We start from the raw sequence: 115,343 nt of genomic DNA, 5'->3' as shown, positions 1-115,343 counted from the left end.
GTCATTGGCATGGGCAAGCTGTGATTGGCTGTTGTATTGAACTTCTTCTGCGATGGTTATCAGACCACCTTGTGTTAGACCACGGCTTAGTTGTTGATGAGCATGGAGTGGCTGGTCAGCATTGCCATGATTGCCAGCCGTTGCTTGAGTGGTGCTTGTCATGGCGGATAACTGGCTGGTTGGTCTGTCAGCAAATAACACATTACCACTGGCGGTGGCATGTTGACTTTGCACATCGACCAGCACTTTATCGGCTTGTATCACTTGGTTGTTCTGTTGTACAAGCACGTTGCCTGTCAGTGTGGCATGGCGAACGTTGTCATAATAGCCATGGTCCGCTTGTGCTTTTAAGGTGTTGGTTGGTGATGATGGGGTGGCAACATGATTTGTTTGCTGGTTTAAGCCATTGTCATTGTTGGTGATGCTGCTGGGATAAACCCATCGTCCAGCACACAAAGGGGCATCAGCCTCAATCCAATCATGAATGCGATTGCTTAGCTGGTTGGCGGTGTTGTCTATCTTGCTGTCTGTTTGTTTGCTGTCTGTCTGTTTATCCGTGATATTGGTTTGATTTGGTGAAGAATAGAATGACGTAACGGCATCATTGGGGTTGTTGGGATTGTTGCTTAGGTCATTGGGGTCATTGTTAAGGTCATTGGCAGGTGTTGGATAAGAAGGCACATCATGATAAGGCACATAATATTGTGATAAGCGTTCCAAAGCATGTTGAGCCAAATCAATGCTTTGATTTTGTTGCATTTGTTGTGATTGTCTGTGTGAGTGTGCGTGCGATTGTTCAACCGTGGGCATTGACTTTATGTTAGGCGTTTTAGGCTCACTGGGTTGTTCATGGGCAGACATATGAACAGCCGCTTCATGAACAGCCGCATGGGTAAACATTGGCATCATCGCACAACCAATGAATGACATGGCACAGACCAAAGGCTTTTTTTTAATGATGTTGCTTGTTACCAGCCGTGGTGTTTTATCTTGGGTGGTGTTTTGATAACCTTGGTCATTTTGACGACAAAGATGATGACAAAGGCACAACCATGGGGGTGAGTGATAACATGGGGGCGAGTGATAAAAAGCATGATTCATAACAGTCATAGCAAGGTGGTCATCACAAAACAGAAATAAAAACAAAAATGCAAAAATCGACCACACTCACCACCGCAGTACAGACAAAGGCAGGTAAGGGTAGTGATTTCATGTGGTGATAAAAGTACTGACATGTTACCATAGCCAATTTGATTAGCCTAGATATTACTGACCTAACGCCCATTGATTGGTTGTTATTTTTTGGAAACTCCCATGTCGCATGCCACCCCCACCCACGCCCATCGTTTTGTGCATTTAGATGCTGATGCTCATCTGACTGACCGACAGCAAGCCTTGCAAGCTTGGCTTAATCAGCACATCGATGGCGATTATGCCATTCACAGTTTGCTTGGTGATGCCAGTTTTCGGCAATATCATCGCATTATTTTGGCAGATGATGCCCCTCAGATGATGCCCAAAAGCATGTTGGTGATGGACGCCCCACCAGATAAAGAATTGGTCAGTCAGTTTGTGCAGGTGGCAAATTTACTTGCTTCTGTGGTGAATGTTCCTGATATTTTGGCAAAAGATGTCCCCCAAGGATTTTTATTGTTGCAGGATTTTGGTAAGACCGAATTTGCTCACTTATTAACAGCCAGTACCGATGAAAAAATTAACTCGCTTTATCATCAAGCGATGCAAAGCATCATTGCCATTCAAAGCTTAGATGTCAATAAGGTTGCATTGCCTTTGTATGATGCCCACTTGCTCAAGCAAGAAATGGCGTTATTTAGTGAGTGGTTTTTGCCTTATGTGGGGGTTGATTTATCAACTGATGATAAAGGGCAGTACTGCTGGCAGCAGCTGGTTAGCCAAATCGTCACAGAAGTGAGTGAACACCCAAGCGTTGTGGTGCATCGAGATTATCACAGTCGCAACCTGATGCAAGATGATGTTGATGGCAAAAATTTAGGCATTATTGATTTTCAAGATGCGGTGATTGGCTCGTACGTTTATGATTTGGTGTCTTTATTGCGAGATGCTTATGTGAACTGGCCACAGTCAAGCATTGAAGCTTGGACAGCTGAATTTTGGCACATGTTGCAGACAGTAGGGTACTCCTTGGTTTCAGATAAACGCAACAGTACCGATCTTAAGCAATACCATAAGGACATGATGGTCATGGGAGTGCAACGTCATCTTAAGGTGTTGGGTATTTTTGTGCGACTGGCACAACGAGATGGTAAAACTCGCTATTTGGCAGACATTCCCAAAGTCATGGACGATTTGTTGTTTGAGCTGAATTGGCTGGCGAACATGACCATCAACCCGGACGATAAGCAAAGTAAGCACACTTGGCAGGTGGCACAAGCGTTTTTATCTTGGTTACAAGATGACGTGTTGCCAGTGTATCGTCAACAGTTTTTGTCATAACCGTTTTTATCATAACCATTTTTGTCATATTGCTAAAAAGACTTAACCACATCATGCAAACCCATATCGATAAACATTGGCAACACCAACCCATTCGCCAAGCCATGATATTGGCAGCGGGCAAAGGCACACGAATGCGTCCATTGACTTTAACCACACCCAAACCACTCATCAAGGTGGGCGGTCGAGCATTGATAGAGTGGCACATCTTGGCATTACGGCAGGCAGGCATCACTGACATTGTTATTAACGCTGCTTGGTTGGTGGATAAATTACAAGCAGGCATCGGTGATGGCAGTCGTTATGGGGTCAATATTCGTTGGTCGGTGGAAGAAAAGCCGTTAGAAACCGCTGGTGGCATCGCCAAAGCCTTATATGAAAATCAGCTAAAACCAGAGCCTTTTTTACTCATCAATGGTGATGTCTGGACACGCCATCCATTAGATGGTCTTGGTAAAAATGCGGGTCTTAATCACTCACAAGACGTCGATGATGTGGCTGCTTTGGCTCATTTATTGTTGGTTGACAACCCTAAACACAATAGGGCAGGGGATTTTATTTATCATGATGGTAAAGTGCTGATGAAACCTGATCCTCAAAAACCTGAGCATCAAGAAGCAGACCACAACTCAAGTGAGCAAGCACGTGAGCAAAAGACATGGACATTTGCAGGCATCAGCCTATTGCACCCTGCCTTGTTTGTTGATGTGCCTTATGACAGACCTTATCCGTTGGCAAAAGTGCTTAAGCAAGCGATGATGACAAGTCAAGTGTCAGCTGAAATTTATGATGGCGTTTGGGTGGATGTGGGAACGCCTGAACGACTGGCTTGGGTTAATAACCATCTTAAACAAATCAATCCGACCACTTAACGGTCAATTTTTATTCAGCCAATGCCAGTGGGGCAGTCGACCCATTATTTAGCTTGAGAGTAGTTTTAAACTAAATGATGAAATCGACCATATCATGATCTGTTATACGAAGATACTAATCCTTAATATTTATAGTTTTTCGCTTTAAACGGCCCATCTATCGGCACACCGATGTAGTCCGCTTGGGTTTGGGTGAGCTTGGTGATGACCCCATTAAATCCTGCCACCATGGCGGCAGCGACTTCTTCATCAAGCTTTTTAGGCAGGACTTTGACATACAGGCTGTCTGCTTTTTTGTCCGCTGGCAAATTGGCAAATTTTTGTTGATACAGATACATCTGTGCCAGCACTTGATTGGCAAAAGAGCCGTCCATCACCCTAGAGGGATGCCCTGTGGCATTGCCCAAATTCACCAAGCGACCTTCGGATAATACCAGCAAATAATCACGCTCATCATCAGAGCGGTAGACTTGATGAACTTGTGGCTTGACTTCAACCCATTGCCAGTTATCACGCATAAAATTGGTGTCAATCTCGGTATCAAAGTGTCCGATATTACAGACCACCGCCCCAGATTTCAGGGCGGTTAACATGTCGCTGTTGCAGACATGGTAATTGCCTGTGGTGGTCACGATAAGGTCGGTGTCTTGTAGCAACGCTGTGTTCACGCCTTGACTTGGCTCACCATTGATAAAAGGCGAAACCAACTCATAACCGTCCATACACGCTTGCATGGCACAGATGGGGTCAATTTCGCTGACTCGTACAATCATGCCTTCTTGACGCAGGCTTTGGGCTGAGCCTTTGCCCACATCGCCATAACCGATGACCAAGGCACGGCGGCCAGCCAGCAGCATGTCGGTGGCACGCTTGATGGCATCGTTAAGACTGTGGCGACAGCCATATTTGTTGTCGTTTTTGGATTTGGTGATGGCATCATTGACATTGATGGCAGGGACTTTGAGTGTGCCTTTATTCAGCATGTCCAGCAGACGATGCACGCCTGTGGTGGTCTCTTCACTGATGCCATGAATGCCCTTGAGTATCTGTGGATAGTCATTGTGGATAAGGGCAGTCAAATCGCCACCGTCATCTAAGATGAGGTTGGCATCCCAAAGTTTGCTCTGATTTTGAGAGTCACTGCCATCATGAATTTGTTGGCGTAAACACCACTCGTATTCTTCTTCGGTTTCCCCTTTCCATGCAAACACAGGGATACCAGCGGCCGCCATGGCAGCAGCGGCGTGGTCTTGGGTGCTAAAAATATTGCATGATGTCCAGCGGACTTGGGCACCCAAGGCAACCAAGGTCTCAATCAGTACCGCCGTTTGAATGGTCATGTGGATACAGCCTAGGATTTTAGCCCCTTTAAGGGGTTGCTGGTCTTGATAGCGTTTTCTTAACCCCATCAGGGCTGGCATCTCAGCTTCTGCCAAGGCAATCTCACGGCGACCATAATCGGCTAAGCGGATATCAGCGACTTTATAATCGGTGAAGTTTTGGGTGATGGGGGTTTGGTTAGTGGTTTGGTTGGGGGACATTGCGGATTCTCCTAATGATGACACTGACAATAACGGTAAGCATTTTAAGGGATTTTGCCAACATTGTCGATGTTACTAACATTGTTAGAAAAACATCATCAGAAAGATATTGTCATAAAAACATCGTTATACAAAACATTTGCCAACATCAATCACAACACAAATGACCACATAAACAACTTGGCAACCATTGGACAGTTCGTTTATCATGATGAATGCCATTGAGTGAATGCCACTGACGCATTTACGCATTAAGGTACATTTTTTTAAGGCAATTTTTGTCATGTGAGGAATTTATGAACACCCCCATCAAGCATACCCACAAGCATATCCATTTTATCAGCCATCTTATCAATCATACCATGAGCCATACCATGAACCATGTTACTAAAAATCATGCGGCTAAGGGCAGTATTGCCCTTATCAGCGTGTTGTTGTCCGCTTGTGGGCAAATGAGCAACGCTCACGGCAATGCTTTGGCGAATGGTGATGCGGTTACTCACAGTGGCATGGCAGGTAAAACAGACAGCAAAGACATGTTGCCATCTAAAACGCTCAAAAGCTTGTCTGCCTTGCCACAAATTACCCATCATTTGGGTGAAACAGGCAAGCAAGTCATTGATGCCGATAAACCCACCTTGGTGAAGTTTTGGGCGAGTTGGTGCCCACTGTGCTTGGGGACTTTGGCAGAAACTCAAGACTGGCGACAAGACCCCACCTTTGCAGGGCTGAACATCATCACTGTGGCAAGCCCTGGTCATTTAAATGAAAAACCTGCTGATGAGTTTCGCCAGTGGTATGCTGGCGTGCAGGGTGATTATCCTAAATTACCAGTGCTGCTTGATGCTTCAGGGGAGCTGATTGCTCGTCTTGGCGTACAGGTGTATCCAAGTTGGGCAATATTGGATAAAAAAGGCAATTTGGTGCGTCTGATAAAAGGCAACTTGACCACTGAGCAAGCCCAAGCGTTGGCACAAAATGCAGATAACGATTTTGCCGATTTAAAGGGCAAAAATACCCCCAGCGTGGTTGCCAATGCCAAACCAGCCTCATCAACCAAAGCGTTTTATAAAGCCGATGGTTCGCCCATACGCACTAAGACCATTTATTTGGCAGGCGGGTGTTTTTGGGGTGTGGAAGCTTATATGGAGCGGATAGATGGTGTGGTTGATGCCGTGTCAGGCTATGCCAATGGCAATACCGACAACCCAAGTTATGAGCAAGTCATCGCAGGTTCAGGTCATGCAGAGACAGTTAAGGTAACTTATGACAGTGATAAAATTGACTTAGCAACTTTACTGGCGTACTATTTTCGAGTGATTGACCCCACCAGTGTCAACAAGCAAGGCAACGACCGTGGTGTGCAGTACCGCACAGGCATCTATTATCCTAAAGACAGCACAGCAGAAGATAAAGCCGTCATTACCAACGCTCTGGTACAATTACAGAACAAGCACAAATCCCCCATCGTGGTAGAAAATTTGCCCCTACAAAATTTTACTCAAGCAGAGGATTATCATCAAGATTATCTGAGCAAAAACCCCAATGGCTATTGCCATATCGATATCAGCTTGGCAGATGATGCCCCACCGACCGAACCATCGCAAAGTTTGGCACCTGCCAGCAGCATTGAACAAGCCCTTGACCCCAAGCGGTATCAGGCATATAAAGACAAAAATCTTAAAAACACACTCAGCCACGCCCAATACAACATCACCCAAAACGGGGGTACAGAACGGGCATTTAGCCATGAATATGACCACCTATTTGCCCCTGGTATTTATGTCGATGTGGTCAGTGGTGAGCCATTATTTTTGTCCACAGACAAATACAATTCAGGGTGTGGCTGGCCAAGTTTCACCAAACCGATTGCCCCACAGGTCATCACCCAGCACAATGACACCAGCTATAACATGATACGTACAGAAGTTCGCTCACGAGTGGCAGACTCCCATTTAGGGCATGTGTTCCCTGATGGTCCTAAAGATAAGGGAGGCTTACGCTATTGTATCAATGGCGGTGCGTTGCAGTTTATTCCTGTGGATAAAATGCAGCAATCAGGCTATGGTGTGTTTGTGCCAAAAATTAAGATGAAAAATTGATGAAAAATTAAACATCGGTCCATAAACAGCCCACTCAAGGAAGAGACAACATGGCAAAAACGTCAATCCACATGCCCACTCAAACGCCCACAGCTCCTCACATACCCACTTGCCACATGCCCACTTGGTTGGCGTTGCTATTGACGTTAGCCATGGTGGTGCTGGTGCGTGAGGGGTGTTTATGGGTCTGTGTGCAGTTGGGTATGGCACAGGCAGCCAATATTGTTGGCTTGGTGGTGCTGTTTTTGCTGTTGATGGGTTGGCGAGTGTGGCGTGGTTTTGCAGGTGGTTTGCCAACGTGGCTCACCACCGCCAGTAGTTTGTTGTTGATGGAAAGTGGGTTTGCTTTTTTACCCGTGTCAGCAGGGGCAGGGTTGTTGATGTTTGGCTTGGGTGATGAGTTGGTGGGGTTTGTACTGGTGATTGTTCTGAGTACTTTATTGCCATTGTGGGGGCTGGGTAAGTTGTCGCAAGTGTGGCTGGCAGACAGTTTGCCAAATAATCAAAACCCAAACAATCAAAACCCAAACAATCAAAACCCAGACAATCAAAATGGACTTAACTGATGATGGCCGTCATTCATCATGATGTTACGCATGGCAGTGGTATGGTGCTGGTGATGTTGGCATGTGCGTTGACTTTGCTGGCACATGTGTTCGCTAGGATATTTGCCAAATATCTGCCCAATGTGCCGATGGTGGTGACAGCAATGATGGCGGTGTTGCTGATGTTGTTTGTGCTGTCTTGGGATTATCACCATTACTATCAAGTTGCCAAGCCTGTCTTTGACCATTTGTTGGGTTATGTGACGGTACTGCTTGCCATTCCGCTTGCGTCTATGAATTTTAAAGGGTTACCCATCAAACGTCTGTTAATGCTTGCAATGCTTGCCACTTTGGTTGGGGCATTGCTTCCCATGGGGCTGGCATGGGCATGGGCGTTGAGTCATGATACCGTGCTGTCGTTTGCCACTCGTGCGGTAACCACACCCGTGGGGTTGAGTGTGGCAAGCATCATTGGCGCTCCTTTAACGATGGCAAATCTCATCATCATTGTGTCAGGGGTGGTTGGGGCAGTGTTTGGGCGGATATTGTTAAAAAATGTGCAGGATGACCGAGCCAAAGGCTTGGCAATGGGCATGATGGCACATGCGTTTGGTACGGTAGAGGCATGGCAAATCAGCCCTGTGGCAGGTCGTTATGCGGCATTTGGGCTGGCGGTAAATGGGTTGCTGACAGCGGTTTGGTTGCCTTTTTTTATGATGTTATGGTGAATGTGAATTTTTTGCTTATTTTGTAATTTATCCGTTTATCGTTTTATCCGTTTATTGTGGTCATTAATCTTGCGAATACGGCGATTAAGGTTATTTTATGTTATAGTTAGTTGTTGCCATGTCCTTTTTAATCAACCAATGAGTGGATTTATGAGCGCCATACCTTCTGTCTTAATAACGGTACTAACGGTCATCTTTGCCATGATGACAACATCAGCAACTGCTGGCAATATGTACGTTTATAAAAACAGCAGTGGACAAGTGCTGTTAACCAATACCACCCCATCAGGTAATTTTCAAGCATTTAACAAAAAAGTCAAAGAAACTTACTACCCAGACTCACAAGTTCGCAACCTAACCAACAACACATCAGCCAGCCATTATGGTCAAAGTGTTGCCAGTCGTTCTGCCAATCGCAATGCCTATGATGCACTGATTCGATCGTCTGCCGCTCGTCATGGTGTTGACCCTGCATTGATGAAAGCGATGATGCACACTGAATCGGCGTTCAATCCCAATGCCCGTTCACCCGTTGGCGCTCAAGGGTTGATGCAGCTGATGCCAGCGACTGCTCGGCGTTTTTCGGTGAATAACACATGGAGTCCTGCTGAAAATATTGAAGGGGCTGCCAAATACATCGCATGGCTGATGCGTCGATTTAATAACAACGTTGAGTTTGCCATCGCAGGATATAACGCAGGTGAGGGGAATGTTGATAAATACGGTGGCATTCCCCCATTTAGGGAAACACGCAACTATGTCAAAAGCGTGCTAAGCCGTTATCATGGCTTGTATAAGCATGACAGCAGTTTGTTTGTCTCTGGCTCTCAAAGTATCGGTGCAAGCTCAGATTTAGGCCATGGTTATATCAGTGATGGCACAAGTAGTTATGGTGTGGGCAACCATGGCACAAGTAACCATGGCACAAGTAACTATGGCGCAAACAGTCATACGGTCAATGCCACTGGCAGTGCTTATGTTAACTCGGCGTATGCCGCTTTGCGTTAATGATTGATACTGGCGGTTTATTTTTTAGTTTTTATTGATTTTGAATATTGGTAACTCGTTTAAACGTTTGACGTTTGGACGAGTTTTTTTATCGATAAAAAACTCGTCCATTGAAAAATCAATGTCTTATGCCCATTATTTGCTGTTATTAGCAATTTGCTGTTATTAGCAAGGAAGTCAAATCATTGTGATTAATTAGATATTGTTAATTAGGAGAGGTTCATTATGATGCGAATTGGCTTATTTTTACTGACGAACATTGCGGTCATGGTGGTGCTTGGTATCGTCATGTCGATATTTAATCTTGGTGGTGCGTTTGGTCAAGGTGGTCTGAATTACACAAGTTTGATGGTCATGTGTTTTGCCTATGGCATGATGGGTTCAATGATTTCGCTGTTTTTATCTAAAGGGCTTGCCAAAAAGAGCATGGGCGTGCAACTGATTGATAATCCAAGCTCTGCTCTTGATAAGTGGCTTGTGGACACGGTGGCTAAGCAAGCCAAAAGCGTCAACATTGACATGCCTGAAGTGGGCATATTTGATAGCCCACAGCCCAATGCCTTTGCCACTGGCTGGAATAAAAATGCCGCTTTGGTGGCGGTGTCCACAGGGTTGCTACAAACCATGACACCAGAAGAAGTCGAAGCGGTCCTGGCACATGAGATTGGTCACGTTGCCAATGGCGATATGGTAACTTTGGCATTGATACAAGGTGTGGTCAATGCGTTTGTGATATTCTTTGCCCGAGTGATTGGTTATTTTGTGGATCTGCTGGTGTTTAAAAATGAAAGCGACTCTCCTAAAAATGAAAGCGACTCTCCTGGTATGGGGTATTTCATCACCAGCATGGTGATGGACATTATGTTGGGATTTTTAGCAACCGCCATTGTCATGTGGTTCTCTCGTGTGCGTGAGTTCCGTGCTGATGAGATGGGAGCAAAACTGGCGGGCAAACAAAACATGATTGCGGCGTTAAATGCCTTACGTCCAGCCAGTCAACAACCTGACCCAATGCCAGAATCCATGAAAGCCTTTGCCATTGCCAGTGGCCAACAACAAGGCTTTAGCATTGCCCAACTTTTTCGCTCACACCCAACATTAGACGACAGAATCACCGCACTAACTAAGCTTAAATAGGCAACTTTAGATAAGCGGTTTTAGATAAGCAGTTAAGCCATCATAAAAAAGCATCTTTTAGATGCTTTTTTTATTGGATTTTGCTAAAGATGGATTTTGCTAAAGGGTTGATAAGGTTGATGGTTTTTGATAGCGTGTTGGGTCTGTGATTTTGGCTTGTTTAAATCCCTGTCTGCGTAATACACAACTGTCACAGTGTCCACATGCCAAGCCATTGGCATCTGCTTGATAACAAGAAACTGTGTCTGCATAGTCCACGCCTAAGCTTACCCCCAAGGCGATGGTGTCTGCTTTACTGAGCGTTTGTAGTGGTGTATCGACATGCAATCGGTTTCCCATAACGCCTGCTTTGGTTGCCAAATTTGCCATGGTTTCAAATGCTTGGATATATTCTGGACGACAGTCTGGATAGCCAGAATAATCCACCGAACTTACCCCAATCACAATATGAGTGGCATCAGTCACTTCCGCCACTGCCAAGGCATAAGATAAAAAAATGGTGTTGCGGGCAGGCACATAAGTGTTGGGAATGGCATCGTTGTTGATTTGTTGATGGTCAAATTTATTCACATCACCCATTGGCACGGTTAAGGCATGATCTGTCAATGATGACCCCCCTAACTGAGCGATGTCTATGTCGATGATTCGATGAGCCACCCCTGCTTTTTTGGCGTTTTTGATGGCAAATTGCAACTCACTGTCATGGCGTTGCCCATAATGAAAGCTAACGGCGGTTACCCTTTGAAAATTGGCTTTTGCCCAATACAAACAAGTAACCGAGTCCAAACCACCTGATAATAAAACAACGGCATTGCCATGTTGAGGGAAGCCAGAAGCTGGGTTTTTAAAAACAGTCACAGAATTCATATGAAGTTGCCATCAGTAAAAAGTATTGATAAAAATGTTGATAAACGCAGTGATAAAAGTCATGGACTTTAAGCAGGTAGTCTAACAAAATTTGCTATAATACAACAAACAACATTGCTCCTGCCATTTTTGTGCCAACAATTAATGACTATTTATGACGGCTATGACTACTATGAATCCCAATAACCCCAATTCTGCTGATACTGCCATGGTTTTTAATCCCAACGTTTTTAATCCTGCCAATGCTGACCCAGCGAACATGTTTGAACAAGCCAAACATTCCCATGATAATCATCGGAATGACCATTGGTCTGATGGGGCTGATGAAATTGGCAGTACTGGCAATGGTGATGATGGTGATGATACCAACAATGCCCATGACACCATCAATTCACTACGCTTTCGTAAATTACAAAAGAAAATCCGTAAGCAAGTATCTTGGGCTATCCGTGATTTTAATATGATTAGTGAAGGTGATGTGGTGATGGTTTGTGTTTCTGGTGGTAAGGACAGCCATACCCTGTTGGATATTTTACTGTTTTTAAAACGCATTGCCCCAGTTAATTTTGATGTGGTGGCGGTCAATCTTGACCAAAAACAACCCAATTATCCAGAGCATATTTTACCAGAGTATCTTAACCGTCAAGGCATTGCCCATTATATTCTAGAAAAAGACACCTATAGCATTGTTAAATCCGTTGTGCCAGAAGGCAAAACTTATTGTTCTGCCTGCTCACGCCTGCGACGTGGGTCGCTATATGGGTTTGCCAAGCAGATTGGGGCAACCAAAATTGCCTTAGGGCATCACCGTGATGACATCTTGGCGACTTTTTTCTTAAATTTATTTCACGGTGGCACACTAAAAGCCATGCCACCCAAATTGCTGAGCGATGATGAGCAAAATGTGCTTATCCGCCCCTTGGCATATGTTGAAGAAAAAGATATCATCAAATACGCTCGTTATAAGCAGTTTCCCATTGTGCCTTGTGGTCTGTGTGGTAGCCAAGAAAATCTACAACGTGCCATGATTAATGACATGCTCAGACAGTGGGATAATGCTCACCCGCAACGTTTGGCTTCTATTTTTCGTGCCTTACAAAACGTTGCTCCATCACAACTGGCAGACCGCAACTTATTTGATTTTGAACGTCTACAACTTAACCGTGATGACAATCAACGTCATTTTGAAGGTGATAACATTCAAGTTGGGCAAAATGCACAGTTGATTGAGATGGGTTTGCCGACTGAGCCTAAGCTTGGCAGTTATGCTGATGATGGCAACGCCAAAACCAATCATAAGCCCAATCATAAAATTCCCACCATCAATCCCTTACTATAGCATCAGTTGCCATTGCCTTTATTATCGCCATTGCTAATGACTGATGGCAGTGGCTCAAATTGAATATTGGTGGTTGTGCCAGCAGGCAGTTTGGCAATTTGTCGCATACGCCAATTAGGGGGTTGGTCATGGCTGACCTGTATGTAATATTTGGCAGATAAAGCATGCAAATCCACTTTTGCCGTGTAATGGTTATCGGATTGATGTGCCAAGGTGGTGTTGCGGTCTTTGGTAACATCGGTAGCGTGAGAAAAGTCAATCTGTAGTGTGCTTGGATAATCTAACGATGTGCCATCAGGCAGTTTGCCAGTGGTGAAACTTTCTTTAGGGTAGTGTAAATAATAATCAATCTGGCCATCTGTATCGATGGTCATGTCAGCAGTAATGCTAAGCTCATACAGCAATGTGTCCCGAGACACATCTTGATACAAGGTTTTACCGTCCATATACCAATCATCTCTGACCACACTGTCTTGTATTTTTACCGAATACACCACCAGATAAATACAAGCCACCACCACCAATAAAGGCAGACCAATGACAAAGATAATAACCATGTGGTTTTTATACCAGACATGATTTGCCTTGGGTGTGGATTGAGTTGGGCGAGAAGTGGACGTGTGCCGTGTCATGATATCAATGCCCTGCAGTGGTGAAGACGTTTTGTTTACTGGCGGTGTATTTGCCATCTTCACTGGTAACAGTCAGTGTGATGGGGGTTGATGCTTGTGTGATTACGTTTGGGTCACCGATGATGGTGATGGGCATGTCAAAGCTCTCACTGGGTTGTAATGGAATACGGTCAAATCGACTGTCTAATGATAAGCCATCTGTTTCTTGTAATGTAACAGTATAATATTGCTTTTCTTGGGTTTTGTTGGTCAGCTTAATGACATAGCTGTTTTGTATCATGCCTTGAGCATTTTTGGTTGATAACTGCCCACGGTCTCGGCGAATGTCAATCTCTAATGGCACACGTCCCATTAACGAATAAATCGACCCACCTATTAATACCGCAAGTAAAATGACATAAGCAAAGATACGTGGGCTAAGAATTTTGGTTTTTTCACCATCAACCAGTTGTCGTTCTGTGGTGTAACGTATTAACCCACGGGGATAACCCACTTTATCCATGATGTCATTACAAGCATCAATACACGCCGCACACTGGATACACTCCACTTGTAAACCATCACGAATATCAATGCCTGTCGGACACACTTGCACACACATGGTGCAATCTACGCACTCACCCAAATGTGTTGGTTGTGTGCCTTTTTTACGTGCACCCCTTGGCTCACCACGGTGATAATCATAAGAAACAATTAAGGTATCTTTATCAAACATCACACTTTGAAAACGGCCATAAGGACAAATATGAATGCACATATGTTCTCGCATATAGCCTGCATTGATGTGGGTTGAGAACACAAAGATGCCCATGCCCACCCAAGTCAAGGTTGACCAGTTGGGAAAGGGGATACCAGCGATGCTTTGCCAGTTAAAGTATAAGGCATCTGTTCCCACTGCATAACTGACAAAGGTTAAAGCGGTTATGATTGAGATGATGAGCCAGATGACGTTAATCAAGACTTTTTTGAAGAGTTTTTTTGGGCTGTTTGGCTGTTTGTCAAATTTGATGCGTTGATTACGCTCACCGATGACCCATTTTTCAACATGTTGAAATAAATGCGTCCAAATGGTTTGTGGGCAGGCATAGCCACACCACACACGCCCTGCATACACCGTTATTGCAAATAAAGCAAACGCCGCCACAATAAAAAAGAAGGCAAAATAATAAAAATCTTGTGGCAAAAAGGTCATTCCAAACAGATAAATCTGTGACTCAGGAAAATTAAACCAAATTGCCTGTCTGCCATCATAGCGTATCCAAGGCAATAGCAAAAATAACACCAATAAAAAATACATACTCACCAAGCGAATATTTTGGTATTTGCCAGAGGTAAACCTAGGATGCACCGCTTTTTTGGTTGCATCAATTTGATGCACGGGTAATTTAAAAGGTTCTGCTGGCTGGCTGATGTCAGTGGCTTGGATTTTATTTGGCTGTTTGTTATTCTTTTTGGCTTTTTGATTGGTATTATGACCATCAGTATTAGGGTTATTAGGGTTGGCAGAGTTATCAGAATTTTGCTTTGGAGTGGGCGTTGTCATGGTTGACCTCGATAGCGATTAGGTCATCGCAAGTGCATCTACCATACCTGTTCTAAGCGTGGGGTAGAGAATGGGGGATAACAAAAAAGCCTGTTAATGCGTGGTTGAGCGTCTTTGGCTTTTTAAAAATGGCTTTTTAAAAATTTTAGCTCTATAAAACTGCATGTATTATACCATAAAATACGGTTTGAATGCTGGGTAAGCCCCAAGTAAGTGGTATAAAAAAGAGCAGTATGAAAAAGACAAGCCATGGCTTGTCTTTTGGATTGTTGGTCAATGATGCAATGGCAGGTTATTGGGCAGTGGGGCGTTCTGAAATGGCGTACACATAAGCGGCAAGCAGCATCACACGTTCATCGCCAAGCTTGGTTTGCCACTCTGGCATCACCCCAGCACGACCGTGGCGTATGGTCTCACGGATATCATCACGGCTGTTGCCATACAACCAAATGTTGTCGGTTAGGTTAGGAGCACCAGTGGCGTATGTGCCTTTGGCATCTTGACCATGACAGACCACACAGTTTTTATCAAAAATCGCCTTACCTTGAGCAACCATGGTGTTATCAAGCTCAACATTATTTTGATTGCCAGAGATGGATAAGACATATTCGGCGGTGGCACGCACACCATCTTCACCAATGGTATCACGCCATGCTGCCATGCCACCCACACGCCCAAAGTGTAGGGTTGTTAAGATATTTTCAGCTTCTCCACCATATAGCCAATCAGCGTCAGTTAGGTTGGGATACCCCAGACCTGTATCTAAAGAACCTTGAGCGTTAGAGCCGTGGCAAACCGCACAGTTTTGTAAAAACAGACGACTGCCAATTTTTTGTGCTTCAGGATTTTCAGACAGACTCACCACATAAGGGGCAAGCTCAGTCAGTTTGGCTTTGATTTCTTGTTCGTTAGCAGACGCATCACCAGCACGACGCAATTGACGTAAATCCGCTAAAATGGGCATGGCGGCGGTCGCACCAGCATCGGCCAAAACTGAGTTTTCAAAGTTATTAACGAACACTTGGTTGTTAGACTGCAAATCACTGACAAGCTCGTTATGTGAAGACCAAGGCACTTCTTGACCGTCTACTTGCACTGTGGTGATACCCTCCCATGCGTGTGGTATGATGGCAGGGAATAACAGCCAGTAAGCCAAGCCCCATATCATCGTACCCCAAAAGATTGCCAGCCACCATTTTGGTAATGGCTTGTCATATTCTCGGATACCGTCGTATTCATGGCCCGTTGTGCCATCGTCTTGTGTCTTGGGTTTAAATTTTAGGTTAAATACCAAAACTCCCAAGATAAATAGCCAACAGGCAATGGACAGTATGCTGATCCAAGAACTCCAAAATAAGCTCATTGTTAATCCTTAGTGCTTTTGTTGCTTAGATGATTTTTTGATGTCGTCATCTAAGGCAAGCTTTGCATCATCTTCAAAACGTTGTTTGTTTTTAGGTGAGTATGCCCACCAAGCCACCCCAATAAATGCCACAAAAGCAGCAACGGTAGCGATACTTTGTAATAACCCTAAGTCCATTAGCGTTGACCTTGCATGGCAGTGCCAAGTTGCTGTAGATAAGCAACGATGGCGTCCATCTCAGTCGCTCCCAACACGTCATCAGGTGCTGATTCAATCTGTTCTTCACTATAAGGCACGCCAAAACGGTCACGGAACAGACGCATTTTTTCTTGTACTTTCACGCCGTTAACTTCATTATCCGCAAGCCAAGGGAATGCAGGCATGACAGACTCAGGCACAAGTGATTGTGGACGCATCAAGTGTTGACGTTGCCATTCATCAGAATAACGCTGACCCACACGAGCAAGGTCTGGACCTGTGCGTTTAGAACCCCATAAAAAGGGGTGATCCCAAGTGGATTCTGCTGCACGGCTATAAGGACCATAACGTTCAACTTCAGCACGCAGGGGACGAATCATTTGTGTGTGGCAGACATGACAGCCTTCACGGATATAAATATCACGACCTTCAAGCTCAAGGGCGGTCCAAGGTTTCATGGTGGGTAATGGCTGATTGACACCGCCTTCTTCAGGGGCAGTACCATCATAAATAAGTGGCACAATCTCAACTAAGGTTGCAAAACTGATGGCAATGACAATACCAATGACCAACAGACCAGTGTTTTTCTCAATTAGTTCATGGGGAGTTCCAGCCATGATGACATCTCCTTATACGTTTGCCGTTGGGGTTTCTTCGATGACAGGTCTGTGGTCAGTTGGGTCAGCTGCATCGACAGGTTTGGCATCTGGCATTAAAATGGTTTTATAAACATTATATGCCATCACAAACATGCCACTGACATAAAGTAAACCACCAAATGCACGACCAATATAAGGATAATGAGAAAATTCTACCGTATCCACAAAGCTATAAATCAACGTCCCATCAGGGTTGGTCTGACGCCACATCATGCCTTGACCAATCCCTGAAATCCACATGGACACGATATAAAATACCGTACCTGCTGTGGCAAGCCAAAAGTGGGTAGTGATTAAACTGATGGAATACATTTTTGGCTTATTAAAGATGCGTGGCAGTAATACATAAATAGAGCCGATGGTAATCATACCTACCCAGCCTAATGCACCTGAATGCACATGACCTACTGTCCAGTCAGTGTTGTGTGATAGTGCATTGACGGTCTTAATCGACATCATCGGACCTTCAAAAGTTGACATGGCATAAAAAGACAATGCCACAATCAAAAAGCGAATGATGGGGTCGGTGCGTAATTTGTCCCATGCACCAGACAAGGTTAATACCCCATTAATCATACCGCCCCAAGAAGGTGCAAACAAAATAACCGAAAACACCATGCCTAAAGACTGAGCCCAGTCAGGCAATGCTGAATAATGCAAATGGTGTCCACCTGCCCACATATAAGAGGCAATCAATGCCCAAAAGTGAATGATGGACAAGCGATAAGAATACACAGGACGACCAATCTGCACAGGCACGAAATAATACATCATGCCCAAAAATGCAGCAGTCAAATAAAAGCCCACCGCATTATGACCGTACCACCATTGCACCATGGCATCAGTTGCACCACCAAACAATGAATAAGACTTCCACATGCTCAGTGGTATCGCCATGCTATTAACAATGTGTAGCAGAGCAATGGCAATAATAAAGGCAGCAAAAAACCAGTTCGCCACATAAATATGAGAGGTTTTTCGTTTGATAAGCGTGCCAAAGAACACCACCGCATACGCCACCCAAACCAACGCAATGGCAATGTCAATTGGCCATTCTAGTTCGGCATACTCTTTAGATGAAGTCAGACCCAAAGGCAGAGTAATGGCAGCTGCCACGATGATGGCTTGCCAACCCCAAAAGGTAAACCACGCCAAATAAGGTGCGAACAGTCTGGTTTTACACGTGCGTTGCACAATGTAATAAGATGTGGCAAACAAACCACAACCACCAAAGGCAAAAATCACCGCATTGGTATGTAAGGGTCTTAAACGACTAAAGGTCAGCCACGGGATATCAAAATTGAGTGCCGGCCAAGCCAACTGAGAGGCAATAAAAACACCGACCGTCATACCGACGATGCCCCACACAACCGTCATGATGGTAAAAAATCGAATGAGCGTAATCTCATATTCTTTATCGATGGGGGCTACTGCTGTGTCATGTAAACTCATTGGAAAATTCCTTTACAGCCCGAATTGTCAACAGCTATTATCAAACGTAAAAAAAGTAGTTAAACAAAGGTTGCGTTTGCTAATATAGACAACATTAAGATATTAGGGGGTATACAGAATATACAAACGCAAATTGACTTACAAATTTAAACCACACTCACAATTTGATAGAATAGAATGATGGAATGTCATTATTGTAACGCAATTTAACCCAAATATCACCCATTCTACCGCCAAATTTTCAAATTCCTTAAAAAAAATGTGTATAAATATGGGGTATTTGATGTTTTTGGTGGGGTTGTTTTAGTGATGGCTGTCATGCCTTATGCTTAAAATCTTGTGCTAAAAAAATCTTATGCTAAAAAGAGTCATATTATGGAAAAATTCTTAACCCCTGCTTGGTTTATGATGGTTAAAGACAAACTTCATTCGCTAGGGGATTTGCATCTGTCGCCTGCCATGCAACAGTTGCACCTGAATGTGCAGGTTCACAATACCCCAAAAGAGGCAGGTAATTTTTATATCAAAGATGCCATGGTGGTCGAGGGCATGGACAGTACGGCAAAAAGCACCGTGTTGGTCAGTAAAGAGACATTGACTGAGCTGTTCACTCAGCCATCAAGTCATTTGCTGATACAGTATTTTTTGCAAGGCGATATCCAAATCATAGGAGATTTGTCGCAATTAATGAATTTACAAACCAGTCAACCCAGCGATGAATTACAAGCATTGTTAACAGATATTTTAAGCAATACCAAATACTAAGGCGTGTTAAGCCGCATTGTTTCAGCCCCATTGTTTTTCAGTCCCATTGTGTCTTAGTTACATTGTCTTTGGGTACTTGATTGGGGTTGTTAATTTGTGTTGTTAATTTGTGTCGTTAATCAATGCCAACAGTTTGGCAACCTTATCCGCTTTGGTTGCCCATGAAGTGACAAAACGGGCAACTTTTTGCCCATTGTCTAATTCGTTCCACACATAAAAATGAACATGCTGGCTAAGTTTGTTAATCATCGCATCGTTTAAGATGACAAATACCTGATTACTTTGTACAGGGGCTTGTAACTCAAATCCATTAGTAACAAAGGCATTACCGATTTGAGTTGCCATTTGGTTGGCATGACGGCACAAATCAAGATATAAGTCATCTTTGAGCAGTACCATGAATTGCTGAGCCAAAATGCGACTTTTGGCGAGCAATGCTCCGTGTTGTTTTTGATATAGCGTGAAGTTTTGGGCAAATTCATGGTTGGGAATGATGATGACTTCGCCAAATAACGCCCCCATCTTTGTGCCACCTAACCAAAACATGTCGGTGTGGCGAGCAATGTCTGCCAAGGTCATGTCTTGGTGAGTGCTTGCCAATGCCGCCCCTAATCTTGCTCCGTCCATGAACAGATACATGCCTTTATCTTGACAAAACTGGTACAGTTTAGCCAACTCTTGACGAGTGTATACAGTGCCAAGCTCGGTGCTGTTAGAGATATAGACAACTTTGGGCTTGACCACATGGGGGCTAAGGGTATGGCGTTTGAGTACCTTTTCGATGGCAGCGACCGTCAATTTTCCGTCAGTGCTGTCAGCGGTGATGACTTTATGCCCTGTTGCTTCGATTGCCCCAGCTTCATTAACGGCAATATGACCGCTGTTGGCACAAATCACCCCTTCAATCGGTTGTAACATGGCAGCCAAACATACCAAATTGGTTTGTGTGCCTGCTGAAGCAAAATGAACAGACAGTGTCTTACCAATGGTTTGCTCTATCATTTGTCGAACTGTATTTGAGTAAGCGTCCGTACCATACCCTGAGTGTTGTTCAAGATTGGTGGCAGTCATTAACGATAAAATATCAGGGTGTCCGCCTTCGCCATAGTCATTGACAAAGCTGTATTTTTGCATTGTTTGTTGTATTGTTTGGGGGTCATCGTTGATATGGCTCATGGTTATGCTCCTGTGTTCATGACTTTTGTTTAGGGCGTGTTGTACCTATTCGACCTTTGCCATTTTTGCGACTTGCTTAACTTTGTTGGTTTTTGATTTGTCGGTTTTTGATTTGTTGGTTTTTGATTTTGGTCGTTTAGGGTTTACTGGTTGGGCTGTTTTTGTTTGTTTGTTGTTTTTTAGGTTGGCAATGGTTTTGTGGGTGATTTGATAACTGTGGTGAATGGGTTTTTTGTTGTCAAAATCAAATCCGATGGTCTGATGGGTAATGTCATTGACGTGATAACGTTGACGCAAGCTGTCATCAAGCTCAAACTTACTGAAGTTATTGGAAAAATACAACACACCGTCATTGTTTAGGCGGTTCATGGCACGGTTAATTAAGGCGACATGATCACGTTGCACATCAAATGTGCCTTGGAATTTTTTAGAATTTGAGAACGTGGGTGGGTCAATAAAGATGACATCGTACTGGCTGGTGTGTCCTTTTATCCATTCAAACACATCTGCTGTTATAAACTGATACTTGTCGTCTGATAAATCCAGACCGTTTAAGGCAAAATTTTGCTTGCCCCAATCCAGATAGTTGGCAGATAAATCCACACTGGTTACCGATTTGGCATTTGCCAATGCTGCATGAACACTGGCAGTACAAGTATAGGCAAATAAATTGAGCAAATGCTTGCCATGGCTTGCTTGCTTAACGAGCTGTCGCATGTTGCGATGGTCGATGAACAATCCTGTGTCCAGATAATCAGTAAAATTGGCGTACAGATAAGCATCGGCTTCTTTAATGACATAAAATTTGCTTTTTTTGTTGCTTTGCTTGCTGTATTGCTCATTGCCTGACTGACGGGTTCGAGTTTTGATAAATACGTGTTCACGATCGATTTGTAGCACATCACGAATGCCTTGCAGTGCCAAATGAAAGCGTTTTTTGGCGGTGTCAGCAGGAATGGATTTGGGAGCGGCATATTCTTGCACATGGGCATGATTGCCATACAAATCCACCGCTACCTTAAAATCGGGCAAATCAGCATCATAGATGCGTAAATTGGTAATCCCCTGTTTGCTTGCAAGCTTTTGTCGTTTGCTTAAGTTTTTTTGTAAGCGATTGATAAAGTCTTGAGCATCAGCAAGCTTGACGGGTTGTTTTTGGTATTGTCCGATGAGTGATTGAGCAAAATGACTGTCCACATTCAAGCCAGTTTGACAAAGTGATGGGTTGTTTTTTAAGGGGCTAGTTTTTAAGGGGCTAGGACAGCTCAATGTGCCATAACGGAAATACACGGTCAATGCCCCATTATGACAGCGTAACGTTTGGGGAGCATGAATGGGAAGCACATCGGCTTGCTCAATCTGTGATGCCAACACCGCAAGCGTTGGCATGGATAAATTGGTTGATGTGGATAAGTTGGTTAAAAAATGACCGCCAAACAAGTCATGCAAACGCAGTCCCAATCCTTGATACAAAGGCTTAATGACATCGATACGCTCATCGCCACCTAAGCGTTCACCATATGGAGGGTTGGTGATGATAAGGGCGTGATTGAGTTTACCTGAGCCAATGGCATCAGTTAACGCATGATTTAGCTGAGACAATGGACGTTGTTGTAAGGTGATAAGACCAACCAAATCACCCAAACCTGCACCAATCAGATTGCGGTGAGTGGCTTTGATGGCTTGGGCATTGACATCGAAGCCATAAATATTCGGTAACGGCAGCTCACCTTGAGCAAAAGCTTGCACACGTTGATGAAAGCGTTGCTGGGCTTCACTGACCATGCGTTGCCAAAGTATGCTGTCATGAAAATCACAGGCATAAAAGCCAAAGTGCGCTTCTGCTTTGTCCAACCCCACAGCATAATGACATCGCATCAATAAGGCTTCGATGATGAATGTGCCTGAGCCACACATGGGGTCAATCAAGGCGGTGAATGTGGGTGGGTTTAGATGGCTATTGGTTGTTTTGGTGGTTGTTTTGGCTTGGATATGGGTATTTTGTGTTTGGGTATCTTGTGTCTGGGTATTTTGGGATTCTTGGGTTGTCATTGTGTTGTGATGGTCGATTACGTCAGTATGCCAGCCCACTGTATAAAGTAGCCCTGCTGCTAAATTTTCTTTTAAGGGGGCATCAGTCATGGCAATCCGATAACTGCGACGGTGCAGACTGGTGCCGGATAAATCCAAATACAACAAGGCTTGCTTATCATTAACCGTTGCCACAAAAGCAAAATCAGGCTGTTTGCTGTCCACATTGGGGCGTTCACCCAAGGCATTATTAAAGGTATCGGCGATGGCATCTTTGATACGCAACATGGCAAATTGTTGATTGACTGGTGTCCGCTTGTCTACGCTTATTCGAATGGCAAAGCTGTTTTGAATGCCAAACAGCGATGTCCATTTGATGGTTTTGGCAAATCCATATAACTGCTCAGCAATGTCATCATGGCTGTTTAGGTCGTGCTTGCCAAGTGGCATCAGCACTCGTGATGCCACTCTTGACCACAAGCAAATGCGGTACATTTGTTCAAGTGTGGCGGTAACATTTAAGCGTCCGATGCTTGCGACATGACTGTCAATGCCAAGGCTGGCAAGCTCTATTTGTAATGGCATCTCCAACCCTTCAGCACAAGTAACTGTCAGCGACAGATGCTCTGATTGGACAAAAGAGGCGTCATCGTGATGAACTGAGTCATCATCATGGATAAGGGTAGGGAAATTAACGGGCATGGGCAAGGATTCTTATGTGATTATTAATGGGTATGATTATTAGTGGGTGTAGTTATTGGTTAGTGGGTGTAGTTATTAGTGGGTGTGGCTATTGGTAGATGTGGTTTTCATAACAATACCCGCATAAGCGGGCATCGTGTGTGTTGGATAGGGCAACTGAATCAATCGTTGAATCATCAACGTTCAAAATTCAACGCTCAAGATATTGCAACTTGTCTGCCACACCGTCCCATTTTTCTGCTTCTGGAAGGGCATCTTTTTTCTCGGTGATGTTTGGCCAAATATCAGCAAGCTCTTCATTGATTTTGATATAATTTTCTTGTCCTTTAGGCACTTCATCTTCAGAAAAAATGGCATTAGCAGGGCATTCAGGTTCACACAAGGCACAATCAATACATTCATCTGGATGAATGACCAAAAAGTTTGGTCCTTCATAAAAGCAATCAACGGGACAGACTTCAACGCAATCAGTGTATTTGCAACGGACGCAGTTATCAGTAACAACAAAGGTCATGGCAGGCTACCTGTTTCAATGGCCGTATTCAACGTAATAAAAACCAAAGTGGTCAAAACTAAAACGTAGTTAAAACGAAAATGATGAAAACCCTATTTTACGCCTTTTATTGGCATTTCTCAAATCACAACAAATGTTTAAAATTAAAGCGGGTCATCTGTGTTCAGCTGTTTTTGTAATTGATACAAATAATCCAACGCTTGTTTGGCAGTCATGTTATCCAGATTAACGGACGTTATTTGTTGGCATAATTCAGACCATGCTTGTTTGGCTGTTTGGTTGTCTATTGTTTGGTTGTCTGTTGTTTGGTTGTCTATTGTTTGATTGTCATCATTTGTTTTTTGTCCTGTTTGTCTTGTGTCGTTTTTCTTAAGATAGGCCTTGGCGTTGTCTAATACAAACGCTGGGATACCTGCCATTTTTGCCACATGCAACCCAAAACTTGAGTTGGCACTGCCTACTTTGATTTGGTGCAACAGCAGCAGTTGTCCATCAATCTCCGTGGCGGACACATGCACATTGCGAGCGGTGGGTAGGGAGTCTGCTAAAACAGTCAGCTCAAAATAATGGGTGGCAAATAATGTCAAACAGCCCAAGTCTGCCAGTGCCTTGGCACACGAATGGGCAATTGCCAATCCATCAGTGGTGCTGGTGCCACGTCCCACTTCGTCCATGAGTACCAATGAACGTCTGGTTGCTCGATTTAGGATATTTGCCGTCTCTATCATCTCCACCATAAAGGTGGATTTGCCCCCTGCCAAGTCATCTGCTGAACCAATACGGGTAAAAATGCGGTCAATGTTACCAATCACTGCCTGTTGTGCTGGCACATAACTGCCACAACATGCCAACAGCACAATAAGTGCAATTTGTCGCATATAAGTGGATTTACCACCCATGTTAGGCCCTGTGATGAGCAATAATGTCTCGGGGTGGCTAGGCGTGCCAAGCTGGCAGTCATTCGCCATAAACCGCTGAGCAGATAAGCTGGAGTAAGTTGATGGGTGATGGGGCATGTGTTTGCCAGTGGTGGCTAGGGGGGTGTGGGTAATTTGGCTTTCTAAAACCACATGGCGACCTGCTTGAATGTCCAAAATGCCAGTATCATCACTAAAAGTTGGGCGTTGCCAATGGTATTGTTTGGCAAGCGATGCCCAATTATTGATGACATCAACCTGAGCAAGGGCTTGAGCCAGAGTCTGCAAGTGGGTAATGTCGTCAAGCAAGTTGGTTAGTAGGGTTTGGTAAAGTTGCTTTTCGTATGCCAACGCTTGACTTTGGGCGGACAGATAGTCAGTTTCAAGGCGTTTTAACTCATCGGTAACAAATCGTTCATTATTTTTTAGCGTTTGGCGAGAAACAAACATGGTTGGTGCTTGTTTGGCTTGAGCCTTGGGCAATTCAAAATAAAAGCCAGTGACTTTATTATGGCCAGTTTTTAGGTTGGGTAGATTGTGCTGTTTGGCAAGCTTAACGGTCAGTTGTGCCAAAGTATCATCAATATGCTCATGCAAATGTCTTAGGCGGTCTAAATGCTCATCAAAACCTGTCTTTATCACGCCACCATCTCGTATGTGGGTAGGGGGTAAGTCTGTGATGGCATGGCTAAGCAGGCTGGCAATGTGTTGTAATTTGGGCTGGGCTGGGGGAAGTTGCTCTACCAATAACGCCAACAGCCCTGTTTGCTGATTGATAAATGTTGTGGTCAACCGCTGATGCAAATCGCTGGCGTGAGTGATGGCATCTTTTAGCTTAATCAAATCTGTGGGTTTGGCAGACCCTAAGGCAATGCGACTGCTGATGCGTTCCACATCGCCAATTAGGGCTAATTTGTCTGTTATGTCATCAGTCAATGTCCTATTTGACGATTCATTTGCTGGGGCATTAAGCAAATGGCTGACCGCATCAGCACGCAGGGCAATGTGATTTCGATTGGTCAATGGGCGTTTGAGTTGATTGCGTAACAGACGCTTACCCATTGGGGTTTGGCAATGATTGATGACTTTAAATAAGGACGTACCAGCAGGATTAACAGGGGTAAATAGCTCAAGATTGCGTTGGCTGATGTCGTCAATGACCAAATAATCAGCATGGCTTTCAACGTGTAGTTGATTAAGATGAGCGATGGCTTGGCGTTGGGTTTGTCTGGCGTAGTGTATCAAGCTTGCAATACTGGCTTGGGTAACCGCTTGGGATATTGAGCCATCAGAAGCATCTAAACCCAACCCTTGCAAGTGAGCCACCCTAAACTGCTGACGCACAGTGGCGGCCGCATGTTCTAAGCTAAAATCATTATGGGCAACTTCAATGACAGGACAGCTTAAATGTTGCTTTAGCCAATCTGCCAAATGATTTGCACCAGTTGTGATGTTGTTGGCTGATTTGTTGGGTCGCTGTGCATCAGCTGACTGATTTGACTTATCATCAGGTTCATCAGCCATGACATCAAAAACGCCATGCTGAGCCAAACGCTCACTGATGATACACTCGCTTGGGTCATACCGCCCAATGACATCAGCAAGCTGTGCCAATAACTCGTTTAGGCTATGACTGCTAAGACTTTGGCACACGATTTGTCCTGCACTTAAGTCCAATCTTGCCACACCGATGTCATACACAGTGTTTTTTTGATGATGACGCTTATCATACTTCTTATGAAACTTCTTATCAAATTTAGCAGAAACTGACATGACGCTTGGGGTTTGTTCTTGTCCGATAAGTGCATCATCAGTGAGTGTGCCTGCTGTCAGCGTTTTGACCACTTCACGTTTCATGATGCCATGGTTGGCTTTGTCAGCTTTGGTTTTGTCTTTTGTTTTATCATCTAAAATAAGATTTTTTGGGGTGTCTTCAACTTGCTCACACACCACCACCGTTTGCCCTGCAGCAATCAGTCTTGCCATATGGCTATCTGCTGCATGAAATGGTACGCCTGCCATGGCTATCACATTGCCTGCTTTATCATATCCACGTTTGGTTAAGGTAATGTCCAAAATCTGAGCAGCTCGCTTAGCATCATCAAAAAATAATTCATAAAAATCGCCCATGCGATACAACAGCAACGCATTGGGGTAATCTGCTTTTAAGGTCAGATACTGTTGCATCATGGGTGTGTGCTGACTTAAATCATAGGGCTTACCATGAATATATAAAATCTTATGACTGCCATCATCGGTCTTGTGAATGTCAGCAGGGTTAATGGGAGTGTCATTAATGGGAGTGTCATTAATGGGAGTATCGTGAGCGGAAGTGTTGTTTGGCATAACGTTCAAATCATAAAATAAAAAAATCAGCGATAGTGTAACATGTTTACCTGTTTAACCTTGTATCTATCTGAACCGTTACCATATATAATAGGCAAATTTATCACACGCCCCCATGTGTGATAACCCATTTTTTTATTATCCATATCAAGCAGACATTAAAAAGATGGGACAATGACAACAGACACTCTCTGTCATGGTCCATCGCATTGATTAATCCAGGTAAAAGTTATGTTACAAAAAGTCGTCAGCAAGGTCATCGGCACAAAAAACGACCGTGAACTCAAACGCATGCGTCGCAGTGTAGAAAAAATCAATGCCTTAGAGCCAACCATTCAAGCCTTAAGCGATGCTGAGCTAACTGCCAAAACTGCTGAATTTAAACAACGATATGACAATGGAGAAAGTTTAGATGGTCTGTTAGCAGAAGCCTTTGCGGTGTGCCGAGAAGCGTCCATTCGCATCACAGGAATGCGTCATTATGACGTACAGTTGATTGGTGGCATCACCTTACACGAAGGCAAAATTGCTGAAATGAAAACAGGTGAAGGCAAAACACTGATGGCAACTTTAGCGATTTATCTCAACGCCATCAGCGGTAAAGGCGTGCATGTGGTAACGGTTAATGACTATCTTGCCAAACGTGATGCCGAACTTAACCAGCCTTTATTTAATTTTTTGGGTCTGAGCATTGGCGTGATTTATTCACAACAGCCCCCACAAGAAAAAGTTGATGCTTATCAAGCCGACATCACTTATGGTACAAATAACGAATACGGATTTGACTATCTGCGTGATAACATGGTTTTTAGCCTTGATGAAAAAAAACAACGACCACTTAATTATTGCATCATTGATGAAATTGATTCCATCTTAATTGACGAAGCTCGTACCCCACTTATCATCTCAGGGCAGGCTGAAGATTCTGCCCACATGTACCAACTCATCAACGACATTATTCCCCGTCTTAAACGCTCCAAAGATGAAGAAGCCAACAAACATAACGAAGATGAAGACTTTTGGGTTGATGAAAAAAACCGCACCATAGAAATCAGTGAAAAAGGCTATGAAAAAATCGAAGATTTTTTGACAGAAAAAGGCCTACTTGCCGATAATGAAAGTCTTTACAATCCAAGTCGCTTGCCTTTACTGGCTCATGTGCAGGCAGCCATTCGAGCCCATCATTTATTCATCAAAAACATCAACTACATTGTTCACGAAGGTGAGGTGGTGATTGTTGACGAAAACACAGGGCGAACCATGCCGGGCAGACGCTGGTCAGAAGGCTTACATCAGGCGATGGAAGCCAAAGAAGGGGTAGACATTCAACCCGAAAACCAAACCATGGCAACCACCACCTTTCAAAACTACTTTCGCTTATATGACAAACTCTCTGGCATGACAGGCACTGCTGACACCGAAGCGGCAGAATTTAAATCCACTTATGATTTGGACGTGGTGATTATCCCCACCCATCGACCCATTGCTCGCATTGACATGGACGACCAGATTTTTTTAACCAAATTGGGTAAATACCAAGGCATTATCCGAGAAATTCAGCAAATCCAACAAAAAGGCGCCCCCGTTCTTGTCGGTACTGCCACCATTGAAGCCAGCGAAGAGCTGTCTTACCTACTGGATCAAGCGGGCATCAAACACAACGTATTAAACGCCAAACAGCACGAACGTGAAGCGGAAATCATCGCCCAAGCTGGCAGCCCAAAAGCGGTTACCATCGCCACCAACATGGCAGGGCGTGGCACAGACATCATTTTGGGTGGTAACTGGTTGGCCCAAATTGAAAACCCAGATGAGCTTAGCGTTGCTGATAAAGAACAATTGAAGCAATCATGGCAAATCAAGCATCAACAAGTGGTAGAGGCAGGTGGTCTACACATCATCGGTTCAGAACGTCACGAGTCACGCCGTATTGACAACCAACTCCGTGGGCGAGCAGGGCGACAAGGTGACCCCGGCATGTCACGATTTTTCTTATCATTGGAAGATGACTTGATGCGAATATTTGCAGGTGAACGTGTGGTGAACATGATGCGGTCGCTTGGACTCAAAGAAGATGAGGCCATTGAGCATAAAATGGTGTCTCGTTCCATCGAAAATGCTCAAGGCAAAGTTGAAGCACGAGATTTTGATGCCCGCAAAAACTTGCTGAAATATGACGACATCGCCAACGAACAGCGTAAAGTCATCTACAAACAGCGAGATGAGCTGTTGGCAGAATCTGAACTTAAAGATGCCATCATCGACATGCACCACAGTGTCTATCACGCATTAATCGACCAATTTATCCCACCAGGCTCTATTGAAGACCAATGGAATATTGATGGACTGGAAGATGAACTGGAAGATGAATTTAAAGCCTACATGCCCATCAATGACTGGTTAGATGCTGATAGACGTTTGGACGAAGAAGCGTTAAGAAATAAAATCATTGATACTGCTTTGCTCAGATTTAATCAACGCCGTGAACAAATGGGTGAAGAAAATGCCAGTCGCCTAGAGCGACATCTGATGCTTCAAAGTCTTGACCGCCACTGGAAAGAACATCTTACCCAAATGGATCAATTACGCAAAGGCATTCACTTGCGTGGCTATGCCCAAAAAAACCCTGAACAAGAATATAAACGAGAATCATTTGATTTATTCCAGTCCATGTTAGGGGCTATCCGCTCAGACACAGTGCAAGACTTATCCCGTGTGCATGTGCCTACCCCAGAAGAGATTAAAGCCTTACAAGAAGAGCGTCGTTTGGCAGCCGAACGAATGCAGATGCAGTTTGAACATCAGCAGGCAGGCAGCTTGATGGGTGGTGAAGCAGACACTCAGCCCATCAATCACCAATCACGTCCACGCACCAATATGAGCATGACCTTTCAAAAAGGCATCAGCTCAGCCGCCACTGCCATGATGCAACAAGGACAAGCCACCCAAACAGCCACCAATACCCAACGGCAGGGTACTGACAGCATGGATAATAACCACAGTGCCAATCCTTATGCTCATCTCAACCTCAGTCGTAATGCCTCTTGTCCTTGTGGTTCTGGACTAAAATACAAGCAATGCCACGGCAAACTTTAATAGAACTGATTATAACAAAAACAATCGAACACAAACAAAATCCCTGGCACTGTTGGGGATTTTGCTTGGTCAATGGCTTTAAGTCAATGGTTTTAAGCTTAAGCGTCATTACCTGTCTGTTATCCATTGCTTTTTTTATTGATTGCTTTTTTTAACCATTGTCATCTGTATCAAACCGTTTCTCATCAATGTCCAACACTTCATGACGCAACTGATAAGCCACTTCTTCGATATGGTGATGGCTGATGGTATCAATGTTAATGGCTTCAGCAACATAAGTCTGTGTGCTGATGGTGGCAACATCTTTAGCGACCTTTAACTCGATAGGCTCGTTCCCTAAGACACGCATCTCTCCATTGATAAGTATCTGAATGGGGTTGGCTTGGGTTTTGTTTTCGACAAACACATCATCTGCATTGCCATCAAACAATGCCTGATGTCCACGGCTATCTATCTCAATGATTAGCGTTTCTTCAGTCAACTCAACTGGCACATGCACAACCTTATTTTCTGTGCGTTTACTGATACGAACCTTACCTGTGATGACCCGTTCTTTATTGACAATTGCCCGCTCTTCTAATAACTCTAATGTGTGTTTAGCCGATGTTTCATCTGTTTGTTTTGATTGATTATCCACCATGTTATTGGATTGGTTATTTAGCTGGCTATTTGGCTGGTCATGTGATTGGGTTTGGCCATTTTGATTGGTTTGATTTGGCATGATTGTGTCCTTTTTGCCTGTTGTCTGCTGATAAATCATCAATGATTAAGTCATTCATGATTAGGTTGTCAACGATATGATTGATGACTGATATGATAAAAAAAGCCAGAAAGCATCTGCTTCTGACTTATAAGAACCACTTAAACAACAACCACCAAGCCAGGCAGTTGTTGTTTTGGTATGGTTATGGCATGATTGCTGGAATCAGACCATCGTTTGGGATTATTTGTTACGATATTTGCGAACATCATCAGCGGTGATGTCATCACGAGTAACGATGTTGCCAGTTTTATCGACGATGTTACCATCATTATCAACATCTAATTCTTCACGGCGAATGGTCTCAATGATGGTTTCAACATGACGTTCTGTGGTTTTACCAAGGCTGACTTCTTCGGTCACATAGGTTTGTTTGGACACATTGGCACGCTCTGCTTCAAGCTGAACTTCAACAGATTCAGTTCCCTCACCGATGGTACGGTCAGTTGGTCGGTTCACTTCGTTACGTTGGATATGGGCACGCTCTTCTTCTAATTCAACTTCAACTTTGCGGTCTTCAGAGACGACATGCTTGCCAATCTTAACCAATCCAGAAACGATGCGGTCTTTATTGACAGTCAAACGCTCTTCTAATAACTCAAGGGTGTTAGGGGCGTTGTAATGTTCTTCTTTAAGGTCAACACGCTCTTCATCGGATAATGTATCAGCCACAAAAGCTTGGCGATCTTTTTGGTATTGCTCATCATAAGAATACTGATAATCTTCATCATAAGCTTCCATGGACTCAACTTGAGCTTTGGTTAGTGAGTCAAAGAACACATCATCACCAACAATACGAGCCAACCCAGCTGGCACCAATACCAATTTTTCACTAAACCAACCACCAACATCAGTGATTAAGTAACGGATTTTGCCAGTGGTGTCTTCTACCAACGCACCATCAATTTTACCCACTTTATCTTCATTACGGGCATAGGCAGTTTTGCCAGTTGGGTTGTAGTAATCATCACCCAATAAATCGGCGTGAGTGGCTTGAATGTCTTTTAAGCGAATTAACTGACTCATAAATATTTCCTTAAATTATCGTTGGTATGACCTTTCTAAAATTAACATAGAACAGAAAGGGAAGGGGTTGTGAGTGGCTGAATACACTGTTATTATCCAGCATATTAACCAATCCTTTGTACAAAATGATGGATAAAAATTCATTGATGATAATCAATCATCTGATTATCGAAAATCCATCAACCATCAATAAAAAAACCATCAATGAAAATCGGACATTTTGATTAACTTGATGACTGTCTTAATAATGCTCATTGTTTATTTGAATGATGTTCATCTTATCAATGCAAGGTTGATTGAACTATAGGCAAAAAGTAGCAAAGTGTATAAACTGGTGAATAAAGGGTATCTTTGAGTAAAGGTATGTTATCCAATGTAACCAAACTGATGCCAGTAAAAAAAGACCCCTGTTTTGGGGTCTTTTTTGTTAAGCATGTACTAAAAAACCACACACTAAGATATGCTAAGTTAACCATGCCACATTAATCGCAGGTTAACCGTAGCATGTGGTAAGGTGTTCATACTAAGGTTTAGAGCATCTCAATGGCAACCGCCACCGCTTCACCACCTCCAATGCACAAGGTTGCCACGCCTTTTTTGCCACCTGTGCGTTTGAGTGAGTTGATGAGTGTCCATAAAATACGAGTTCCAGAACAGCCGATGGGGTGACCTAACGCACAAGCGCCGCCTTCGATGTTGACTTTGTCATGGTCAAGGTTAAACTCGTCCATTGCTGCCATGGTTACCATGGTAAAGGCTTCGTTAATCTCCCATAAATCGACATCATCAGCTTGCCAGCCTGTCTTTTTTAGTAATTTGTCAATGGCACCAACAGGGGCAATGGTAAACTCACTGGGGTGGCGTGAGCTGGTGGTGTGAGCAACGATGTGAGCCAGTGGGTTTAAGCCTTTTTCTTTGGCAAGGCTTTGTTTCATCAGTACGACGGCAGCACCACCATCTGAAATGGAGCTTGAATTGGCGGCGGTGATGGTGCCATCTTTGGCAAATGCTGGGCGTAAGTTGGGTATTTTATCGATTTTGGCATTACCGGGTTGTTCGTCGGTGTCGATGGTGATGTCGCCTTTGCGAGTGCTGGCGGTAACAGGAACGATTTCGTCTTTAAAATGCCCTTTAGCAATGGCGTTGTTGGCACGGTTTAATGACTCGATGGCAAAGTTATCCATTTGCTCACGAGTGTAGCCTCGTTTGTCTGCCATTTCTTGAGCGAATTGTCCCATGAGTTTATTTGTTTCTGCATCTTCTAAGCCATCAAAGAACATGTGGTCTTTGACTTCTTGATGCCCCATGCGATAGCCAGCTCGAGATTTTGGCATCAGATAAGGGGCGTTGGTCATCGACTCCATGCCACCAGCAACGATGATGTTGGCACTGCCTGCGGTGATGCTGTCGGCAGCTTGCATGACTGCTTTAAGACCTGAGCCACACAGTTTATTGATGGTAACGGCGGCGGTGTCATCAGGCAATCCTGCCTTACGCATGGCTTGTCTGGCAGGGCCTTGACCAACACCAGCACTTAAGATACAGCCCATGATGACTTCATCAACATCGGCAGGTTGTATGCCAGCACGTTCAACGGCAGCTTTAATGGCAGCAGCACCAAGTTCTGGTGCGGTCAGTGGTGATAAGTCCCCTTGAAATCCACCCATGGGAGTGCGCGCACCACCTACGATGACAATTGGGTCTGTGGCATTGTTTGACATGATTCATTCCTTTATTAAACAGTGTGTCATTTGACTTCCTCCCCTCCCTATCGTTCGGGGATTCCTTCTGCAAGACGGTGAAGCCCCACCGCAAGCCTAAGATAGTGGCAACCGCCCGTACATCTTAGGTTCTTATTTTAAGCTAATCCTACCGTTAGGATTGTCATAGACACGAATTAGCTTAAGTGTGTGTTTGGAAACGTCTTACCAGTTAAGTTACTGCGCACTCGCAATTTAGTCTTAACTTAACTTTGGAATGTAAGACATTGAATATAGTGAGATGAGTATAGCAAAACTTATTGCATCTAACAATTGCCTTATATCGACCGCCTGAAGGCGGTGGTTTTACGGCAACGGAGGATAAAAAATGGCCGATAAAAAAGCCTGCTTGGCATAAGCAGACTCTTATCACGATTTTTTGCTTTATCCAGTTGTTTAATCCAGCTCTTCTAGGCGAATACGTACGATTTTATCTTTGATGATGTCCAGTGCTTCCATTTTAGTGATGGCATCATTCATGTTTTTTTCGGTGATGGGTTGGGTTAAAATCACCACAGGTACGATGTTTGGGGTATGATTGGCAGACGGCTCACGTTGCTGATTTGGCAACAATGTATCATGACTATGGTCATGGTCTGGCTGTTGTAAGATGGCATCAATATTGATGTCTGCATCGCTTAAAATCTGTGTGATGGTTGCCAATACCCCTGGGTGGTCTAGGGTGGTTAAGCGTAAATAGTAGCTTGTGAGCATTTGTTCGGCAGGTAATAATGTGGGTGTGTTTAAGTGGTCGGGGTGGTAGGATAAATGTGGCACATGATGCCCACCATCTGCCACACTCAACACACGCACCAAATCCATGACATCTGCCATGACTGCTGATGCGGTTGCTCCTGCTCCTGCACCATCGCCATAATACAAGGTTTGTCCTAATGGGTGAGCATCGATAAGCACGGCATTTTTAACGCCATTGACATTAGCAAGCAAGGTGTCTTCTGGGATTAAAGTGGGGTGAACTCGTAATTCAATACCTGTGTTGCCATCATTGAGTGTGCGACGTTTGGCAAAGCCCAAATGTTTGATGCGATAGCCAAGCTCTTGGGCATACATCACGTCTTGGTTGGTGATTTTGGTGATGCCTTCGCAATACACATGTTCAAAAGCCAGTGGCATACCAAATGCAATCGATGCCAATAATGCCAACTTATGAGCGGCGTCTGTGCCTTCCACATCAAAGGTGGGGTCAGCTTCGGCATAGCCTAACTGCTGTGCTTCGCTCAGCACATCAGCAAAGGGTCTTGCCTTATCACGCATTTCACTTAAAATAAAATTGCCTGTCCCATTGATGATGCCAGCCAGCCAATCGACTTTATTGGCAGCAAGGGATTCTCGCATGACTTTAATAATCGGAATTCCCCCAGCCACAGATGCTTCAAATGCCACATGCACATGATGTTGTTCTGCTAAGGCAAAAATGTCATTGCCATGCTCTGCCAACAATGCTTTATTGGCAGTTACCACATGCTTACCATGTTGAATGGCATGGGTTATCACGTCTTTGGCAACTGTTGTGCCACCAATGACTTCAATGACAATGTCCACATCATCGCTGGCAACAATGGACATTAAGTCAGCATTTTGCTTAATTTGACTGTCTATGTCATCACGTTGTCGGCGTGTGCCAACATGGGTGATGATGATGTCTTTGCCACTTCTGCGTTTTAGCTCTGTCAGGTTATCTTTTAACAGGTTAACCACACCTGTGCCAACTGTACCAAGTCCTAAAACAGCCAATCTGATGGGGTTATTCACAACGTCCTCGTGTATTTTGTTGAATGCAAAAATTGTTTAAAGTGTTCATGTAACAGCTTAAAAGTTTAAGAGCTTAAACGTCAATTTAAACTCAAAAAACTTAAACTTAACTCACTAACTAAAAATAACCAGCTAAGCAACTAAGCAAATAAATCAGCAAAGAAAGTTAAGTTAAAATCACAGACCCAATCTGTTACAGACCCAATTCCGAAAGCAACTGGTTGGGAGGCAGATAACCGCCAAGCTGTCTGCCTTGTTCATCAAAGACCGCAGGCGTGCCTTGCACACCCAAGCTAAAACCCAGTTCGGTATGACGGTTGACCGCTGAATCACAGGTTGCTAAAGGATTTTGACCACCATTTTTGGCTTTTTCAAAGGCAGATTTGCGATCAGGAGCACACCATACAGATTGCATGATGGTCAGTGCTTGTGGGTTTCTTGGCCATGCCAAATAACGCACTTCAACCCCTGCTTCGTTTAAGGTTGGTACGTCTTGATGTAAGCGTTGGCAGTAGGGACAAGTGGCATCAGTAAAGGCATAGATTACCGCTTTGGTATCGGTTTTGGCAGGATAAACCACCATGTCCGTGATGGGTTCGGCTGCCAGTTTGTCTTTGGCAAAATCTTGCATTAGCTTGGCAGAAATGTCCACAGGTTCGGCATCTCCCACTTGTACAATCTGCCCTTGAATGACGTGCTTGCCTTGCTTGTCAGTAAAAAATGGTGCCATATCACTTGAGCTGACCCAGTAGATGTTATCCACAGCAGTGGGTTTGATTGATAGAATATTGATATCAATGCCAGATTTCTTTAGATTGTTACGCACATTGTCTAGTACTTGTTGTGCCTCTGGGCTGTCGGCTATGATGGTTTGGGTGGGTTGAGCTGAAGCGGTCTTGACTGTCTCAGATTGAGCTGTTTGGGTGTTGTTTTTGTTACTTTGCTTGTCATTTGAATCAGCATTGGCACTACAAGCTGTTAAGAGCATGGCTAAGCTTAAGGCAACACTTAAGGTGGTAAAGGGTGCTTTAGAAAATGGACGCATAACATCTATCCTAAATGATTCATCAGTGATTTGGTTTGAGTGGTTTGGTTATGATTGATTGGTTGTGGTTAAAAAGTCATCGTACAGAGCAGAGCATATAGAGTAGACCATACACAGCAGACAATGCAGTATGAAATACGAATATGAATAAAAACTGCGGATAATCGTAAAAACATGGAAAAAAGAATTCATTTTAACATAAATTAGGCAAAATTTGCATTTATAATTTGCTTATGGCATTTGGATACATTTTTTATCAAATATGGGCTGTCATTGTCAAATAAATTGGCTAGACTGGCTATCAATAATATGATGTTAAATGTGATGTAAGAAAAGAGCAATGTGATGTTAAGCATCATGTCATGCTAAATTTCTTAACCATTTTTGGCTTTTAAGTTTTTAATCAGTGATTTTGAGGGTGATGATGGCTTCGGTAAGTTTATTGGCATTATTAGATGACATCAGTTTAATCATGGACGATGTGTCGGTGATGTCCAAAGTGGCGATGAAAAAAACAGCAGGTGTGTTGGGTGATGATTTGGCATTAAACGCTGAGCAAGTCAGTGGTGTGAATCCCAGTCGAGAATTGCCTGTGGTGTGGGAAGTGGCAAAAGGCTCACTGGTGAATAAGGTGATTTTAGTCCCATTGGCATTATTTTTAAGTGCCATTTATCCACCGTTGGTAACTTGGCTTTTGATGTGTGGGGGATTGTTTTTGTCCTATGAAGGGGCTCAAAAGGTGCTACATAAGTTTTGGCCACATTTGTCTGAACATGATGAAACGTTTGAAGTTCATAAACTGGCACATGTGAATGAACAGATGGATTTGGTTATTTATGAAAAAGATAAAATCAAAGGGGCGATACGCACCGATTTTATTTTGTCTGCTGAGATTGTGGTGATTGCATTAAGCACAATGACACAAGCACCATTTATGACCAAAGCTGTGGCGTTATCAACCATTGCCATTTTGATTACCGTTGGCATTTATGGCTTGGTGGCAGGCATTGTTAAAATAGATGATTTGGGTTTGTATTTGATTAAACAAAACAGTGATAGCAAACAAAAAATTGGCCATTTACTGTTAATATCTGCCCCTAAGCTGATGAAATGTTTATCCATTGCTGGCACATTTGCCATGTTTTTGGTGGGAGGTGGTATTTTGGTGCATGGTATCCAATTTTTGCATGATGAAGTTGAGCATATCGCTGACTTAACAGGGATATTTTCTGGATTAACCGTCAATGTGATAAATGGCATGATTGGGTTGTTGGTTGGTCTTATTATTGTGGCAGTGATGACACTGATTGGTAAAAAGCATGCTTTTTAGTTTTAAATCAGTGCCTAATATTGTATTGTGTCATACCGCCTATTTTTTATACATCATAGTTTTTATGCATAAAGTCGCATGTTGGTAATAGCCAAATAAGAAATTAAACGAGTAAGCGCAGCAACTCTGCTTAACAGCTTTATTCTTGTTTTTGGCGATAAGTAAAATAAGACACAACGATAAACATAGACAATAATGATACCAAGCCCCATATTAATGTTAAATAAAAAAAACATCATCAAATGTTAATCATCATCAAATATTAATAATGGAAAAACCAACATATAATAGAAATGAACCGCACCTCAAAAGTTAAACATCAAATCTTACTTTTGAGGTGATATTTTTTGAGGTGATGTTTAAGGCTCATTTCTACCTAATTTTAAAAATGGCGGTTTTATTTCACCGTATCATCTGCTGAGTTATCCAAATTTTTTGGTGCATTTGCCGTATCACCATTGGCTTTAGGGGTGGCAGGCTTTTTGCGTTTGCGATTTTTTGGAATGTTTGTGCCAACAGGAATGCTGGATAATATCATTCGAGTTGTTTCTTTTGGTAGCATTTGCTCCGCCACATTCTCTATCATGTTTTTGTACTTTTCAAGTGTGTCCATGCTTTGGTTTGGCTCAGATGCTTGCTTTTGTACTGAGTCATGAAGCAAATGGCGCTGTTGCTTGGCTTCGGTATCAGACTGTTGAGATAAGTCGGTATCATCATCTTGATTGATGGCTGGTTTATGATGAGTTCCACGAGGGTCATTGCTGGCACGAGGCTTTAATGGGGTGGGAGCAACTTCGGTCTTACCTTGCACACATTGATGTTTGGCAACAGGGGTGATGGCATCTGCAAAGTTGGATAAATAGCTGTCGCTCAATGGCTGGTAGCCATAATTGCTAAAATCAAAGTCATTTGTATGATTGGCATCAGTGATGTTTGTGCTGTTGTCAGTATCATTCATGTTCATGCTATTTGCTGTTTGCATGAATGCGTGGTGCAGTTCTATGGATTTGATAAAGCAAGCAATCACACCGTCTTGCTTTATGCGATTTTGAGCATCTGGCAGATGACGATGGATAAATTGCCCCACACTGCCTGTGATGGTGCTTGTGTTGGCGGTGAATTTTTTACTGGCCAAACTTGTCATGCTTTGGGCATCGTTTGATTGTGCTTGTTTGCTTGCCATGACAACTCGTGGGTCATTGCTGGCGTTTCCGTATTTTTCTGCTGTAACATAGCGGTTGGCAAATAAAGAATGCCAGTCATAATTGATACTGGCAGGGTGATGAGTGTCATCAGTTATGTCATTGTGGCTGGTTTTATCCGTGATGTCCGTATGATGGGTAGTGTGTTCGCTGTTCTTGCCACCATCATCATCATTACCATCATTATTGACAGTATTTGTATTATGGTGCTTGTCCGTGGTCATATCAGCGGTCAAATCATCGGTTGTGTCATCATCTAATGACAGATGCACCACTTTTGTGGTTTTGCCACTGGCATCAGTTCGGTTGATTCGGATTTCTACGTTATCAGGGTTTTGATGACGTTGTGATTTATCGATTGTTGCTGTTTGAGTGTCTTTTGTTGTTTGTTGATAAGACTTATCCGTATCGGTTTTGTTGTTACTGGGCTTATTTGTGGATTTTTCTTTGCCTTGCTTATCTTGCTGCTGTTCTTGACGTGATGATTGGTTGTCATCTTTGACAGTAACGTCAGCGATGAGTGTGTCATGGCGGACAAAGTTACCACGAGAGTCACGTTGGCTGTTTGGTTCACGTTTGGGCTTGTTGTTTTGGTCGTCTTGATGCTGTTGTTTACCAGCGTGTTTGTCATCTGTGTTGTTTGAGTGATGACCATTATCATGCTCATCATCTTGACGACGGTCTTTTTTTCTGTTGTGTTGTTTGTGTTGATTTTTGTTTTTACGAGGTTTGCGTTGCTTTTTGTCTTGAGGGTCTTGCTCATCTTGACTGTCTTGCTTGTCGTGTTGCTCAGATTGTTTATTGGTGGGTGCTGTGCTGTTTATTTGGGCAAAGGCAGTTGGGTTGATTTGCCCCATTGCTCCTAAGCTGGTTGCTCCTGAATTGACCAAGCTTTCAATGGCTTGGGTGGCGGTTTGGTTATTGAGACTGTCTGAGGTAACCGCTTGGGGTGTGGGTGCAAACAGGTTTGTGAGCCATGCGATGGCTTGTGGCTGTGGTTGAGATTGGGCTTGTGGCGTTGTGGCAGATGTTTGCTGGCCGTTTTGTGGGGCAGTGTGGGTGTCTTTATCGTTGCCACTGTGATTGTCATTTTTGGTGTTGCTTTTGGTATCGTCATCCATGACAGTTGTTTGTGATGATGATTGTCTTGGTTTGCGAGTCGGCTGTTGTTCTGGGCGTTCGCTTTCGGCGGTTTGCCAGTTGATTTCATAGCCACGGTCATGGCTTTCTTGTTGTTGGCTGTCAGTGACCCGCTCATAGCTTGAGGGGGCAAAACCATCGCGATTGAAGTGAATTGTGTAGTTGGGCGATTCCATGTGAGCGTGTGGCAAAATGGTGATGCGTGTGCCACTGTCTTGCTCCAGATATACCAAGCTTTCACGTTTTTCATTGAGCAAAAATGCCGCAATGTCAGTGGGGACTTCGGCTTGTACTTCACCTTGACGCTCTTTTAGGGCAGTCTGCTCAATCTGACGCATGATGGACAGTGATAACGAGCGTAGGTCTCGTATCATGCCGTTGCCATGACAACGAGGGCAGATATAACCTGTTGACTCTTCAAGAGACGGGCGTAAACGCTGGCGACTCATCTCCATCAAACCAAATTTGGAAATTTCACCAAACTGCACTCTGGCTCTGTCATAACGGCAGGCTTCAACCAAGCGTTTTTCCACGTCTTTTTGATGTTCACGTTCATTCATATCAATAAAATCAATGACAATCAAGCCACCCATATCACGCAAACGCAGTTGGCGAGCAATCTCATCAGCCGCTTCTAGGTTAGTGTGGTAGGCGGTTTCAGCAACATCAGACCCTTTGGTAGATTTGGCAGAATTGATGTCAATGGATACCATCGCTTCGGTTTGGTCAATGACGATTGAGCCACCAGATGGCAAACGCACTTCTCGTTGATAGGCGGTTTCGATTTGTTTTTCGATGCCAAAACGAGCGAACATGGGTTCATAATCGGTATACTTACGCAATTTATCGCTTTGGGTGGGCATGACAGCGGTGATAAAATTGGCAGCTTCATGGTAGGCATTTTCGCTGTCTATCCATATCTCACCGATGTCATCTCGTAAATAGTCACGCACCGCACGAGTCACCACGCCTGCTTCTTGGTGGACAAGACGGGGTGAGGCATAGCGGTCGTTTTGCTCTTGAATGGATTGCCAAATGCTCAGTAGGTGGTTAAGGTCGTGTTGCAAATCTTCTAAGGATTTGCCAATGCCAGCGGTGCGGATAATGACGCTCATGCCTTTTGGCATTTCAAGGTTGGATAACAACCGCTTCATGTCATCACGGATTTTACCAGATATTTGTCGAGAAATACCACCACCACGAGGATTGTTGGGCATCAGTACCAAATAACGCCCTGCCAAAGACACATAAGTGGATAAAGCAGCACCTTTATTGCCACGTTCTTCTTTTTCAACTTGCACAATGAGCGTGTCGCCTTCTTTGATGAGGCTTTTGATGTTTTCGTCTCTTGGGTTGCCTTTTAGGTATTGCTGAGCGATTTCTCGAATGGGTAAAAAACCTTGTCGCTCTGAGCCGTATTCAACAAATACCGCTTCAAGCGATGGCTCGACACGGGTCACATGACCTTTGTAGATGTTGGCTTTTTTTTGTTCACGAGTGCGATTTTCCAAATCAAAATCGTACAGATGATTGCCTTTACATAAGGCGACACGAATTTCTTCGGCATGAGTGGCGTTGATAAGAATGCGTTTCATAATGGTGTCCAAATGGTTCTGGACAACGCAGTTAGCAATAATAAATGGGCAGACAATCTTATGTTGGCTTATGATGGTTTGGCTTAGCTTGTTACTTGATTATCTTATCAATAAAAATCGATTAAAAATGTCTCAATGTATTCATGTGTCAATGTATTAAGTATCAACATATCAAGTACTCAATATTAAGTGCTCAACATGTCAATTAGGCATCAAACGTACCAACATGACGTATCAGTCAGTCAAAAGCAGTCTGGGACGGTTGGCCATTGATGTGTCTCAATGACAGAAAATGACAGGACATGTCTTGTGTCATTTATCCAGCACGGCTTTTATGACAGCTTACTTAAGCTCATTACTTAGCTTGGTGGTTTTGGTCATCAAATATTTATTATGTTTGCCAATAAACTGCATTGTCAAAAAAAGTATTAAGTTTAACCCACTAAAACAAAGGTTATGTGTGTTAGTGTGGCATTGGGGTGTTGCAAGAACGTGATGTGATTGGGCAGTGATGTTGTCTTAGCTTGTTTTAAACACTAAATTTTAAACACTAAAAAAGCATGATGCTTTAACGCACAAAATCTAATAAATTTTGACAAGCGAACTTTGAAACCTTGTTTATTTAAAACCTTGTTTAAAAGCAGCCTTGTTTCAAACTTATTTTAAAAATTGTGGTAAAACTTACCTGCACATTTTTGCAACATGGTAAACTATAGCAAATCTTTGGCAAAACACCTAATAAAAGTTGTAAAAAATCTTATGAATAAGTCATCATCACCGCATCAAACTAAGCAACATCAAGCCAAACAATTTTCTCAACGCACCCACAAAACCCACAATGCCCACAATGCCCACAACACAAAGCACCGTCCGATGAGTGCCGATGCTGACATTGAGAACTTTGCTCAAGTCAATTATTTGCAAGTGACTGGTCATCAGCATGAACAACGTTTGGATAATTTTTTGCTCAGTCGATTAAAGGGACTGCCCAAGTCGCACCTGTATAAAATGATACGGTCTGATGAAATCCGCATCAACAATAAACGCTGTAAGCCACACGATAGGCTATGTCGTGGCGATGTGGTGCGTGTTGCCCCTGTTAGGTTGCCCAGCCGTGAAGTCCCCATCATCAGCGATAAGTTTGCCCAAGATTTGATGCAACGGGTGGTGTATGAAGATGATGGATTGCTGGTGCTTGATAAGCCGTCTGGCATGGCGGTGCATGGCGGTGGTGGTGAAGATTATGGGGTGATTGAAGCAATGCGTCATGTGACTGGCAAAAAATATCTTGAACTGGTGCATCGCATTGATAAAGACACGTCAGGCTTGTTGATGATGGCAAAAAAACGCTCTGTGTTAAAACAATTACAACAGCACCTACGAGATAAAACCATTCAAAAACATTATCTGTGTGTTGTGACAGGGCATCTGGTGTTGAATGAACAGCTGATAGATTTGCCCCTAATTCGTTACACATTGGCAAATGGTGAACGCCGGGTACGAATCAGTCAAGATGACCCACAAGCCAAAGCCAGTCAAACGCAAATCAAAGTCAAACAAAGGTTTAAACTCATCAAGCAGGCAAGTGCGACAGATGATAAAAATGACGCTAACACAAGTCAAACGATGCCTGTTTCTTTCATCGAAGCCCTACCAAAAACAGGACGTACGCATCAGATACGGGTGCATTTGGCACAGTTGGGGCATGCGTTGCTGGGTGATGATAAATATAACCCACATGACGTCTCTGGCGTGAGACGATTGTGCTTACACGCATGGCAATTACAAATCCCTAATTATCCCTTAATCTGTACCGACTTACCCACAGACATCAGTGAGCTGTTGCCAAAAGATGGGCGATGATATGGACGATAAGATAAGCGTGAACGATAAGAAGATAAGCATGAGCGATAAGATAAGTCAGATGGTTTGATGACTTTCTAACTCATCCCAACGCTCAAGTTTTGCTAACAGTAACTCATCAATCTGTGCCAAACGTTCACTGGCTTTTGTTGCCCCAACCAAGTCAGTGTTAAACCAACTGCCATCTGCCAATTTATCTTGTAGTTGTTGTTGTTCGGTCTCAAGCTCACCAATTTCAGCAGGTAAGCCATCTAGCTCTCGCTGCTCTTTATAGCTCAGTTTTCGACTGGCTTTTGCTTGTTGGGGTGCGGTTTGTTTGGCTGTGGTTTTGTTGGGCTTGTCTTTGGTGTGTTGGTCTTTGGGTTGATTTTTTATGGCGGATTGTTGCCGTTGTTTTTGCACCAGATAATCTTGATAACCACCCACATATTCTTGTACCACACCGTTGCCATTGGCATCGGTGCTAAACACCCAAGTACTGGTAACCACATTGTCCATAAAAGCACGGTCATGACTAATTAATAATAATGTGCCGTTAAAACTGGCAACGGATTCTTCTAGTAGCTCAAGGGTTGGCATGTCTAAATCATTCGTCGGCTCATCTAATACTAAAATGTTGGCAGGTTTGAGCAGTTGTTTGGCAAGCAACACACGATTGCGTTCACCACCTGATAGGGCTTTGACAGGCGTTCTGGCACGCTCAGGGGAAAACAAAAAATCTTGCAGATAGCTTATGATGTGCGTTTTGCGACCACCAACTTCGATGTGGTCTGAGCCTTCAGAGACGTTTTGAGCAACACTGGCTTCCAAATCAAGCTGGTCTCTGAGCTGGTCAAAAAACGCCACTTGCAAATTTGTCCCCAATTTAACACTGCCTGTCTGAGTGATGTCATCATTGTTCATGCCCAATATGGCTTTGATGAGTGTGGTTTTACCCACACCATTTGCCCCAATGATGCCGATGCGATCGCCACGCATGATGGTGGTGTTAAAGTTGTCTACCAACACGTTGCCGTCATATTCTAAATGCAAATTTTTAACATGACACACCAGCTTGCCACTTTGTTCAGCATCGTTCATGGTGATGTTGACTTGTCCGACTGCATCACGGCGTTGTTTGCGTTCTTCACGCAACTGTTTTAATGCTCTAACACGCCCTTCGTTGCGAGTGCGACGGGCTTTGATGCCTTGGCGTATCCACACTTCTTCTTGAGCCAGTTTTTTATCAAAGTTGGCAAAGGCTTTTTCTTCGGCTATCAGCTGTTGCTCTTTTAGCTCTTGATAACGGGCATAGCCTTTGATTCCTTGGCTCACGTCATAGCTGGACAGTTTGCCACGGTCAAGCTCCACAATGCGAGTGGCAAGCTTATCAACGAACTGCCTGTCGTGGGTGATGAATAACAGTGTCAGTCCTTGCCAGTCCAATAAAAACTGTTCAAGCCACTCAATGCTATCAATATCTAAATGGTTGGTTGGCTCATCAAGCAACAACACATTTGGGCGAGTAACCAATGCACGAGCAAGTAAAACTCGGCGTTTGCGACCACCAGATAATTCACTGATATCACCATCTGGATTTAGCCCCGTGTTGGTAATCAACGTGTTGGCTTGACGCTCTAAATCCCAACCATGTATCGCATCAATTTGGCTTTGTAACTGTGCCATTCGTTCACACGCCTGCATATTGCCATCTGCACATTGTTGGGATAGGTGGTGATAATCAGTCAATAACTCAGATGCTTGTTTGTTACCGCCCATGACGATGTCTAGAATGTTGCCGTGATTTTCTGGTACGTCTTGTTCGAGCATGCCAATACGCACTGCATTGTTAATGATGACTTCACCACTGTCAGGTTGTAAATCACCATGAATGAGCTTGAGTAATGTGGATTTGCCTTCACCATTGCGTCCAATCAGACAAAGGCGTTCCCCTGCATCAATGCTTAAATTCACCCCATCTAAAATCGGAGCAATGCCAAACGCCAAATGAATGTCTTTTAAATGTATCAGTGCCATAAGCCAAAATCGCCATCAAAATGCTAAGATAAAAAATGCTTTAAGCTAAGTATGAGAAAGATAAGTATGAGAAATAAACCATAAGAGTCATGTAAACATAAAAAGCAATTATATCATGTTACACTAACATCATTTAGATGAAAAAAAACAGTGTGATTAAAGACAGTGTGATTAAAAGAGTGTGATTAAAAACAGTGTGATTAAAAAGAGTGTGATTAAAATGAACAACAACCTTCTTTTAGCCGATGACCTAACTGATTTACAAATCGCCGTTGCCCATTTGGAAATGACGGTAGACACGCTCAATCAAGTCATCAGCCGTCAAGATAAGCAAATCACTGACCTTCAAAGGCAACTACAACTGTTGTATGGTTATCTAGAACGTCAAGTCGACTCGGGCATCGCTTCATTTGATTTGCTGGCAGACCGTCCACCGCATTATTAACCAACTAAGCTTGTTGCATCGCTTCGGCTTCTTTTTGGCGGCGGCGTTCGGCTTTACGTTGTTCACGTTCACGTTCTTGCTGTTCGTCAAAGACATCATAGGCTTCCACAATCTTTTGCACCAACTGATGACGCACCACGTCTTTAGAATCAAATTTGGTGATGTGAATTTCTTTGATGGGTGCTAAAATGCGTAAGGCTTGTGCCAAGCCAGATTGATGCCCTCTTGGTAAATCCACCTGAGTAATGTCGCCTGTGATTACCGCACGAGAGCCAAAACCTAAGCGAGTTAAAAACATTTTCATTTGCTCTGGGGTGGTGTTTTGGGCTTCATCTAAAATCACAAACGAATGATTCAGCGTTCGCCCACGCATGTAGGCAAGGGGAGCAACCTCAATCACCTGTCGCTCTAAGAGCTTGCCTACTTTCTCAAAGCCAATCATCTCATACAAAGCATCATATAACGGACGCAAATAAGGGTCGATTTTTTGCGTCAAATCGCCTGGTAAAAACCCCAATTTTTCGCCCGCTTCTACTGCTGGACGCACCAGTAAAATCCGCTCAATTTCATTTCGCTCTAGCATGTCCACCGCACACGCCACCGCCAGATACGTTTTACCTGTCCCTGCAGGCCCAACCCCAAACGACACATCAGACGTTAAAATGCGTTTGACATATCGTTGTTGGTTATGCCCACGGGGAATGATGTTGCCCTTACGAGTTTTTAGCTTGATGGGGACATGGTCTTTATTGTTTGTCTTGCCATTGTTGTGGTTGTGATTGTGGTTGTCGGAGGCATCATCTGTGGGCGCAAGGTCGCTTGTGGGTAAAAGGTCGCTGTCATTAAATTCATCATCGTATGCGTCATCATGATAAGACAAATCATCACGAGATAGGCTGGTTTGGATAATTAAGTGCAATTCTTCGGCACTGATGTGTTGACTGTGCTGGGATTCTTGAGCCAGTTTGGTCAATATCAGTTCGCCACGCTCCACGGCATTTAAATCACCTGCGAGCGTAAAGGTGTGTTGGCGTTGGTTGATTTGAATGTCCAGACGGTCTTGAATGTATTTTAAATGATGATTGTATTCGCCCAGCAAAGTTTTAAGTTGTTTGGCATTTAGCTGGTCTAATGTCAATGTTCGTGTCATGCTATGGGTCAAGAGCTTGTCCTTATGTGGTTGATGTGGTTAAGGTTGGTTATTTTAAACAGTTGGTTATTTAAACAATAATGGCGATAAATGACTGACTAATCAAGTCATTTGCCGGGTGTTTTTTATCAGCATTTCACAAGTGCTTAAGATGTATTTATAATATGCTTTAATGGCATCACTTACCAATGCCTAATGCTCAATAAACAACGGAAATAAATAACGGAAATCTGCCCATGTCCATTCAAGCAACCAACGACACCACTGACGATAACAGCACCCAAAACAACCGCCTAAGCACCCAAACAGTACTCATCATTGGTGGGGGCAATGTGGGCTTATCCTTTGCCTTATTATTGGCAGATAAAGGCATTCACAGCACTGTTTTGGAAAAAAATACCTACCCAAGCATCAGTCCAGATGAAGATTTAGACCGTGAACAATTTGACAGCCGTAATATGGCATTGTCTCGCCGTACCGTGCAGATTTATCAAAGCATCACATTGCATGGTCATAAAAAACATGGTCATAAAAATGGCCATAAACTGTGGGACGACTTACAAAGTCATGCTTGTCGTATTGATGAAGTCAAAATCAGTGAACAAGGCAGTTTTGGTAAAGCCACCTTAGATAAACACGCTGAAGGGGTAGAAAGTTTTGGGCAAGTCATGGAAAATGCGTGGTTGAGCAAAAAATTGTTGCTTGCCGTACAAGCCAACCCACACATCACCCTGTTAGATGGGGCGACTTTAACTGACATTGAGCAAACCCCCAAAGAGGTAACGATTCACTTTCACCGACACAACAACCCCAATCACAACAACCCCAATCACAACAATTCCAACCAAACGTTAACCGCTGATTTGTTGGTTGCTTGTGATGGTCAACACTCACCCAGTCGCAAGCTGTTGGGTATTGGCACAACATCGCATGATTATCACCAAGTGGGCATTGTTGGCGTGGTCATGACTGACAAACCGCACAATCATCAAGCCATTGAACGCTTTACATCGGCAGGCTTGGTGGCGGTGTTACCACTCACCGATGCCAATGGCGATGGGCGTGAGCGACAACAAGGCCATCGCCGTTCGGTGGTGTGGGTCTGTCCAACAGGAGAAGAACAGCGTTATTTGGCAGATGAGCAATATTTTTTGGACGCCATTCAAGCGTCATTTGGCAGTCGGGCAGGCAAGTTTATTAAAGCAGGCAAGCGTGGGGCATATCCGCTGGTCAAAGTGTTGGCAGACAGCCAGGTGAAAGGTCGCTGTGTCATCATGGGTAATGCCGCTCACACCTTGCACCCTGTGGCAGGGCAGGGGTTTAATCTGTGTCTGCGTGATGCCGATACCTTAGCTAAGATGATACATCAACAAATTATGCGTGGCGGTGATATTGCTGATTCTCACATGTTATCAGCATATGAAAAACGTCGTAAAGCTGACCAAAAACGGGTTGAATGGTTTTGTGATGCGGTAGTGTATGGCTTTACGGTTAAAAATCCTGCATTAAAACTGGCTCGTAACGTGGCGTTGATTGCCTTTGACAAAGTGCCATTTATCAAGCCCATGGTGGCAACGTTTGCAATGGGATTGAAGAGTTAAAGCAGTCATTTTGGGTTGTGTCAGTGTTAGCGTTACATGACCTACTAAAATAATAGACATTATTTTTTAAAATTATGCAACATCAAATTTTAAAAAAGTATTTTGGTTTCATAACAATGAAAAATCATCAATCAACCTTAATCATTGGCGGTAGCATTGTCGGAGCAACCTTGGCGTTAAAACTTGCCAAAGCTTGCCACCCCGTTACTCTCATTGACGCTCGCCCAAAACTGTCACAAGCCGATTGGGAACAAAAGCTTGCCCAACGTGATGCTCGTGTCTATGCGTTAAGCCTTGCCAGCATCAACCTGCTTAAAGACGTGGGAGCATGGCAACGCATCGAACATGGTGGACGTAAAGTTGACTATGCCCAAATGCACGTTTGGCAAAAAGATGGCAAAGGTGAGCTAAGATTTGCCGATGATGATGACACCGACATCTTGGGAAGTATGGTTGAGCCATTTATCATAGAAAAATCCTTGTATGATGGGTTTGCTGATGACGATGTTCAACCATTTTTGACCCACATTGCAGGGCATCAAGTCGTTGATATGGCATGGCAAGGCGAACAAGCAGGCCATCAAATCACCCTTGATAATGGTGATACGCACCAAGCCAAACTGCTTATTGGGGCAGATGGGCGTCAGTCATTTGTGCGACAGCACGCAGGCATCAGATTAGATGTTTTAGACTATCAACAAACCGCCATATGTTGTGCCATTAAAACTGAGAAGACACACCAAGCCACTGCTAGACAGCTGATGTTGCCAACAGGTACATTGGCATTATTACCGCTTGCTGATGTGAGCAAAACTGACCAAGCCAATCCACATCATTGGCAATCGGTGGTTTGGACATTGCCAACCAACATGGCTCTTGATTTATTAATGCTATCGCCCATCGAACTTGCCAAAGAGCTTGCTTTTGCCAGTGGTTATGAATTGGGCAACATTGAGCAAATTGACTCTATTGCCAGCTTTGCACTGACTGCTCAACACGCCAATGGCTATGCCAAGCCCAATCTTGTGCTGGTTGGTGATTCTGCTCATGGTGTACACCCATTGGCAGGGCAGGGGCTAAACTTAGGTATGCTGGACATCATGGCATTGACAGCGGTATTGCAAACAGACTTTAAGCGGTCGGGGGGCAAATTATGGGCAGAATTTGCCACACTGCAACGCTATGAGCGAGAGCGGTACGCCAACAATGCCATGATGATGCACAGTTTTTCGATGATAAATTGGCTGTTTGCCAGCCAGTTGCGTCCTGTGCAATATGTGCGAAGTGAGGCGGTGAGCTTGATTGGTCAAATTAAACCAGTGATGCGGTTTTTTAAACGGCAGGCGAGTGGGGTTTGATATTTTTGACGGCTTATGATTAACAAACTACCCAAGTGGATATTATATGGCGGTTGTCTGTTGGCGTTTAATGCGGGTTGTGTCAACAGCACGGCATTGATAGGCTTTACTCATTTGTCCGTGTCGCATGTTACGGGTAATGTTACCTTGTTTGCGTCTGCATTTGCCAAACAAGACCATATGACCTTGCTGATGATATGTGCGGTGCTGTTGGCGTTTTTGTTTGGTTCGGTGATGAGTGGTTTTATTGTCGGTCGCAACTCGTTGCAAGAAGGGCGACGGTATGGGGTGGCATTGCTGATAGAAGCAATCTTACTGATGGTGAGTTTGGCGTTATTTTTGTTGCATCATGTGGCAGGGCAAATATTTGCTGCCATGGCATGTGGGCTACAAAATTCCATGGTTGCCACCTACAGCGGGGCGGTGATACGCACCACACATCTGACGGGCTTGACATCTGACATGGGGTCGGCGATAGGTAACTGGCTGGCAGGCAGACAAATCAACAAAAAAATGTTGCTGTTGCAAGCGATGATTTGGTATAGCTTTTGTGGCGGTGGGGTGGTTGGTGTGTATTTATATTTGCATTATGAATTTTTGGCATTGGCATTGCCTGTGATTATCATCTCAGCGGTGTGTGTGGCGTATTATGTGTGGCAGTATGGCAAACTGTTTCAACAAAAATAAATTTTTGTGATGTTTGATATTCTAGCCAACTGTCAACATTTTCAATAAATTTTTCTTTTAAAAAAACGTTTGATTGTCAGTCGGTAAGCGTTTTTTAATTGTTAATAGCCCATTTATTGAATGGCTTTGACCGTGATTTTCGTAATGTGAATTTATCAAACACCATCTTTATTATCTTCCAAATTAGATTTTAGTGGACTGACAAAATAAAAAACCAAGAATGTAAACACACTTAATATGACAGCAAGCTCCAATCGTCCCATGGCAACGGATACGCCAATACAACCAGCTGACCAAATCGCTGCCGCTGTTGATGTGCCTTCAACCATGCCATCTTGTTTTAAAATTGCCCCACCACCAATAAAACCAATGCCTGTTACCACACCACCGATGACACCACCAAGGATTTCGCCAGCAGCACCATCGTCTTGACCAATGAGCAACTCTAAGCCAATTAACGTAAATCCACAACTGGCAAGACTGACCAATGGAAAAGTTCGCAGACCGATGCTTTGTGAGCTGTTTTCACGATGATAGCCAATGGGCAACACCAGCACAAAAGCAATCACCATCTGCACTGTATGGGTGATGACAACGTCTAAATCAAAATCAAATAAATGAGCCAAAACACCATTCATAGCATTTCCTTTGCCAAACCAATGTCAAATCATTACCCAACTAAAGTTAACAAAAAACCAAATCAGAATTCTATGTTTGGCTTGTTTTGTACACGATTTAAGAACCTGTATTCACAATATTTTTGCGATGAAAAATGTGATAAATCGCCAGATTTTCAAGGAAAAAACGCAGGTTGATGGTCATTCTATCAAGCAAGTTTTTGACGCAGAAAAGCAAGATTTAGCCCCCAAGTTATAAAGGGGTCATGCAAAAGCAAAAATATATTGGCAAATCTTAAAACAAAACTTTAAAGCGTGATGTTGTGAATACAGGTTCTAAGTTTTTATCACTTATCATCGTGTGCATTAAGGTTGTTATGCTCTTAAGCCATTAACCCAATTTCTCCCCAATCCAATCTGTCAAGCCAGTCATCAGCTTTGGCAGGTTCGCCACATCGGTTGCACCCCCTTGGGCAAAGTCTGGTTTGCCGCCGCCTTTGCCGCCTAAGTTTTCGCTTAGGTGCTTGATGATGTCGCCTGCCTTGATTTTGCCTGTTAAGTGTTTGCCCACGCTTGCGGTCATGGCGATTTTGTCTTCACCGTCTGCCGTATAGACGCTTGCCAGTATCACAATGCCATCAGCCAGTTTTGATTTCATGTCATCTGATAAGGTGCGTAATGTTTTATTATCCATGCCGTTGACCGTGGCAATCAGCACTTTTTGACCATGGATATCTTTTAGGTTGTCCGTCAATGACTTGGCGTGTAAGCTGGCAAGTTTTTGGTTTAGCTGTTCAATTTGTTTTTCCAGATGACGGTTTTTGTCGCTCAACTGTGCCACACGCTGGGCGATTTCATGGCGTTTGGCTTTAAACTGATTGGCAAGTTGGTTTAATTGCTTATCGCCTTGTTGCACATAATTAACCGCTCCCATGCCAGTAACGGCTTCTATGCGGCGAACGCCTGCTGAAATGCCTTGTTCGCTTACGATTTTAAACAGCCCAATATCTCCTGTACGAGTCACATGCAGACCGCCACAAAGCTCAATGGAAAATGGTTTGCCATCTTTATCGGTTGTACCCATGGACAGCACACGCACCGTATCGCCGTATTTTTCGCCAAAGAGCATCATCGCCCCTTTGTTTTTGGCACTGTCAATGTCCAAAATCTCAACATGGGCAGGGGTATTGGCCAATATTTGTTGGTTTACCATGGTTTCAATTTGGTTGATGTTTTGTTCGGTCAATGGTTTGTCATATGAAAAATCAAAACGAAGCAAATCGCTGCTCACCATTGAGCCTTTTTGGCTAACCCCATCGCCCAATATGGTGCGTAAAGCGGCGTGTAGCAAATGAGTGGCGGAATGGTTTTTGGCACTGGACGCACGCACCTGACTTGCCACCTGAGCGGTCGCTGACTGGTTGCGGTTAATATGCCCCATTTTTACCACCCCATGATGAATGATGGCTTGTCCTGATTTTTGGGTGTCTAACACATCAAATACGCCAGATTCGGTGCTGATTTCGCCAAGCTCACCCACCTGTCCGCCACTTTCGGCATAAAATGGGGTTTTATCAAGGATTAACACGCCCTCATCACCTTCTGCCAGCGTATCGGTAGCCTTGCCATCTTGATAAAGATGAATCACGGTGCTGTCATTATCAAGCCGTTCATAGCCCAAAAATTCGGTGGCACTGTCTACTTGAATGAGAGCGTGATAATCCATGGCAAATTTGCCTGCTTCACGCGCTCTTGTGCGTTGCTCTGCCATGCTCATCTCAAAGCCCGCCTCGTCAATGGTGATGCCTTTTTCACGCACAATGTCCGCTGTCAAATCCGCAGGAAAGCCATAGGTGTCATATAACTTAAACACCGTTTCACCTGCTAAGACATCGCCTTGTTGCAAGCTGTCCAATTCTTGCGACAGCAGTTTTAGCCCTTGCGATAATGTTTTGGCAAATTGTTCTTCTTCTTTTAAAATTGCTTGTTCAATTTTGTGCTGTTCATGACGCAGTTGGGGGTAGGCATCGCCCATGATGTCAGCAAGTGGGTGAACCAGCTGATAAAAGAACGCATCTGTTGCCCCAAGTTTGTTGCCATGACGCACCGCACGGCGAATGATGCGACGCAACACATAGCCACGCCCTTCATTGCTTGGGATAACCCCATCAGCAATCAAAAACGCCACCGAACGAATGTGGTCAGCAAGTACCTTTAAAGATGGCTCATTTTGAATGTCGGTGTCGGTTGGCAAGCCAATGATGTTGACCGCCTTTGTCATCAGCTTGGTAAAAATATCAGTCTCATAATTGCCATGCACCCCTTGCATGATGGCACTGATGCGTTCAAGCCCCATGCCTGTATCAACCGATGGCTTGGGCAGCGGCTGCATTATGCCATCTTTTTGGCGGTTAAACTGCATAAAGACGCAGTTCCAAATCTCAATATAGCGGTCGCCATCTTCGTTGGGCGTGCCGGGCAGACCGCCCCAAATATGCTCACCATGGTCATAAAAAATCTCTGTGCAAGGGCCACAAGGGCCTGTGTCCCCCATCATCCAAAAGTTATCGGACTGGTATGCCCCGCCTTTATTATCGCCAATGGCAATGATACGCTCTTGGGGCAGACCGATGTCTTTGTGCCAAATGTCAAAGGCTTCATCATCGGTGTGATAAACAGTCACATAAAGACGGTCTTTTGGCAGGGCAAGCCATTTGTCATCGGTTAAAAATTCCCACGCAAAGGCAATGGCGTCCTTTTTAAAATAATCACCAAAACTAAAATTACCCAGCATCTCAAAAAAAGTATGATGGCGAGCGGTGTAGCCCACATTATCAAGGTCGTTATGCTTACCGCCAGCACGCACGCACTTTTGTGATGACACAGCACGCACATAGTCGCGCTTTTCTAACCCCAAAAAAGTATCTTTAAACTGATTCATGCCTGCATTGGTGAATAAAAGCGTGGGGTCATTGTGTGGAATGAGACTTGATGAGGGGACATGGGCATGCTGTTTTGAGACAAAAAAGTCAATAAAGGCTTGGCGAATTTGTGCTGATGTCATTTGAGTGGCAGAAGATGATGGTTGGCTCACAAGGCTCTCCTAAGATACAACAAGGATAAATACAAGGGTAAAAAATGATGCCATTATATCATGCCAATGGTGAATGATGGCGACAGATGACGAGTAAAATCATAAATATGGTCATGATGGATTCTGTAAGCTTTGTTAACCGTTCATAACTTGGTTATGATGTTATGTCATCTTTTTTATTCTAAAAATATATCTTCATCTTATAATTACTACTGATTGAAAAATGTTTAATTTTATTAACATATTTTAAGCATGAAAATTTATTGATTATCTATTTAAATGTACCGATATTTATCGGCTGGTTTTTGGAAATTGACCATGTTACCTATGTTGTTTGCTCAAAAAAAAATATCGTTATCGGTGGTTGCTGTACTGAGTTTATCTGCCGTTGGTTGTGGTGATGACAGTTCATCAAAATCTGTAAAGTCTACAGAAGAAACCATATCAACTCATGCATCAACCAATCTTAGAAAACAAGAAGCTACAACGCCCATTGAAAGTAAAACAGATGGTAAAATCATAACCAAGCCCACGACCCCAAAAAATCCGGTTAAGTCAGTAACTCCAACTAAGCCCATAGTTACTGTTCCTACTACCACATCTGCCACTCGCATAGCAAATGCCTTGAAAACAGGTGATGCCAGCATCTTGCAAGCTCAAGATCGAGTGGTGTTGATAGCTGATATCAAAGAATCTTTAAACGCCATCAGAAATGACCAAAAAAACATTCTAAATCAAATACTTACTGCCGATAGCCAGCCGTTAGACCAGACGTTGCAACTTACCAATCGTACTGTGCCATTTTATCCAACCAATTCTGCAGTTGTCATTCCTTTACTGCAAGGTTCTAAGGGGCTTAATTTGGCAATGTTATCAACTGCTTATGATGGGCGTGGTTTAAGCTATGCCACCGACATTATTTCGGCAGTAAATCAAGGGCAACATACTCAACATCGCCCTATTTTGGATAATGCCATGCGTTGGTTAGCGACAGGTCATGTGGATAAGAACCGTCCCATCAAGCTTAAAATTGCTGGTGTTAACTATGACATCAAACAATTTAAAGCTTATCTTGATGGTTTAGATAATGTCTCTGCCACTGTGGTAACTTGTCGGGAGTTAACAGATGCTTGCTTATCGCAAGCAGATGTGGTGGTTTTTGGTCATGGTAATGAGAGTATCACGCATGGGGCGACCCTCAGTCAAATGCTGATGAAGAAAGGTAAAGGTGTATTGTATTTAGGCAATAACTGGAATCAAGGCTCATCAGCGGTGGCATTAGGTAAAACACTAGGGTATGGTTCTGATGATTATGCAGGCAATTATTTTCGTTCGCCAGCAGAGCTGAAGAGTTCACAAAGCAGTATTAATGATTTTTGGCAAAAAATTGATTCTCTAAACAGATTATCCCAAGCCATTGACATTGCAGAGGGTAAAGATAGCAGTGTGGTTAATGCTAATCACCCTATCGTTACTGCCTTGAGTATTAACCATCTTTCATCACTTAACCGACTGGGACAAAGTATCTTTACTGATAATAATGGCAGTAAAGTCAGTAACCGCTCAGAATCCTTATGGCGAAAGCTTGTATTATTGTCAGACAGCTATCGGACCAGTGCCACCTATCAAGGTCAAAAGCCCAAGAATGCCCAAATATTTATGCAGACTTATTTGGCAGATACATGGGTTGATTATCTTAGAGAACATCAAACTCCTGTTATCAAGGGAGCAGGTGAGTACATGCCAGCTGCTGCCAAAGATATTGCGGTAAGTACAGATTGGGAGACCATTGACATCACCTTACCACAGGACTCAGGTTATACCATGATTGGACGTGCTAGCATCATGGGTAAACCTGTTCAAATACAAGTGGTTAATGCTAATGGAGCAAGGCTTGCGGTGCAGACCAGTTTTATTCGTGCTAATGGCTCACCGTTTAATGGTTATGTCAGACCGCTTAAACCTAATAGCCCCAGCATTCCACTAAATTATCATGCCATGAGTACTTTAGGTACTGTACAATTTAGCAGTCCATATGGTGGGCCTTTGGTACTAAAATACGATAGGGCAAAAGCCAATCAAACCATCACCTTAAAAGTTAAGGGGGTTGCTAAATACGCTCACTATGATTACACCAAGCCGATGACCACTGCTCAAATTGCTCAAGCAGATCAAGCATTGGCAGATGGTCGTTTTGGTTGGAATACCATCAAGCTAAATGGCGGTGAGATTCAGCAGACAATTGGTTATGCCAAGAAAGCCATTGGCAAAAAATCGGTAAAAAATTATGTTGATAATATTCAAAATTACATCTTTACTAGTAACCAATTGGCATTAGGTTACAATAACCAACCACTTAGCTCCATTACTACCCAACGTTGTCAACAGTTGGGCTGGGACTGTACTGGCAATGTGCATAATCCTAAAGACATTCAGCACTTTGTCGGTTATGTGGCTCAGTGTGGCTTTTTATGCTCAGGTCAACCAATTGATGGTTATGCTGCCATCAATTTTGGATGGGGATATGCTCATGAGCTTGGGCATAATACGGTACAAAGAACCATGACTGTGGCATTCAAAAGTTCTCATACGGGCAAGACGATTGGTTGCTTGGTGGAATGTGATAACAATCATTTGGCAGGTTTGAGTGAATTAAGACAGTTTGAGGGCTTGGGAATAGAAAATACACATAAAGCTGATAACTTTGCCCATTGGCAGATTTATCAACAGATAAACAATGCCAGAAAGATGAAATTGACAGATGAAGCACTTCGAAAGCTGGTGGAAAAAAATATCTGGGATGGTGATGGCTATCAAAATAACAACGGCAAACGAGCTTTTTTAATGCAACAGGCATTTTTATTTACCAAGCTTATTGATAAAAAAGCCAAGCCTGATAGCAATGGTGTATTTTCATACTTTGCTTTGTTGAGCATTGGCGACCGTTTGGTGGGGAAAATGGATTTAAGTAAGGCCAGTATGGCGGATAAAAAAGCCTTTGGTCTTGGTGCGTATGATAAAAGTGATTTTAGCAATCCCGAACTGGATTATATATTAAGCTCAGTCATTTTAGGCTATGATTTAAAACATCTATACACTGTATATGGCATTCCGTTGTCTGACAAAGCAAAATCATCAGTGCAAATGCTCAATTTACCTGACGTACCGTTGCAGTTTTATGCTTTACCAAAAAATAAAGCCAACCATTTGGTGTTAGGTCAATGGATAGATTTGCCTACTACTGGAGAATTGAAAGTCTATCCATATCCAGTTTCTTAATCTTGTCGGGTAATTGGGTAAGTTGAAGTGGGGTAAGTTAAAAATGGTATGATTAATATTGCCCTAACATTAGGGCAATATTTTTTATTTCGTGACTGTAAAACCACCAATGTAATAATTAGGTAACCATCATGTCATCTCTCCACCTGACTGACATCTCTGACCGCCCCTGTGTCAGCACTGGTGGTCATTGCTGCATAGGCACGCAAGGCTTGGGACACATGGCGAATGCGATTGGTAGGCTTCCACGCATGTTTGCCACGCGCTTGCATCGCTTCACGGCGTTTTTGAAGCTCTGCGGGGTCAACCGCCAAGTTGATGGTGCGGTTGGGAATGTCAATATGAATGGTGTCGCCGTCTTCTACCAAACCAATCGCACCCCCTTCAGCGGCCTCTGGGCTGGCATGTCCAATGGATAAGCCTGATGTGCCACCTGAAAAACGCCCATCAGTCAATAATGCACACGCTTTACCCAACCCTTTAGACTTTAGGTAGCTGGTGGGGTAGAGCATCTCTTGCATGCCCGGACCGCCTTTTGGGCCTTCATAACGAATGATGACAATATCACCTGCAATGATTTGGTCTGCCAAAATGGCTTCAACGGCGTCATCTTGGCTTTCAAACACACGCGCCTTGCCTGTGAATGTCAAAATGCTGTCATCGACACCTGCGGTTTTTACCACACAACCACGCTCAGCAATGTTGCCAAATAACACCGCCAAACCGCCATCTTGTGAATAGGCATGTTTCACATCACGGATACAGCCACTTTCACGGTTTAAGTCAAGATTTGGATACTCTTTGTTTTGGCTAAAGGCTTGGGTGGTGCGTACGCCACCTGGGGCGGCAATGTATAAAGCACGAGCTTGCGTATTATCAGGATTCATCACATCCCAAGTTGCCAATGCGTCTTTTAGGGTGGGGCTATGTACGGTGGGCAGGCTGGTATCTAATAATCCTGCACGGTCAAGCTCTGCCAATATGCCCATCACACCGCCAGCACGATGCACATCTTCCATGTGGTATTTTTGGGTGGCAGGGGCAACCTTTGATAGGCAAGGCACCAAGCGAGACAGACGGTCAATGTCTGCCATCTTAAATGCCACGCCCGCTTCATTGGCTGCTGCCAGCAGATGCAAAATGGTATTGGTTGATCCGCCCATGGCGATGTCTAAGCTCATGGCGTTTTCAAAGGCGGATTTGGTGGCAATTGAGCGTGGCAAAACGCTGTCATCACCCTGTTCATAATGACGCTTAGTAATCTCAACAATCATTCGCCCCGCCTTTAAAAACAGCTCTTGACGCTTGGCATGTGTTGCCAGCAGTGAGCCATTACCGGGCAATGACAACCCCAACGCTTCGGTCAAACAGTTCATGGAATTGGCGGTAAACATGCCTGAGCAAGAGCCACAAGTGGGGCAGGCCGAGTTTTCTACCGTTTGCACATCACCATCACTGACCAAATCATCTGCTGCGTCAATCATGGCATCAACAAGGTCAAGTTTGCGAATGGATTGCCCTTGGTCATTGACCACCGTTTCATGCACATTACTGCCATCAACCAAAGTGCTGGCGAGTACTTTGCCAGCTTCCATCGGCCCGCCTGAGACAAAAATTGTTGGAATATTAAGACGCATCGCCGCCATCAACATACCAGGGGTGATTTTATCGCAATTACTGATACACACCAAAGCATCAGCACAATGGGCATTGACCATATATTCTACGCTGTCAGCAATCAAATCACGGCTTGGTAAGCTATAAAGCATGCCTGAATGCCCCATGGCAATGCCATCATCAACAGCGATGGTATTAAACTCTTTTGCCACCCCGCCCGCCTTTTCAATCTCACGAGCGACCAATTGCCCCATGTCTTTAAGATGCACATGCCCCGGAACAAATTGGGTAAAGGAATTGGCAATGGCGATGATGGGTTTTTGAAAATCGGCATCGGTCATGCCAGTGGCACGCCACAAAGCCCTAGCCCCTGCCATGTTGCGACCTGCGGTGGAAGTTTTTGAGCGATAGTCAATGGCATGTGTCTTGTTGTCATCAGTCATGGCGTTAATCCTGTGTTAATCCTGTTAATGGGGTGAATGTGGATAATCTAAATAATGTGAATATGAATGTGAATGTGAATAATGTGGAGAATGACAATATTGTCATTCATAACACGTTGGTTTTGATGGCATTGTCTAACATAAACAAGGCGTTCAGGTTTTCGTTAAGTTCGGTTAATAAGCTGATGGCATAATGTGTGGGCAGCAGCTGATATGCCCCTGACTTGGGAATCAGATGGCTTAGCGTATCACCCTCACCAGATGTCATATTCAGACTTAACGGCAGATTGCCTTGATACAACACATCAACCCGACCATACAATGACCAGCCATCAATGGCAAGCCTTAAGGCGGTGTCTTGTTCTTGGCAATAGATGGGTTGTAACGGTTGAGTGCTACTCTGCCAATGTAGGCGTAATGCCAATAATAACTCTGGCTGATATAAGACCGCTGAGCCTGCGACACGCACAAACCAAGGATTGACAATGTTGAACATGTGGCTAATGTCGCCGCTGTTAATATCACTGATGTCATCGTGAATGCCATGTGTATTTGCCAACAACTGTTTGGCATCATCTGCTGTCATGGGTTGATTAAACTGGCTTAATAAAGCAGGGGTGAGTGGATACTGTTGTTTTTGCTCATCGTCTAATCGGTCATAATGATACAAAAATGGCAATGTCCCATGTTGATGGCAGATGCGTTCTGTGACTTTACAATTATGCACTTGCCAAGGTATCTGTGGGATTAATAGCAATGACAATAAATCATGACCCAATTCACTGGCGTGTTTACTGACAGTTTCATCGGTGGTTGCGGTTTTATTGGTGGTTGTGATTATGGCATTCATTGTGTGAATTTAAGGTTATGATAAGTTTATGAATAAAAGGGTAAACATCTGATTGATTTGGTGGTATGATTTTGTGAGTCTTAAATGACTCAACGTCAAATACCCCATGTGAGACATGAACCATTTCATATTTAACGTAAAAACATATTTAACGTAAAAACATGAACGTAAAGCAATTTTAACGTGAAATGGTTTTAACGTGAAATCATGACACAAAAAAAGGATAATATCATGCCAGTTTATGATGATGACAATATTTTTGCAAAAATTCTACGTGGTGACATTCCCAATCACACCGTCTATGAAGATGATAAAACACTGGCATTTATGGACGTGATGCCACAAGCTTACGGACATGTGCTTATCATTCCTAAATGTCAAGCAACTGAGTTGACTGATTTACCAGCAGATGATGCCTTGGCGGTGATAAAAACAGCCAAAAAAGTCATGAAAGCCCAACGGCAAGTGCTTAAATGCACAGGCATTGTACAAATGCAGTTAAATGGCGAACAAGCAGGTCAAAGTGTCTTTCATTACCACACACACCTAATTCCCACCCATGTTCATAAGCTTGGTAAACACGCAGGAGAACAAGCCGACGCTGACAGCTTGGCACAACTGGCAAGACAGCTTGCTGATGCGATTGAATCTATTTAGGATTGATGTGTGTTAGGGCTGGCTGGGCAACACTTTTTTATAAAAATATTTGGATTTGCCCGAGATGATTTTATCTACTGTTGTGATTAAATCTTCAACAATGTCATCATAGACCCCATAAGCCAACTCTTGCTCAAAGGACGTGAACGGATTTTTACGAATGGCAGATTTCACTTCAGTGATGCCACCTTTGCTATAAAAAAAATCCACCCGACCTGTGGTGTTTAGCACACAGCTTAACTTACCGCCATTGGTGGTGATGTCAAAGCGTTCAGGCATAAACACATAATCATCGACGTCCAAGATTTTTTTTTCAACAATTTTTTCGACGGTTTCAGTAAACAAGGATTTGATGTCAAACATGGTGTGCCTTTTATGATTTGGTTAATGTTTAGATATCAGACAATGATGCCATCAGCATAGCATATATGAATTGCCAATAAATAGCAAAAAATAGCAAAATTCTGCTCATTTTTTAAATGCTTATGATTTAAAAAGGCAACGCATACATAAAAACAATGTGTTAAGATAAGCCCTTTAAGTGTGTACTGTGTGTATGTTTCATAAGTATTTAATGACTTCGATATTTGATAAATGACATCTGTGTCTGTTAAGCAGTTAACCCCACATCTTTTACTGACTCCCTTAAATATTCACAATCAAACCATAGATAATCGTTTGATTGTTGCCCCAATGGCTGGCGTGACAGATAACCCATTTCGCCGTTTGTGTAAATCTTTTGGAGCAGGACATGCGGTCAGTGAAATGATCATCGCAGATACTGCTTTATACGCTCGTAAAAAATCTTTATATCGTGCGAACTTTAACGGTGAAATTGCTCCCATATCTGCCCAAATTGCAGGGGCAGACCCTGATAAACTGGCTGATGCCACCCAGTTTCAGATTGATAATGGGGCTCAAATCGTGGATATTAACATGGGTTGCCCTGCCAAAAAGGTGTGTCAGAAAATGGCAGGGTCAGCACTGTTACAAGATGAAAACCTTGTTAAACGACTGCTGGACGCTGTGGTTAATACAGCACAAAAGTCTAATGTACCAGTGACTTTAAAAACTCGCCTTGGCTATGCCAATGGGCAAGAAAACATCATGCAGGTGGCACAATTGGCTCAGCAAGCAGGCATTGCTGCCATTGCCATTCATGGGCGTACTCGTGAAGATAAGTATCTTGGTCATGCTCGTTATGAGCTGATAAAGCAAGTTAAAGATAGCCTAAGCATTCCTGTGATTGCCAATGGTGATATTGACAGCCCTAAAAAAGCATTACAAGTTTTTGAACAAACAAGATGCGATGCCATTATGATAGGCAGAGCAGCCCAAGGTAACCCTTGGATATTTGCTGACATTCATCACTATCTAAGCCATGGTACGATGCCAACTGCCCCTAGCCTGAGCGTCATTCGTGATACCGTGCTGACTCACTTACAAGAGCTGTATGGCTTCTATGGTGAATATTCAGGCTGTCGCATCGCTCGTAAGCACATTGCTTGGTACACCACAGGCATTCCCAATGCCAATGCGTTTCGTGATGTGATGTATCAAGAAGACTCCACTGCCAGCCAATACCGAATGGTGAGTGATTTTTTTACTAAAGCGATAAATGCACAATGACAGTGTGATGATAAATGACAGTGTGATAATGACAATGTCATCATGATAATGCACTTAAGATTAATAAGTAATCAGGTCAATTAAAATAGAGAAGAATCATGCGTATCCGAAAACTGTTTAAATTTGAAAATGCCCACATTGTGCGAAACTGTAGCTCAGAGCGGTGTAAATATTCCATTCATGGGCATAGTTATCAGATTGAATTGATTTTACAAGCCCATCGCCTTGACCATGGGCAGATGGTGTATGATTTTGGTTTATTAAAATCGTCCATCAAGGACATCATTGACAGTTTTGACCATGCCATTTGTTTTTGGAATAAAGACGATTCAGACTATATCGATGCTTGCAAAAAATTTAGCAATCGTTGGGTAAGCCTGCCTGTGTCGCCATCAGCAGAGCAGTTTAGCCGAGTGATATTTTTTTGGGTAAAACAGATATTAGAACAAACCCACATGCAAAACGGTGAAGCTGATGTGTCAGTGTATTCGGTGATTGCCCATGAAACCGCCACTGGTTATGCCCAATGTTTTGAAGATGATGTGTTAAACGCACAAATGGGCGAGCTAAGGTTGACTGATTTTGACTTTAGTGATGCGGTTAAAGCCGAATGGAGCGACCCGTTGATGTATGATAAACTGATACACGGCGAAAAATTTGTCAATCCAACTGTCTCATTGCAAGTCAATGCAAATTAAAGTTAATATCAATTAAAGTTAATATCAATTAAATTAAAGTTAATACAAGTTAAATGGTCAATAAAACGCTCATTCTCACATCAGAAACTGACACTCAAGCTCTGGCCCATGATCTTGCTCAAATGAACATCACAGGCAGTGTGTGGCTATCGGGTGATTTGGGGGCAGGCAAGACCACGCTCACACGCTACTGGTTACAAGCAATGGGGCATGCTGGTGCGGTGAAAAGTCCAACTTTTACACTGGTTGAGCCATATCGAATTTGCCAAGCAGATGGCACAATCAAGCCTGTTTATCATGCCGATTTATACCGATTAGACGACCCGGAAGAATTGGATTTTATTGGCTTTTATGAATATCAAGATGAACCAAACTCACTGGTGATTATTGAATGGGCAAGCCGTGCCGAAGGTTATTTGACCAAGCCAAATGTCATCATTGATATTAAACGCCTTGAGAATGATGCCCAAACTAACCATCGAGAAGTGACCATTCATTTTGCAACCTAATCGCCCCAATCGTATTGAAAAACTCTCACCCTTGCTTATCAATCAACTGGCAGCAGGTGAAGTGGTTACACGCCCTGCATCAGTGGTGAAAGAGTTGCTTGAAAATGCCATTGATGCAGGGGCAGATGTGATTGAAATTCGCATCACTCAAGGTGGTATGGGTATGATTGAAGTGGTGGACAATGGACAAGGCATTTTGCCTGAAGACATGAGCATGGCGGTGACTCGTCATGCCACCAGCAAGGTTGCTGATGTGGCAAACCTGCATGGGATTACCACGTTAGGCTTTCGGGGTGAAGCATTGGCATCTATTGTGGCGGTATCACGAGTCTGTATCATCAGCAGTGCCGATGACACAGGGGTAGGGAGAAGACTGCTGGTTACTGGGGTGATTGGTGATACGCCTGACATTGTGCCTTGTGTGTATCAACGTGGCACACAAGTGACGGTCAAAGATTTATACTTTAATGTGCCTGCTCGCCGTGCCAATCTTAAAAACATCGCCACAGAGTACCAACACATTGAAACGGTGGTTAAGGGCATTGCCACTGCTTATCCTGCCATGACCTTACGTTTGTATCATGATGGCAAATGCCGACAACAACTACAAGCGGTTACGCTCACTTGTCATCAAAAACACACTGACAATCAAAAACACATCAACTGCCTAAGTCCAATGATTGATGAGCATCAGCAAGGCACATTGTTTACTGCATTTACTGCTTATTTAACCCGTTTACAACAGGTTTTGGATTTGTCCTGGGCTCGTTTGTTGCCCTTTTATCACCCATTATCATCTTATTTACCCCGCCTCTCTAAAAATACTGATGAATCGTCATATCTTGTGGGCTGGCTTTGGCAGTCAACAACCGCCAAATGTGAGCGTCTGATATACGTCAATCACCGCTTGATTAAATTGCCCAGCATCAGCCAACAAATTCGCCAAACGCTAACCGCACAAGGCGTTGATGCCGAATCCATCAGTTATGCTGTTTATTTTGTGTTGCCATCTGAGCTTTGTCATGTGAATGTTCACCCAAGTAAGCAAACCATTCATATTCAGGCATTAAGTGTCATCAATACCCATCTGCATGATTGTCTTAGTAAATGTTTAAATCAGCTTGATAAAACGCAACTTTGCCAACCACAGCCACACAAACAACATTCAAATAAACAACATTCACGCAAACCATCAATTCAGCCAAAACAACAGCCAAACACAACATCGGACATACCGCCACAATCTGCCCCACAATCTGCTTTAGAACAAACTCGCACACTGATAAGCCAACCTGCACAAAGCAGTTATTTTAAGTCATCTAATTTCTCTAAGTCATATGACAAACGACCATCTGGTATGGCTCAAGTCAATAGCCCACATGCCATCTATCAGCTGAGTCATGTGTCTGATTCACCAATTAACTCTCATTATTCAGCTAACCTTAACTATTCAGTTAATTTTAATCCTTTAAACACTGATGATGACCCCATCGCATTAAGTGTGATTTATCGGCTAAGTGCAAGCTTATTGTCTCATCTTGTCATCAATAGGGTATGGCGGTTGATTGACTGCTCTTGGCAAAATCAAATGAATCATTCTTTATTATTCATTAATGACAAACGATTGCGATTACCGACAGAGCATGTGCCTTGGCAATTATTATGGCATCAACAAACATTGATATTGACGCAAAACTGTCATGATTCACAAAGTTTGATTGCCAGATTAACTGGTGAAGCAACATTGCATCAGTTGCTGATACAAAACACAGTTCATTAATGGGTTAATCATAAGACAGCGTTTATTTTGACAGTTTTATTATGACAAACCATCATGTTACCAAGTTACTGACCGCCAATACTTCCTTACCAGTCGATGGGCTAAAGGACTTTATTAAACAAGACAATGCGGTGTTATGTTTACTTGCACCGACTGCCAGTGGCAAAACTGACTTTGCCCATCAGCTTTATCAGACAGGTCGTTTTGAATTAATCTCAGTGGACTCGGCATTGATTTATCAAGATATGAATATTGGTTCTGCCAAACCAACGGCTGATGAACTGATGCGTTATCCGCATCATTTGGTTGATATCATGCCACCCACTGACAGCTATGGTGTGGCGAGTTTTGTGGCAGATGTGCAAAGATTGATTGAGCAAATCCATCAGCGCGGCAAACTGCCCTTTTTGGTGGGTGGCACGATGATGTATTATATGGCGTTATTTGACGGCATATCCGCTGTGCCTGACAGTGAGCCTGAAGTGCGTACAAAAGTTGCCCAGTGGCTAAAAACAGAAGGTTTGGCCAATCTGTATACATATTTACAAACCATTGACCCCATCACCGCTCATAGGCTCAATGCCACCGACAGCCAACGCATCACTCGTGCGATTGAAGTGTATGAACAGACGAATAAACCCATCAGCCATTGGCAACAACTGCCCAAAATGGCATTGGCAAATCAACCAAATCAAGCATGGCTAGGGCTTGCGGTGATTCCTGAGCGAGCGTGGTTATATGAGCGTATCCAAAGGCGATTGGAGCAAATGTGGCAACAGGGGCTGATTTTTGAAGTGGTGCGGTTAATCCAAAAATACCCATTACACAATAACCTACCATCGATGCGATGTGTGGGTTATCGACAAGCCATAGATGGCTTAATGCAGTTGGGCTTAATTTGGACAGACACACAAGGCAAGTTATTGGTCGCATCAGATACCATGACACAGCTGATGCCCATTCAGTGGTTATTAACGCATCTGCCCACTGACCAGCATCTGAACGAACATGATTTATCTGAGCTGTTAAAACATCATCGGGCCCATTTTAAAGGCTTGCCAAACATGTCAAATCCCCCTTGCATCACTGCTGATGACGTGTTGGCTTGTCAAGATATAAAAAATAAGGCATTATATGCCACAAGGCAATTAGCAAAGCGACAATATACTTGGTTAAACAAGCTGATTATGTCATCTGATGCCATGTCTGTTCATGACGGCATAAAAACCATCATGACGTTTACGTCCATAGAACAAATACAACAAAAATTATGTTAAAGGTTGATATTTGGGTAATTTTTTAATGAAAACCCTAAAGAATTTTTAAAGACGCTTATTATAATGAGCGGTCGGTTTTTTCCTACCATTTTTATTTATCATTTTTTTATTTATCATTTTTATCATCACTGTTACCATCATCATGTCATAAGATGATGTTAAGCGTTGACGGAACAAGGTAAGCGTGTTGTTATTGTCTTTTAAAGTAAAGTTGTTATCTTTTAAAGTTGCCATCTTTTAGAATATGAATCGTCCAATGTTGGAGAATAATAATGTCAAAAGGTCAAACCTTGCAAGACCCTTTTTTAAACAGTTTGCGTAAAGATCGCATTCCAGTTTCTATTTTCTTGGTAAACGGAATCAAGCTACAAGGTCATATTGAATCATTTGACCAATATGTGGTGCTACTTAAAAACACCGTGAGTCAAATGGTCTATAAGCACGCCATCTCTACCGTTGTCCCTGCACGCAACCCTCGTAACGCTGGCACCTCACCCATGGGCATGCAATCATCGACCATTCAGTCATCAGCGATGTCATCATCTGGTTATCAAAGTGGTGGCTATGGCGCTTACCAAAGTGAAGCCGATGATGCTGGTTTTAACCGTGGTGGTTTTAGCCAAGAGCGTGGCTTTAATCGTGGCGGTTTTACCCAAGAGCGTGGCTTTGAGAGAGGTGGATTTGCCCAAGAGCGTGGCTTTGACCGTGGGGGTTTTGCTCAAGAACGTAAACTTGATAATCGCAAGTTTGATGGTGGCTTTGGTCAAGAGCGAGGATTTAATCAACCATTTGATGTCAATGCCAGTCGCCTTGAGGGCAAAGGCTTTCAAGAGACAAGTAGCAATGATTTTAATGGCGAAGATGATGAAGATTAATGACTGATGATTAATGATTGATGACTGATGATTGAGATTAATGCCCAATGAGCGCCTGCCATACTGACCATCTTATCCGCCATGCCAAAGAAGCCATTCAAAAGGAGCAATCTGCCTTGTCCTTGTTGTCAGAGGAGATTGATGAGCGTTTTGAACAGGCCTGCTTAACGATTTTGAGTTGTCAAGGTCGAGTGGTGGTAACAGGCATGGGCAAATCAGGTCATATCGCCCGCAAAATGGCTGCTACCTTTGCGTCAACAGGAACGCCTTCTTTTTTTATGCACCCAGGGGAGGCTGGGCATGGTGATTTAGGCATGTTGGTCAAAGGTGATGTGTTGTTGGCGATTTCTAACTCAGGTGAGTCTGATGAAATCAAAACCTTAATCCCCGTGGTAAAAAAACTGAACATTCCGTTAATCAGCATCAGTCGAGATTTGCGCGGATTTTTGCCCAAAGAAGCAGACATTGCGTTGACTTTGGGCAAGTCTGAAGAGGCTTGCCCCCTTGGGCTTGCCCCTACTTCCAGCACCACAGCCACATTGGTATTGGGTGATGCGTTGGCGGTGGCATTGGTACACGCGCGTGATTTTACGTCAGAAGATTTTGCCTTGTCGCATCCTGCTGGGGCATTGGGGCGTCAGTTGCTCTTGACTGTGGCGGATTTAATGCACCAAGGTGATGATTTGCCTGTGGTGTCAATACATGCCAGTTTGGAAGATGCGGTGTTTGAGATGACCAGTGGACGACTGGGAATGACGGTCATTACTGATAACAATAACCGAGTGGTTGGCGTGTTTACTGATGGTGATTTGCGTCGCAGTCTTAATCGCAATCTTCAGCTTGACCATCACATCTGTAACATCATGACCAAAGAGCCAAAGTGTGTCAATAAAGACACTCGTGCGTCTGATGCTCTGTCCATTATGAATGAAAAGGGCATCAGTCAGCTGTTGATTTTAGATGATATGGCACATTTATTGGGCATCATCACCATTCATGACTTGTTGCAAGCTGGGGTTAGCTAGCGTGAGCCGTTTGGTCATTCATGAATATCAGCCATTGATTTTAGCCCATGATAAAATAACCCATTAACCCATGTCTGCTTAGAAAAAACTTAAGCAAGAAAAACAAAACTTAAGCCAAAAACCCCTAACTAAAAAATCCCTAACTAAAAAACATTGCCAAAGAGATTGCCATGACAGATTTATTAAAAAAAGCCGCTAACATTAGGCTGTTGGTATTAGATGTTGACGGTATCTTATCTGATGGCAAGATTATCTTTGATGCCAATGGTGTTGAGAGCAAACAGTTTCATGTGCAAGATGGCCTGGGCATCACGGCATTGCATCAGTATGGCATTCACGTTGCCATCATCACAGGACGCATCAGCCCCATGGTCGCCAAAAGAGCCGATGAGCTTAATATTGTCCATGTGCTACAAGGGCGTGATGACAAATTGACTGCCCTAAAAGAATTGCTGGCAAGTAAAGCGTTGTTGGCAAATTTGTCCAGCCCCATCAGCCTTAATGAATGTGCTTATATGGGTGATGATTTGCCTGACATCAAGGCTTTACAGGCAGTGGGATTTGCTGCCACTGTTCCCAATGCTCATCGTGAAGTCATTAACCGAGTGGACATGGTAACCACTCGCACAAGTGGGGAAGGTGCGGTCAGAGAGGTGTGCGACTTGATATTAAAAGCCACGGGTCATTATCAAGATTTTATTGCAAAATTTGAATGATGGTTTTGATTGTAAAATTTGATTAATTAAATGTTTGATTAATTAAATTTAATTAAATAAATGGTATTGATGGTATTGAATGAATAGTAGGGTCATGTGAGTTCATTGATTTTGATAAGCCAAACACTGTGAATAACAAATATTTTTTTATCATTGCGGTTTTGATTGCCATCGTTGCGGTCTGGATATTTAACGATGTGGGGGAGATGCGACAACCAGTGGGCATCAGCCAAAATAATGTGGATACTGAAGTTACCGACATACAAGCGATGCAAACCAATGATGCTGGCGAGACTGAATATCAACTGCAAGCTGAGTCAATAACCCGTGATGAGCAGACCCACCTTGATGGTATTCAGGGGTTGCAAATGGATTGGCAAACCTCTGGTGAGCAGGCTTATGAGCTGACTGCCCAAAGGGCAACCATGAACCAGCAAACGGGAAATTTACAGATATCAGGAGGGTTTCAGCTGATGGGTATTCTGCCCAACGGTGAACAACATATCGTGGTGGTGGGTGATGGTCTTGAGGGCAACAGCAAAGATAAACTGCTGACCAGTCATCAACCCGTTAAGATCAGCCAAGGCAACAACACATTTACCGCAGGGACGATGCAAGCGAACTTAAACACAGGTGAGTTTGAATTTGGGCAAATTGAAGTGATGTTTGACCCAAGCCCCAGACAAAATAAGAGCTTGTTTTAAATACACACATAAGGTCGATACACATAAGGTCAATGCCAGTAAGACACTGATTGATGATTGACAAATTGATGTGATTGACAAATTGATAAAGCCAAATTGCTTTACTTGAGCAAGTTGAGTAAATGATATGAATGAATTTTTGCGAGCGTTTTTTTTACGATTGTTCTGTTTGTGTCGCCAGTTTTTATCGACTGGCTTATCAAGTATGGCCGTTTTATCAAGTATTTCCATCAGTGCGATGGCATTGCCCTCTGATGCCAACCAACCCATTCGTTTATTGGCAGATAAGGCAACTTACAAACAAAGCACAGGTGTTACCAGTTACAGTGGCAATGTCATCATTACTCAAGGCACATTTAAAATGACTGCCGATAACATCACCGTTCATCTGTCACAAAACCGCAGTATCGATTCTGCCGTTGCCACAGGTCGTCCTGCCACGATGGAACAAGTCGTTACTAAAGATAAGGGACTTGCTAAAGGACAAGCCCATAAGATTGACTACAACACCGTAACAGGCATCGTTACTTTAACAGGTGATGCCAAACTCAACCAAAATGGGGCAAGCTTTTCAGGCAACCAAATCCGCTACAGCCTAAAAGCAGGCGATGTTGAAGCAACCGCTGGTGGCGGTCATCGGGTTGAGTTGGTGTTTCCACCCAATGAAGCCACCAACCGCCAAAGTATTCGCTAACTAAGGCACTCATCAACATGACAAGCGATGCCAAATTCATCAGCAATCAGTCCATCAGCAAATTGAGCATTCGTCATCTTGCCAAGCAATATGGCAAACGCTGGGTGGTCAAAGATGTGTCCTTTGAGTTAAGTCAAGGTCAAGTGGTGGGGCTGTTAGGTCCTAATGGGGCAGGCAAAACCACCAGCTTTTATATGGTGGTTGGACTTGTGCCAATGGATAAGGGGCAAGTGCTGTTGATGGACTCTGAGCATGGTGCTGGCACGAGTTTATCACATTTATCCATGCACGAGCGGGCCCGTCATGGCATTGGTTATTTACCACAAGAAGCTTCTATTTTTCGCAAACTGAGCATTCAAGACAATATCCTGTCGATTTTACAGACTCGTAAAGATTTAAATAAAGCCGAACAAAAGCAAACGTTGGAAAAGTTGATGGCTGAGTTTCATCTTGAGCATGTGCGTCATTCCATGGGCATGAGCGTGTCAGGTGGTGAACGGCGACGTTGTGAGATTGCCCGTGCGTTGGCTGCCAATCCTAAATTTATCTTACTTGATGAGCCATTTGCTGGTGTTGACCCCATTTCTGTGGGTGATATTAAAGAAGTGGTTACCCAACTTAAACAGCGAGGTATTGGGGTGTTGATTACCGATCACAATGTGCGAGAAACGTTGGCAATTTGTGAAAAAGCCTATATTGTCAGTGAAGGGACAATCATTGCCGAAGGCTCAGCCGATGACATCTTGCAAAACGATTTGGTACGACAAGTTTATTTAGGTGAAGATTTTGTGGTTTGACGGTGTTGTTGATGACAAGCATTGATGACGATGATTGATAATGAACGTTTATGACGATAAAAGAACGCATTTTACAAGCGGTATTGTTTGAGACGCTTGCGATTTTGTTATCATTGGGCTGGGTAAAATTACTCAGCTTTTTTGCTTTACAAAAGACGCAATCAGCCCATGTGCAATCAACCCATGATGGCAAGGTGTTGTTGATGTTGATGGGTATTTCGCTCATGGCGATGATTTGGACATTTATTTATAATTTATTGTTTGATAAGTGCTTTGTTGGTGATAAATTGGCTCGCCCAGTGTGGTTGCGTGTGCTTCATATCGTGGGATTTGAAGCTGGCTTGTTGTGTTTTACCTTGCCGCTTGTGATGTGGGTGATGGGCATTGGGCTTTGGCAAGCTTTTGTGTTGGATATTTCCTTGACGTTATTGGTATTGGCATATGGCTTTGGGTTTTATTGGGTATATGATGTGCTTAGAGCAAAGTGCTGTCAACGCTAACCATTTAACGTTAACCATAAAGACAAGCGACTAAACTGGTCAGCAAATTAAAAAAATAAGTGAATTAAAGGCAATCTATCTTAGGAGTGTCATGTCCAAATCCAAATCTTCTTATGTCTGTCAACACTGTGGTGCTCACTTTGGTAAATGGTCAGGGCAATGCAGTGATTGTGGTGAATGGAACTCACTGGTTGAAGCCCCCAATGTCAGCCTGCCTCACCATAATAAAACCAACGCCCGTACCGCACACAGTAACCAGCAAAATAACAAACACAGCAACAAAGGCAATTATGCTGGGGTACAAAGTGGCATTATTGCGTTAAATGCCGTCAGTGTTACCATGGACACTCGCTTACCCACTGGTATCGGTGAGTTTGACCGAGTGCTTGGTGGTGGGTTGGTTGCAGGTTCTGTGGTGCTGATTGGTGGCGACCCCGGTATTGGTAAATCCACCATTTTGTTACAAATCGCCACCACCATGGCTAAAGTCGATTCACTGGCAGGCAGTGGCTTGTACGTTACTGGTGAAGAGTCTTTATCACAAGTTGCCATGCGTGCTCAGCGGTTAGGTTTGCCCACCGACCGCTTAATGGTGCTTGCTGAGACCAATGTTGAGACCATCTGTCATGCCTTGACTCAAGAACAGCCAGCCATTGCTGTGATTGATTCGATTCAAACACTGTACACCGATGCCATCAGCTCAGCCCCTGGCGGTGTCAGCCAAATTAAAGAATCAGCTGCCATACTCACTCGCTATGCCAAACAGACAGGCACCGCATTGTTTTTGGTGGGCCATGTTACCAAAGAAGGGGCATTGGCAGGACCTCGTGTACTTGAGCATATGGTAGATACGGTATTGTATTTTGAAGGGCAGTCTGACAGCCGTTTTCGCATGATACGAGCGGTAAAAAATCGCTTTGGGGCGGTTAATGAGCTGGGCATATTTGGCATGACTGACATGGGATTAAAAGAAATTGCGAACCCATCAGCCATTTTTTTACGCCGATATGATAAACCCATCGCAGGGTCGGTGGTGATGGTCAGCCGTGAAGGCACTCGCCCATTGTTGGTAGAAGTGCAGGCATTGGTGGACAATGCTCAAGGACAGCCCAGACGCATGGCATTGGGGCTTGACCATCAACGCCTTGCGATGCTATTGGCGGTGATGCACCGTCATGGTGGCGTGCATACTGGTGGTCAAGATGTTTATGTCAATGTGGTGGGTGGTGTGAAGGTGTTAGAAACAGGGTCAGACTTGGCGGTGTTACTGGCTTGTGCGTCTAGCATTAAAGAAAAGCCATTGCCCACATCGCTGGCGGTGTTTGGTGAAGTGGGATTGTCTGGTGAAATTCGCCCTGTGCCAAATGGCCAAGAACGTCTAAAAGAAGCAATGAAACATGGCTTTACCCATGCCATCATTCCTAAGGCAAATGCCCCAAAGGCACAATTTGACCAATTTAAAGGCATCAGCATCTATGCGGTTGATAGATTATATGAAGCGATGGAGCAAGCCTTTAATATTGACTAATTAACAACATTGACTGATTAACTCATTAACAATTAAGGCCCACTGACCTTTTCAATGGTAACATTGCCCACCCCACCACTGATGATGCCCAGTTTATTGGCAGCAGCTTTGGATAAATCCAACACTCGACTGCCATGGTAAGGACCACGGTCGTTGATTTTTACGACCACACTTTTGCCGTTGGTATTGTTGGTAACTTTGACATAGCTACCAAGCTTAAGTGAGCGGTGAGCAGCAGTCATGGCATTCATATCAAACAGCTCACCACTGGCGGTCTTACGTCCATGAAACTTACTGCCATACCAAGAAGCCAAACCTGATTGGCTAAACTTATTCACCGTATTGGAAGCGACTGCGGTTAATTTTTCTAACACATCTTGCTCTTGGCTAACCGTGGCAGAACTTTGGGCAGTTGCTAATAGTGGGCTTTCTAAAGACAGCTCTAAGGGCTGTCTGGCAGATTTTATCAGTGATGATGCTTGGTCGTGCTGGGTTTGTAAATTTTTTAAGACTTTTTCGATATTTGGCGAAGAGTCAATCACTGCTTGTGTATCCATGTTGTGATGAGTGGCGGCTTGAGCGGACATGCTGACAGCAACCAATCCTAAAGCAAGATAACCAGACGTGATAAATCTCATGGTCAATACCTCATGTTGTGAGTTGTGAGCATGACTTATTAAGAAAAATTTGTTAGGAAAATTTAATCAATATTGCGATTAAATCGATATTAAGTCATGCTAAAAAATGGCACAAATGGTTGTCAATAAACAAGATAACAGAAAAAAGCCAACAAAAAAGTGAGTAAAGGGTAGCGTATTTGCCATCAAAAAACAACAACAAAGGGTTAATAGGGCATTTGTGAGGGATAAAATGGGCAAAATGACCCATTTAATTAACAAATATTGACAAATTAAATGGCATTTGTCTTAATTTAATAATTTAACTTAATAATCAATGCCGTTTACTTTGTTAAATTTCTTTGTTTGATGTTTTTTGTTCTGTTTTTTGTTCGATGTGGTCGTCAGCAAATCACCATGAATGCTTTGCTGTTCTTAACCATCGCTGTTCTTAACCATCAGTCATTAGGCAAACATCATAAAAGATGGCTATTAAGCCATTATTTTTAATTGTGTTTATTTTGTATGATGGGTATGAATGGACATTAACAATCCAAACCCTGCCATGAGCGTGATAATCGCAGTACCGCCATAACTGATGAACGGCAACGGCACGCCCACCACAGGTAAAATGCCACCCACCATGCCAATGTTGACAAACACATAGACAAAAAATGACATGGCTATCGCCCCAGCCAACAGCCTGCCATAAGTATCAGGATTGACAAAAGAGATGTGTAACGCTCGCAACAACAAACAAGCGTACATAAATATCAACAGCATGACCCCAAATAATCCAAACTCTTCAGAGAAGGCGGCAATAATAAAGTCAGTATGCCCTTCAGGCAAAAAATGCAAATGCGATTGCGTGCCTTGCAAATATCCCTTACCTGTCAGACCGCCTGAGCCAATGGCGGTTTTTGATTGAATGATGTTCCAACCTGCCCCTAACGCATCAGTGTCAGGGTTTAATAACGTCATGACTCGCTGGCGTTGGTAATCATGTAATAAAAATTCCCAAGCCATTGCCACAAATGGCACAAATATTGCCACGGCAGTGCCAATCATCCACCAAGGCAAACCTGATAAAAACAACACAAATATGCCACTGGAAGCCACCAAAATGGACGTACCCAAATCTGGCTCTTTGGCAATCAATAGCACAGGTACGATGATGATGGTCAGGGTGGTGAACACACTCACCAAGTTAGGTGGTAAATCACGCCTTGATAAGTACCATGCACACATCATTGGCATGCCCAGTTTCATAAACTCAGATGGTTGTACGCTGCCAAAGCCAGGAATGCGTATCCACCGCTGAGCTCCCATACGGACTTCACCAATAATTTCAACCAACAACAACAAGATGATGCCCATGACATAAAAAATGGGGGTCAAGGCCTTATAAATGCTGGGTGGTACTTGTGCCATGGCAAACATGACCACAAAGGCAATTACATAACTGACCATTTGTCGAGTAACCATGTTCATGTCTTGGGTCGATGCACTGTATAAAATGCTCAAGCCAATAAAGCAGATGCTAAGCAACAGCAAAGTTAACCAAGGGTCAACATGAATTTTTTGCCAAATACTGGGTTCATCAGCACCACCAAAGTGGTGACTGCTGCGAGAAAAACGATATTGAGGTTGCATGGGCATGGGATAACATTGATAAATCAAAGCAAAAAAGACAGACGTAAAAGAAGCAAAAAAAAGACACCAGTGCCTGGGCAATCATACCGAGACCATGGTGGTTATTTTAACGATAAATGGGACATTAAGATAGGGGGAGATAAATTTACATTCATGTCTTCGCTTGTCATAAACAAACCCTGCCTTGAAAAGATGAATAGATTGACATTTAGAGCAATGGGTTATGACTTGGTTCATATGGCAAGTGCCAAAGGCAAAAGTATTCTATCTTATGATTGACTGACCACTTTATCCGATTTCATCACATCAAGCACAATGCTCCTAAGCCAGCGATGAGCCATGTCGTGTTCGGTGCGTTCGTGCCATGTCATCATGATGGTAAAACCATCAATGGCGATGGGTGGATTTTGTAGGCGTACATTTGGCAATCTTTGGGCAAGGTGCTTGGGCAATACTGCCACCAAATCTGAATCATTCAACAGCTGTGGCAGTAGCGAGATATGGTCTACCGACACCATCACTTTGCGTTTTCGCCCCAACTTTTGTAAGGCAATGTCAGTGGCTCCACGAAACTCGCCACCATTATAAGAGAGCATGGCAAAGGGCAATTTGCAAAACTCATCAAGCGTTAAAGCGGTGTTTGCCATGGGGTGCATTTTGCTCATCACACAAACATAATGCTCTTCATATAATAGCGTTTGAGGCATGTCATCACTGATATGATTCTGCCCAACCAGCGCCAAATCAATGGCGTTTTTATCAAACAAAGTCTTGATGTTTTGCCCTTGCACAGGCAATAAGGCAACTTTGACATTCGGAGCAAGCCGTCTTAGCCTTAAAATCAAGGGCAAAGCGATGATTTGCTGCACATAATCCATCGCCCCGATGCGTAAGGTCATGGACAAATTGGCAGGTTCTAGTTTGGGCGGGGCAAGCATGCCGCTTATCTCTTCTAAGACACGCCGAGCGACATGCCCAAGCTCAATGGCCCTATCTGTGGGCTGCATGCCGTGCTGAACCCGCACAAATAACGGGTCATTAAAACTCTCTCGCAGGCGGTTCAAAATCCCACTCATCGCAGGTTGGGTAATAGAAAGCCGTTGTGCTGAACGACTGACATTGCACTCATCTAAGAGCACAACAAAGGCTTTTAATAGGTTTAGGTCTAGGGTTCTAATATCGGTCATATCACACGCTCAGTGCTTTTTAAAAATATCAATGCTGTTTATCAATGTTGTCTGTCAGTGTTATGTTAATCAGTGTTATGTTAATGTTATCTGGTCGGAAAATGTGAGTGGTGATATCAGCCATATTGATAAGCACATATTAGACATCCCACAAAACCACCCAATCTACCTAAACACAAGCTTCACCTTAAGTTCAAATCTTGCCAATGATTTACGATAGGTGGTTCTTAACATTTTAAAGGCTTTAAACTTAGCAAAGATGTGTTCTACTTTAACCCATGGTTTAGACAGCAATGTATTATAGCCTTTGGCTTCTTATACCAATGGATATTTCTTGGTTGCTTTTAATGAGGTAAAGGCATTGGTATGTGTGTGTTTTATGCTTTGATAGCCACTGTCTGCTAGGATAAACTTGGCTTTTTTAAATCTGGGTGTGTTAATTTAAACAACCTAAAGTCATGTATTTGAATGATGCTTGTGTCTACTTATAAGATTGCCTTGTGATGATTGATGATACACTGTACTTTGGCTGTATGACACTTTTGCTTGCCAGAATACAACTGTAAAGTTGCCATTAACAGATTTAGTATGCCAATTTTAAGTTTTCTGCTGCCCCTTTGATGTATGGTCGCTTGTGCTTGTTCTAAACAAGCAAGCTTGTTATTAAAGACTTCTTGTTTAACGCCAATTAGGCGTTTGAACTTTTCATCAGATAAGCATGTGGATACTTTATGGTTCATTAGGGTATTGTAACATGAAAGGGGTTTTGCAGGAAATTTATCTAAATAAGCCAATATCATTATTAAATTCAGTATAAAAAATTAGATAGGCCATTTATTCAAAAGCCCATTCTTCTTTATTTTGATATTTAACCACAAATGATACCCAGTCCATTAATCAATACTCTTAGTCTACTGTTCTTTGAACTAATAGTTGAAGTTCATTATTAAATTTATAATTCATAATCTCTCCACTGACAATTAACTGGATAGCTTCTTCAATCACATTTTTGGGTACAACAAACCATTCCCGAGGATTTACTCGTAGATTATCCTTGGTATCAAATTCAATATCTAAACAAGCAGAAGCAAATACCCTATGAGTTAACTGCTCAAATTTTTTAGCATTCAAATTATAAATTTGATAAGTTTCTACAATTGCTACATCATCATAAAGATATGTCGCTTCATTTTTAGCGTTCTTAATACGCTCTTTAACTGGCGTGCTAGAAAAGCCTATTTTATAAAGATTTTTAATATCTTTAATTTCTGGTCGTTGAGACTTTGATTTTAAAATGTATATCCAACCTGAGCATTCATCTTCATCATCTACATTTTCGAGGTTATCGAAAACGTCTAGTTGCTCGGCCTCATCTAAGTCTGAAACCATCTTTGCTCCACCTGCATAAATTGATTTACCAACAGAACGATAATACATATTACTGACTGTGCCATTTTCAAAGATTGTCATTGTTCTGCCATCTTTACGTTTAGCAGTATTAACGCTCAGATTTTCATCATCTCGCTTTTCTGTATCTAGTTTAGCGAGGTAAATCATAACACCATCAATAAAATAAAATTTTCCTACTTTTAATTGTCTATCTACGTCTTTAAACTCAACAATCCTTCTCCTACCATCTTTAATTTCTTGATGCACTTTATGAAACATTTTTTCGTAAGGAGCAAATTCTCTGTCACCCAGTGATTTGCGTTTAGCCACGAAATCGGTTTTGGCTCTATTCTCTTCTTTGGGGATATGACGGTATTTAAAAATAGATAAATCATCTGAGGTATCTAAAATTCCTGAATCATCGTTAAGCACATCCTCTAGCGTGGGCGAATCCATTTCCACATGTCCTAAAAGATTATGCCTATCATAAGGCTTAAGCACTTTCTTAAAATCTTCGTCATTACGAACTTTTTTAAGTCTAGCCATTAATGCGTATTCGGACATACTACCTTGACCAGGTTCACGATGATTGCTATCAAGGAAGACATTAATCTCTTCGAACTCATCAATTAGGCGGGCTTCATCAGTTTTGACTTGTGTGGTTTTAGCTTTGGTATCCAAGATACCAAACGTATCATTATTAAAAATATCATCTATCGTTAATTTTTTATCTGACATAATAAATTATCCTTAATTTTCATCCATTTGACGTTTACGTTTTAGCTCTCTCAAAAATACGATAGCTTCTGCCATTCGCTTTTCTTTTGGGTCAAATGACTGTAAATTAGGTAACTCACCTGTTCGTTCACGATATTCAACTATTTTAGACCAAAGTAACAGTGCTTCTTCTTCGGTCATTTCTACTTTGATAGATTGAATGTGGTCATCAATTAATTTTAATGTTTTGGTTGTAATCGCCTTGGATAGTATCTCGAAAGCTTTTTGGAAAGGGTTGATTTGGTCAATCAAATCGATATGAATATCATCAATATTGACAAAGCTGTTTGCCATTCTGATAAACTTTTTATCAGCTTGTTCAACAATTTCACCATTTTTAACGACAGAATCAAGTACAACGTGTTGTCTTACAGTCTCAACCTCTTCATCATTCAAGTCAGGATAGATTTCTTTAATAATTTTGGGAATTAGGACTTTATTAATAACTTCAGGCTCAACATTCCCAGGCATCGCCTTGAGCATGGTATTGTCTTGCAATATTTTGGCTTTTAAATCATTCAAATCCTGCTCAATAATATCTTTGGCACGTTGAGAGGTTGGTGTTTTAAATCCTCGGACACGAATAGTGTTCTCGTCATCATTTTTCTTATCGTTCTCAGCCTCATTCTCGTCTTCAGATTTGAGTTTGAAGTTAAAGTTAGGGGCAAGCACTTGTTCCATTAGTAAAGATGCTGTAATCGCTTTTAGCATGTTATTTACAGCTATTTTGACCTCTGTTCCCTCTGCATCAGGTTCTGCTATCAAGTTGGTAAATTGAGCATGGGTTTTATTTGAGCTATCTCGAGTTGCTCGACCGATAATTTGGATAATTTCAGTCAATGAGCCACGGTAACCAATTGTAAGTGCATGTTCACAAAATGGCCAGTCAAAACCCTCTTTTGCCATACCTAAAGCGATGATGATATCAATCGCATCCATATCATCCATCGCATGGGTACGCAGATAAGTCGAGATTTTTTCACGGTCTTTTGACTCGTCATTGACCAAATCTGCAACCTTCAATGTTTTGCCAGTTTGGGGGTTTTTGACATAGATAACGCCTGTATCAGGGTCTTGGTAATCCACATCCCCTAGAACATCAATAATATGACCAACTTCTGCCATTTTATCTTTGGATGATTCATTGGCATTAACATTAGGAATATGAATGATAGTCTTTTTAGTGACATCAAGAATTTCTGCCAATGCTGATATGTCTTTATCAAATGGTTTTTTGAAATAGCGGCCAGTATAAAAGTGATAGCCAATGCCTAATGATTTTAGATATTCATAGCCATTTAATTGTTGATAATAGTTATAAGTGACTTTGGTAAATTTAATTTCATCTTCAGGCAATAATACTGGTACGTTATCACCTCTAAAGTATGAACCTGTCATGGCAACGATATGGGCATTTGATTTTGCCATGATATTTTTCATGACTTCGCCAAGTCGGTTATCGCCGTCAGCTGAGACATGATGAAATTCATCAATTGCAATCAGACAGTCATTAAATTGTTTTGCATCTAGTTCATCACAGGCGAATCGGAATGTGGCATGGGTGCAAATCAAGATTTTTTCATCAGAATCCAAGAATTCAAGGAATGCCGATACCTTACTTTTTTCTGAGCCTGATGTACAAAGGTTATAATGAGGATTGGGTGACCAATCAGCAAAAAAGCCATCTTTGGATAAAGCTGTCGCCTTGAATGACGCACCAATATTGCGTTCAGGCACTGCAACAATGACTTTTTTGATGCCTTGGTTTTGTAGTTTTTCAAGTGCAATAAACATCAAAGCTCGTGACTTACCTGATGCAGGTGGGGCTTTGATAATTAGGTATTGGGCTGAGTTTGCTTTAAATGCAATTTGTTGCATTTCACGCATGCCTTGGTCATCAGTTTTTTTGCTTAAACCTGTTTGTTGATATTCGGCTTTAAAAAAGTCTGGCATAATTCATTATCCTTTTGTTTTGCTTGATTTTTGAGTTTCCTCTTCAGCAATCATCTTTTCATAAAGTTTGAATAGATATTCCAATCGCTCACTATCACTATTAAATGGCTGTAGGCGATAACATCTTTCAATAGCTTCGTCTAGTGCTTGGTGAGCTTCCTTTAGGTCCTTTGGCATGGTATCTGGGTCATACATCCACGCCATCGTTTTACCGATATGGTTAGCCCGAGCATCAAGAATATCGAAGACATATTGTGTTAAAAGCTCTTCTTGTTTTTTATCAATTTTTGGAAATGGGAAAGTGTTGTAACACAAAGTAGAGGAGTATCTATAATCTGTTTTTAATTTCCCACTAAATTTCCTAACCCACACCATATGCATTCTTGATGATATAATAGCAAATGTAATAGGGGTTGGTTCATAAACGGCAAAATTTGGATCAATAATTACTGTTTGATTATCAAAAAAACCGCATGGTATATATGCACGTCTTTTAGATGAAACTGTTGGAACAAACAAAACACTTTCTTTTGCTAATTTGGTTTTTAAAAAACGATGTGGAAATGTCGTGGGGTCATTTCTTGGTCTGTCTTTTTTAGATAATCGATAGGCTTTGACTTTATCAATTCGCTCTTTAATTGGCTGAATAGATAATGCAAGTGGTAAGTCATCATCTGAAATCCAAAGACAAAATTTCTTTTTACCTTGTAAAAATTCATGAGCACCAACAACAGGGCGAATAATTTTCTCTGCCTTTGGACATTGTTTAATTAAACTATATTTTTCATTTTCATCTAATAAAAAATTTCCATCATCTAGTGCAGGATTGGTACGAGTAATGGTCTGAAAATTTGATAATGGTTTTGTTCTTGAAGACACACTCAAATTTCCATCATCAGATAAATATCCATTTATATTCTTAACAGTTGATTTAATATTTTTATCAAACAAATATTTAGGCGAAGTTGAACAATTTCTTACACCAATAATAATAACGGTAACTCCTGCATTGCCTTTAGCATTATTTGTCCATTTGAAAGATTTGTAGGCAAAATTAATTTCAAGATTTTTCTCAAAAATTTTAGACCATACAGGCTTAACCTGCTCACCCTGTGTGATAGAGTTGGTGGAAACAAATGCGAACTTGGCATTATGTCCTTTAATATAATTACTTGCCTTATGAAACCAACAAACAATATAATCCAAACGTCTATAATTTTCATAATCAGATAGTAAATATTCTATTTGTTCCCTATGCTCATCTTTTTGATAGCGAGCCCCTAAATAAGGTGGATTACCAATGATATAAACCTCATCGGTTGGAGTAATTGGACAAACTTTTTCCCAAGAGATAAGGGTGGCATCCCCTTGTTTGATATTACCCATAGACTTTAATGGCAATATTGAGGAAACCTCTGCATAATCAAATAATCGCTCTTCAAAGATAATATTCATCTGATGTTCAGCAAGCCATAGCGATAAAATCGCCACTTCATGAGCAAAATCATCAATCTCAATACCATAAAATTGAGAAATATTAATCTGTGAGGCAAAAGCATTGGGCATAGCATCATTTGAAAGCTCAATAATTTTCTTGATAATTTCAATCTCAAGCACTCGAAGCTCTTTGTAAGTAATAATCAAAAAATTTCCGCTACCACATGCTGGGTCAAAGAACTTGGCATTTGCAATACGATTTTGTAGCTTAAAAAGCTGATTAATCGTATTTGCTTTCTCAAGCTCTTCATAAAACTCATCAAGAAACAAAGGTTTGATAAGCTTTAATATGTTTGGTACAGACGTATAGTGTTGCCCGAGCTTACTTCTATCCACGCCAGTTGTTACAGCTTGAATCATTGAGCCGAAAATATCAGGATTGATATTTTTCCATTGCAATTCGCCAAGCTCCACCAAGATTTTGCGTGCTTTTGCAGAAAATTTTGGTGATGAAATCTTATCTTGAAACAAGCCTCCATTGACATAAGGGAATTTAGCCAAAAACTCAGGTAAGCCTGTTGTATCTTGGGAATCCAATCTCGCAAATAGCTTATCCAAAAATACATGGGTATCCTTACCGTTGTCATCAGTATGTTGAACTAATGTATTGGTAAAAATACTATCATCAGGGAAAATGCCTGTATCTTCAGCAAAAAAACAAAATAGCAACTGTGATAAAAATACATTCAAATGATGAATTTGTTCTTTTGACTGATAGATATCAGGATTCTCTTCAATCAAATGGTCATATAGTGTTGCCATTTTATAAGCAGCATTTCTATCTGCCTCATTATCATTAGCAGAGTGATAAACCTCACTTCCTGCAAGCGGTAGAAAAAATTCATAGTGCTTCGGCAAATCATTTAACTCAATATCTAATGCCTTGCCAAGTTTTAGGTCTTTAGCAACTAAATGTTTAAAATCAGTCATAATAGCAAAGCGTGGGCTATGCTTTTGTACGCCTGCATCTTGTGCAATGTCATCAATGGCGTTTAAAAGATTATTTTCATCCTCAATACGAAATATGATTTTTTTGGCATATAGCACCTCATCTTCTCGTTTGGAGCGATTTTGGTCACCTTTTTTTAGACGAGTTACTACGGATTTACTAATGCCGTAGGCAATCAAAAATTCATAGATAAATTCATCTTTGTTTAAATTGGCTATGATTTTCTCAAGGTTATTTTCAATTTTGTGACTACTCATAGGATTACCTTGTAATAAAATGTGTTATGTGCTGTCTAAAGTTGATTTAGGGCAATTTCAATACGTTGAGACCAGTTTTCTATCATTAGAATCAGACATTCCAGTAAACTTTCTGAAAAACCACCCAATCTACCCAAAACAAGCTTCACCTTAAGTTAAAATCTTACCAATGATTTACGATAGTGGTTCTTAATATTTTAAAAGCTGTAAACTTGGCAAAGATATGTTCTACTTTAACCCATGGTTTAGACAGCAGTGTATTATAGTCTTTGGCTTCTTGTAGTAATGGCTTTTATGGATAAGGGTGCCTTCGTGTATACCAAAGTCAACGGCTATCTGCTCATAGGTGTGATATTCCTTAAGATACTGTAAGGTTGCCATTAATAGATTTAGCATGCCAATTTTAAGTTTTCTGCTGCCCCTTTGATGTATGGTCGCTTGTGTTTGTTTTAAACAAGCAAGCTTATTATTAAAGACTTCTCGTTTAAAGCCAATTAGGGTATTGTAACATGAAGGTTTTGCAGGAGGTCTAATGTTGTTTGGTCGGCAAATGTGAATGGTGATATCAGCCATATTGATAAGCACATATTAAAATAATCAATTTGAAATGATAACACAATTTTTTTAAAATATCAGCATCTAAAATTTGGTATCAAAAACTTAGCATCTAAAACAATTAGCATCTAAAACAATAGGACAATCATGGCAACATTTCGCAAAATCCTAAACCCCATCAGCCTAAAAAATCTTAAACTAAAAAACCGCATTGTCATGCCCCCAATGTGCCAATATTCTGCCACGGACGGTGTGCCAAATGACTGGCATTTGCTCCATTACACCAGCCGAGCGGTGGGCGGTGTGGGCTTGATTATCGTTGAGATGACCAATGTCGCTGCCAATGGTCGCATTACGGCAAACTGTTTGGGGCTTTGGAATGATGAGCAAGAACAAGCGTTTAAAAAATTGGTGGACAGCGTGCATGCACAAGGGGCGAAAATTGGCATTCAAATCGCCCATGCAGGCCGTAAAGCCCAAGATGAGCCAAATGCCGTTGCCCCGTCTGCCATTCATTATGGTGAGCTTGACTATGCTGGGCAAAATCTCATCACCCCAAGGCAGCTGAGCATTGACGAGATAAAGGCATTGGTGCAAGCATTTGCCGACTCTGTCAAAAGAGCGGTGAATGCAGGCTTTGATGCAATTGAGCTTCACGCCGCCCATGGCTATTTGATTCACCAGTTTTGCGCACCCAAATCCAACCAACGAAGCGATGAATACGGACAAGACCGCCTATTGTTTGGCGAGCAAGTCATTCACACTGTTCGTGCCGTCATGCCTGATGAGATGCCCCTAATCGTGCGTATCTCTGCCCAAGAGTATGGAGAAAATGGCTTTGATAGCGATTATGGTGTGGAGATTACCAAACGCTTCTCATCGGCTGGGGCAGATGTGTTTCATGTCAGCGGCGGCGGCGATGGCGTATTGTGTGAGGGCAAGCACCCTGAGTTTTATGCAGGCTATCAGGTGGCACTGGCTCGCAAAGTCAAACACGCCACAGGCAAACCTGTGATTGCTGTGGGCATGCTAGATGACCCTGCCGTGGCTGACCATGTGCTTGGCATGGGCGATGCCGACCTTGTGGCGATAGGTCGTGGGCTGCTTCGAGACCCATATTGGGTGCTAAACGTCCAGTATCAGCAAAACCGCTCAGATGGCAAAGAGGTGCAGTTTGTGCCCAGACAGTATGAGCGTGGGTTTATGTAAATTTTTAGCAATGAACAGTATTTTTGGGCGATTTGGGCTGTTTAATCATGCTTAAATCGTGTTTAGATACATTGTCATAATCATTCATTATTTTGGAGTTCAACCATGCAATTTTTTAACAAAGATGACGTTTTAAACGCCTTTCATTATCGTGTGTCTACTCGCTCATATGATGGCGATAAAAAAATCCCTGCCGAGGATTTTAACTATATTTTGGAGTTGGGTCGTCTAAGCCCAAGTTCGGTAGGTTCTGAGCCTTGGCAATTTTTGGTGTTACAAAATGCCGATTTACGCCAAAAGTTAAAGCCTTACTGCTGGGGCATTCCGACCATGGAAACATCCAGCCACATTGTTGCCATACTTGCCAAGAAAAATGCCCGTTATGACACGCCTTATTTTGGTGAAATCATGGACAGACGAGGGTTGATGGGTGATGACCGTGCCAAAGCATTGGAGGTGTACCAAAAATTCCAAGAACAAGACATCGCCATCTTAGACAGCGAACGCAGTTTGTATGACTGGGCAAGCAAACAAACCTACATCGCACTTGCCAATATGATGACAGGGGCGGCGATGATTGGTGTGGACTCTTGCCCGATTGAGGGTTTTGCTTACAAGCAAGTGAACCAAATTTTGGCAGATGAGGGTTTGTTTGACCCAAATGAGTGGGCGGTGTCGGTCATGGTAACATTTGGCTATCGTGATAAAGAGATTAAGCCCAAAGCACGCAAGACCTTTGATGAGGTTGTTACATTTGTGGCGTAGTGTTAATTTTTTATCACAACCACCGAGTTATTACAGCCGAGTTTTCATTCATCTTGATATTTGTTGGAATATTTAAGCCATGCCCTAATAAAATATTAAGGAATTTTTATGAAAACTGTCAATGTTAAATAGGTAAAAAGGAGGTTTACTGTCATAAAAATTAACAACCTAAAACAACACAAATCATCACACAATTTGCAATAAATCATATAGATAGATAATAAGGATAAATGATGAAAGTTTTAATGGTATTAACCTCACACGAAAATCTTGGAGACACTGGTAAAAAAACGGGTTTTTGGTTAGAGGAATTTGCTTCGCCATATTATGCGTTTAAAGATGCTGGTGCTGACATTACCTTAGCGTCCCCTGCTGGCGGTCAACCACCGCTTGACCCAAAAAGTGATGAGCTAGACGCTCAGACCGAATTTACTGAACGATTTAAGCAAGATGCTGCCGCCAAAGAACAGTTGGCAACCACTCATAAACTGGCTGATATTAAGGCTGCCGATTATGACGCAGTATTCTATCCAGGTGGTCATGGCCCAATGTGGGATTTGGCAGTTGATGAGCAATCCATCTCATTGATTCAAGATTTTGTGAATGCCGATAAGCCAGTGGCTTTTGTTTGTCATGCACCCGCTGCACTCAAAAATGTGAAAATTAATGGCGAATATTTTGTTAAAGATAAAAAAATGACTGGCTTTAGCAATTCCGAAGAACAAGCCGTCGGTCTGTTGGATGTCGTTCCGTTCTTGTTAGAAGATGTGCTAAAAGAAAATGGGGGCAAATATGAAAAAGTCGCTGATTGGCAATCGTATGTGGCAGAAGATGGCCTGTTAATCACTGGTCAAAACCCTGCTTCATCTGAAGATACTGCCAAGCGGTTAATCCAAAAACTACACGCTTAATCAACCACCGCTGACCATGTCCATGATGATTGCTTGAGCATGATGGTTGCTTGAGAATCAATCAACCTGATGAGATGGTCAGCCCAGTTAGTTGAGTGCCTAAGAATGATTTCATCAATAAAAACTGATATCCATTTTTTCATGGGTGGCATCAAACATGGAAGATTGACAACCTGTTAAATAACTTAGCATTGTATTGTTAAATTGAAATACAATACATAGTTATCGTATAGAATGCTCAAATCACCCACCACAAGCCAATAGAACAACAAAACAAGTCTTAGGATTTGTATGCGGTAAACGAGAGACCAAAACCTTTAAAAACTTATACAACAACCTAAATCCAAACAGTATCAAGCTATTTTGTAGTGATTATTGGAAATCTTATGCTGAATTGATGCCAAAACACAAACACCTAGCTAGCAAAGCTCAAACTTTTACCATTGAAGGTTATAACGGTTTAATTAGACACTTCTTAGCAAGATTTAGAAGAAGGTCAAAGTGCCATTCTAAATCTGAGAAGATGATAGAAAACAGTTTGAATTTACTGTCTGCTAAGTGGAATGGGAGTTTGAGTTGTGTATTTTGATTTAACAGTACCAAAAAGCCAAAACAACCCCAAGGCTAACCACAAATCACTCGGTTGCATTCCATATAAACACAGTGCCACCGTCTCAAATGGCGATAAATGACAAATCAAGCAAACGCAAAAACGGGCAAAAAAACCAGCAGTTGCTCAAAAAGCCAAAAAACAAACAGTGTATTAAGGAAATTCATGCTAAGATTAAAAACACAAGGCAAGACTTAATCTATAAATTCACCACCCAACCAGTCAAAGACAATGCCCCAGTCCGAAAGGCAAAGCAGGTTTGCCAGTAAAAACATTCTTGTGGTCTGGCTTGACCGTTAGGGAGGAGAGAAAGTCAAAAAAAGACTGGGCATGTCCCAAACGATACAAAACAAACGATAAATGGGCAAATAGGACAGTATGACAAATAGCCAATCTTCTACCAAACAGTTATTAATTAGGCAGTCATGTCAGCGTTCATCATGTGTTAAAATGGCTGTTGGCATGGTGGGTTTGGGCGTGTTCGTTGGTTTGATGGGCTGTGCTGGCACGCACACACCCCATTCATCACCCAACCATTACCCCCAACCCCAATATCACCCCAAACATGACCCAAATTCTCACCAACAGCACGACAACGCCTATCGACATCATGCCAAAAGTGATGCCAGACATGATGTGGCAAATGAGATGAATGGTGATATGACCAGCCGTGTGGGTCATGTCCATTCACACCATGTCCATTCACACAGTTCACACAGTCATTCACATAGCCATTCACACCAGCATGACGGCATGGCAAATGACATGGGTGGTATGGCAAATCAGCACGCCTTTGCCCAATGGCTAAACGCCCATGGCAAGCACAGTCAGCGTGTCCATGATGTGGCAACTTATCACAATTATCTAAAACAGCATCTGGGTGGGTATGATGTGCCACCGATGTGGCAGTTATTGACCACTGCTCGTGATTGGCAAGGGTGCCATCAAGAACAGTTTGAAGTACCACCACCAGAGCTGTGGGCAAACATCTTACCGACATTAAGACTATACGCCAAATTAAAACATCAAGGCATTTTGCCCAACAGCAGTGAAATCCGCTCAACCTATCGCAATCCAACACTCAATGCCTGTGCTGGTGGGGCATTAAACAGCAGCCATAAACACCATCAAGCCATTGATATTTGGATACCTGAGTATGAATATGATGCCGAACGGTTACAGGCGATAAAAACGGCACTGTGCCAATACTGGCGTTATCAAGGACAAGCGGATAACTTTGGCTTGGGGTTGTATCAAACTGGGGCGATTCACATTGACACCGCTAAGTATCGTACTTGGGGCGGTCATCATACGGCAGGCTTGGCATTTTGTTTGGCGAATCACTAAGCGTTGCATGACCAAGCATTTCATAGCCAAGCTTGATTAATGATTAAAAACAGATTTCATAACAGATTGATGACAACTTAAGACGTTCCTGTCAGTCCGATGCGAATGGTGGGATACGTTTTGGGGTTGTTTGGGTCGATGGGTAGGGGGCTGGCAGCATACACGGCAGTTTTGGCAGCATCGTTTAGGGCGGAATGTGAACCGCTGACTGACACATCGAGTACCGTGCCATCTTGAGCCACGGTTATTACCAACACACTGCGTTCTCCTTGGGTGTTGATGGGGGGAGAAAAGTGAGCTTGTACTTTGGCTTTGATGGCGGATAAGGCACTGCTGTTTGATTGAGTTGAGCCATGTGATTGATGTGAGCCGCCACCACTTTTAAAGGTGATGGTTGCTTGCCCATCTTTTAGGCTTGCGATGCTTGATGGGCGATTTTTTTCTTGTTTGGCTTGATTGGCAGTCTCTGACTGTTCTTTGTTGCTGGCGGTGATGTGATGGCTGCTTTGTTCGATGCGTTTGTAGTCATCGACGGTTTGTTGTTGTTCTTGCAAGCGTTGGCGTTCTTTGTCTCGCTGTTGTTGCATCTCAGCCATGATTTGAGCATCTAATTGGGCGGCAAAGGCTTGTTGCTGTGCCAGATAAGCAGATTCTTTTTCTAACAATCGTCTTTCGTATTCTAGCATGGCTTCTGACTTTTGCACTTGATTATCAGACACAGTGTCAGATGTCATGGTGTTTGGTGCAGGGATAAAAATTTGGTTGGCATCGTTGTTGCTATTGATGCTGTCGTTTTGTGGCAACATGGAAGCACTGTCGCCCATGGGTTGTCTCATGTCTTGATTGAAGTCGGCGGATTGGTTGGCAGACATTTGGGCGGTATTGTTATCCTTGTCATTACTGGCATCACTGCCATCACTACTGCCAAGAGTTGCCACGCCATCACGTATTTTGGCTTCAATATCAGCGACAACATCGGCACTGACCAGCTCGGCTTGGATTGTGTGTGTGGGTATGTTGGGTGGTTGCTGAAAATAAATCAGCACCAGCAACACCAACCCATGCACCAATATGCTGAGCATGATGCTCAACACCAATGACAATGACCTTTGCTGACTTTGTCTGTGTTTTTGAGCAAGGTGAGCGGTGTTGTCAATGGGCAGATGGGGCATGGGTTGAGTAGGTGGCATGGCGGGCATAGGGATATGGTTTTGAGTGTTTTAAATGATGGCTGGTTAATAAATGCGTATTTGCTTGTGTGTTAATGTGAATAAAACCTTGTCTTTATTGATTGCTTATGGCTCTTGATTGCTTGTTGCATTGGTCAATAGACCCACATTGGTGATGCCTGCTTGCTGAATGGCTGCCATGATTGCCATGATGTTGCCATAGGGGTTATGTTGGTCGGCATTGACCATGACTTGTAGGGGTTGGCTGTCTTGTTGATTGATAAATTGCTGAAGTGTGTTCAGCTGTGTTACCAGCGTGTCTTTATCAACAGGCAAATCAGCCTGTGCCATACGCTTGCCATCACTTACCCTGCGTAATTCATAGGTCATAAACAGCTCACCTGAGCTGGTCATGGAGATGATGATGGGCAGTTGTTTGGTTTGCTTTAGGCTGTTGGTGTGTTCTTTTGGCAAATCAACTTGTACCCCTGTGCTTAGCATGGGGGCAGTTACCATAAAGATGACCAACAACACCAGCATCACATCAATATAAGGCACAACGTTCATGTTGGCGTTTAATGGCTTGTTACGGCGGGCAAAGGGGCTTGATTGTGATTTCATGGGTGATTTTATCGTTCAGTCAGTCTTGTGCGCCTCGAGCCAGCATCGCCACCATCTCATCAGCAAACAATGCTCTTTTGTCATAAATGCTGGCAGATTTGGCGGTGAAGTGATTATACGCCAACACGGCAGGAATGGCGGCAAATAGTCCCATGGCAGTGGCAATCAAGGCTTCAGCGATGCCCGGTGCAACGGCAGACAGGCTGGCTTGGTCGGTTTGGGACAGACCTAAAAAGGCGTTCATGATGCCCCAAACTGTCCCAAATAGCCCCACATAAGGCGATACTGAGCCGATGCTTGCCAAGGTTGCCAAACCAGACTCAAGTGCTTGTTGTTGGTGTCCAAGACTGATTCGCAGTTGTCGTTCAACGCCTGCAATGGCAGATGTGGCGGTGTGATGGGATTGACGCATTTTTAAAAATTCACCAAAACCAACATAAAAAACCTGTTCCAAGCCATCACGCTTGGGCAAGCTTTTGATGCCTTGATACAGCTTGCCCACTTCTTCACCTGACCAAAACCATTGTTGAAAATGGGCATCATGACTGTCGGCATGATGTAAGCGATGGCTGAAACGAAAAATCAGTATCCACGCCAACAAAGACGCAAACAACAATAACCCCATGACGATTTGGACAACCAAACTGGCGTTAATGATAAGGGGCAGTAACTCAATAGATGGGTTCATGGTTAATCTTGATGATATAAAAAACAACCTAAAAATAACGTGCTAAGACTGACACAATTTACTGATTTTATGCACAAAAGTAAATGGCAATTTGTCATCAGTCAGATGGTTGTTACAAAATAATGGTCATAAAATCATGGTGATGAAATCATGTGCCTATCATGATGATGACAAGATGGCATGATGATGACAAGATGGGCTTGGGTGATGATTGTTTGTTTGACCATTTGCCATTAAAATACACCGCCATCTCACATTCAACCAACTTAAGCGACCATTTTATGAAAGCCATAAAAGCCTTGATAAATCAATATTTTGCCATTGATGAGCGTCAAAGCAGCATCACCACAGAAGTCATGGCAGGGATAACCACCTTTTTGACCATGGCGTACATCATCTTTGTTAACCCCAACATTTTATCAGAAGCAGGCATGGATAGGGGGGCAGTGTTTGTTGCCACATGTCTTGCGGCAGCGTTGGGCTGTTTTATGATGGGGCTGGTGGCAAAGTTGCCTGTCGCCCTTGCTCCGGGTATGGGCTTAAATGCCTTTTTTACCTATGGGGTGGTGATGGGCATGGGGCATGGCTGGCAGACGGCATTGGGGGCGGTGTTTTTGTCAGGCTGTTTGTTTGTGGCTTTAAGTTTGTTCAAGGTGCGTGAGTGGGTAATTCATGCCATACCCACCACCTTAAAGCAAGGCATTGTGGCAGGCATTGGGGCGTTTTTGGCATTCATCGCCTTACAAAGTGCAGGCATTATTGTGGCAAGACCGTCGACGTTGGTCGCTTTGGGCGATATGACGGCTTTTCCTGCATTGATGGCGGTTATTGGGTTTTTTATTACCATCTCGTTGGTGCATTTTCGTGTGGCAGGGGCGGTAACCATCGGCATTTTATTAATTACCATCATCAGTTTTATCACAGGGCATACGCAATATCAGGGCATCATGTCCATGCCCCCATCAATCGCTCCCACATTCATGCAGTTGGACATCAAAGGGGCGTTAGATGTTGGCATGATTTCGGTGATATTTGCGTTTTTATTTGTGGATTTGTTTGACACCACAGGCAGTTTGGTGGGCATCGCTCAAAAGGCAGGTCTTGATGATAAAAATGGTCATATACCCAACTTAGGTCGGGCATTGTTGGCAGATTCAACCGCCACGGTAACAGGGGCGATGCTGGGTACGTCATCAACCACCAGTTATATTGAGAGTGCATCAGGTGTCTCTGCTGGTGGACGCACAGGGCTGATGGCGGTTACGGTTGGTGTGCTGTTTTTACTCAGTCTGTTTTTTTCACCTTTGGCAGGCATGATACCTGCCTATGCCACAGCAGGGGCGATATTTTATGTGTCGGTATTGATGCTGTTTACCTTACAAGACATTGACTGGAGTGATTTAACCGAATCCGCTCCTGTGGCGGTGGTGTTGTTATTAACACCATTGACATATTCGATTGCTGATGGCATTACATTGGGCTTTATTACCTATACCGCTGTTAAGAGCTTGACAGGGAAGTTTGCCCAAATCTCTTTTGCGGTGTGGGTGTTGACATTGATTTTGTTGGTAAAATTGATGGTCATGTGAGGCAAGATGGCTTTTAATGACTGTTTAATGACGGTGGCAGGGCTACAATTGGCAGGATAATCATTTATCCTCCGTTGCCGTAAACCTGCGACTTCAGGCGGTGGATATAAGGCAATTGTTAAATGCGATAAGTATTGCTATACTCATCTCACTATATTCAATGCCTTACATTCCACAGTTAAGTTAAGACTAAATTGCGAGTACGCAGTAACTTAACTGGTAAGACGTTTCCAAACACACACTTAAGCTAATTCGTGTCTATGACAATCCTAACAGTAGGATTAGCTTAAAATAAGAACCTAAGATGTACGGTGTGTCGTACGGGCGGTTGCCACTATCTTAGGCTTGCGGTCGGGCTTGACCGTCTGGAAGCAGGAATCCCCGCACTTTAGGGCGGGGAGGAAGTCAAGCGTATAATATTTGATGCATATCATGCGGTTTTTAAACGTCAATGGGCGTTTATGCCAACATGGTGTGTTAATGTTATTGTGTCAATGTTCATTGTGTCAAAATCAAGGCACAATCAATCAAGGCACAATTGGCTTATTTTGCTGTTATCGTCTGTTGTTTTATCATGATTGGGGTTTGTTATGCGTTGGGGTTTTACATTTGTCAAATGTGCCAAATATGTTGGCATCGGTGGTGTGTGTGCGTTGGTGTTGATTGGTTGTGATCGTCATGAAGACAAACCGACAGTTGATCCACAAGCTCATGACCCACAAGCTCAAAGTGAGCAGATTGCCAATGCGACGACGGAGACAAAAGTCGACTGTCAATCTGATGCCATGATAAGACAGATGCACAATGCCGTCATGGACAGCATCGGTTCTTATGTGGGACAAACCGCCAGTGCCATGATGCACAATGGCAATGTGGCATTAAGCAGCGGTGTGCTTGCTGATAAAACGGCCAGTTTGTTTGTGGATATTCAAAATATCCGACAAGGTTCGACCACTCAGACAGGCATGACCACCTGTCAAGCCAGTGTGAGCGTGGCTGTTGCCAACGAAGACATGTTCCAAGCCAACCAACTGTTTGCTTTTGCCAATCAACCAAGCCTGGAGCAACGGTTGGCAAAAAACAACATTGAGCTAAATAACAACAGGTTGGTGGACAATCACGTTACCTTTGTGCTGTCGCCAGCCAATGACGGCAACACCGTAAGACTGGCTGGAGATTTGCCATTGCTTGAGTTGGTGGGTAATGTGATAACCAGTGCCACCTTAAAGCAACGCATGGACGCAGAGCAAACAGCACGCCGTCAGCGAATTGAACAACAAATCGCTCAAGAGCAACGAAAAGCGTACCAAGCCGCTCAAGAGCTAAGCCATCAACTGGCACAGCAAGAAAGCAATCTGTACCAAGAACCACAGACAATCACCCCATCTGACATGACCGACTCATTGACCAATGGCCATCATGGCAATCACCACAGCTTAGAGCCACGTCCTGGTTTTGTGGACACCATGCCAACCCCATCTGAGCCAAAAGCCAGCATCAGCAAACCCAAACCTAAAATTGAAAAGGTTGAAAAACTGGCAACAGTTACAGACGTTGAAGACATGCGTCAAGACAGCGTGCAGTTACCAGAATTTCATGTGCCGGGAGCTGATGACATTACCATGCGTATCATCGAAACAGATGAAACCTATTGATAAACCCATTGAAAAATTATTGATATGACATCGTGCTTATTGGGTTTGGGTTTGATTTAAAGAGCATCATCAATCAGCCACTGACAGTCAGTTTTTGTCATTGTTTTTATCAGTGGTTGATTGGTTTTTTTATGTTATGATGTTTTGTTTTATCTTGTGATGTTTTTGAGCAATGTTTCTAGGTCATCTCGAGCCGTGATAAAGCCATCAATCCCCTTAGATAACAGACTTTGAGTCATGGCATCGGCTTCATGTGCTTTATTAAAAGCAGCTTGTGATGGGTTCATCTTTGCCGTACTGTGAACATCGGTTGTCTGAGCCATCGTATGGCTTAGCTTGCGAGTAACAGGTTGGTGCATGTGTGCCAACTCATCAAGTAAGTTGGGGGATATGGTCAATAAATCACACCCTGCCAATGCCAATATCTGCCCAACATGACGAAAACTTGCACCCATCACTTGCGTGTCATAGCCATGTTGTTTGTAGTGGTGATAAATGTTGGTAACTGATTGCACGCCTAAGTCTTGTGTGATGGCAATGTCATCACGGTTTTCTTGGCGTTTTTGCCAGTCTAGTATCCGCCCAACAAAGGGTGAAATCAGTGTTACCCCCGCATCGGCACAAGCAGCGGCTTGATGTTGACCAAACAACAGTGTTAAGTTGCAATGAATGCCTTGCTTTTCAAGAATTTCACCAGCTTTAATGCCTTGCCAAGTGGCAGCAATTTTAATCAGCACTCTGTCAGGTGAGATGCCTTGTTTGCTATAAGCGTCCATAAACTGCAATGCCTTACTCACCGTCTCTTGCGTTTGATAAGATAAGCGAGCATCGACTTCTGTGGATACTCGCCCTTCAATTAATTGTAAAATTTGCGTGCCAATCTCAATGGTCAACGCATCAATGACTTTATCAATATCGCCATGATGGCGGTTCATGGTGTCTATCAGCCGAGCTTGTTTGTCCATTTGCCCATCAGTTGGCGTTAATGCCTTGGTGATTAAGCTGGGATTGGTGGTGGCATCGATTGGCTTTAGCCGAGCAATGGCGGCCAAATCACCTGTGTCCGCCACAATCGTGGTCATTTGTTTGAGTTGTTCTAAGCTTGAGTGATTTGATGTGTTTGTTGTGGGGGTTGACTGTGTTGTGGGGGTTGAAACAGACGCAGGCATGACAGTTCCTTAGTTTTAAATCATTTGGCTTTAAGCCATTTATTTTGAAGCCCTGTAACAGGACTAAGTTAACAAGGCTAAGTTAACAAGGCTAAGTTAACAGGGCTAAGTTAACAGGGCTAAGTTAACAGGGCTAAGTTAACAGGGCTAAGTTAACAAGGCTAAGTATAACACTGAACAACCTTGATAAAAAGTTTGTGAAAGGTTAGAAAAATGTCATGCAATAGATTGGTTTGGTCATCGTTTTTATGACACAGATTTGTTATAGTAGGATTTGTTATGGTGATATGGCATAAGAGACGTAATATTAAAAGATGTCATATTCAGTTGCTCTATTTTATCCTGCTTATTAAAGGTGCTAAAAGGTAATCCAATGACTGATGACTTACCCACTTTATCAACATCAAAACCAACTTCTGATAAATCTGATGGGAATGTTGCCCAAAATACCGACAGAAATACTGACAGTGGCTATCTTGACATTATTCGCCAAAAGATTGATGGCGTTGACCACCAAATTCATGAGCTGATTAATGCCAGAGCCAAGTTGGCCCAACAAGTAGCAGAGATTAAAAAACAACATGAAGACCACCCCATATTTTATCGCCCTGAGCGTGAAGCACAGGTACTAAAAGCAGTCATGGCTAGGAACAATCACTTAGGTGGGGTCATCAGCGATGAAAAAATGGCGACTTTGTTTCGTGAAATCATGTCGGTTTGCCTTGATTTAGAATCACCGCAAGTGATTGCCTATTTGGGGCCTGTTGGCACATTTACCCATGCTGCCGCCCTAAAACATTTTGGCAAAGCTGCCAGCACCAATCCCATGACCACCATCAGTGATGTGTTTCGTGAAGTGGAGGCAGGTTCTGCCATGTATGGTGTTGTCCCTGTTGAAAATTCATCCGAGGGCGTGGTTAATCATACCCTTGATGCCTTTTTAGGGTCAACTCTTAAAATCATCGGTGAGGTGGAATTGCCCATTCATCATAATTTTTTGGTGGCAGAGCATACCAAAGTAGATAGCCTAAGCCGTATTTATTCGCATCAGCAGTCATTGGCACAGTGTCGCCATTGGCTTGATGTGAATTTTCCCAATGTGGAGCGGGTGGCGGTGTCAAGCAATGGCGAAGCGGCAAAACGCCTACAAAACGAATGGCACTCAGCCGCCATTGCAGGAGAAGTGGCGGTCAATGAGTACGGCTTGCATAAATTGTATGAGAACATTGAAGACAACCCTGGTAACACCACCCGCTTTTTGATTGTTGGGCGTGAGAGCATCGCCCCATCTGGGCAAGATAAAACGTCCATTTTGGTGGCAGCACATGACAAATCGGGCGCATTGATTGAGATTTTAGACCCATTTAGAAAGCATGGGGTGTCTTTGACCAGCATCGAGACTCGCCCTGAGCGTCCTAATAAATGGTTATATGTGTTCTTTATTGACATGAATGGTCATATCCAAGACCCCAATGTCAGTGCTGCCATTGGTGAAATTCGTGGCATTGTCAAAGAACTTAGGGTGCTGGGTTCGTATCCTAAGGCGGTGATTTGATTTATTTTGAGCCAAACAATAAAAGCTAAAACTTTAAATTTTTAAGCATTAATGAATATGGTTTTGGCGTGCCTGTCTTTTTGAAAAAACTGACATAAAGCAAAACGCTCATTTAATAAAAGATATTTTATAAATAAGTATGAAATAAAATGTTCAACAAAGTTTTAATCGTCGGTTTGGGTTTAATAGGTGGTAGTATTTTACAAGGGATTATTGATAATCATCTTGTTGGCGAATTATATGCGGTAGATTTTAATAAATTGGTTATTGAAAATTCTATTAATGATAAATTAATTCAAGATGGTGATGATGATTTATTAATGTTAGCAAATACAGGCAAACTAAAAGATTGTGAATGTATTATCATCGCTGTTCCTGCATTTGCAATTAAAAATATTTTAGCCAAGATTAAAACCGCCATTGATAATAAATTACTGCCAGATGATGTTATCATCAGTGATACCGCCAGCACCAAAGGCAATATTTTAAAGGATGCCTTTGATGTTTTTGGGGTATTGCCATCAAATCTTGTTTTGGCTCACCCAATTGCAGGAGCAGAAAAGTCAGGTTTTATGGCAAGAGATGGCAATTTATTTAAAGCCCATAAACTCATCATTTGCCCACATGAATTTAATAATCAAATCACAGTAGATAAAATTGCCACACTTTGGCAAGCGCTTGGGGCAAAGGTAGATTTTGTTTCTTGTGATAAACATGATGAGATTTTGGCATTAACGAGCCACCTGCCCCATTTATTATCCTATGTCTTAACTTATCAGCTTGCCAAAGACGATGAAAATCTGAACATTTTTCGTTATGCAGCGGGTGGATTTCGGGATTTTAGTCGCATCGCAGCAAGCGACCCAATCATGTGGCATGATATTTTTTTAGCCAATAAAACTGCCATTTTACAAGCCATTGATGATTACGAGCGTCATCTAAGCGAGCTAAAACAGTTCATCATTGATGATAATTCTCCCCAAATCATTCGTCAGCTGACCGATGCACGCCACGCACGTCGCCATTTTGGACACATGCTTAATCAAAACAAAAACATGGACAACATCATGAAACAGACTTTCATCATTTGGCCAAGCCACACATTTACAGGCACGCACAAAGTTGCCCCTGATAAATCCATTTCGCACCGCTGTATTATGTTTGGCTCTTTGGCAAATGGCGTAACAAAAGTGTCCAATTTTTTGGAAGGAGAAGACGCATTATCTACCTTGCAAGCCTTTTGTGATATGGGGGTGAAGATAGAACGTAATGATGATAAAGTCGTCATTCATGGCGTGGGCATGAATGGTTTAAAAGCCCCAAATAAACCCCTTGATATGGGCAATTCTGGCACAAGCATGCGACTGTTATCAGGCATTTCATCCGCACAACCCTTTGACAGCGTGATGATGGGTGATGTGAGTTTATCCAAACGTCCCATGGAGCGAGTTGCCAAGCCATTACGCCAAATGGGGGCGGTCATTCAAACCACTGGCAAAAAAGGCACACCGCCAATCACCATAACAGGTGGTCAGTCCCTACAAGCCATTGATTACGTCATGCCCATGGCATCAGCACAAGTCAAATCCTGCTTGCTATTGGCGGGGCTATGGGCAAATGGTGAGACGGTTATTACCGAGCCTGAGATTAGCCGTGACCATACCGAGCGAATGCTGACCGCTTTTGGTTATGATGTCGCTGTCAAAAAGTTAGATAAGGGTAATGAGATTCGTGTCAAAGGCGGTGGCGAGCTTATGGCGTGTGATATTGAAGTGCCTGCGGACATTTCTAGTGCGGCATTTTTTATGGTGGCGGCCACCATCGCCAATCATGGCAACATCACCATAAAACAAGTGGGGATTAACCCAACTCGCACGGGTGTGATTGACATTTTAAAACTCATGGGGGCAGATATTTGCCTAGCCAATGAGATGATGATGGGCGGCGAACCTGTGGCGGACATCATGGTCAAATCATCAAAACTAAAAGGCATCAACATTCCTGCCCATCTTGTGCCACTTGCCATTGATGAATTTCCTGTGCTGTTTGTGGCGGCAAGTTGTGCCACTGGCAAGACGATTTTGCGTGGAGCAAAAGAGCTGCGTGTCAAAGAGTCTGACCGTATTGCTGTCATGGCAGATGGTTTAAAAACGCTGGGCATTGATTGTACGGTGCTTGATGATGGCATTGAGATCATCGGTAAAGGCGATGAACATCAACATGGTAAAAGGGTGTTTACTGGGGGCAAGATTGACAGCCACCACGACCACCGCATCGCCATGAGTTTTACGGTGGCAAGTTTGCAGGCGAGTGATGCCATCATCATACATGGCACAGAAACGGTGAATACCAGTTTTCCAAACTTTGCACAATTGGTTAATGAGGCAGGGCTTCATGTGAACGTAAAAAATGATGTGATTTAACCATGGCAAAACAACCAACCGTACCCATCACCACCACCCCCAAAGGCATCATGACTGCTTTGGGGGCATTTATCATTTGGGGTGGTTTTCCGCTGTATTTTAAGCAATTGCAACAGTACGATGCCATTGAAATCATCGTGCATCGCATCGTTTGGACGTGTGTGTGTTTGTTGATTTTTATGCTGATGACTCGCCGTTTTTCTTGGGTTAAGATTTTACGACAACAACCCAAATGGCTATTAATTACCGTTTTTTCTGGCTTTATCATCACCAGCAACTGGCTGACTTATGTGTGGGCAGTCAATGCCAACCAAATTCTTGCCGCCAGTCTTGGCTACTTCATCAGCCCACTGGTGGGCGTGGCGTTGTCTATGTTGGTGTTTCATGAACGGTTGCGTCCGTTACAGTGGTTGGCGATTGCCATTGCCAGTGTGGCGGTGATGATACAGGTGGCAATGCTGGGCAGTTTGCCTTGGGTGTCGTTGGTATTGGCAGCCAGCTTTGGGGTTTATGGCATCATGCAACGCAAAACCCCATTGGCAGCGGTTGATGCGTTATTTTTGGAGACCATCGCTATTTTGCCTGTGTGTTTGTTGTGGCTTTTTCAAGCCGATGTGGCAAGCAGTCAGTTGTCGTTTTGGTGGTCAAATGACATTGGATTTTTGATGCTGGCAGGTCCGATTACCTTAGTGCCACTGTTGTTATTTAATAAATCCACCAAAATGGTTGCTTATAGTGTGCTGAGCTTTATGAACTATTTAAGCCCCAGTTTTATCTTTTTATTGGCGGTGTTTTATTATCATGAACCTTTTGACCATCAGCGGTTGATTGTGTTTGTGTTGATTTGGCTTGGGCTGGTGGTGTTTAGTGTGGATTTGTGGCGTCATCGACCAAGCAAAAAAACAAGCAAAAAAGCATTGGCTTAAAAAAAGCATCAACTTAAAGGAGAAATGACCATGTTATACCCTACTGAAGAAGATGTCATCATCATAGACGGACTGCGTGTTGATGCCATCATTGGTATTGATGATTGGGAACGGGTCATGACCCAAGCCATCATCATTGATATGGCATTGTTCACTGACGTTACCGACGTTGCCCAAACACAAGACTTAAGCCAAGGAGTCAACTATAAAGCGGTGTGTGAGCAGGTCAGCAAATGGGTTCAGGATAAGAAGTTTGAGCTGCTTGAAACTTTGGTGGAATATGTCAGCAGGCAACTGCTGGATAATTGGCCCATCAGTAAAGTGAGTATCAGAGCGGTTAAACCAAACGCCATCACCCTTGCCGATGCGGTTGGTGTGCAGATAACCCGTAAGCCGTCAGCTTAAGCCCGTTTATGCTGTCATCTACACAAGATGGGCGACATGGTTATGTCGGTTATGTCGGTTATGTCGGTTATGTTTCTGTGGTATTGGTGGCAATGGGCAGTAACCATCATGCCAATGATAATTTAGCCGATGCCAGAGCCATGCTAACCCAGTTGGGTCATGCGGTGTTTACCCATCTTTTGGTCAACCCTGATTATACCGCCACACCAAGCAACCCCAAACCTGACTATACCAATCAATGTGCCATCATCACGTTAGATACACCCATCAGCTTATGTGCTTTTCATCAACACATCAAAGACTTTGAACGTCGCCAACAGCGTCATGATATAAAACACAAACAACAAGGCAAAATCACCATTGATATTGATGTGTTGGCGGTACAGTTAGCCTCACAAGATGACATCTTACAAAAAAAGCATCATGCCATCAATCGCAATGTGAACAATGACAATGTGAACAATGACAATGTGAACACAGCAAACGATTGGTTATTTATCGCCAGTCGTTTGCCATTAAAAGAACATGAACGCCATGGGGTTAAGGAGTTGTTGGAATGGTGCGGTTAATACAGATACGGTTAATACAGATGTTACCAATACAGAAAACTACATGTCCACCTTTAATCTGTCCCAATATTTTTGATAAATTGCCATGGTGATGTCGCCCACGTCTTCTCGAAACAGGGAATCTTTAAGCAACTCATCTGGTGGATAAATGATTGGATTGGTGGCAATGTCAGCAGGCATGATGGTTTTGGCAGCGTCATTGGGTGAGCCATAGCCGATTTCTTCACTAATCATGGCGGCGTATTTAGGACGTAAGATAAAATCAATGAATTTGTGGGCGTTGTCTTTATTTTTGGCATTTTTGGGAATGACCATGTTGTCCATCCATAAAATTGCCCCTTCTTTGGGATAAATAAAATCCAACTCTGGCATGCCTTGGTCTTGAGCCATGATGACTTCACCATTCCACGCCAGACCCAGATAAGTTTCTCCCTCCATAAATGGCATGCGTGGGGCGTCAGAGTTAAAGGTGCGAATATTGGGCATTAATTTGGTCAGTTTTTCATAGGCTTGGCGGATTTCATGTTCATTGCGAGTACTGCCAGAGTATCCAAGGGTCAACAGCCCCATGGTAAACACATCTCGTAAATCATTCATCAGCATTACCCGTCCAGCAAAGTCATCTCGCCACAGGTCGTCCCAACTGGTGATTTGCTGTTTGTCAATGCGTTGGGTATTTACGGCAATGCCTGATATTCCCCATAAATACGGCACGCTAAACTCATTGTTGGGGTCAAAAGGCGCATTTAAAAAACGGTTGCCCAAATTGCCAAAGTTGCTCAATTGGTTGTGGTCAATCGGCTCAAGCATGCTTTCTTGACGCATTTTATCAACAAAATCTGTACCAGGAAATGCCAAATCATACTCACCACTGCCATTCATCAGCTTGAGCTTGGCATACATGGCTTCATTGGAATCAAAGGTACTATAAATCACGTCAATGCCTGTCTCAGCAGTGAAGTCTTTAAGCACTTGGTCGGAGATGTATTGGGTCCAATTATAGACATTCACCACATTTTTACCTGTGGGACGAACAGTACCGCCATCAGTGCCATCAGTGCCATCTGTGGGCTGACAGCCGACAAGCCCACCTGATATTGCCAAACTCGCCCCCGTCCATGCTAAAAAACGTCTGCGAGAAATCAATGAAGGAACATAAGACATGAACTTCTCCTTAACGTTTTTTTATCAATAATAGCTGAGACATCAACAAGCCTAACAGAGAGATTACCAGTAAAATTGTGCCAATGGCATTGACTTCAGGCTTGACCCCCACACGCACCATGGAATAAATCTGTAGTGGTAAAATCTCAAATTCAGGACCTGTTACAAAGGTAGAGACCACAACATCATCAAGTGATAAGGTAAATGCCAGCACCCAACCTGCCAAAATCGCAGGCATGATGGTTGGCATAAGCACTGTGCGTATCATGGTCAATTCGCTTGCTCCCAAATCTCTTGCCGCTTCCAACAGCTGATTATCAAGACTGGACAACCTTGCTGACACAGTAATCACCACAAACGGTAAGCAAAAGGTGATGTGAGCAATCAGTAATGTCATGAACCCAAGCTGTAACCCCAATATTAAAAACAACGCCAGCAGTGAGATTGCCAATACAATCTCAGGCGACATCATCAGTACAAACAACAAGCTTTGTAATACTGACTTACCTTTAAAGTCATACCGCTGAAATGACAATGCTGTCAATCCGCCAATCACAGTGGTAACCGTGGCAGCGACCACCGCAAGCAAAACCGAATGCCAAGCTGTCTGTATCAAGGCAGGGTTAGTCAACAGTTCACGATACCACGTCAAACTTAAACCACCCCATTGGTAGCCAACCTTAGACGCATTGAACGAAAATATCACCATCACCACAATCGGAGCGAACAACAGCAGATAAATCACCGTTAAATATAGCCAAGAGAGCCATTTCATCGTTGTTTTCATTTATGTTCCTTAATCATTGCCCCATGCCTCCATCATGCCCCATGCCACTTCACGCCCCATCATGCCACTTCGTTATAATCGGTTTTGCCAATGCGTTTACTGCTGATTCGATAGGCCAAAATCAGCACCGCCATTGCCAGCGTCAACAGCACACTGGCAGCGGCACCAAAGGGCCAATCTCGAGCATCTAAAAATTGTGATTTAATGACATTCCCTACCAATAGGTTGCGAGAACCGCCCAAAATATCCGCCACATAAAACATGCCCATGGCAGGCAACAACACCAACAACACGCCAGAGATGATGCCAGGGGTGGTCAATGGTAAAATCACATGCCAAAAGGTCTGAAGCCGATTTGCCCCTAAGTCTTGCGATGCCAAGATAAAATCTTTTGGTAAATCAGTAAAGACAGCATATAACGGCAACACCATAAACGGAAATAACAAATACACCAAACCACCAATCACCGCACTTTGGGTATATAAAATCTGTAATGGCTCATTAATGATGCCTAACCCAATTAACGCTGAGCTTAATAAGCCATTGGCAGCCACAATCAGTTTAACTGCATATAAACGCACCAGTGAGTTTGTCCAAAATGGGATAATCAACAACAACATCAACAGCGTCTGCCAGCGTTTTTTGGCTTTACTGACCAGCCAAGCAAATGGATAGCCAAGCAACAAACAAATTAAGGTGGTGATGGATGCCATGGATAATGAATGTAAAAACACCTTTAAATATAAGGGGTCAATCAATCGTGCGTAATTGGCTAAGGTGGCAGGCATTGCCAAAAAATGCCCTTCATCACGGGTTAAAAAGCTGGCAATGATGACAATCACATTAGGTAACAACGCAAATATGACCAACCATGCCCAAATCACAAATAAGGTGGCATGGCGAAACAGATGACGTTGCTTGGCTGTGTTAACTTTGCTTTTGTTAACTTTGTTTGTGTTAACTTTGGCTGTTGCTGCATTGGCATGGCGATGGGGGGGAGTCGACTTATTCATCAGGCAATATCCATTCCCAACCATCAACCCAATCTACTCGCACTTCTTGCCCCAGCTTGTAATTAAAATTGGGGTCATCTTCGTTAAAATACTCAGATGCCTTGATGCGATTGCCATTTTTGAGTTCAATCACAGAATCCAACGTACTGCCTTTGTAACTGCTGTCCACCACATGACCGACCAAGCCATCATGTGCTTCATCTGTGTAATACACTCGAATGTCTTCAGGACGTAATAATAAATTAACCGTTTGCCCCACTTGCACGGTAAATTTAGGCTTGGGTAACTCACGCACAGGGTGATAGCCGTCTTTTTGTTCAGCCACTTCCACTTTGATGGTACGGTCATTGACCGCCAGCACATTCGCTTTAAATAAATTGGTCTCACCAATAAAGCTGGCGGTGAATAAATTAGCAGGGCTTTCATAAATGCCAATGGGGGTATCAATCTGCTGAAATACGCCACCTTTCATCACTGCAATGCGATCAGACATGGATAAGGCTTCTTCTTGGTCATGGGTAACAAACACAAAGGTAATGCCAAGCTCTCGTTGTAGGCGTTTTAGCTCTGATTGCATCTGCACACGCAATTTGGCATCTAAGGCAGATAATGGCTCATCAAGTAACAATAACTTGGGGCGATTGACCACCGCTCGAGCGATGGCGATACGCTGTTGTTGCCCCCCAGACAAATCTTGTGGACGGCGATTGATGGTATGTTCTAATTGCACCATGGTCAACGCTTCACGCACCCGCCCATCAATCTCATTTTTGGCAACTTTTTTTAACTTTAGACCATAAGCGATGTTGTCATAAACTGTCATGTGTGGAAATAACGCATATTGCTGAAATACCGTATTAATGGGGCGTTTTTCGGCAGGAAATTGAGCAATGTCGATGCCGTCTAGCTCAATAGAACCGCCATTAGGCATCTCAAAACCGCCAATCAAACGTAATAAGGTGGTTTTGCCACAGCCAGACGGACCAAGTAAGGTTAAAAATTCACCATCTTGAATATCAAGGTTGATGTCGTTTAAGATTTTGCTATCGCCATATGCTTTGGACAAATTGCGAATGCGTAATAATGGCTTGCCAGTGAATGACGTGTCATGATTTGATGAGTCATCGGTTGGCTTATCGGTTAACATTGTCGGTGTCGGTTTACCCGCCTGACCATGTTCGGTTGGCAAAGTCGTTGATGCAATCATAAAGTTACCTTATGGTTAAAGAAGGCAATGGCTAAAAAAGGCGATGGCTAAAAAAGGCGACCATTTTAACATCATTTTTTTATGAACCGATGACATCTAACTCATCTGCGGATAATTTTTTGTAGGATTTTTTGCAAAAATTAGGGTCAAGGCGACAGACGGCTTCAGACAACTCATCTAATCTGGCTTCTGATTGTTGAATGTGGTCAAGCATCTTGGCAAAGCCATCAGCCACAGGGTCGCCAGAGTTAGGGTTAAGTCCATAGGCGTTAAAACCCAATGCCTTAGCAAGGCGTATTTTTTGACAATCTGCGTCATCAGATGTGTCAGTAGTTTTGGTATCGTGATTGTTTTGATTGTTGATTGATGTGTCGTCAGTGTGTGTTTGGTTGATGATTTGTTCATTATGATGTTCGTTATCATCATCAGGTTGAGTTATCATACGAGCAGCACTGCCAACCATGGTTACGCCAGCTGGCACAGGTTTGACCACCACCGCATTTGAGCCAATTTTGGCATTTGCGCCCACCGTGAAGCCTCCAAGTACCTTAGCCCCAGCACCGACCACCACGCCGTTTTCTAGCGTTGGGTGGCGTTTTCCTTCGTTCCATGACACACCGCCCAATGTCACACCGTGATAAAGGGTAACATCATCGCCAATCTCTGCCGTCTCACCAATCACCACGCCCATGCCATGGTCAATGAATAAGCGTTTGCCAATTTTAGCGGCAGGGTGTATCTCAATGCCTGTCAATGCTCTTGAACCATAAGCCACGAAACGGGCAATGAATTTGCATTCATCTTGCCATAAACTGTGTGCCACTCGGTGCATGATTAGGGCATGAATGCCCGGATAAGTGAGCAATACTTCGGTGAAGTTGCGAGCGGCTGGGTCACGGTCAAACACCGCATTGACATCTTCTTTGATGCTCTCAATGCTTTGTTGGGCAGTTTTTAAAGTGCGTTTAAGTTGGGTGATAACTGACATGGTAATCCTAATGCGTTTTATTGAGACATTCTTTTAAGCAATGTGTTGATAAGCGACTGTAGCAGTTGGTATTCTTTGTTGTCTAGCTGGACACGAGACAGCAGTCTGTTTAGTCGGTTAGGCAATGAGCGTAAGTCATCTGTATCTGCTAAGTCTAGCTGGCTAAACAGTTTGATAAGTTGATTTTGTAGGTGCTGTTGTTGTTGTTTGCTGATGGCAGGTTCATCCCAATGTTGGCGAATGTGATGCAACAACTCGGTAGAATTGATGCTTTTAGAGATGACAGTTGGCGGATTGTCTTGAGTGTCATACTGGGTGCTGTCTTGAACATATGGATGAAGACTGGCAAGGTTGGCAAAGTGGGCATAGATAAAACTTGTGATGACTTGTACCGCTGATGCCACATTGAGTACAGGATAGTCTGGATTGGCATCGATTTGAATGTGATAATCTGCCAATGCCAGCTCATCATTGGTTAAACCACGGTCTTCACGCCCAAATAAAATGCTAATTTTTGTCAATGGGGTTGAGTTGATTGGGTCATTTTTATGGGTAAGATGCTGATTAGTCAGATGCTGAGCAGTCATTAAAGGCAACTGAAAAGCTGATTGTTGATATAAAAACTGCTCAATCAGCATCGCCGTTTGGCTCGGATTGATGATGGGTCTGGGCAGATGACGGTTGCGACTGCTGGCAGCAAACACAAGCTGACTGTTTGCAATCGCATCTTCTAACGTAGCAACCGTTTTGGCATTCTGTAATAGGGCAGTTGCTCCTGCTGCATGTGCCATGCTGGTGTCATCTATGGGGTATTTGGGGTTAACCAATACCAAACTGCTTAAGCCCATGGTGTGCATGGCACGAGCAGTTGAGCCGATGTTGGCAGGCAAGGTGGTGTTGACCATGACGATATCAATGGCGGTGCTAAGTAAGGTGATGCTCATAAGTATGGGTTAATATGGTAGGGCAAATGGATAAATGGATAATAGAATAAATGAATTAAGCCAAACGTTGATGAATCTCCTGTATGACTGAGTTAAGTGCTTGCTCAATGTCGCTGAGTACGTTGTGAGCATCGGCTATCATACCAGCGTAACAAATCTCTTGCATGGTGTGGCAGTGCTGACTTAACGTTTGAGCTCCCAAGTTGACACTTGCTCCTTTTAGTGAGTGGGCAACTTGCAGTCCTGTTGTGTTATCGCCTTGAGTGTGAGCGGTGCGTATTTGTTGAACTTTCTGTTTGGCATCAAGGATAAATTGACTGATGAGCGTGGTAAAGTCGTCTTCTAACAAATCTTGCATTTCTTGCCATTGAGCATCATCGATATGGGTCATGCGATTATCCTTTTTGAGTTATTTTAAATTTAGCCTAAGCAATCTTTAAGTGAATTCTAGGCGAATGTGGTCAGTGTCGAATATTTGTCTTAGCTTTTGTAAATTGTCATCACTTGGGTACATTCGCCAATCATCATTTAACGCCACACCAGCGGTGGCATGGTCATCATACACATAAAGTCCCAAGGCAATACAGTTATCATTTGGCGTGTTGTGGTGTTGCTTGACATCTGCCAGATAATCGATATTGATGTCATCAACATCAACATCAACATCATTGATGGTAACTTTGGGAATATTGTCCAATTGGTTAGGTTTTAGCAGAGTTTGTAGTTTTGTCAATCGGTTGGTGTCATGACCATGCAGTTTGATGTTGATTTTTTTCAGCCATTTTATGCGTGCGTCAATCATTCCGTAAGCATCTTCTAGGCGGGCAAATACTCGCTCGTTGGCTTCTCGAATACTGCCTTTGATAATCAGCACTTCATCGACCTTGATGCGGTTTTTGATGCGGTTATAGCGTTCTGAATAACAGCTGACTTCAAGACGAGATGTGCCGTCATCGATGGTGATGGCAATGCGATTGCCAAAGTTTGCCACGTCCATGACCAACCCTGCAAATAGGGTTGTGCCATTGTAGCCTGTGTCACTTAACTTATCCAGAGATTGATTGGCTGTGTAATGTCGGATTTCTTGGCGGTACTCATCGATTGGATGCCCTGTTAAATATAACCCAAGGGTGTCTTTTTCTGCTTTTAGGCGATATTTGTCTGCCCAAATGATGTCATGACCTGTTGGTAACGGTGGGGCGGTGGTTACACTGTCAATCTCACCAAATAGGTCCATGATGCCCATTTCGCTGTTTTGTCGATTTTGCTCAGCGGCTTTAACGGCACTGGGCAACTGTGTCATCAATGCCCCACGGATTTGATGATATTGAGTTTCATCTAACTCTGGGCGTAAGGTTTTGGCGAAGTCATCAAAGCACCCTGCTTTAATCAGGGCTTCTAACGTGCGTTTATTGACTTTTTTGGTATCAACACGGCGACAAAAGTCATATAAATCGGTAAAATCTCCATCTTGCTTGCGTGCTGTTACAATGGATTCAACTGCCCCTTCACCCACCCCTTTGATGGCCCCAAGTCCGTAAATGATGTTGCTGGGTGTGTCAGCAACAAAGTACCATTCACTGCGATTGACGCTGGGGTTATCAACCGTCAGATTAAAATTCTCTCGGCAATCATTGATAAAAAACACCACGTTATCGGTGTTATTCATGTCACTGGTCAATACCGCTGCCATAAATTCGGCAGGATAGTAATGTTTAAGATAAGCGGTCTGGTACGCAAGCACGCCATAGGCAGCAGAATGCGACTTGTTAAAGCCATAACCTGCAAATTTCTCCATTAAGTCAAACACCCCCCCTGATACCGTGGGGTCAATGCCTTTTTGGGTTGCTCCACTGATAAATATTTCTCGTTGTTTTGCCATTTCTTCAGGTTTTTTCTTGCCCATGGCTCTCCTGAGCATGTCAGCCCCACCCAAAGAATACCCTGCCATGGTTTGTGAAATTTGCATGACTTGTTCTTGATAAACAATCACGCCATTGGTTGGTTCTAAGATGGATTCAAGATTAGGGTGGTCATAAATGACCTGTTCACGACCGTGTTTACGTTCGATATATGACTCAACCATGCCAGCATCTAAAGGCCCGGGGCGATATAAAGCACACATGGCGATGACATCATCAATGTTGCTGGGTTTAAGTTTACGTAAGTATTTTTTCATACCTGCTGATTCTAGTTGAAACACAGCGGTGGTTTTGGCAGGTTGTAGCACGTTTAAAAACGTATCTTTATCGTCCAATGGTAAGTCATCAAGCTCAATTGGGGCTTGGTTTTCTTTGACTCGGCGAGCGTTAATGTTGCGTACAGCAGCACTGATGACGGTTAAATTACGTAAACCCAAAAAATCAAACTTCACCAGACCTGCCGCTTCCACATCATCTTTATCAAACTGGCTGACACGATGTCCGTCTTCATCACAATAAATGGCGGTAAAATCGGTGATTCTGGTGGGAGCAATCAGCACACCCCCTGCATGTTTACCCACGTTGCGTGTGATGCCCTCAAGCTTAAGAGCCATTTCCCAAATTTCATTGGCATCTTCATAATCCATGTTATCAGGATTATTGAGCAAATCATTCAGCAAAGCTTCTTGTTCAAGGGCCTGAGCCAAAGAAATGCCGGGGGTTTTGGGAATGAGTTTGGATATTTTATCCGCCAAGCCATACGACTTGCCTTGTACTCGTGCCACATCTCGCACCACCGCTTTGGCTGCCATCGTACCAAAGGTAATGATTTGTGATACCGCTTCTCTTCCGTATTTACTGGCGACATAATCAATCACACGGTCTCGTCCTTCAATACAAAAATCAATATCAAAATCTGGCATGGACACCCGTTCTGGGTTTAAAAACCGCTCAAATAACAGTTCATAATGTAAAGGGTCAAGGTCAGTGATGTTCAACGCATAAGCAACCAGCGAACCTGCTCCAGAGCCACGCCCCGGACCGACAGGCACGCCATTGGCTTTTGCCCAGCGAATAAAGTCCATGACAATCAAAAAATACCCCGGAAAGCCCATTGATAAAATGATGTCTAACTCGTGTTTTAGACGTTCATCATAGGGCTTGCGAACATCAGCCCAATCATCACCACGACTGATGGGGGGATACAGTTTATCAAGGCGTTTATCAAGACCACGAGCCGACTCCGACCGAAAAAAACTCTCGATGCTTTCACCCACTGGCACAGGATAATCAGGCAATCGGTTTTCGCCTAAAGTTAAGATGACATTACAGCGTTTGGCAAGGCTGATGGTATTGTCAATGACGGTGGGTAAATCAGCAAACAAATCGCTCATCTGTTTTTGAGTTTTAAGATATTGAGCATCAGAATATTCTTTTGGGCGGTTGGGGTCAGCAAGCACATAACTGCCTGCAATGCACACTCTGACTTCGTGAGCATCAAAATCTTCTTGGCTAATAAAGCGAACATCATTATGAGCAATGATGGGCAACTGATGACGGTGTGATGCGTGAATGACCGCTTGAATATAAGCATCTTCTCCTGCACGAGAAGTGCGTTTGATGGCAAAATATAAACGGTTGCTAAACCGCTGTTGCCAAGCGTGGATAAGCTCATCTGCTCGCTCTGGGGTATTGCTCATCAGTGCTTGCCCAACATGACTTTGTTCAGTCAATAAGGCAATCACCCCATCAGCATGGGTGAAAATTTGCTCTGTACTAACGATGGGTTTACCACGACTGTGGTCATAATGCAAGCCATCAGTGAAGCCAAATGACACAATACGGGTTAAATTTTTGTAACCGTCATTGTTCATGGCAAGTAAAATTACTCGGTGATTGGCATCATCGGTCAGTACTTCTGCTCCGATGATGGGTTTGATGCCTGCCCCCAAACACGCACGATAAAACTTGACCGTGGCGAACAAATTAGACAAATCAGTCAATGCCAACGCAGGCTGAGCATCTGCCTTGGCAGCGGCAACCAACGCCTTTATCCGTACGATTGAATCGGTTATCGAAAATTCACTATGAACGCCAAAATGCACAAATGCCATACGTTTATTCCCCAAAATGACATACCTTCAATTCAATATGACACAAATATTTTAGCATATTTTATATTAACCCAAATCTGCTAAAATAACCATGAAATACCACGGAAATACTTTTACCATGCCATTTGTCAATATTGTTAATACACAGCCAGCTGATACACAACCCTTTAATAGTTCAGTCTTTTCTAAAAAGTGTCATAACATCAATCGATACTTTGCGATGATGATAGGGATTGTCAGTATCGTTTTATCCATACCAAGCCAAGCAACTTGCAAGCTGCCCAAAAGTTACTACAAAAATGTTACCTGTACATCAGACAGTCAATATTTTTTAGCCAGCAAAGATAACAAAACCCCTGTGGCATTACTTGATAAATCTGGTAAAAAAGTGGCGGACTTGATAGGACTGCAAGCTGCTGATGGCAATAAAATTCATCATGGCTTAATGCCTGTCATGCGGTATGACAAAGTGGGTTATGTGGACATGGCAGGTGAGATAATTGTACCAATTGTTTATGACAGTTTAGGTAAAAAAAACTGGGCAAGGGCTGCTAAAAATGGCTTAATCGTGGTAAAAAAAGATGGTGCATTTGGTGTGATTAATACCCATGATGAACCTCTGATTGCTTTTAGTCATGACATCAGTGCATTAAGTGATTTTGATAATGGTAAAGCACGCATGACCAAAGCAGGCGTTGATTATTGGCTAGACAGCAGTGGTCAAGTTATCCCCATTCATTCAAAAAAGTCTAAATACGCTCAATCAAAAAAAGCCAAAATTATCAATCAAGTCAATATTGATAATCACCAACTGATTTATACACCTCATTACATGAATGGCAAATGGGGATTTGTCAATGAAAAACAGGTGGCTGTCATCACTTATTCGTTTAATGAGGTGATGCCCTTCTCAGAAGGATTAGCAGGGGTGCGTTTAAAAGATAAATGGGGCTTTTTAGATAAAGCAGGCACATTGGTGATTAACTTTCGTTTTGATGACGCACATATTAACAAAAAAAGTGGTCAAAAGAGTAAACAAAACAAGATTTTTACCTTTATCAATGGTAAAGCTTGGGTAGGTAATCTAAAAAATGGCGATAAAATATGTATTGATAAGCAAGGCAATTCTGTAGCGTGTGATGACTAAATCATATCTATAAAATATCACTGATTTAAATCTTACCTGCCTTGACTCATGGTGCTTACTTACATGGCACATGGCATTTTTATTTGGTTTGGTTTCGCTTGGGTTGAGTTGGGTCAAATTTGTAATTTTTCGTTACTTTATGCAAATCATGGGGACGATGTCTGCCAAACAACCGTTAACCATGTTACTATCACCCATAATTATCCATAAATCATTACCCACAAATCATTATCCACAAATAACCATGTGCCACTTTGATGGGCAGCCAAATAGATGAACAGCCAAATAAACCCAAACCTAAACTCAATAAGGGATTTTATGACACACCACAACCAATCACATCACAGCACTCAAAGCCAACACATCGATGGCGAACGCTTAAATCAACTGGCAGACATTGCTAATCAATACATCTCTAATAAACAGAGCAGTTTGCCTGATTTTATGATGGCTTACTATCACAGTTTGTATCACGAGACAGCCGCCAAATACAGTAACGATGACTTGGCAGGCATGGCATTGCATCACTATATGATGCTCACCCGTTATCAAACTGGACAACCACAGATTGCGGTGATAAATCCTGTTGCTGAAGCTCACCACTTTCACAGTTCGCATACCGTGATACAAATCGTGGCGTATGATCGTCCATTTTTGGTGGACACCATGACCATGACTCTAGAAGAGCAGGGCATCAATGTGCATCGCATTCACAACACCATCATGGACATTCAATGGGACAATGAACGTCGCATTCAGGCAGTCAGCTCTGCTAATACCAGCCACACCAAACACATGTCACTCATTCATATTGAAATTGACCGTCAAGATGCCAATGATTTACCCGAACTTGAGCAGACACTTCTTAATAAAGTGGGGATACTTGACACCATCACCAATGATTGGCAACAGATGCACGATCGCTTACAACACATCAAAAATGAATTGAGTCAAGTCACACTGCCAGATGATTATCATTCTTATGAAGAGATAGAAGCGTTTTTATCATGGATTTTAAACGATCACTTTATCTTTTTGGGCTTTCGAGAGTACCGTTTAGAGCAAGATGAGCGTGGTGGGATAGAGCTCATTACCGTCGGTGGTTCAGGTTTGGGGCTGTTGCGAACAGCCGACGAAGACAAACCATCAGCAAGCTTTAAGCAACTGCCAGAACAGCTTAAGCAATTATTGATTTTGCCTAAGGTGCTTTTATTGTCTAAATCAAGCCAGCAATCACCTGTGCATCGTCCTGTGTATATGGACTTTTTGGGCATTCATAAGTTCGATGATAAAAGCAATGTGGTGGGTGAATACCGCTTTATTGGCTTGCTGACATCACAAGCCTATCAGCTTAGTGTACAGCAAATTCCTCTATTAAGAGAAAAAGCCACAACTTTGTTAGACATGGCACAGTTGCCTAAGCATGGGCATGCCCATCAAAAAATGATGCACATCATCAATACTCTGCCAAGAGATGACTTATTTCAAGGCGATACTGATGAGTTGTATCCCATCGTTACAGGAATTTCGCAACTACAAGATAAGCATCGTCTGCGTTTATTTG

92 protein-coding genes and 1 pseudogene (2 of these 93 cut by a window edge) are annotated in these 115,343 nt (G+C 43.0%); 46 read left to right on the top strand and 47 right to left on the bottom strand.

Translation table 11 applies throughout. The features are described 5' to 3' along the window. A protein-coding gene (locus B0682_RS04225; protein WP_158077861.1) for an LPS-assembly protein LptD crosses the window boundary here: on the bottom strand, positions 1-1,101 show its 5' portion. Its footprint begins 2,070 nt before the window's first position; only the first 1,101 of its 3,171 coding nucleotides appear in the window; the start codon lies at positions 1,099-1,101; its stop codon lies beyond the left edge, outside the window. A 213-nt stretch (positions 1,102-1,314) separates the two neighbouring features. On the opposite strand from B0682_RS04225, the gene B0682_RS04220 reads away from it, so the two are divergent. Next, a complete protein-coding gene (locus tag B0682_RS04220; RefSeq protein WP_078306806.1) occupies positions 1,315-2,475 on the top strand; it encodes an aminoglycoside phosphotransferase family protein in 1,161 nt (386 codons plus the stop codon). Between the two features lie 53 nt (positions 2,476-2,528). Continuing rightward, a complete protein-coding gene (murU, locus tag B0682_RS04215; protein WP_078306805.1) occupies positions 2,529-3,347 on the top strand; it encodes an N-acetylmuramate alpha-1-phosphate uridylyltransferase MurU in 819 nt (272 codons plus the stop codon). A 122-nt stretch (positions 3,348-3,469) separates the two neighbouring features. Here murU and ahcY read toward each other — a convergent pair whose 3' ends face one another. After that, a complete protein-coding gene (gene ahcY / locus B0682_RS04210) occupies positions 3,470-4,888 on the bottom strand; it encodes an adenosylhomocysteinase (protein ID WP_078306804.1) in 1,419 nt (472 codons plus the stop codon). A gap of 374 nt (positions 4,889-5,262) precedes the next feature. Here ahcY and msrAB point away from each other — a divergent pair, with 374 nt between their 5' ends. From msrAB to htpX, 5 genes are all read left to right on the top strand, one after another. After that, positions 5,263-6,990: a bifunctional peptide-methionine (S)-S-oxide reductase MsrA/peptide-methionine (R)-S-oxide reductase MsrB gene (gene msrAB, locus B0682_RS04205; RefSeq protein ID WP_078307063.1), complete on the top strand. Its 1,728-nt coding sequence runs from the start codon at positions 5,263-5,265 to the stop codon at positions 6,988-6,990. A gap of 116 nt (positions 6,991-7,106) precedes the next feature. After that, entirely contained in the window at positions 7,107-7,556 is a 450-nt protein-coding gene (locus B0682_RS04200) for a hypothetical protein (protein WP_078307061.1), read from the top strand. A gap of 2 nt (positions 7,557-7,558) precedes the next feature. Further along, positions 7,559-8,263: an LrgB family protein gene (locus tag B0682_RS04195; protein ID WP_078307059.1), complete on the top strand. Its 705-nt coding sequence runs from the start codon at positions 7,559-7,561 to the stop codon at positions 8,261-8,263. A 201-nt stretch (positions 8,264-8,464) separates the two neighbouring features. Continuing rightward, positions 8,465-9,271 (top strand): lytic transglycosylase domain-containing protein, encoded by an 807-nt coding sequence (locus B0682_RS04190; RefSeq protein WP_240494870.1) that lies wholly within the window; start codon positions 8,465-8,467, stop codon positions 9,269-9,271. 225 nt (positions 9,272-9,496) lie between these two features. Beyond that, positions 9,497-10,408, top strand: a complete 912-nt coding sequence (htpX, locus tag B0682_RS04185; RefSeq protein ID WP_078306802.1) for a protease HtpX — start codon at positions 9,497-9,499, stop codon at positions 10,406-10,408. Between the two features lie 99 nt (positions 10,409-10,507). On the opposite strand, the gene queC is transcribed toward htpX, so the two are convergent. Next, complete coding sequence (queC, locus tag B0682_RS04180; RefSeq protein ID WP_078306801.1) at positions 10,508-11,275, bottom strand: 7-cyano-7-deazaguanine synthase QueC; 768 nt, start codon at positions 11,273-11,275, stop codon at positions 10,508-10,510. A gap of 328 nt (positions 11,276-11,603) precedes the next feature. Between queC and ttcA the strand changes: the two genes are divergently transcribed. Further along, on the top strand, positions 11,604-12,614 hold the full coding sequence (gene ttcA, locus B0682_RS04175) for a tRNA 2-thiocytidine(32) synthetase TtcA (RefSeq protein WP_420845504.1): 1,011 nt from the start codon (positions 11,604-11,606) through the stop codon (positions 12,612-12,614). Positions 12,615-12,616: 2 nt separating this feature from the next. Here ttcA and B0682_RS04170 read toward each other — a convergent pair whose 3' ends face one another. The 6 genes from B0682_RS04170 to ccoN all read right to left on the bottom strand — a co-directional run bounded on the left by B0682_RS04170 (position 12,617) and on the right by ccoN (position 18,461). Next, the gene (locus tag B0682_RS04170) at positions 12,617-13,246 is read right to left on the bottom strand and encodes a FixH family protein (protein WP_078306800.1); all 630 of its coding nucleotides are present in this window, start codon (positions 13,244-13,246) and stop codon (positions 12,617-12,619) included. Positions 13,247-13,250: 4 nt separating this feature from the next. Beyond that, entirely contained in the window at positions 13,251-14,657 is a 1,407-nt protein-coding gene (gene ccoG / locus B0682_RS04165) for a cytochrome c oxidase accessory protein CcoG (RefSeq protein ID WP_078307055.1), read from the bottom strand. 424 nt (positions 14,658-15,081) lie between these two features. Beyond that, entirely contained in the window at positions 15,082-16,152 is a 1,071-nt protein-coding gene (locus tag B0682_RS04160) for a c-type cytochrome (protein ID WP_078306799.1), read from the bottom strand. A gap of 9 nt (positions 16,153-16,161) precedes the next feature. After that, positions 16,162-16,329: a cbb3-type cytochrome oxidase subunit 3 gene (locus tag B0682_RS04155; protein WP_078306798.1), complete on the bottom strand. Its 168-nt coding sequence runs from the start codon at positions 16,327-16,329 to the stop codon at positions 16,162-16,164. Continuing rightward, positions 16,329-16,967, bottom strand: a complete 639-nt coding sequence (gene ccoO / locus B0682_RS04150; RefSeq protein WP_078306797.1) for a cytochrome-c oxidase, cbb3-type subunit II — start codon at positions 16,965-16,967, stop codon at positions 16,329-16,331. Before ccoO ends, B0682_RS04155 begins: the two co-directional genes overlap by 1 nt. Positions 16,968-16,979: 12 nt before the next feature. Continuing rightward, positions 16,980-18,461, bottom strand: coding sequence for a cytochrome-c oxidase, cbb3-type subunit I (gene ccoN, locus B0682_RS04145; RefSeq protein ID WP_078306796.1), 1,482 nt, complete (start codon positions 18,459-18,461; stop codon positions 16,980-16,982). Between the two features lie 375 nt (positions 18,462-18,836). On the opposite strand from ccoN, the gene B0682_RS04140 reads away from it, so the two are divergent. After that, positions 18,837-19,226 (top strand): hypothetical protein, encoded by a 390-nt coding sequence (locus B0682_RS04140; RefSeq protein WP_078306795.1) that lies wholly within the window; start codon positions 18,837-18,839, stop codon positions 19,224-19,226. Positions 19,227-19,328: 102 nt separating this feature from the next. On the opposite strand, the gene B0682_RS04135 is transcribed toward B0682_RS04140, so the two are convergent. The 4 genes from B0682_RS04135 to mutS form a co-directional block, all read right to left on the bottom strand. After that, positions 19,329-20,402, bottom strand: a complete 1,074-nt coding sequence (locus tag B0682_RS04135) for a threonine aldolase family protein (protein WP_240494841.1) — start codon at positions 20,400-20,402, stop codon at positions 19,329-19,331. 45 nt (positions 20,403-20,447) lie between these two features. Beyond that, a complete protein-coding gene (gene rlmKL, locus B0682_RS04130) occupies positions 20,448-23,135 on the bottom strand; it encodes a bifunctional 23S rRNA (guanine(2069)-N(7))-methyltransferase RlmK/23S rRNA (guanine(2445)-N(2))-methyltransferase RlmL (protein ID WP_078306794.1) in 2,688 nt (895 codons plus the stop codon). Between the two features lie 190 nt (positions 23,136-23,325). Continuing rightward, the gene (fdxA, locus tag B0682_RS04125; protein WP_078306793.1) at positions 23,326-23,649 is read right to left on the bottom strand and encodes a ferredoxin FdxA; all 324 of its coding nucleotides are present in this window, start codon (positions 23,647-23,649) and stop codon (positions 23,326-23,328) included. A 143-nt stretch (positions 23,650-23,792) separates the two neighbouring features. After that, positions 23,793-26,912 (bottom strand): DNA mismatch repair protein MutS, encoded by a 3,120-nt coding sequence (gene mutS / locus B0682_RS04120; RefSeq protein ID WP_411350793.1) that lies wholly within the window; start codon positions 26,910-26,912, stop codon positions 23,793-23,795. A 231-nt stretch (positions 26,913-27,143) separates the two neighbouring features. Here mutS and secA point away from each other — a divergent pair, with 231 nt between their 5' ends. Next, positions 27,144-30,008, top strand: coding sequence for a preprotein translocase subunit SecA (secA, locus tag B0682_RS04115; protein WP_078306792.1), 2,865 nt, complete (start codon positions 27,144-27,146; stop codon positions 30,006-30,008). A gap of 151 nt (positions 30,009-30,159) precedes the next feature. On the opposite strand, the gene B0682_RS04110 is transcribed toward secA, so the two are convergent. From B0682_RS04110 to B0682_RS04090, 5 genes are all read right to left on the bottom strand, one after another. Next, entirely contained in the window at positions 30,160-30,729 is a 570-nt protein-coding gene (locus tag B0682_RS04110; protein WP_158077860.1) for a YsnF/AvaK domain-containing protein, read from the bottom strand. A gap of 222 nt (positions 30,730-30,951) precedes the next feature. Beyond that, entirely contained in the window at positions 30,952-31,794 is an 843-nt protein-coding gene (locus tag B0682_RS04105; protein ID WP_078306790.1) for a DUF2382 domain-containing protein, read from the bottom strand. Between the two features lie 530 nt (positions 31,795-32,324). Further along, positions 32,325-33,515 carry an acetyl-CoA C-acyltransferase gene (locus tag B0682_RS04100; protein WP_078306789.1) on the bottom strand — a complete coding sequence of 397 codons (1,191 nt, stop codon included), beginning with the start codon at positions 33,513-33,515 and terminating at the stop codon, positions 32,325-32,327. A gap of 435 nt (positions 33,516-33,950) precedes the next feature. Then, complete coding sequence (locus B0682_RS04095) at positions 33,951-35,327, bottom strand: homoserine dehydrogenase (RefSeq protein ID WP_078306788.1); 1,377 nt, start codon at positions 35,325-35,327, stop codon at positions 33,951-33,953. 193 nt (positions 35,328-35,520) lie between these two features. Next, positions 35,521-36,372, bottom strand: a complete 852-nt coding sequence (locus B0682_RS04090; protein WP_078306787.1) for a DsbC family protein — start codon at positions 36,370-36,372, stop codon at positions 35,521-35,523. A gap of 424 nt (positions 36,373-36,796) precedes the next feature. Between B0682_RS04090 and B0682_RS04085 the strand changes: the two genes are divergently transcribed. Beyond that, entirely contained in the window at positions 36,797-37,702 is a 906-nt protein-coding gene (locus B0682_RS04085) for a DUF808 domain-containing protein (protein ID WP_078307049.1), read from the top strand. 397 nt (positions 37,703-38,099) lie between these two features. On the opposite strand, the gene B0682_RS04080 is transcribed toward B0682_RS04085, so the two are convergent. Further along, positions 38,100-41,639, bottom strand: coding sequence for an Rne/Rng family ribonuclease (locus B0682_RS04080; RefSeq protein WP_078306786.1), 3,540 nt, complete (start codon positions 41,637-41,639; stop codon positions 38,100-38,102). A gap of 702 nt (positions 41,640-42,341) precedes the next feature. On the opposite strand from B0682_RS04080, the gene B0682_RS04070 reads away from it, so the two are divergent. Beyond that, complete coding sequence (locus tag B0682_RS04070; RefSeq protein WP_078306784.1) at positions 42,342-43,502, top strand: RluA family pseudouridine synthase; 1,161 nt, start codon at positions 42,342-42,344, stop codon at positions 43,500-43,502. A 57-nt stretch (positions 43,503-43,559) separates the two neighbouring features. On the opposite strand, the gene B0682_RS04065 is transcribed toward B0682_RS04070, so the two are convergent. Further along, positions 43,560-45,518 (bottom strand): ATP-binding cassette domain-containing protein, encoded by a 1,959-nt coding sequence (locus tag B0682_RS04065; RefSeq protein ID WP_078306783.1) that lies wholly within the window; start codon positions 45,516-45,518, stop codon positions 43,560-43,562. 220 nt (positions 45,519-45,738) lie between these two features. Between B0682_RS04065 and B0682_RS04060 the strand changes: the two genes are divergently transcribed. Next, positions 45,739-45,963: a SlyX family protein gene (locus tag B0682_RS04060; RefSeq protein ID WP_078307047.1), complete on the top strand. Its 225-nt coding sequence runs from the start codon at positions 45,739-45,741 to the stop codon at positions 45,961-45,963. A 4-nt stretch (positions 45,964-45,967) separates the two neighbouring features. Here B0682_RS04060 and B0682_RS04055 read toward each other — a convergent pair whose 3' ends face one another. Then, the gene (locus B0682_RS04055; protein WP_078306782.1) at positions 45,968-47,113 is read right to left on the bottom strand and encodes a PhoH family protein; all 1,146 of its coding nucleotides are present in this window, start codon (positions 47,111-47,113) and stop codon (positions 45,968-45,970) included. Between the two features lie 236 nt (positions 47,114-47,349). Between B0682_RS04055 and B0682_RS04050 the strand changes: the two genes are divergently transcribed. The 3 genes from B0682_RS04050 (at position 47,350) to B0682_RS04040 (ending at position 50,759) form a co-directional block, all read left to right on the top strand. After that, positions 47,350-48,714: an FAD-dependent monooxygenase gene (locus B0682_RS04050; RefSeq protein WP_078306781.1), complete on the top strand. Its 1,365-nt coding sequence runs from the start codon at positions 47,350-47,352 to the stop codon at positions 48,712-48,714. A 116-nt stretch (positions 48,715-48,830) separates the two neighbouring features. Beyond that, complete coding sequence (locus B0682_RS04045; RefSeq protein ID WP_078307045.1) at positions 48,831-50,072, top strand: FAD-dependent monooxygenase; 1,242 nt, start codon at positions 48,831-48,833, stop codon at positions 50,070-50,072. A 15-nt stretch (positions 50,073-50,087) separates the two neighbouring features. After that, positions 50,088-50,759, top strand: a complete 672-nt coding sequence (locus B0682_RS04040; RefSeq protein WP_078306780.1) for a YoaK family protein — start codon at positions 50,088-50,090, stop codon at positions 50,757-50,759. A 155-nt stretch (positions 50,760-50,914) separates the two neighbouring features. On the opposite strand, the gene B0682_RS04035 is transcribed toward B0682_RS04040, so the two are convergent. Together B0682_RS04035 and alaS are read right to left on the bottom strand one after the other, a co-directional pair. Continuing rightward, a complete protein-coding gene (locus B0682_RS04035; protein ID WP_078306779.1) occupies positions 50,915-51,397 on the bottom strand; it encodes an MgtC/SapB family protein in 483 nt (160 codons plus the stop codon). A gap of 370 nt (positions 51,398-51,767) precedes the next feature. Then, entirely contained in the window at positions 51,768-54,440 is a 2,673-nt protein-coding gene (gene alaS, locus B0682_RS04030; protein ID WP_078307044.1) for an alanine--tRNA ligase, read from the bottom strand. A gap of 348 nt (positions 54,441-54,788) precedes the next feature. On the opposite strand from alaS, the gene B0682_RS04025 reads away from it, so the two are divergent. After that, positions 54,789-57,749, top strand: a complete 2,961-nt coding sequence (locus tag B0682_RS04025; RefSeq protein ID WP_078306778.1) for an ImpA family metalloprotease — start codon at positions 54,789-54,791, stop codon at positions 57,747-57,749. A gap of 134 nt (positions 57,750-57,883) precedes the next feature. Here the strand turns inward: B0682_RS04025 and ilvD are convergent, their stop codons facing one another. Together ilvD and B0682_RS04015 are read right to left on the bottom strand one after the other, a co-directional pair. Next, positions 57,884-59,782, bottom strand: a complete 1,899-nt coding sequence (ilvD, locus tag B0682_RS04020) for a dihydroxy-acid dehydratase (protein WP_078307042.1) — start codon at positions 59,780-59,782, stop codon at positions 57,884-57,886. 133 nt (positions 59,783-59,915) lie between these two features. Further along, positions 59,916-60,659, bottom strand: coding sequence for a hypothetical protein (locus B0682_RS04015; protein ID WP_078306777.1), 744 nt, complete (start codon positions 60,657-60,659; stop codon positions 59,916-59,918). A 228-nt stretch (positions 60,660-60,887) separates the two neighbouring features. On the opposite strand from B0682_RS04015, the gene B0682_RS04010 reads away from it, so the two are divergent. Then, a complete protein-coding gene (locus B0682_RS04010; protein ID WP_205760102.1) occupies positions 60,888-61,316 on the top strand; it encodes an HIT family protein in 429 nt (142 codons plus the stop codon). Between the two features lie 12 nt (positions 61,317-61,328). Here the strand turns inward: B0682_RS04010 and B0682_RS04005 are convergent, their stop codons facing one another. Further along, positions 61,329-61,679 (bottom strand): hypothetical protein, encoded by a 351-nt coding sequence (locus tag B0682_RS04005; RefSeq protein WP_078306775.1) that lies wholly within the window; start codon positions 61,677-61,679, stop codon positions 61,329-61,331. 231 nt (positions 61,680-61,910) lie between these two features. Between B0682_RS04005 and dusB the strand changes: the two genes are divergently transcribed. The 13 genes from dusB to radA all read left to right on the top strand — a co-directional run bounded on the left by dusB (position 61,911) and on the right by radA (position 74,048). Further along, entirely contained in the window at positions 61,911-62,945 is a 1,035-nt protein-coding gene (dusB, locus tag B0682_RS04000; protein ID WP_078306774.1) for a tRNA dihydrouridine synthase DusB, read from the top strand. 98 nt (positions 62,946-63,043) lie between these two features. Beyond that, positions 63,044-63,643 (top strand): 6-pyruvoyl trahydropterin synthase family protein, encoded by a 600-nt coding sequence (locus B0682_RS03995; RefSeq protein WP_078306773.1) that lies wholly within the window; start codon positions 63,044-63,046, stop codon positions 63,641-63,643. Positions 63,644-63,696: 53 nt separating this feature from the next. After that, positions 63,697-64,152, top strand: coding sequence for a tRNA (adenosine(37)-N6)-threonylcarbamoyltransferase complex ATPase subunit type 1 TsaE (gene tsaE / locus B0682_RS03990; RefSeq protein WP_078306772.1), 456 nt, complete (start codon positions 63,697-63,699; stop codon positions 64,150-64,152). Next, entirely contained in the window at positions 64,142-65,932 is a 1,791-nt protein-coding gene (gene mutL, locus B0682_RS03985) for a DNA mismatch repair endonuclease MutL (protein ID WP_078306771.1), read from the top strand. The genes tsaE and mutL overlap by 11 nt, the downstream gene beginning before the upstream one ends. Before the next feature lie 41 nt (positions 65,933-65,973). Further along, positions 65,974-67,209, top strand: coding sequence for a tRNA (adenosine(37)-N6)-dimethylallyltransferase MiaA (miaA, locus tag B0682_RS03980; RefSeq protein WP_078306770.1), 1,236 nt, complete (start codon positions 65,974-65,976; stop codon positions 67,207-67,209). Between the two features lie 272 nt (positions 67,210-67,481). Continuing rightward, positions 67,482-68,084 carry an RNA chaperone Hfq gene (hfq, locus tag B0682_RS03970; RefSeq protein ID WP_078306768.1) on the top strand — a complete coding sequence of 201 codons (603 nt, stop codon included), beginning with the start codon at positions 67,482-67,484 and terminating at the stop codon, positions 68,082-68,084. A 47-nt stretch (positions 68,085-68,131) separates the two neighbouring features. Then, complete coding sequence (locus B0682_RS03965; protein ID WP_078306767.1) at positions 68,132-69,109, top strand: KpsF/GutQ family sugar-phosphate isomerase; 978 nt, start codon at positions 68,132-68,134, stop codon at positions 69,107-69,109. Positions 69,110-69,279: 170 nt separating this feature from the next. Further along, positions 69,280-69,825 (top strand): KdsC family phosphatase, encoded by a 546-nt coding sequence (locus B0682_RS03960; RefSeq protein WP_078306766.1) that lies wholly within the window; start codon positions 69,280-69,282, stop codon positions 69,823-69,825. Positions 69,826-69,953: 128 nt separating this feature from the next. Further along, entirely contained in the window at positions 69,954-70,529 is a 576-nt protein-coding gene (gene lptC / locus B0682_RS03955) for an LPS export ABC transporter periplasmic protein LptC (protein ID WP_158077859.1), read from the top strand. Between the two features lie 205 nt (positions 70,530-70,734). Then, positions 70,735-71,223, top strand: a complete 489-nt coding sequence (lptA, locus tag B0682_RS03950) for a lipopolysaccharide transport periplasmic protein LptA (protein WP_240494868.1) — start codon at positions 70,735-70,737, stop codon at positions 71,221-71,223. 17 nt (positions 71,224-71,240) lie between these two features. Further along, positions 71,241-72,020, top strand: a complete 780-nt coding sequence (lptB, locus tag B0682_RS03945; protein ID WP_078306763.1) for an LPS export ABC transporter ATP-binding protein — start codon at positions 71,241-71,243, stop codon at positions 72,018-72,020. 50 nt (positions 72,021-72,070) lie between these two features. Continuing rightward, the gene (locus tag B0682_RS03940; protein WP_078306762.1) at positions 72,071-72,520 is read left to right on the top strand and encodes a PACE efflux transporter; all 450 of its coding nucleotides are present in this window, start codon (positions 72,071-72,073) and stop codon (positions 72,518-72,520) included. 91 nt (positions 72,521-72,611) lie between these two features. Next, positions 72,612-74,048: a DNA repair protein RadA gene (gene radA / locus B0682_RS03935; RefSeq protein ID WP_078306761.1), complete on the top strand. Its 1,437-nt coding sequence runs from the start codon at positions 72,612-72,614 to the stop codon at positions 74,046-74,048. A 32-nt stretch (positions 74,049-74,080) separates the two neighbouring features. Here the strand turns inward: radA and B0682_RS03930 are convergent, their stop codons facing one another. The 8 genes from B0682_RS03930 to B0682_RS09775 form a co-directional block, all read right to left on the bottom strand. Next, complete coding sequence (locus B0682_RS03930) at positions 74,081-74,686, bottom strand: septal ring lytic transglycosylase RlpA family protein (RefSeq protein WP_078306760.1); 606 nt, start codon at positions 74,684-74,686, stop codon at positions 74,081-74,083. A 495-nt stretch (positions 74,687-75,181) separates the two neighbouring features. After that, a complete protein-coding gene (gene rodA, locus B0682_RS03925) occupies positions 75,182-76,324 on the bottom strand; it encodes a rod shape-determining protein RodA (protein ID WP_078306759.1) in 1,143 nt (380 codons plus the stop codon). 263 nt (positions 76,325-76,587) lie between these two features. After that, positions 76,588-77,505 carry a LysR family transcriptional regulator gene (locus B0682_RS03915; protein WP_078306757.1) on the bottom strand — a complete coding sequence of 306 codons (918 nt, stop codon included), beginning with the start codon at positions 77,503-77,505 and terminating at the stop codon, positions 76,588-76,590. 485 nt (positions 77,506-77,990) lie between these two features. Beyond that, positions 77,991-78,245 carry a hypothetical protein gene (locus B0682_RS03910; RefSeq protein ID WP_078306756.1) on the bottom strand — a complete coding sequence of 85 codons (255 nt, stop codon included), beginning with the start codon at positions 78,243-78,245 and terminating at the stop codon, positions 77,991-77,993. 166 nt (positions 78,246-78,411) lie between these two features. After that, positions 78,412-79,632, bottom strand: a complete 1,221-nt coding sequence (locus tag B0682_RS03905; protein WP_078306755.1) for a GIY-YIG nuclease family protein — start codon at positions 79,630-79,632, stop codon at positions 78,412-78,414. Positions 79,633-79,644: 12 nt separating this feature from the next. After that, a complete protein-coding gene (locus tag B0682_RS03900) occupies positions 79,645-81,624 on the bottom strand; it encodes a DEAD/DEAH box helicase (protein WP_078306754.1) in 1,980 nt (659 codons plus the stop codon). A gap of 6 nt (positions 81,625-81,630) precedes the next feature. Continuing rightward, entirely contained in the window at positions 81,631-84,327 is a 2,697-nt protein-coding gene (locus B0682_RS03895) for a class I SAM-dependent DNA methyltransferase (protein WP_078306753.1), read from the bottom strand. 228 nt (positions 84,328-84,555) lie between these two features. Then, positions 84,556-84,708 (bottom strand): transposase family protein, encoded by a 153-nt coding sequence (locus tag B0682_RS09775; RefSeq protein ID WP_420845503.1) that lies wholly within the window; start codon positions 84,706-84,708, stop codon positions 84,556-84,558. Between the two features lie 321 nt (positions 84,709-85,029). Between B0682_RS09775 and B0682_RS03885 the strand changes: the two genes are divergently transcribed. From B0682_RS03885 to B0682_RS03875, 3 genes are all read left to right on the top strand, one after another. Next, positions 85,030-86,091: an NADH:flavin oxidoreductase/NADH oxidase gene (locus tag B0682_RS03885; RefSeq protein WP_078306751.1), complete on the top strand. Its 1,062-nt coding sequence runs from the start codon at positions 85,030-85,032 to the stop codon at positions 86,089-86,091. 105 nt (positions 86,092-86,196) lie between these two features. Beyond that, positions 86,197-86,856, top strand: a complete 660-nt coding sequence (locus tag B0682_RS03880; RefSeq protein ID WP_078306750.1) for an NAD(P)H-dependent oxidoreductase — start codon at positions 86,197-86,199, stop codon at positions 86,854-86,856. Positions 86,857-87,089: 233 nt separating this feature from the next. Then, positions 87,090-87,767 carry a type 1 glutamine amidotransferase domain-containing protein gene (locus B0682_RS03875; protein ID WP_078306749.1) on the top strand — a complete coding sequence of 226 codons (678 nt, stop codon included), beginning with the start codon at positions 87,090-87,092 and terminating at the stop codon, positions 87,765-87,767. On the opposite strand, the gene B0682_RS09485 is transcribed toward B0682_RS03875, so the two are convergent. Beyond that, the gene (locus tag B0682_RS09485) at positions 87,764-87,910 is read right to left on the bottom strand and encodes a hypothetical protein (RefSeq protein WP_158077858.1); all 147 of its coding nucleotides are present in this window, start codon (positions 87,908-87,910) and stop codon (positions 87,764-87,766) included. The genes B0682_RS03875 and B0682_RS09485 overlap by 4 nt on opposite strands. A 71-nt stretch (positions 87,911-87,981) precedes the next feature. Here B0682_RS09485 and B0682_RS09770 point away from each other — a divergent pair, with 71 nt between their 5' ends. The 3 genes and pseudogenes from B0682_RS09770 (at position 87,982) to B0682_RS03860 (ending at position 89,724) form a co-directional block, all read left to right on the top strand. Further along, positions 87,982-88,356, top strand: a complete 375-nt coding sequence (locus B0682_RS09770; RefSeq protein ID WP_078306748.1) for an IS1 family transposase — start codon at positions 87,982-87,984, stop codon at positions 88,354-88,356. A 67-nt stretch (positions 88,357-88,423) separates the two neighbouring features. Continuing rightward, a pseudogene (locus tag B0682_RS09615) lies at positions 88,424-88,613 on the top strand (RNA-guided endonuclease InsQ/TnpB family protein); the annotation flags it as partial. 142 nt (positions 88,614-88,755) lie between these two features. Next, positions 88,756-89,724 (top strand): D-Ala-D-Ala carboxypeptidase family metallohydrolase, encoded by a 969-nt coding sequence (locus B0682_RS03860; RefSeq protein ID WP_078306747.1) that lies wholly within the window; start codon positions 88,756-88,758, stop codon positions 89,722-89,724. A 77-nt stretch (positions 89,725-89,801) separates the two neighbouring features. Here the strand turns inward: B0682_RS03860 and B0682_RS03855 are convergent, their stop codons facing one another. The 3 genes from B0682_RS03855 to tolQ form a co-directional block, all read right to left on the bottom strand. Further along, positions 89,802-90,914: a cell envelope integrity TolA family protein gene (locus B0682_RS03855; protein ID WP_158077857.1), complete on the bottom strand. Its 1,113-nt coding sequence runs from the start codon at positions 90,912-90,914 to the stop codon at positions 89,802-89,804. 105 nt (positions 90,915-91,019) lie between these two features. Further along, positions 91,020-91,514 carry an ExbD/TolR family protein gene (locus tag B0682_RS03850; RefSeq protein ID WP_078306745.1) on the bottom strand — a complete coding sequence of 165 codons (495 nt, stop codon included), beginning with the start codon at positions 91,512-91,514 and terminating at the stop codon, positions 91,020-91,022. Positions 91,515-91,533: 19 nt separating this feature from the next. Continuing rightward, entirely contained in the window at positions 91,534-92,202 is a 669-nt protein-coding gene (gene tolQ / locus B0682_RS03845; protein ID WP_078306744.1) for a protein TolQ, read from the bottom strand. 281 nt (positions 92,203-92,483) lie between these two features. On the opposite strand from tolQ, the gene B0682_RS03840 reads away from it, so the two are divergent. After that, entirely contained in the window at positions 92,484-93,791 is a 1,308-nt protein-coding gene (locus B0682_RS03840) for an NCS2 family permease (RefSeq protein ID WP_078307040.1), read from the top strand. A 590-nt stretch (positions 93,792-94,381) separates the two neighbouring features. Continuing rightward, positions 94,382-95,446: a hypothetical protein gene (locus B0682_RS03830; protein ID WP_143823258.1), complete on the top strand. Its 1,065-nt coding sequence runs from the start codon at positions 94,382-94,384 to the stop codon at positions 95,444-95,446. Positions 95,447-95,595: 149 nt separating this feature from the next. On the opposite strand, the gene B0682_RS03825 is transcribed toward B0682_RS03830, so the two are convergent. After that, entirely contained in the window at positions 95,596-96,528 is a 933-nt protein-coding gene (locus tag B0682_RS03825; protein WP_240494866.1) for a transaldolase, read from the bottom strand. Positions 96,529-96,988: 460 nt separating this feature from the next. On the opposite strand from B0682_RS03825, the gene pheA reads away from it, so the two are divergent. The 5 genes from pheA (at position 96,989) to B0682_RS03800 (ending at position 102,493) form a co-directional block, all read left to right on the top strand. Beyond that, positions 96,989-98,170: a prephenate dehydratase gene (pheA, locus tag B0682_RS03820; protein ID WP_078306740.1), complete on the top strand. Its 1,182-nt coding sequence runs from the start codon at positions 96,989-96,991 to the stop codon at positions 98,168-98,170. A gap of 149 nt (positions 98,171-98,319) precedes the next feature. Next, positions 98,320-100,593: a bifunctional prephenate dehydrogenase/3-phosphoshikimate 1-carboxyvinyltransferase gene (locus B0682_RS03815; protein ID WP_078306739.1), complete on the top strand. Its 2,274-nt coding sequence runs from the start codon at positions 98,320-98,322 to the stop codon at positions 100,591-100,593. A 2-nt stretch (positions 100,594-100,595) separates the two neighbouring features. Continuing rightward, complete coding sequence (rarD, locus tag B0682_RS03810) at positions 100,596-101,519, top strand: EamA family transporter RarD (protein WP_078306738.1); 924 nt, start codon at positions 100,596-100,598, stop codon at positions 101,517-101,519. 30 nt (positions 101,520-101,549) lie between these two features. Continuing rightward, positions 101,550-101,924 carry a dihydroneopterin aldolase gene (folB, locus tag B0682_RS03805; RefSeq protein WP_158077856.1) on the top strand — a complete coding sequence of 125 codons (375 nt, stop codon included), beginning with the start codon at positions 101,550-101,552 and terminating at the stop codon, positions 101,922-101,924. A gap of 8 nt (positions 101,925-101,932) precedes the next feature. Next, complete coding sequence (locus B0682_RS03800) at positions 101,933-102,493, top strand: 2-amino-4-hydroxy-6-hydroxymethyldihydropteridine diphosphokinase (RefSeq protein WP_078306736.1); 561 nt, start codon at positions 101,933-101,935, stop codon at positions 102,491-102,493. A 39-nt stretch (positions 102,494-102,532) separates the two neighbouring features. Here the strand turns inward: B0682_RS03800 and B0682_RS03795 are convergent, their stop codons facing one another. The 8 genes from B0682_RS03795 to dnaE all read right to left on the bottom strand — a co-directional run bounded on the left by B0682_RS03795 (position 102,533) and on the right by dnaE (position 112,632). Then, positions 102,533-103,657 (bottom strand): ABC transporter substrate-binding protein, encoded by a 1,125-nt coding sequence (locus B0682_RS03795; RefSeq protein ID WP_078306735.1) that lies wholly within the window; start codon positions 103,655-103,657, stop codon positions 102,533-102,535. 10 nt (positions 103,658-103,667) lie between these two features. Next, entirely contained in the window at positions 103,668-104,444 is a 777-nt protein-coding gene (gene potC, locus B0682_RS03790) for a spermidine/putrescine ABC transporter permease PotC (RefSeq protein ID WP_078306734.1), read from the bottom strand. 59 nt (positions 104,445-104,503) lie between these two features. Further along, positions 104,504-105,457, bottom strand: a complete 954-nt coding sequence (potB, locus tag B0682_RS03785) for a spermidine/putrescine ABC transporter permease PotB (RefSeq protein WP_078306733.1) — start codon at positions 105,455-105,457, stop codon at positions 104,504-104,506. Then, positions 105,450-106,604: a spermidine/putrescine ABC transporter ATP-binding protein PotA gene (potA, locus tag B0682_RS03780; RefSeq protein WP_143823285.1), complete on the bottom strand. Its 1,155-nt coding sequence runs from the start codon at positions 106,602-106,604 to the stop codon at positions 105,450-105,452. The genes potB and potA overlap by 8 nt, the downstream gene beginning before the upstream one ends. A 139-nt stretch (positions 106,605-106,743) precedes the next feature. Continuing rightward, complete coding sequence (cysE, locus tag B0682_RS03775) at positions 106,744-107,652, bottom strand: serine O-acetyltransferase (protein ID WP_078306731.1); 909 nt, start codon at positions 107,650-107,652, stop codon at positions 106,744-106,746. A gap of 17 nt (positions 107,653-107,669) precedes the next feature. After that, a complete protein-coding gene (locus tag B0682_RS03770) occupies positions 107,670-108,596 on the bottom strand; it encodes an RNA methyltransferase (RefSeq protein ID WP_078306730.1) in 927 nt (308 codons plus the stop codon). A 55-nt stretch (positions 108,597-108,651) separates the two neighbouring features. Continuing rightward, positions 108,652-108,987: an Hpt domain-containing protein gene (locus B0682_RS03765; RefSeq protein WP_078306729.1), complete on the bottom strand. Its 336-nt coding sequence runs from the start codon at positions 108,985-108,987 to the stop codon at positions 108,652-108,654. Positions 108,988-109,032: 45 nt separating this feature from the next. Next, entirely contained in the window at positions 109,033-112,632 is a 3,600-nt protein-coding gene (dnaE, locus tag B0682_RS03760) for a DNA polymerase III subunit alpha (RefSeq protein WP_078306728.1), read from the bottom strand. A gap of 118 nt (positions 112,633-112,750) precedes the next feature. Between dnaE and B0682_RS03755 the strand changes: the two genes are divergently transcribed. Both B0682_RS03755 and B0682_RS03745 read left to right on the top strand, forming a co-directional pair. Next, positions 112,751-113,779, top strand: a complete 1,029-nt coding sequence (locus B0682_RS03755) for a WG repeat-containing protein (protein ID WP_158077855.1) — start codon at positions 112,751-112,753, stop codon at positions 113,777-113,779. A 318-nt stretch (positions 113,780-114,097) separates the two neighbouring features. Next, a protein-coding gene (locus tag B0682_RS03745; RefSeq protein WP_078306725.1) for an NAD-glutamate dehydrogenase crosses the window boundary here: on the top strand, positions 114,098-115,343 show its 5' portion. 3,593 nt of this gene lie beyond the right edge of the window; only the first 1,246 of its 4,839 coding nucleotides appear in the window; it begins with the start codon at positions 114,098-114,100; its stop codon lies beyond the right edge, outside the window.

Source organism: Lwoffella lincolnii, assembly GCF_002014765.1.
Classification (GTDB): domain Bacteria; phylum Pseudomonadota; class Gammaproteobacteria; order Pseudomonadales; family Moraxellaceae; genus Psychrobacter; species Psychrobacter lincolnii.
The sequence above is the reverse complement of the archived record's forward strand: the minus strand, read 5'-3'. Positions and strand labels throughout refer to the sequence as shown.

What these genes read in the sequence shown, in the direction of transcription:
- tsaE (WP_078306772.1), top strand. Translation starts at nt 63,697, where the DNA reads ATGGTCAATAAAACGCTCATTCTCACATCAGAAACTGACACTCAAGCT.
- B0682_RS04135 (WP_240494841.1), bottom strand. Translation starts at nt 20,402, where the DNA reads ATGAGCCATATCAACGATGACCCCCAAACAATACAACAAACAATGCAA.
- B0682_RS03825 (WP_240494866.1), bottom strand. Translation starts at nt 96,528, where the DNA reads ATGACCACGATTGTGGCGGACACAGGTGATTTGGCCGCCATTGCTCGG.
- B0682_RS03915 (WP_078306757.1), bottom strand. Translation starts at nt 77,505, where the DNA reads ATGACCGATATTAGAACCCTAGACCTAAACCTATTAAAAGCCTTTGTT.
- B0682_RS03905 (WP_078306755.1), bottom strand. Translation starts at nt 79,632, where the DNA reads ATGTCAGATAAAAAATTAACGATAGATGATATTTTTAATAATGATACG.
- folB (WP_158077856.1), top strand. Translation starts at nt 101,550, where the DNA reads ATGTTATACCCTACTGAAGAAGATGTCATCATCATAGACGGACTGCGT.
- B0682_RS03910 (WP_078306756.1), bottom strand. Translation starts at nt 78,245, where the DNA reads ATGAACCATAAAGTATCCACATGCTTATCTGATGAAAAGTTCAAACGC.
- B0682_RS09775 (WP_420845503.1), bottom strand. Translation starts at nt 84,708, where the DNA reads ATGGCAACCTTACAGTATCTTAAGGAATATCACACCTATGAGCAGATA.
- B0682_RS04105 (WP_078306790.1), bottom strand. Translation starts at nt 31,794, where the DNA reads ATGAGTCAGTTAATTCGCTTAAAAGACATTCAAGCCACTCACGCCGAT.
- B0682_RS04090 (WP_078306787.1), bottom strand. Translation starts at nt 36,372, where the DNA reads ATGCGTCCATTTTCTAAAGCACCCTTTACCACCTTAAGTGTTGCCTTA.
- B0682_RS04220 (WP_078306806.1), top strand. Translation starts at nt 1,315, where the DNA reads ATGTCGCATGCCACCCCCACCCACGCCCATCGTTTTGTGCATTTAGAT.
- B0682_RS03930 (WP_078306760.1), bottom strand. Translation starts at nt 74,686, where the DNA reads ATGAGATTTATCACGTCTGGTTATCTTGCTTTAGGATTGGTTGCTGTC.
- cysE (WP_078306731.1), bottom strand. Translation starts at nt 107,652, where the DNA reads ATGTCAGTTATCACCCAACTTAAACGCACTTTAAAAACTGCCCAACAA.
- B0682_RS03965 (WP_078306767.1), top strand. Translation starts at nt 68,132, where the DNA reads ATGAGCGCCTGCCATACTGACCATCTTATCCGCCATGCCAAAGAAGCC.
- potC (WP_078306734.1), bottom strand. Translation starts at nt 104,444, where the DNA reads ATGAAAACAACGATGAAATGGCTCTCTTGGCTATATTTAACGGTGATT.
- B0682_RS03900 (WP_078306754.1), bottom strand. Translation starts at nt 81,624, where the DNA reads ATGCCAGACTTTTTTAAAGCCGAATATCAACAAACAGGTTTAAGCAAA.
- mutS (WP_411350793.1), bottom strand. Translation starts at nt 26,912, where the DNA reads ATGCCAAACAACACTTCCGCTCACGATACTCCCATTAATGACACTCCC.
- B0682_RS04035 (WP_078306779.1), bottom strand. Translation starts at nt 51,397, where the DNA reads ATGAATGGTGTTTTGGCTCATTTATTTGATTTTGATTTAGACGTTGTC.
- rarD (WP_078306738.1), top strand. Translation starts at nt 100,596, where the DNA reads ATGGCAAAACAACCAACCGTACCCATCACCACCACCCCCAAAGGCATC.
- B0682_RS04085 (WP_078307049.1), top strand. Translation starts at nt 36,797, where the DNA reads ATGGCTTCGGTAAGTTTATTGGCATTATTAGATGACATCAGTTTAATC.
- B0682_RS03830 (WP_143823258.1), top strand. Translation starts at nt 94,382, where the DNA reads ATGCGTTGGGGTTTTACATTTGTCAAATGTGCCAAATATGTTGGCATC.
- lptB (WP_078306763.1), top strand. Translation starts at nt 71,241, where the DNA reads ATGACAAGCGATGCCAAATTCATCAGCAATCAGTCCATCAGCAAATTG.
- B0682_RS04045 (WP_078307045.1), top strand. Translation starts at nt 48,831, where the DNA reads ATGAAAAATCATCAATCAACCTTAATCATTGGCGGTAGCATTGTCGGA.
- B0682_RS03795 (WP_078306735.1), bottom strand. Translation starts at nt 103,657, where the DNA reads ATGTCTTATGTTCCTTCATTGATTTCTCGCAGACGTTTTTTAGCATGG.
- B0682_RS03860 (WP_078306747.1), top strand. Translation starts at nt 88,756, where the DNA reads ATGACAAATAGCCAATCTTCTACCAAACAGTTATTAATTAGGCAGTCA.
- B0682_RS04050 (WP_078306781.1), top strand. Translation starts at nt 47,350, where the DNA reads ATGTCCATTCAAGCAACCAACGACACCACTGACGATAACAGCACCCAA.
- B0682_RS04170 (WP_078306800.1), bottom strand. Translation starts at nt 13,246, where the DNA reads ATGACACGGCACACGTCCACTTCTCGCCCAACTCAATCCACACCCAAG.
- B0682_RS03995 (WP_078306773.1), top strand. Translation starts at nt 63,044, where the DNA reads ATGCGTATCCGAAAACTGTTTAAATTTGAAAATGCCCACATTGTGCGA.
- B0682_RS04060 (WP_078307047.1), top strand. Translation starts at nt 45,739, where the DNA reads ATGAACAACAACCTTCTTTTAGCCGATGACCTAACTGATTTACAAATC.
- B0682_RS04195 (WP_078307059.1), top strand. Translation starts at nt 7,559, where the DNA reads ATGGCCGTCATTCATCATGATGTTACGCATGGCAGTGGTATGGTGCTG.
- B0682_RS03880 (WP_078306750.1), top strand. Translation starts at nt 86,197, where the DNA reads ATGCAATTTTTTAACAAAGATGACGTTTTAAACGCCTTTCATTATCGT.
- miaA (WP_078306770.1), top strand. Translation starts at nt 65,974, where the DNA reads ATGACAAACCATCATGTTACCAAGTTACTGACCGCCAATACTTCCTTA.
- tolQ (WP_078306744.1), bottom strand. Translation starts at nt 92,202, where the DNA reads ATGAACCCATCTATTGAGTTACTGCCCCTTATCATTAACGCCAGTTTG.
- htpX (WP_078306802.1), top strand. Translation starts at nt 9,497, where the DNA reads ATGATGCGAATTGGCTTATTTTTACTGACGAACATTGCGGTCATGGTG.
- B0682_RS03765 (WP_078306729.1), bottom strand. Translation starts at nt 108,987, where the DNA reads ATGACCCATATCGATGATGCTCAATGGCAAGAAATGCAAGATTTGTTA.
- B0682_RS03875 (WP_078306749.1), top strand. Translation starts at nt 87,090, where the DNA reads ATGAAAGTTTTAATGGTATTAACCTCACACGAAAATCTTGGAGACACT.
- B0682_RS03840 (WP_078307040.1), top strand. Translation starts at nt 92,484, where the DNA reads ATGAAAGCCATAAAAGCCTTGATAAATCAATATTTTGCCATTGATGAG.
- B0682_RS04140 (WP_078306795.1), top strand. Translation starts at nt 18,837, where the DNA reads ATGGAAAAATTCTTAACCCCTGCTTGGTTTATGATGGTTAAAGACAAA.
- B0682_RS03815 (WP_078306739.1), top strand. Translation starts at nt 98,320, where the DNA reads ATGTTCAACAAAGTTTTAATCGTCGGTTTGGGTTTAATAGGTGGTAGT.
- ahcY (WP_078306804.1), bottom strand. Translation starts at nt 4,888, where the DNA reads ATGTCCCCCAACCAAACCACTAACCAAACCCCCATCACCCAAAACTTC.
- B0682_RS04040 (WP_078306780.1), top strand. Translation starts at nt 50,088, where the DNA reads ATGATTAACAAACTACCCAAGTGGATATTATATGGCGGTTGTCTGTTG.
- B0682_RS03940 (WP_078306762.1), top strand. Translation starts at nt 72,071, where the DNA reads ATGACGATAAAAGAACGCATTTTACAAGCGGTATTGTTTGAGACGCTT.
- B0682_RS04155 (WP_078306798.1), bottom strand. Translation starts at nt 16,329, where the DNA reads ATGGACTTAGGGTTATTACAAAGTATCGCTACCGTTGCTGCTTTTGTG.
- B0682_RS04110 (WP_158077860.1), bottom strand. Translation starts at nt 30,729, where the DNA reads ATGCCAAATCAAACCAATCAAAATGGCCAAACCCAATCACATGACCAG.
- B0682_RS04100 (WP_078306789.1), bottom strand. Translation starts at nt 33,515, where the DNA reads ATGTCAAACAATGCCACAGACCCAATTGTCATCGTAGGTGGTGCGCGC.
- secA (WP_078306792.1), top strand. Translation starts at nt 27,144, where the DNA reads ATGTTACAAAAAGTCGTCAGCAAGGTCATCGGCACAAAAAACGACCGT.
- B0682_RS03855 (WP_158077857.1), bottom strand. Translation starts at nt 90,914, where the DNA reads ATGCCACCTACTCAACCCATGCCCCATCTGCCCATTGACAACACCGCT.
- pheA (WP_078306740.1), top strand. Translation starts at nt 96,989, where the DNA reads ATGACTGATGACTTACCCACTTTATCAACATCAAAACCAACTTCTGAT.
- B0682_RS04025 (WP_078306778.1), top strand. Translation starts at nt 54,789, where the DNA reads ATGTTACCTATGTTGTTTGCTCAAAAAAAAATATCGTTATCGGTGGTT.
- queC (WP_078306801.1), bottom strand. Translation starts at nt 11,275, where the DNA reads ATGAATTCTGTGACTGTTTTTAAAAACCCAGCTTCTGGCTTCCCTCAA.
- B0682_RS04200 (WP_078307061.1), top strand. Translation starts at nt 7,107, where the DNA reads ATGCCCACTTGGTTGGCGTTGCTATTGACGTTAGCCATGGTGGTGCTG.
- B0682_RS03850 (WP_078306745.1), bottom strand. Translation starts at nt 91,514, where the DNA reads ATGAAATCACAATCAAGCCCCTTTGCCCGCCGTAACAAGCCATTAAAC.
- dnaE (WP_078306728.1), bottom strand. Translation starts at nt 112,632, where the DNA reads ATGGCATTTGTGCATTTTGGCGTTCATAGTGAATTTTCGATAACCGAT.
- ccoO (WP_078306797.1), bottom strand. Translation starts at nt 16,967, where the DNA reads ATGGCTGGAACTCCCCATGAACTAATTGAGAAAAACACTGGTCTGTTG.
- potA (WP_143823285.1), bottom strand. Translation starts at nt 106,604, where the DNA reads ATGTTAACCGATAAGCCAACCGATGACTCATCAAATCATGACACGTCA.
- alaS (WP_078307044.1), bottom strand. Translation starts at nt 54,440, where the DNA reads ATGACATCAGCACAAATTCGCCAAGCCTTTATTGACTTTTTTGTCTCA.
- dusB (WP_078306774.1), top strand. Translation starts at nt 61,911, where the DNA reads ATGACATCTGTGTCTGTTAAGCAGTTAACCCCACATCTTTTACTGACT.
- B0682_RS03885 (WP_078306751.1), top strand. Translation starts at nt 85,030, where the DNA reads ATGGCAACATTTCGCAAAATCCTAAACCCCATCAGCCTAAAAAATCTT.
- B0682_RS03895 (WP_078306753.1), bottom strand. Translation starts at nt 84,327, where the DNA reads ATGAGTAGTCACAAAATTGAAAATAACCTTGAGAAAATCATAGCCAAT.
- B0682_RS03755 (WP_158077855.1), top strand. Translation starts at nt 112,751, where the DNA reads ATGCCATTTGTCAATATTGTTAATACACAGCCAGCTGATACACAACCC.
- B0682_RS04080 (WP_078306786.1), bottom strand. Translation starts at nt 41,639, where the DNA reads ATGAAACGCATTCTTATCAACGCCACTCATGCCGAAGAAATTCGTGTC.
- potB (WP_078306733.1), bottom strand. Translation starts at nt 105,457, where the DNA reads ATGAATAAGTCGACTCCCCCCCATCGCCATGCCAATGCAGCAACAGCC.
- msrAB (WP_078307063.1), top strand. Translation starts at nt 5,263, where the DNA reads ATGAACCATGTTACTAAAAATCATGCGGCTAAGGGCAGTATTGCCCTT.
- hfq (WP_078306768.1), top strand. Translation starts at nt 67,482, where the DNA reads ATGTCAAAAGGTCAAACCTTGCAAGACCCTTTTTTAAACAGTTTGCGT.
- B0682_RS04070 (WP_078306784.1), top strand. Translation starts at nt 42,342, where the DNA reads ATGGTAAACTATAGCAAATCTTTGGCAAAACACCTAATAAAAGTTGTA.
- murU (WP_078306805.1), top strand. Translation starts at nt 2,529, where the DNA reads ATGCAAACCCATATCGATAAACATTGGCAACACCAACCCATTCGCCAA.
- B0682_RS04055 (WP_078306782.1), bottom strand. Translation starts at nt 47,113, where the DNA reads ATGACACGAACATTGACATTAGACCAGCTAAATGCCAAACAACTTAAA.
- B0682_RS03800 (WP_078306736.1), top strand. Translation starts at nt 101,933, where the DNA reads ATGCTGTCATCTACACAAGATGGGCGACATGGTTATGTCGGTTATGTC.
- radA (WP_078306761.1), top strand. Translation starts at nt 72,612, where the DNA reads ATGTCCAAATCCAAATCTTCTTATGTCTGTCAACACTGTGGTGCTCAC.
- B0682_RS03770 (WP_078306730.1), bottom strand. Translation starts at nt 108,596, where the DNA reads ATGAGCATCACCTTACTTAGCACCGCCATTGATATCGTCATGGTCAAC.
- B0682_RS03960 (WP_078306766.1), top strand. Translation starts at nt 69,280, where the DNA reads ATGACAGATTTATTAAAAAAAGCCGCTAACATTAGGCTGTTGGTATTA.
- B0682_RS04160 (WP_078306799.1), bottom strand. Translation starts at nt 16,152, where the DNA reads ATGAGCTTATTTTGGAGTTCTTGGATCAGCATACTGTCCATTGCCTGT.
- B0682_RS09485 (WP_158077858.1), bottom strand. Translation starts at nt 87,910, where the DNA reads ATGAAAAAATGGATATCAGTTTTTATTGATGAAATCATTCTTAGGCAC.
- lptA (WP_240494868.1), top strand. Translation starts at nt 70,735, where the DNA reads ATGGCCGTTTTATCAAGTATTTCCATCAGTGCGATGGCATTGCCCTCT.
- B0682_RS04190 (WP_240494870.1), top strand. Translation starts at nt 8,465, where the DNA reads ATGATGACAACATCAGCAACTGCTGGCAATATGTACGTTTATAAAAAC.
- ccoN (WP_078306796.1), bottom strand. Translation starts at nt 18,461, where the DNA reads ATGAGTTTACATGACACAGCAGTAGCCCCCATCGATAAAGAATATGAG.
- B0682_RS04065 (WP_078306783.1), bottom strand. Translation starts at nt 45,518, where the DNA reads ATGGCACTGATACATTTAAAAGACATTCATTTGGCGTTTGGCATTGCT.
- B0682_RS04015 (WP_078306777.1), bottom strand. Translation starts at nt 60,659, where the DNA reads ATGAATGCCATAATCACAACCACCAATAAAACCGCAACCACCGATGAA.
- rodA (WP_078306759.1), bottom strand. Translation starts at nt 76,324, where the DNA reads ATGCCCATGCAACCTCAATATCGTTTTTCTCGCAGCAGTCACCACTTT.
- B0682_RS04005 (WP_078306775.1), bottom strand. Translation starts at nt 61,679, where the DNA reads ATGTTTGACATCAAATCCTTGTTTACTGAAACCGTCGAAAAAATTGTT.
- rlmKL (WP_078306794.1), bottom strand. Translation starts at nt 23,135, where the DNA reads ATGCCCGTTAATTTCCCTACCCTTATCCATGATGATGACTCAGTTCAT.
- fdxA (WP_078306793.1), bottom strand. Translation starts at nt 23,649, where the DNA reads ATGACCTTTGTTGTTACTGATAACTGCGTCCGTTGCAAATACACTGAT.